Origin of the sequence: Pseudodesulfovibrio sp. zrk46 (assembly GCF_012516435.1) — a bacterium.
GTDB lineage: Bacteria > Desulfobacterota > Desulfovibrionia > Desulfovibrionales > Desulfovibrionaceae > Pseudodesulfovibrio.
Genome location: NZ_CP051216.1, coordinates 787364 through 902706, shown reverse-complemented (window position 1 = coordinate 902706; position 115343 = coordinate 787364). Strand labels below are relative to the sequence as shown.

At 57.0% G+C, this 115343-nt stretch carries 106 protein-coding genes (2 of these 106 running past the window's edge); 59 read left to right on the top strand and 47 right to left on the bottom strand.

Features of this window, described 5'->3' with window-relative positions; translation table 11 throughout:
* Positions 1–353 carry the 5' portion of a zf-HC2 domain-containing protein gene (locus HFN16_RS04190; protein WP_168889508.1) on the bottom strand. It extends 193 nt beyond the left edge of the window, so 353 of the gene's 546 nt are visible here — the first part of the coding sequence; its start codon is at positions 351–353; its stop codon lies beyond the left edge, outside the window.
* Between the two features lies 1 nt (position 354).
* Complete coding sequence (locus HFN16_RS04185) at positions 355–900, bottom strand: sigma-70 family RNA polymerase sigma factor (RefSeq protein WP_168889507.1); 546 nt, start codon at positions 898–900, stop codon at positions 355–357.
* Positions 901–1103: 203 nt separating this feature from the next.
* On the opposite strand from HFN16_RS04185, the gene HFN16_RS04180 reads away from it, so the two are divergent.
* The 6 genes from HFN16_RS04180 (at position 1104) to HFN16_RS04155 (ending at position 9571) form a co-directional block, all read left to right on the top strand.
* Positions 1104–1571, top strand: coding sequence for a hypothetical protein (locus HFN16_RS04180; protein ID WP_168889506.1), 468 nt, complete (start codon positions 1104–1106; stop codon positions 1569–1571).
* A gap of 18 nt (positions 1572–1589) precedes the next feature.
* Positions 1590–2897, top strand: coding sequence for a MerR family transcriptional regulator (locus HFN16_RS04175; RefSeq protein ID WP_168889505.1), 1308 nt, complete (start codon positions 1590–1592; stop codon positions 2895–2897).
* 195 nt (positions 2898–3092) lie between these two features.
* Entirely contained in the window at positions 3093–5465 is a 2373-nt protein-coding gene (locus HFN16_RS04170; RefSeq protein ID WP_168889504.1) for a transporter substrate-binding domain-containing protein, read from the top strand.
* Between the two features lie 198 nt (positions 5466–5663).
* Entirely contained in the window at positions 5664–7913 is a 2250-nt protein-coding gene (locus tag HFN16_RS04165) for a vitamin B12-dependent ribonucleotide reductase (RefSeq protein ID WP_168889503.1), read from the top strand.
* A gap of 257 nt (positions 7914–8170) precedes the next feature.
* Positions 8171–8896 (top strand): 6-phosphogluconolactonase, encoded by a 726-nt coding sequence (gene pgl / locus HFN16_RS04160; RefSeq protein ID WP_168889502.1) that lies wholly within the window; start codon positions 8171–8173, stop codon positions 8894–8896.
* 96 nt (positions 8897–8992) lie between these two features.
* Positions 8993–9571: a Spy/CpxP family protein refolding chaperone gene (locus HFN16_RS04155; protein ID WP_168889501.1), complete on the top strand. Its 579-nt coding sequence runs from the start codon at positions 8993–8995 to the stop codon at positions 9569–9571.
* 59 nt (positions 9572–9630) lie between these two features.
* Here HFN16_RS04155 and HFN16_RS04150 read toward each other — a convergent pair whose 3' ends face one another.
* From HFN16_RS04150 to HFN16_RS04095, 12 genes are all read right to left on the bottom strand, one after another.
* Entirely contained in the window at positions 9631–10242 is a 612-nt protein-coding gene (locus HFN16_RS04150; protein WP_168889500.1) for a class I SAM-dependent methyltransferase, read from the bottom strand.
* Between the two features lie 6 nt (positions 10243–10248).
* Positions 10249–11028, bottom strand: a complete 780-nt coding sequence (locus tag HFN16_RS04145; protein ID WP_168889499.1) for a hypothetical protein — start codon at positions 11026–11028, stop codon at positions 10249–10251.
* 60 nt (positions 11029–11088) lie between these two features.
* Positions 11089–11412, bottom strand: a complete 324-nt coding sequence (locus tag HFN16_RS04140) for a hypothetical protein (RefSeq protein ID WP_168889498.1) — start codon at positions 11410–11412, stop codon at positions 11089–11091.
* Between the two features lie 183 nt (positions 11413–11595).
* Positions 11596–12360: a transporter substrate-binding domain-containing protein gene (locus tag HFN16_RS04135; protein WP_168889497.1), complete on the bottom strand. Its 765-nt coding sequence runs from the start codon at positions 12358–12360 to the stop codon at positions 11596–11598.
* A gap of 49 nt (positions 12361–12409) precedes the next feature.
* A complete protein-coding gene (locus HFN16_RS04130) occupies positions 12410–13855 on the bottom strand; it encodes an adenylate/guanylate cyclase domain-containing protein (protein WP_168889496.1) in 1446 nt (481 codons plus the stop codon).
* 60 nt (positions 13856–13915) lie between these two features.
* The gene (locus HFN16_RS04125) at positions 13916–14128 is read right to left on the bottom strand and encodes a hypothetical protein (RefSeq protein WP_168889495.1); all 213 of its coding nucleotides are present in this window, start codon (positions 14126–14128) and stop codon (positions 13916–13918) included.
* Positions 14125–15060 (bottom strand): hypothetical protein, encoded by a 936-nt coding sequence (locus HFN16_RS04120; RefSeq protein WP_168889494.1) that lies wholly within the window; start codon positions 15058–15060, stop codon positions 14125–14127. Before HFN16_RS04120 ends, HFN16_RS04125 begins: the two co-directional genes overlap by 4 nt.
* A gap of 3 nt (positions 15061–15063) precedes the next feature.
* Positions 15064–16494: a hypothetical protein gene (locus tag HFN16_RS04115; protein WP_168889493.1), complete on the bottom strand. Its 1431-nt coding sequence runs from the start codon at positions 16492–16494 to the stop codon at positions 15064–15066.
* 2 nt (positions 16495–16496) lie between these two features.
* On the bottom strand, positions 16497–17303 hold the full coding sequence (locus tag HFN16_RS04110) for a hypothetical protein (RefSeq protein WP_168889492.1): 807 nt from the start codon (positions 17301–17303) through the stop codon (positions 16497–16499).
* Positions 17293–18681, bottom strand: a complete 1389-nt coding sequence (locus HFN16_RS04105) for a hypothetical protein (RefSeq protein WP_168889491.1) — start codon at positions 18679–18681, stop codon at positions 17293–17295. Before HFN16_RS04105 ends, HFN16_RS04110 begins: the two co-directional genes overlap by 11 nt.
* Positions 18682–18859: 178 nt before the next feature.
* Positions 18860–20338 carry a HAMP domain-containing sensor histidine kinase gene (locus tag HFN16_RS04100; RefSeq protein WP_168889490.1) on the bottom strand — a complete coding sequence of 493 codons (1479 nt, stop codon included), beginning with the start codon at positions 20336–20338 and terminating at the stop codon, positions 18860–18862.
* Positions 20335–21039, bottom strand: coding sequence for a response regulator transcription factor (locus HFN16_RS04095; RefSeq protein WP_168889489.1), 705 nt, complete (start codon positions 21037–21039; stop codon positions 20335–20337). Before HFN16_RS04095 ends, HFN16_RS04100 begins: the two co-directional genes overlap by 4 nt.
* A gap of 147 nt (positions 21040–21186) precedes the next feature.
* Here HFN16_RS04095 and HFN16_RS04090 point away from each other — a divergent pair, with 147 nt between their 5' ends.
* From HFN16_RS04090 to HFN16_RS04080, 3 genes are read left to right on the top strand one after another with little or no spacing between them, the layout of a single operon-like run.
* A complete protein-coding gene (locus tag HFN16_RS04090; RefSeq protein ID WP_247648436.1) occupies positions 21187–22653 on the top strand; it encodes an efflux transporter outer membrane subunit in 1467 nt (488 codons plus the stop codon).
* A 3-nt stretch (positions 22654–22656) separates the two neighbouring features.
* Positions 22657–23913, top strand: a complete 1257-nt coding sequence (locus HFN16_RS04085; RefSeq protein WP_168889488.1) for an efflux RND transporter periplasmic adaptor subunit — start codon at positions 22657–22659, stop codon at positions 23911–23913.
* Positions 23910–27074, top strand: a complete 3165-nt coding sequence (locus HFN16_RS04080; protein WP_168889487.1) for an efflux RND transporter permease subunit — start codon at positions 23910–23912, stop codon at positions 27072–27074. The genes HFN16_RS04085 and HFN16_RS04080 overlap by 4 nt, the downstream gene beginning before the upstream one ends.
* 72 nt (positions 27075–27146) lie before the next feature.
* Here the strand turns inward: HFN16_RS04080 and HFN16_RS04075 are convergent, their stop codons facing one another.
* The gene (locus tag HFN16_RS04075) at positions 27147–28403 is read right to left on the bottom strand and encodes a caspase family protein (protein WP_168889486.1); all 1257 of its coding nucleotides are present in this window, start codon (positions 28401–28403) and stop codon (positions 27147–27149) included.
* A 208-nt stretch (positions 28404–28611) separates the two neighbouring features.
* On the opposite strand from HFN16_RS04075, the gene HFN16_RS04070 reads away from it, so the two are divergent.
* Positions 28612–29028 carry a secondary thiamine-phosphate synthase enzyme YjbQ gene (locus HFN16_RS04070; RefSeq protein ID WP_168889485.1) on the top strand — a complete coding sequence of 139 codons (417 nt, stop codon included), beginning with the start codon at positions 28612–28614 and terminating at the stop codon, positions 29026–29028.
* A 10-nt stretch (positions 29029–29038) separates the two neighbouring features.
* Here the strand turns inward: HFN16_RS04070 and HFN16_RS04065 are convergent, their stop codons facing one another.
* Positions 29039–29587, bottom strand: coding sequence for a hypothetical protein (locus HFN16_RS04065; RefSeq protein WP_168889484.1), 549 nt, complete (start codon positions 29585–29587; stop codon positions 29039–29041).
* 115 nt (positions 29588–29702) lie between these two features.
* Here HFN16_RS04065 and HFN16_RS04060 point away from each other — a divergent pair, with 115 nt between their 5' ends.
* Complete coding sequence (locus HFN16_RS04060; protein WP_168889483.1) at positions 29703–30353, top strand: WbuC family cupin fold metalloprotein; 651 nt, start codon at positions 29703–29705, stop codon at positions 30351–30353.
* Between the two features lie 88 nt (positions 30354–30441).
* Entirely contained in the window at positions 30442–31353 is a 912-nt protein-coding gene (locus HFN16_RS04055; RefSeq protein ID WP_168889482.1) for a DMT family transporter, read from the top strand.
* A 597-nt stretch (positions 31354–31950) separates the two neighbouring features.
* On the opposite strand, the gene HFN16_RS04050 is transcribed toward HFN16_RS04055, so the two are convergent.
* A complete protein-coding gene (locus HFN16_RS04050; protein WP_168889481.1) occupies positions 31951–32712 on the bottom strand; it encodes an RNA methyltransferase in 762 nt (253 codons plus the stop codon).
* Between the two features lie 208 nt (positions 32713–32920).
* Between HFN16_RS04050 and HFN16_RS04045 the strand changes: the two genes are divergently transcribed.
* Complete coding sequence (locus HFN16_RS04045; RefSeq protein WP_168889480.1) at positions 32921–34525, top strand: lytic transglycosylase domain-containing protein; 1605 nt, start codon at positions 32921–32923, stop codon at positions 34523–34525.
* Positions 34526–34961: 436 nt separating this feature from the next.
* On the opposite strand, the gene sppA is transcribed toward HFN16_RS04045, so the two are convergent.
* Positions 34962–35861, bottom strand: coding sequence for a signal peptide peptidase SppA (gene sppA / locus HFN16_RS04040; protein ID WP_168889479.1), 900 nt, complete (start codon positions 35859–35861; stop codon positions 34962–34964).
* Between the two features lie 14 nt (positions 35862–35875).
* The gene (locus tag HFN16_RS04035; protein WP_168889478.1) at positions 35876–37621 is read right to left on the bottom strand and encodes a 30S ribosomal protein S1; all 1746 of its coding nucleotides are present in this window, start codon (positions 37619–37621) and stop codon (positions 35876–35878) included.
* A 526-nt stretch (positions 37622–38147) separates the two neighbouring features.
* Here HFN16_RS04035 and HFN16_RS04030 point away from each other — a divergent pair.
* Positions 38148–40079 carry an ATP-binding protein gene (locus HFN16_RS04030; protein WP_168889477.1) on the top strand — a complete coding sequence of 644 codons (1932 nt, stop codon included), beginning with the start codon at positions 38148–38150 and terminating at the stop codon, positions 40077–40079.
* 81 nt (positions 40080–40160) lie between these two features.
* On the opposite strand, the gene phoU is transcribed toward HFN16_RS04030, so the two are convergent.
* From phoU to HFN16_RS04010, 4 genes are all read right to left on the bottom strand, one after another.
* The gene (gene phoU / locus HFN16_RS04025; protein WP_168889476.1) at positions 40161–40826 is read right to left on the bottom strand and encodes a phosphate signaling complex protein PhoU; all 666 of its coding nucleotides are present in this window, start codon (positions 40824–40826) and stop codon (positions 40161–40163) included.
* Between the two features lie 89 nt (positions 40827–40915).
* Complete coding sequence (gene pstB, locus HFN16_RS04020; RefSeq protein WP_168889475.1) at positions 40916–41677, bottom strand: phosphate ABC transporter ATP-binding protein PstB; 762 nt, start codon at positions 41675–41677, stop codon at positions 40916–40918.
* Between the two features lie 267 nt (positions 41678–41944).
* On the bottom strand, positions 41945–44242 hold the full coding sequence (locus HFN16_RS04015; protein WP_168889474.1) for a PAS domain S-box protein: 2298 nt from the start codon (positions 44240–44242) through the stop codon (positions 41945–41947).
* A gap of 97 nt (positions 44243–44339) precedes the next feature.
* A complete protein-coding gene (locus tag HFN16_RS04010; protein ID WP_168889473.1) occupies positions 44340–45233 on the bottom strand; it encodes a zinc dependent phospholipase C family protein in 894 nt (297 codons plus the stop codon).
* Between the two features lie 240 nt (positions 45234–45473).
* Between HFN16_RS04010 and HFN16_RS04005 the strand changes: the two genes are divergently transcribed.
* Positions 45474–45800: a hypothetical protein gene (locus tag HFN16_RS04005; protein ID WP_168889472.1), complete on the top strand. Its 327-nt coding sequence runs from the start codon at positions 45474–45476 to the stop codon at positions 45798–45800.
* A gap of 68 nt (positions 45801–45868) precedes the next feature.
* Here HFN16_RS04005 and HFN16_RS04000 read toward each other — a convergent pair whose 3' ends face one another.
* Together HFN16_RS04000 and HFN16_RS03995 are read right to left on the bottom strand one after the other, a co-directional pair.
* On the bottom strand, positions 45869–46642 hold the full coding sequence (locus tag HFN16_RS04000) for an HD-GYP domain-containing protein (RefSeq protein ID WP_168889471.1): 774 nt from the start codon (positions 46640–46642) through the stop codon (positions 45869–45871).
* Between the two features lie 7 nt (positions 46643–46649).
* A complete protein-coding gene (locus HFN16_RS03995; protein WP_168889470.1) occupies positions 46650–47513 on the bottom strand; it encodes an NmrA family NAD(P)-binding protein in 864 nt (287 codons plus the stop codon).
* Positions 47514–47753: 240 nt separating this feature from the next.
* Between HFN16_RS03995 and dinB the strand changes: the two genes are divergently transcribed.
* From dinB to HFN16_RS03970, 5 genes are all read left to right on the top strand, one after another.
* Positions 47754–48926, top strand: coding sequence for a DNA polymerase IV (gene dinB, locus HFN16_RS03990; RefSeq protein WP_168889469.1), 1173 nt, complete (start codon positions 47754–47756; stop codon positions 48924–48926).
* 137 nt (positions 48927–49063) lie between these two features.
* Complete coding sequence (locus tag HFN16_RS03985) at positions 49064–50326, top strand: hypothetical protein (protein ID WP_247648435.1); 1263 nt, start codon at positions 49064–49066, stop codon at positions 50324–50326.
* A gap of 80 nt (positions 50327–50406) precedes the next feature.
* Positions 50407–50574, top strand: a complete 168-nt coding sequence (locus HFN16_RS03980) for a hypothetical protein (RefSeq protein ID WP_168889468.1) — start codon at positions 50407–50409, stop codon at positions 50572–50574.
* A 37-nt stretch (positions 50575–50611) separates the two neighbouring features.
* Positions 50612–51052 carry a flagellar export protein FliJ gene (gene fliJ / locus HFN16_RS03975; RefSeq protein ID WP_168889467.1) on the top strand — a complete coding sequence of 147 codons (441 nt, stop codon included), beginning with the start codon at positions 50612–50614 and terminating at the stop codon, positions 51050–51052.
* Positions 51012–51686 (top strand): magnesium transporter MgtE, encoded by a 675-nt coding sequence (locus HFN16_RS03970; protein WP_247648434.1) that lies wholly within the window; start codon positions 51012–51014, stop codon positions 51684–51686. Before fliJ ends, HFN16_RS03970 begins: the two co-directional genes overlap by 41 nt.
* Before the next feature lie 91 nt (positions 51687–51777).
* On the opposite strand, the gene HFN16_RS03965 is transcribed toward HFN16_RS03970, so the two are convergent.
* The 5 genes from HFN16_RS03965 to HFN16_RS03945 form a co-directional block, all read right to left on the bottom strand.
* On the bottom strand, positions 51778–52032 hold the full coding sequence (locus HFN16_RS03965; RefSeq protein ID WP_168889465.1) for a hypothetical protein: 255 nt from the start codon (positions 52030–52032) through the stop codon (positions 51778–51780).
* A gap of 266 nt (positions 52033–52298) precedes the next feature.
* On the bottom strand, positions 52299–53579 hold the full coding sequence (serS, locus tag HFN16_RS03960; protein WP_168889464.1) for a serine--tRNA ligase: 1281 nt from the start codon (positions 53577–53579) through the stop codon (positions 52299–52301).
* 157 nt (positions 53580–53736) lie between these two features.
* Complete coding sequence (gene nhaA, locus HFN16_RS03955) at positions 53737–55080, bottom strand: Na+/H+ antiporter NhaA (protein WP_168889463.1); 1344 nt, start codon at positions 55078–55080, stop codon at positions 53737–53739.
* A gap of 45 nt (positions 55081–55125) precedes the next feature.
* Entirely contained in the window at positions 55126–57696 is a 2571-nt protein-coding gene (locus HFN16_RS03950; protein ID WP_168889462.1) for an EAL domain-containing protein, read from the bottom strand.
* The gene (locus tag HFN16_RS03945; protein WP_168889461.1) at positions 57693–58829 is read right to left on the bottom strand and encodes an ABC transporter substrate-binding protein; all 1137 of its coding nucleotides are present in this window, start codon (positions 58827–58829) and stop codon (positions 57693–57695) included. Before HFN16_RS03945 ends, HFN16_RS03950 begins: the two co-directional genes overlap by 4 nt.
* A gap of 406 nt (positions 58830–59235) precedes the next feature.
* Between HFN16_RS03945 and HFN16_RS03940 the strand changes: the two genes are divergently transcribed.
* From HFN16_RS03940 to HFN16_RS03910, 7 genes are all read left to right on the top strand, one after another.
* Positions 59236–59976 (top strand): hypothetical protein, encoded by a 741-nt coding sequence (locus HFN16_RS03940; RefSeq protein ID WP_168889460.1) that lies wholly within the window; start codon positions 59236–59238, stop codon positions 59974–59976.
* A 14-nt stretch (positions 59977–59990) separates the two neighbouring features.
* The gene (locus tag HFN16_RS03935; protein WP_168889459.1) at positions 59991–61385 is read left to right on the top strand and encodes a cobyrinate a,c-diamide synthase; all 1395 of its coding nucleotides are present in this window, start codon (positions 59991–59993) and stop codon (positions 61383–61385) included.
* A 9-nt stretch (positions 61386–61394) separates the two neighbouring features.
* Positions 61395–62672, top strand: coding sequence for an MFS transporter (locus HFN16_RS03930; protein WP_168889458.1), 1278 nt, complete (start codon positions 61395–61397; stop codon positions 62670–62672).
* 2 nt (positions 62673–62674) lie between these two features.
* The gene (amrA, locus tag HFN16_RS03925) at positions 62675–63232 is read left to right on the top strand and encodes an AmmeMemoRadiSam system protein A (protein WP_168889457.1); all 558 of its coding nucleotides are present in this window, start codon (positions 62675–62677) and stop codon (positions 63230–63232) included.
* Positions 63233–63449: 217 nt separating this feature from the next.
* Positions 63450–64148, top strand: a complete 699-nt coding sequence (locus tag HFN16_RS03920; protein WP_168889456.1) for a flagellar brake protein — start codon at positions 63450–63452, stop codon at positions 64146–64148.
* An 18-nt stretch (positions 64149–64166) separates the two neighbouring features.
* Positions 64167–65372, top strand: coding sequence for an HD-GYP domain-containing protein (locus HFN16_RS03915; protein WP_168889455.1), 1206 nt, complete (start codon positions 64167–64169; stop codon positions 65370–65372).
* 4 nt (positions 65373–65376) lie between these two features.
* The gene (locus tag HFN16_RS03910) at positions 65377–65853 is read left to right on the top strand and encodes a hypothetical protein (RefSeq protein ID WP_247648433.1); all 477 of its coding nucleotides are present in this window, start codon (positions 65377–65379) and stop codon (positions 65851–65853) included.
* Between the two features lie 93 nt (positions 65854–65946).
* On the opposite strand, the gene HFN16_RS03905 is transcribed toward HFN16_RS03910, so the two are convergent.
* The 3 genes from HFN16_RS03905 to HFN16_RS03895 form a co-directional block, all read right to left on the bottom strand.
* Entirely contained in the window at positions 65947–66222 is a 276-nt protein-coding gene (locus tag HFN16_RS03905; protein WP_168889454.1) for a cysteine-rich small domain-containing protein, read from the bottom strand.
* Positions 66223–66466: 244 nt separating this feature from the next.
* On the bottom strand, positions 66467–68377 hold the full coding sequence (locus tag HFN16_RS03900) for a FapA family protein (RefSeq protein WP_247648432.1): 1911 nt from the start codon (positions 68375–68377) through the stop codon (positions 66467–66469).
* Between the two features lie 138 nt (positions 68378–68515).
* Complete coding sequence (locus HFN16_RS03895; protein ID WP_168889453.1) at positions 68516–69790, bottom strand: BPL-N domain-containing protein; 1275 nt, start codon at positions 69788–69790, stop codon at positions 68516–68518.
* A 131-nt stretch (positions 69791–69921) separates the two neighbouring features.
* Here HFN16_RS03895 and HFN16_RS03890 point away from each other — a divergent pair, with 131 nt between their 5' ends.
* From HFN16_RS03890 to purN, 4 genes are all read left to right on the top strand, one after another.
* Positions 69922–72588, top strand: a complete 2667-nt coding sequence (locus HFN16_RS03890; RefSeq protein WP_168889452.1) for a valine--tRNA ligase — start codon at positions 69922–69924, stop codon at positions 72586–72588.
* Positions 72589–72612: 24 nt separating this feature from the next.
* Positions 72613–74121 (top strand): uroporphyrinogen-III C-methyltransferase, encoded by a 1509-nt coding sequence (gene cobA, locus HFN16_RS03885; protein ID WP_168889451.1) that lies wholly within the window; start codon positions 72613–72615, stop codon positions 74119–74121.
* A gap of 180 nt (positions 74122–74301) precedes the next feature.
* Positions 74302–74739 (top strand): hypothetical protein, encoded by a 438-nt coding sequence (locus tag HFN16_RS03880; protein WP_168889450.1) that lies wholly within the window; start codon positions 74302–74304, stop codon positions 74737–74739.
* A 60-nt stretch (positions 74740–74799) separates the two neighbouring features.
* Positions 74800–75504 carry a phosphoribosylglycinamide formyltransferase gene (gene purN / locus HFN16_RS03875; protein ID WP_168889449.1) on the top strand — a complete coding sequence of 235 codons (705 nt, stop codon included), beginning with the start codon at positions 74800–74802 and terminating at the stop codon, positions 75502–75504.
* 53 nt (positions 75505–75557) lie between these two features.
* Here purN and HFN16_RS03870 read toward each other — a convergent pair whose 3' ends face one another.
* Positions 75558–76283 (bottom strand): glutamine amidotransferase, encoded by a 726-nt coding sequence (locus tag HFN16_RS03870; protein WP_168889448.1) that lies wholly within the window; start codon positions 76281–76283, stop codon positions 75558–75560.
* A 140-nt stretch (positions 76284–76423) separates the two neighbouring features.
* Between HFN16_RS03870 and HFN16_RS03865 the strand changes: the two genes are divergently transcribed.
* A complete protein-coding gene (locus tag HFN16_RS03865) occupies positions 76424–77797 on the top strand; it encodes a M48 family metalloprotease (protein ID WP_168889447.1) in 1374 nt (457 codons plus the stop codon).
* Positions 77798–78185: 388 nt separating this feature from the next.
* Here the strand turns inward: HFN16_RS03865 and HFN16_RS03860 are convergent, their stop codons facing one another.
* Entirely contained in the window at positions 78186–78878 is a 693-nt protein-coding gene (locus HFN16_RS03860) for a queuosine precursor transporter (protein WP_168889446.1), read from the bottom strand.
* A gap of 233 nt (positions 78879–79111) precedes the next feature.
* Between HFN16_RS03860 and truA the strand changes: the two genes are divergently transcribed.
* Complete coding sequence (truA, locus tag HFN16_RS03855) at positions 79112–79864, top strand: tRNA pseudouridine(38-40) synthase TruA (RefSeq protein WP_168889445.1); 753 nt, start codon at positions 79112–79114, stop codon at positions 79862–79864.
* 88 nt (positions 79865–79952) lie between these two features.
* Positions 79953–80135, top strand: coding sequence for a hypothetical protein (locus tag HFN16_RS03850; protein ID WP_168889444.1), 183 nt, complete (start codon positions 79953–79955; stop codon positions 80133–80135).
* A gap of 17 nt (positions 80136–80152) precedes the next feature.
* Here HFN16_RS03850 and HFN16_RS03845 read toward each other — a convergent pair whose 3' ends face one another.
* Positions 80153–81118: a GlxA family transcriptional regulator gene (locus HFN16_RS03845; protein ID WP_168889443.1), complete on the bottom strand. Its 966-nt coding sequence runs from the start codon at positions 81116–81118 to the stop codon at positions 80153–80155.
* Between the two features lie 109 nt (positions 81119–81227).
* On the opposite strand from HFN16_RS03845, the gene HFN16_RS03840 reads away from it, so the two are divergent.
* The 4 genes from HFN16_RS03840 (at position 81228) to HFN16_RS03825 (ending at position 84942) form a co-directional block, all read left to right on the top strand.
* Entirely contained in the window at positions 81228–81998 is a 771-nt protein-coding gene (locus HFN16_RS03840; RefSeq protein ID WP_168889442.1) for an MBL fold metallo-hydrolase, read from the top strand.
* A gap of 197 nt (positions 81999–82195) precedes the next feature.
* Complete coding sequence (locus HFN16_RS03835) at positions 82196–83485, top strand: multiheme c-type cytochrome (RefSeq protein WP_247648431.1); 1290 nt, start codon at positions 82196–82198, stop codon at positions 83483–83485.
* 9 nt (positions 83486–83494) lie between these two features.
* Complete coding sequence (locus HFN16_RS03830) at positions 83495–84145, top strand: cytochrome c3 family protein (protein WP_168889440.1); 651 nt, start codon at positions 83495–83497, stop codon at positions 84143–84145.
* Positions 84142–84942: a cytochrome b/b6 domain-containing protein gene (locus HFN16_RS03825; RefSeq protein WP_168889439.1), complete on the top strand. Its 801-nt coding sequence runs from the start codon at positions 84142–84144 to the stop codon at positions 84940–84942. Before HFN16_RS03830 ends, HFN16_RS03825 begins: the two co-directional genes overlap by 4 nt.
* 48 nt (positions 84943–84990) lie before the next feature.
* Here the strand turns inward: HFN16_RS03825 and HFN16_RS03820 are convergent, their stop codons facing one another.
* The 3 genes from HFN16_RS03820 to cobM form a co-directional block, all read right to left on the bottom strand.
* Positions 84991–85386 carry a secondary thiamine-phosphate synthase enzyme YjbQ gene (locus HFN16_RS03820; protein ID WP_168889438.1) on the bottom strand — a complete coding sequence of 132 codons (396 nt, stop codon included), beginning with the start codon at positions 85384–85386 and terminating at the stop codon, positions 84991–84993.
* A gap of 102 nt (positions 85387–85488) precedes the next feature.
* Positions 85489–86355, bottom strand: a complete 867-nt coding sequence (locus HFN16_RS03815) for a transporter substrate-binding domain-containing protein (RefSeq protein ID WP_168889437.1) — start codon at positions 86353–86355, stop codon at positions 85489–85491.
* Positions 86356–86451: 96 nt separating this feature from the next.
* Positions 86452–87219, bottom strand: coding sequence for a precorrin-4 C(11)-methyltransferase (cobM, locus tag HFN16_RS03810; protein ID WP_168889436.1), 768 nt, complete (start codon positions 87217–87219; stop codon positions 86452–86454).
* Positions 87220–87364: 145 nt separating this feature from the next.
* On the opposite strand from cobM, the gene HFN16_RS03805 reads away from it, so the two are divergent.
* From HFN16_RS03805 to HFN16_RS03795, 3 genes are all read left to right on the top strand, one after another.
* On the top strand, positions 87365–90187 hold the full coding sequence (locus HFN16_RS03805; protein WP_168889435.1) for an FAD-binding and (Fe-S)-binding domain-containing protein: 2823 nt from the start codon (positions 87365–87367) through the stop codon (positions 90185–90187).
* Positions 90188–90435: 248 nt separating this feature from the next.
* The gene (locus HFN16_RS03800; protein ID WP_168889434.1) at positions 90436–90957 is read left to right on the top strand and encodes a DUF2087 domain-containing protein; all 522 of its coding nucleotides are present in this window, start codon (positions 90436–90438) and stop codon (positions 90955–90957) included.
* Between the two features lie 261 nt (positions 90958–91218).
* Positions 91219–92823 carry a methyl-accepting chemotaxis protein gene (locus HFN16_RS03795; protein WP_168889433.1) on the top strand — a complete coding sequence of 535 codons (1605 nt, stop codon included), beginning with the start codon at positions 91219–91221 and terminating at the stop codon, positions 92821–92823.
* Between the two features lie 105 nt (positions 92824–92928).
* Here the strand turns inward: HFN16_RS03795 and HFN16_RS03790 are convergent, their stop codons facing one another.
* From HFN16_RS03790 to HFN16_RS03770, 5 genes are all read right to left on the bottom strand, one after another.
* On the bottom strand, positions 92929–93468 hold the full coding sequence (locus tag HFN16_RS03790) for a 3'-5' exonuclease (RefSeq protein ID WP_168889432.1): 540 nt from the start codon (positions 93466–93468) through the stop codon (positions 92929–92931).
* A gap of 411 nt (positions 93469–93879) precedes the next feature.
* Entirely contained in the window at positions 93880–94632 is a 753-nt protein-coding gene (locus HFN16_RS03785; RefSeq protein WP_168889431.1) for an RNA methyltransferase, read from the bottom strand.
* An 88-nt stretch (positions 94633–94720) separates the two neighbouring features.
* A complete protein-coding gene (locus HFN16_RS03780; RefSeq protein ID WP_168889430.1) occupies positions 94721–95494 on the bottom strand; it encodes an ABC transporter substrate-binding protein in 774 nt (257 codons plus the stop codon).
* Positions 95495–95585: 91 nt separating this feature from the next.
* Complete coding sequence (locus tag HFN16_RS03775) at positions 95586–96356, bottom strand: transporter substrate-binding domain-containing protein (RefSeq protein ID WP_168889429.1); 771 nt, start codon at positions 96354–96356, stop codon at positions 95586–95588.
* Positions 96357–96433: 77 nt separating this feature from the next.
* On the bottom strand, positions 96434–97243 hold the full coding sequence (locus HFN16_RS03770) for a transporter substrate-binding domain-containing protein (RefSeq protein ID WP_168889428.1): 810 nt from the start codon (positions 97241–97243) through the stop codon (positions 96434–96436).
* A 453-nt stretch (positions 97244–97696) separates the two neighbouring features.
* On the opposite strand from HFN16_RS03770, the gene HFN16_RS03765 reads away from it, so the two are divergent.
* The 6 genes from HFN16_RS03765 (at position 97697) to HFN16_RS03740 (ending at position 105217) form a co-directional block, all read left to right on the top strand.
* On the top strand, positions 97697–98665 hold the full coding sequence (locus tag HFN16_RS03765) for a TAXI family TRAP transporter solute-binding subunit (protein ID WP_168889427.1): 969 nt from the start codon (positions 97697–97699) through the stop codon (positions 98663–98665).
* A 234-nt stretch (positions 98666–98899) separates the two neighbouring features.
* Positions 98900–101188, top strand: coding sequence for a TRAP transporter fused permease subunit (locus HFN16_RS03760; RefSeq protein WP_247648430.1), 2289 nt, complete (start codon positions 98900–98902; stop codon positions 101186–101188).
* Positions 101189–101500: 312 nt separating this feature from the next.
* Positions 101501–102520, top strand: a complete 1020-nt coding sequence (locus HFN16_RS03755) for a TAXI family TRAP transporter solute-binding subunit (protein WP_247648429.1) — start codon at positions 101501–101503, stop codon at positions 102518–102520.
* Between the two features lie 391 nt (positions 102521–102911).
* On the top strand, positions 102912–104231 hold the full coding sequence (locus tag HFN16_RS03750) for a malic enzyme-like NAD(P)-binding protein (RefSeq protein WP_168889426.1): 1320 nt from the start codon (positions 102912–102914) through the stop codon (positions 104229–104231).
* 327 nt (positions 104232–104558) lie between these two features.
* The gene (locus HFN16_RS03745) at positions 104559–105041 is read left to right on the top strand and encodes a hypothetical protein (protein WP_168889425.1); all 483 of its coding nucleotides are present in this window, start codon (positions 104559–104561) and stop codon (positions 105039–105041) included.
* Positions 105042–105043: 2 nt separating this feature from the next.
* Positions 105044–105217 carry a hypothetical protein gene (locus tag HFN16_RS03740; RefSeq protein ID WP_168889424.1) on the top strand — a complete coding sequence of 58 codons (174 nt, stop codon included), beginning with the start codon at positions 105044–105046 and terminating at the stop codon, positions 105215–105217.
* 70 nt (positions 105218–105287) lie between these two features.
* Here the strand turns inward: HFN16_RS03740 and HFN16_RS03735 are convergent, their stop codons facing one another.
* Positions 105288–105773, bottom strand: a complete 486-nt coding sequence (locus tag HFN16_RS03735) for a CinA family protein (RefSeq protein ID WP_168889423.1) — start codon at positions 105771–105773, stop codon at positions 105288–105290.
* 78 nt (positions 105774–105851) lie between these two features.
* On the opposite strand from HFN16_RS03735, the gene HFN16_RS03730 reads away from it, so the two are divergent.
* Both HFN16_RS03730 and HFN16_RS03725 read left to right on the top strand, forming a co-directional pair.
* Positions 105852–106274: a hypothetical protein gene (locus tag HFN16_RS03730; RefSeq protein WP_247648428.1), complete on the top strand. Its 423-nt coding sequence runs from the start codon at positions 105852–105854 to the stop codon at positions 106272–106274.
* Between the two features lie 73 nt (positions 106275–106347).
* Positions 106348–106698, top strand: a complete 351-nt coding sequence (locus tag HFN16_RS03725) for a DVU0772 family protein (protein WP_168889422.1) — start codon at positions 106348–106350, stop codon at positions 106696–106698.
* A 637-nt stretch (positions 106699–107335) separates the two neighbouring features.
* Here HFN16_RS03725 and HFN16_RS03720 read toward each other — a convergent pair.
* Complete coding sequence (locus tag HFN16_RS03720; protein ID WP_168889421.1) at positions 107336–107812, bottom strand: DUF3124 domain-containing protein; 477 nt, start codon at positions 107810–107812, stop codon at positions 107336–107338.
* Positions 107813–107888: 76 nt separating this feature from the next.
* Positions 107889–108626, bottom strand: coding sequence for a sulfite exporter TauE/SafE family protein (locus HFN16_RS03715; protein ID WP_168889420.1), 738 nt, complete (start codon positions 108624–108626; stop codon positions 107889–107891).
* A 116-nt stretch (positions 108627–108742) separates the two neighbouring features.
* Here HFN16_RS03715 and argJ point away from each other — a divergent pair, with 116 nt between their 5' ends.
* The 10 genes from argJ to HFN16_RS03665 all read left to right on the top strand — a co-directional run.
* Positions 108743–109924, top strand: coding sequence for a bifunctional glutamate N-acetyltransferase/amino-acid acetyltransferase ArgJ (gene argJ, locus HFN16_RS03710; protein ID WP_168889419.1), 1182 nt, complete (start codon positions 108743–108745; stop codon positions 109922–109924).
* Positions 109905–110420 carry a hypothetical protein gene (locus tag HFN16_RS03705; RefSeq protein ID WP_168889418.1) on the top strand — a complete coding sequence of 172 codons (516 nt, stop codon included), beginning with the start codon at positions 109905–109907 and terminating at the stop codon, positions 110418–110420. Before argJ ends, HFN16_RS03705 begins: the two co-directional genes overlap by 20 nt.
* A gap of 17 nt (positions 110421–110437) precedes the next feature.
* The gene (locus HFN16_RS03700; RefSeq protein ID WP_168889417.1) at positions 110438–110635 is read left to right on the top strand and encodes a 2-hydroxymuconate tautomerase family protein; all 198 of its coding nucleotides are present in this window, start codon (positions 110438–110440) and stop codon (positions 110633–110635) included.
* A gap of 143 nt (positions 110636–110778) precedes the next feature.
* Complete coding sequence (locus HFN16_RS03695; protein WP_168889416.1) at positions 110779–111393, top strand: HD domain-containing protein; 615 nt, start codon at positions 110779–110781, stop codon at positions 111391–111393.
* Positions 111394–111607: 214 nt separating this feature from the next.
* Positions 111608–112411 (top strand): ABC transporter permease, encoded by an 804-nt coding sequence (locus HFN16_RS03690; protein WP_168892248.1) that lies wholly within the window; start codon positions 111608–111610, stop codon positions 112409–112411.
* A gap of 8 nt (positions 112412–112419) precedes the next feature.
* Entirely contained in the window at positions 112420–113265 is an 846-nt protein-coding gene (locus HFN16_RS03685) for an ATP-binding cassette domain-containing protein (RefSeq protein ID WP_168889415.1), read from the top strand.
* A 9-nt stretch (positions 113266–113274) separates the two neighbouring features.
* Entirely contained in the window at positions 113275–113727 is a 453-nt protein-coding gene (mlaD, locus tag HFN16_RS03680; RefSeq protein WP_168889414.1) for an outer membrane lipid asymmetry maintenance protein MlaD, read from the top strand.
* A 27-nt stretch (positions 113728–113754) separates the two neighbouring features.
* Positions 113755–114390, top strand: a complete 636-nt coding sequence (locus tag HFN16_RS03675) for an ABC transporter substrate-binding protein (protein WP_168889413.1) — start codon at positions 113755–113757, stop codon at positions 114388–114390.
* A gap of 8 nt (positions 114391–114398) precedes the next feature.
* Positions 114399–115235, top strand: coding sequence for a VacJ family lipoprotein (locus HFN16_RS03670; RefSeq protein ID WP_168889412.1), 837 nt, complete (start codon positions 114399–114401; stop codon positions 115233–115235).
* A 27-nt stretch (positions 115236–115262) separates the two neighbouring features.
* Positions 115263–115343: the beginning of a metallophosphoesterase family protein gene (locus HFN16_RS03665; RefSeq protein ID WP_168889411.1), read on the top strand. 396 nt of this gene lie beyond the right edge of the window; the window shows 81 of its 477 coding nt (coding positions 1–81); its start codon is at positions 115263–115265; the stop codon falls past the right edge of the window.

Here is a 115343-nt window from a genome sequence, read left to right as displayed (position 1 = left end):
GAGATCTCGGTGACCTTGGAGGAATCGAACCATGGTCCCATGACCACCAGCATGATTGCGGCTGCCATGGCGATGGCCCCGTATGCGGGGTAGGACACGGCTGGTCGGCGGAGGAACTCAAGGAGTCGAGCGGAGTAACTGGCGGGAGCAGCCTTGTGTATGGCGGCGGCCACGAAATCCTTCGGCGCCTGGGCAGGCTCGTCGTGAACCAGGAGGTCGTCCATGGCCTTCAGTTCGGCCAGTTCCAGTCGGCAGGCTTTGCACTCTTTGAGGTGGGCTTCCACCTGTCGGGTTTCGTCTGCGGAAAGCTCGTTGCTCCAGTAGAGCGTCAGTAGAGTCAGATCACAGTTCATTTTAGTCCTCCCTGACCATCAGCCGGGTGAGCTTCTTCTTGGCCGAATGCATTCTGCCTACGGCGGTGTTGATGGAGCAGTCCATGATGGCGGCAATCTCCTTGAACGGTGTATCCTCTTTCAAGCGAAGATGAACCACCTGCCGTTCCTCTTCGGTCAATCCCGACAAAGCCCGATCCAGCGCAGCGCTGACCTGTTGCCGCTCGTAGATCTCTCCCGGGCCCGGGCGGCTGTCTACCATCATGTCTTCCAGAGCCTCACCCCCGCCGGACATGTCCATGCGGGACCGCTTGTGCAGGCAGCGGAGTCCTTCGTTCCGGGCGATGCGGAAGAGCCAGCTCTTGAACATGTCCTGTTCCTTGTAGCGGTCCAGCGCACGGTAGCTTCGAACGAACGTCTCCTGTGTCGCATCAGCGGCAACATCCCTGTCGCCGGTCATGCGGAGAAGAAAACCGTATATGTTGTCCTGATACCGCCTGAACAGCGTCTCGGCTGCGCGGTTGTCGCCTTGCTGGGCGTTGCGGATCAGGTGTTTGTCTGCCTGCATGCTTGGTAAAACCCCGGTGTACGATCTTTATTGTTCGTTTTGGCAGAAAAAGTACGTCCCAGCCAGATAAACTCAATGGCTGTCTATGAATAGTGCGGTATTCCTTGCCGGAAAAAAGTGGTACACCCTTGTTGACCTGTCTACAGGTTCATAGTTCAGAAGAGAGGCCGACAAGAACGAGTTACACTACAAGGAGAGCTTTTATGAACACTGCCAGAGAGGCACTTGTGACCGTGTCGGCCGACATGCAGATTCAGGGAACCTCCAGCGAGATCTGGCCGTTGCTCTGCCCCGTTGCAGAGTATGATTGGATTGATGGATGGAAATGCGAACTGGTTCATTCCGAGTCCGGAGTGAATGAGTTGGGATGCGTGTTTCGCACCGATCCTCCGGGCGGAGGTGGTACTGACACATGGGTGACGAGCCGGTTCGAGCCCAATGAGCGGCTTGAGTTCGTGCGTGTGAATCCCATCCGCGCCATTCGCTATGAAATCCTGCTGTTCCCTGAGGGTGACACCACCCGGATGGAATGGATTCAGCACCTTGCTCCCCTCAATGAAGAGGGCAGGACTTTGGCCGAAGGTTGGTCGACAGAATTCAAACAGCAGATGAGCACGTTGGAAAAGATGCTCAATCACTATCTTTCCAGCGGCGAAATGCTGCGACTGTAAGCAGACAAGGAAACAACAATGTATACTGTGGGACGACTGGCAAAGCGGCACGGGCTGTCGCGCTCCACTCTCCTCTACTATGACCGGATCGGGCTGCTGTGTCCGTCCGGTCACCTTAAAGGGGAGTACCGCCAATACTCCGAGGCGGATGACGCTCGTCTGGCGAAGATATGCGAATATCGCCGGGCCGGGATCGCCCTCAAGGAGATCGGGCGCATGCTCGACGGGCAGGCCGAAACCTCGGTTGCCGAGGCGCTGGAAGGGCGATTGGTCCAGCTCAATGAGGAGATGGCCGCTCTGCGCGATCAGCAGGCGCTGGTGGCCGGGCTTCTGGGACGTACCGACCTGCTGGCAGAGTACGCGGCCATGGACAAGGCGACCTGGGTGTCGCTGCTCTCCGCCGCCGGATTCAGCGAGGCCGACATGCGCCGCTGGCACGTTCAGTTCGAGCGCAGTGCGCCGGACAAGCACGAGGAGTTCCTCAAGCGACTGAACATCCCGGACAGCGAAATCTCTGCCATCCGGGGCATGGCCGCCGCACCCCACGAGATACTCAACATCAATAAGGCATCAGGTAAATTCATGGAAATGTTCTTTAAGATATATGAAGGATTGGACCGGGAAGGTCCCGGCAGTTTTGCAATGACCAAGCGTGCGTTCGACATGTGCGAGGGCTTGCCGGAGAAGGCTTCCATACTGGAACTGGGCTGTGGCACGGGCGGGGCCACCATCTCGTTGGCAAAACTGACCAGCGGCACTGTCATCGCAACAGATGTGTACCAGCCATTTCTGGATCGCCTAACCGAACGGGCCGAGGAGGCTGGAGTTGCCGACCGCGTCACTGCCAGAAAGCAGGACATGGGCGAGCTCGATTACGAGCCCGAGTCTTTTGATTTGATCTGGTGTGAGGGTGCGGCCTACATCATGGGCGTGGACAAGGCGCTGGCCTACTGGAAGCAGTTCCTCAAGCCCGGCGGCTGCATCGCCCTGTCCGACGCGGTCTGGCTGTCTGCCGACATCCGTGACAATGCTTCGGACGAGATGAAAGCGTTTTGGGCCGAGGGCTACCCAGCCATGCGGCTCGCTGAAGACAATAAGGCTGCGGCTGAGGCGCTGGGCTATACCCAGCTTGGTCGCTTCACCATCGATACCGTCTGCTGGGACGAGTTTTACGACGACGTCGCCAGACGATTAGACGAGGTGGAACCTTTGTACGGTGACGACCCGGATGGTCGCGCCATCATCGACATCTCGCGCAAGGAGTACGATCTGTACCACGGCAATCCCGGCGTCTACGGGTACGAGTTTCACGTATTCAAGAAGTAACGAAATCGCGCCATGCGTTTGCGCCCCCTGCCCGCTCGGGCAGGGGGCTTTTTGTTGGGATACACCATGGATCATTATTATTCTTCATTGGTATTTGTTACGATCACAAAGATAAGGTATAGATAAAGTCCGTGTCAGCGTTGACCGGGGGTGCCATTCGTTTTCGCAGAGGTAGATTTCTTCGGGGCGGACTCTATGAATGTGGTATTTCGACGAGTTGCAGTTGCAGCGATCCTGTTTGTGCTATGTCTTGTCCCGTTTGGGGTGCATGGCCAGGAACTCGCTAATGGCACCATCATTATGAATGAAGAGGAGAAAGCGTGGCTGGCCGCCCATCCTGATATCAGGCTGGGCATGTGGCTTGCTTCTCCGCCCACCATGTTCCGCGGCAAGAAAGGGGAGATGGAAGGCTTCATCCCCGCTTATCTCAAATTGATTTCCCAACGGCTCAATATCAAACCGCGCAGGGTCCGGGCGTCGAGTTTTGCGGCTGCCTGGGAGCTGGCCAAGGCTCTTGAGGTGGACATGCTGCCAGCGGTCACGGCCGAGAAAGAGCGCGGCAATGACATGCTCTTCTCCAAGCCGTATCTCGTCCTGCCCATCGTGGTGGTGACCCGTTCCGATTTTCCTTTTATCTCCGGCCTTGAAGATCTGAATGGCCAAGTGGTTGCCATGGCTGCAGAGCACGTGCCGCATCTGCGCATCCCGGAGGATTATCCTGAGATCGTGCCCATGCCGGTGCAGAATCCCGAACAGGGCTTGCTGGCCGTGTCTCGCGGGCTGGCCGATGCGTTTGTGGCCTCGCAGTTCACGGCATCCTATCTGGCGAGGGAGCGAAATCTGACCAATGTACGCATCGCCGCCGTCACCGAATACTCCTACAGACTGTCCGTTGCCGTGCGCAAGGACTGGCCCGAACTGCTTGTGCTGGTGAACCGTGCGCTGGACTCCATTACCGAAGAGGAACGGCAGGAGATTCACGACTACTGGACCGTACTCCAGCACGGCAACTGGATGGAGAAGCTCCATGTGTGGCAGTTGCTGGGCGGTGTTGGCACTGTGGCGGTGGCCCTGCTCGGAGCGTTCTTCTTCTGGAATCGCCGTCTCGCCAATGAGGTGATGCGTCGTAAGAAAGCCGAGAGGGTAACTCGCAAAGCCAATGAGGCCACTCAACTCATCATCGAGTCCGCCAGCGTGGTCGTGGTGGGCCTGGATTTCGTCGGGCGTGTCCTGTTGTTCAATCAGGCCGGCGAACAGGTGACGGAATATGACCGCACCGAGGTAATGGATACGAACTGGTTCGATGTGGTGGTCCCGCGGGAGCGCTATCCCTTTGCGTGGGAGAAGTTTAACCGGATCATACAAGGTGGGGAGGCGGAGGACTCCATTGAGCATCCCCTTGTCACCAAATCCGGCGAGGAGCGGCGCATTCTCTGGCGTTATTCTGTCACCGAGGATGACCCAAGCGGGCTGGCCGTGATCGCCTTTGGTACGGATATCACCAGTAGGCTGGAGGCCGAAGAGGAACTGCGGCTTACCCAGTTCGCCATGGACAACGCCGCCGTCGGCGTGTTCCGTATTCTGCCTTCCGGGGCCATTGTGTACGCCAACCGGGCCGCGGCTGAAATGGTGGGGTACTCACGCTCTCGGCTGCTGACCATGAGCATCCCCGAGGTCGCCCCGTCCTACACCCGTGAAAATTGGCCCGAGTTTTGGGACAGACTCAAGGAAAGCAAGATGCTGACCTTTGAGCGCGATATAGAGCACCGGGACGGCAGCGTCTTGCCGGTGGAGGTTACCACCTACTATCTGCAGTTCAAGGGAGCGGAATTATCCGTGGGCTTCCTTGCCGATATCTCCGAGCGCAGACGGGTGGAGCGGCTCCGGGAAGACGTGGAACGCATGGTGCGCCACGATTTGCGTTCGCCCACGCTGGCCGTGCAGACCCTCTTCAAGCTGTTTGGCAGGGCAGACAACCTTACCGAGGATCAAAAGGAGCTTCTTGCATCGGTGCGCGATTCCAGTCAGCGCATGATTCACATCATCGACATGTCCCGGGCCATTTTCCGCATGGAGTCCGGCAAATACGAACTGCATCCACAGCCCGTTGATCTGGTGAAACTGGTTCTCTCCATTCTGGATGAGTTGCGTCCGCTGCTGCGTGCCCAAGACGTTGAAGTGGGGGTGAATGTGGACGGCACACCAGCCTCGGACGAGATGGCCTTCATGATCTCATCCGAAGAGATTCTCTGCTACACCCTGCTGGTGAACCTCATCAAGAACGCAGTGGAGGCGTGTCCATTAAATGGAGTGGTGACCGTCAATTTCATGAGCGCAAAAGAGACCACCATCACCGTTCACAATCCCGGCGTTATTCCTGAAGACATCAGGGATAATTTCTTTGAAAAGTATGTCACCGCAGGCAAGGTGCACGGTACCGGTCTCGGTACCTATACCGCCCGTCTTGTCACCCTCACGCTCGGTGGCAGAATCGACTTCATTTCCTCTCAAAAGGGAGGCACCGTTCTCACGGTTTCACTTCCTGTGGAAAGTAAGACCAATTCCTAGCTGGAAATAAGACTGGTTCCTACCTAGAAAATTCAAGTATCCCAAAGACCTCTCGCACTTCCCACTGAAAAATAAATTTAGGCTGGCATTTTTCGTACGGTTTCTGTAGTCTAGACAATCTCTAAGGCTGTCTTCCCGTGCTGGGGAATAATACTCATATATAAATATATTTCAAAATGTTAGAAGAGGTCTGCCCGAATGCCTAAACTCAAGATGCCTGCCAGTTTGCCTGATCCGATCATTAACGAAAACGCGAAGATAGTTTTGCAACGGCGGTATCAGAGAAAGGACACCGAAGGGAACGTCTACGAGACGACCAAGGAACTCTTCTGGCGCGTGGCCGCAGCCATTGCCGAGGAGGAAGGCAAGTACAAGGAGTCCACGTACAAGCCCGCCAAACTGGCTCGTGAATTCTACGACCTCATGACCTCCTATTCCTTCCTGCCCAACTCCCCGACCCTCATGAACGCAGGTACCAATCTCGGCCAGCTCGCCGCCTGTTTCGTGCTCCCGGTGGAAGACACCATTGAAGGCATTTTTGACGCAGTAAAGCATGCCGCCATGATCCACAAATCCGGCGGCGGCACCGGCTTCTCTTTCTCCCGCCTGCGTCCCAAGGATTCCGTTGTCGGTTCCACTGGCGGCGTGGCCTCCGGTCCTCTCTCCTTCCTCAAGATTTTCAACTGCGCCACCGAGCAGATCAAACAGGGCGGTACCCGTCGCGGCGCCAACATGGGCATCCTGCGTGTCGACCATCCGGACATCATGGAGTTCATCAAGGCCAAGGAGCGCGACGGCGAGCTCAACAACTTCAACCTCTCCATCGGTCTGACCGAGCGATTCATGCAGGCCGTGGAAAAGAAGGAAGACTACGACCTCATCGCCCCCCACAACAATGAGGTGGTCGGTCAGCTCAACGCCCGCGAGGTCTTCAACATCCTCGTGAACAAGGCATGGGAGTCCGGCGATCCCGGCATCGTCTTCCTCGATCGCATCAACCGTGACAACCCCACCCCCAAGATGGGTGAGATGGAGTCCACCAATCCCTGTGGCGAGCAGCCCCTGCTGCCTTATGAAGCCTGCAACCTCGGCTCCATCAACCTCGGCAAATGCTACCTCAAGGGCAAGAACGGTCACGACTCCGAGATCGACTGGGAAGAGCTGAAGCGCATCGTGCATCTTGCCGTCCGCTTCCTGGACAATGTCATCGACGCTTCCATCTATCCGCTGCCCCAGATCACCGAGACTGTCGAAAAGAACCGCAAGATCGGTCTCGGCGTCATGGGTTGGGCAGACCTGCTTTACCAGCTCAAGGTCCCCTACAACTCCCAGACCGCCGTGGACATGGGCGAGCGCGTCATGAAGTTCGTGCGCGACGAAGCCCGCTCCGCCTCCAAGCAGTTGGCTGGCGAACGCGGCGCCTTCCCCACCTACGTGGATTCCATTTTCGGTGAGGCAAACCTCGGTCCCTACCGCAATGCCACCACCACGACCATTGCGCCCACCGGAACCCTGTCCATCATCGCAGGCTGCTCCTCCGGTGTTGAGCCCCTGTTCGCGCTGAGCTTCGTCCGTAACGTCATGGACAACGACAAGCTCATCGAGACCAACCCGTTCTTCGAGGCCGCTCTCAAGGAAGCCGACGCCCACTCCGCCAAGCTCATGGAGGAGATCGCCAAGGTTGGCACCATCCGCAAGATGGATCACCTGCCCGCCGAACTGCGTCATGTCTTTGTCACGGCCATGGATATCGAGCCCATCTGGCATCTCAAGATGCAGGCCGCTTTCCAGAAATTTACCGACAACGCTGTCTCCAAGACCGTGAATCTGCCCAACGAGGCCACCAAGGAAGAGATCTGGGATATCTACTGGAAGGCCTACGAATACGGCTGCAAGGGTGTCACGGTCTACCGCGACGGTTCCAAGATTTCCCAGGTCCTGTGCACTGGTGACGACGAGAAGAAAAAGAAGGAAAAGGAAGACGATACCGGCTGCGTTGTGCAGGATCGTCCCGATGTCATTTACGGCTTCACCCAGAAAATCGGCACCGGTCTTGGCGAATTGTTCCTCACTGTGAATGAGATGGACGGCAAGCCCTTCGAAGTCTTTGCCACCATCGGCAAGTCCGGCGGTTCCATCACTGCCAAGGCTGAAGCCATCGGCCGCCTTGTCTCTCTGGCCCTGCGCTCCGGCGTCGAGGTCCGCGAGATCGTTAAGCAGCTGAAGGGAATCGGTGGCGAGAATCCCAAGTTCATGAAGAAGAAGCTGGTCAAGTCCATCCCGGATGCCATCGCCTACGTGTTCGAGTCCCGTTACCTGCAGGGCGAGCATGTAGACTCCGAGGGAGCTTCTCTGAACAAGGAGATGTGTCCGGATTGCGGCGATGTGCTGGTCTTCGAAGAAGGCTGCCACATCTGCAAGTCCTGCGGACACACCAAGTGCGGCTAGCGAAGAGCGGCGATTTTACCGCATCTGCTGCGTTATGTGGCATTTGCGGTGGAAAGCCTCCGCTGCACGCTACACGCCTTGCAGCTACGGCAAACTGGCCACTTTTCGCTGCATTAATGTCGACTCAAAGACGACCGGAACTAACGTTCCGGTCGTCTTTTTCATTGGCTTGTGGTGGGTTGGCGGATATTCATTAGTCGTTGTTTTTGAAGAGGGTTGGACACGCTTTGTGATGTGAAGTGTATGGAGTATGATTTATGGTTGATTTTTACGTATTTCAAGATGCTGCTGGGGTGAGCATGGCTGCGGCCGAGCTCATGTTGGAGAGAGCGCAACAGGCAGTTGAGGAGCATGGTCGCTTTGTGCTGGCCTTGTCCGGTGGCTCCACTCCGGGATTACTGTTTGAGCTGTTGGCCGAAGAGCCTTTTCGGGATGTCTTTCCTTGGGAAAAGACATTTGTCTTCTGGGGAGATGATCGAGCCGTCGGTCCTGAACATGAGTGGAGCAATTACCTCATGGCTCATAAGAAGCTCCTGAGTGTTGTGCCTGTCCCTGAGTCTCAAGTATTTCGGATACAGGGCGAGCTTGGTGCAGTCAGAGCCACTGAGGTAATGAGCGCAGACCTGGAATCGGTCTTTGGCACAGATGGAATTCCAAGATTTGATTTTCTCCTGCAGGGAATTGGTGGAGACGGTCATACTGCATCGCTTTTTCCCGGGACCGATGCGCTGGATGCACAGGGATGGGTCGCTCCAGTCATTGCTCCCCCGGCGAATCCTGCTGTCGATCGCGTGACCTTAACATTTCCGGTGTTGAATGCTGCCCGTCTGGCACTCTTTCTTGTTGTGGGGCAGGGGAAAAAGGATGTTTTCAATGAGATATTGAGCGATCCTGAAGCAGGCAGTCGCTATCCCGCAGCCCGGGTTGAATCTGAAGAAACGCTTTGGTTTGTAGACGAGGCTGCGTTGGGTGTTCTTTCTTAACATGGTTTTACATCCTTTAACCCCTGTAAAATGAGGGTTTAACGGTTGCTCCGTAGATTGCGACTCATCGAATGAACACCAACTACGGAGGAAAATATGAAGAAGATGCAAAACAAGCGGTGGATCGTATTGGGATCCTTGGTTCTGGTCATGGTTCTGGCCACCAGTGGAATGGCTGTCTCCGGTTTCAAGGGCGGGTTCGGGCCCAAGGGGAAGGACAACATGAAAGAGCGTGTCCTTTCCAAGCTCGATTACGCCATGCAGGAGCTTGAGCTGACCTCGGCCCAGCAGACCAAGTATTCCGCCATTCGCAAGCAGATGGCTGCCAAGATGGAAGAGGCCAAGGCTCGCCGTGACACCCTGCATGAAGCTGTCCGTATTGAAATGGAAAAGGAACAGCCTGATGTACGCATGCTGGCCAAGACCATGAAGCAGGAAGTGCGCGTCATGCCGGATGACTTCTCCTACCAGATCGACGCCATGCTCAAGATTTATGACATGCTGAACAAGGAACAGAAGACCGAGTTCGTCAAGATGATCAAGGATCGCATGGAGCGTATGGAACGCATGCACTCCAAGCGTGGCCCCGGTGGCCCGGAAGGCCCTGGCGGTCCTGAAGGTCGTGGCCCCGGCGGTCCTGACGGTCCCAAGAATTTGGAAGAGACCCGTTCATAGACGGAACATCTCCTCTCGCGCGTAGGCATCTCCCATTGTGGGAGATGCCTTTCTTTTTTTTAGATTACATGCACGAACAGTCCGACCCAGCCGTTGAGATGGGTTGCGGTGGGATTGCCCGGCAATCCGCTGCGAGCGAGGAACGATTGAGTGCCCCCATTGTCCATGTACGTGCGGAAATGAGTGAAGTGATCGCGGCCCGCCATGCGCTCGATGATGCGGATGCCAAGACCGGTAAAGAATGATCGTCGTGACTGAGGGAAACGGTAGTCGGCTACCACAAGCAGTCCCCCGGGCCGGATCAGGCGGCGCGTCTCGGCGAGTATGGCTTCGGCCACCGGGAGCGGCTTTTCATGCAGAGCGAAGCTGATGGTGCAGGCATCGAAGCTGGCGTCCTCAAGGGGCACGGCGGTGGCATCGGAATGAATGAATGTGACGTCGGGAGATTTTCCTCGAGCTACGTCCAGCATGGGAGCAGACAGGTCTACCCCGGTTGCCGTGATTCCTGCCTCGGCAGCCATGGCCGCGAGGGTGCCAGTGCCGCAGCACAGGTCAATGAGGGTGCTGCTTTTTCGGGAATGAAGCGGTGTGAGCATGGCCCTGTGGATGGGGCGAAGAAACGGGCCCACCAGTGGATCGTAGAAACGAGCGACGTGGCGGTATTCGTCCATGGTGAGCTACTTTGTCGAAGGGGCGTTGAGTTCGTGGATGGCGCGGATGCGCTCTTCTTCGATGCCCGCCTTGCGCAGATAGAAATCGAGGTCGCCGTTCTTGATGATCTTGGCCATTCGGCGATCGTAGATTTCGCGGTATCTTTTCCCTTCGTCGGTGTTGGCAAAGATGGGGCAGACTGGCAGCGCCTTGATGGTGGTGAACTCGAATTCAACGGAAGGTAGTTTGGAATCTTCCAGCGCTTCGTGGAGCAGGCGATAGTCGCCGATGAAGTACCCCACAGTATTGCGGTCCAGCATGTGGAAACCGGAGCTCAGGTCGAAAATCTGTTGGGGAGTGAAGTCGAGCTTAAGCATCTCCTTGATGCCGAAGCCGTGCAGGTAGGCCACGCGTTGGCCATTGAGTGAGGCGAGCCCCTTGAAGCCTGTCTTGCGAAGATAGGCGACGGTCATTTTGTAGGTGCCCAGAATATATTTGCCCTGCGCAAAACCGCGATTTCGCGCTTTCACATCCAGGGAACAATGGATGTCGCCGAGCTTGAGCTCTTCAATGGCCCGGACATACGGGAGTTCTCTGTGCCGGAACTCAATGCCTATCGGCTCGTATACCGCCTTCAGGACTTCCGGGATCAGCCCCTTGTTCCGCTCCGATACGGAGGAACCGAGATACGGCATGCCGAAAAGGAAGATCTCCTTGGGAGCCCAAGGGTCGTATTCTTCTGCCTGCGCCGGAATGGTCAGGCACAGCAAAAGGAGCAGTATGCAGATGACGGCTGAAGGTTTCACTCGCCAACTATCGGATAAAAAGCCAATAGTGGCAATGATAAATGGAAGTTGCCCGTCAAGCTACTGTGTCGCGTTCTGCTCTTCCCTGAATCCCCAGTGGGACTCGGGGATTTCGATGTAGATGGAATCCACATCGGAATCGCGAACCTCGATGCTCAGCCCGAGCCTGCCGGACTCTTCGTGCCAGAAGAGTTCCTGCACCAGCATTTCGCGGAGCATGGAGTAGGGCAGATCATAGCTGATGCACAGGGCGTTGAGCTGACGCCCTATGGATACCTGCACGTCGCGGCTGATCCAGACATCGGTGATGTTCACCGAAAAGGTCTTCTCAGGACTCCAGCCAAGTGCATTGGCGTGTCGGGATTGCGCACTGTTCAAAAACATGACGACCTCCTGTCGGCCTGCGCCGAACCATTCGGAGGTCGGAAAAGAAGCGGTATGCAGCTTGAATAAGAAGTCTTTTTAACACCAACGAGGAGACGAGTTCAGGAGACGGTGACCGTCCGGGCTCGGCAGTTGTTCCCGTTACTGCGAATGTTGCTTAAAGCGTGCCAACTCTAGGAATGGTTATTGATATGTGTCGAGAATCTTCTGATAGGTGCCGTCTTCGTGCATGGATTCAAGGGCCTTGGTGAAGAGGGCGACATCAGTTTTCGAGGTCGTTTGGCGAGAGAAAACCATATATCCCTTGAGGCTGTCGATTATGTAGATTTCACCCTGCTCGTCCCGCACGTAGTCGGCTTTGTGGCCGTCCTTGGGATCGGCAAGGAAGTGGTGCGCAAGGGCCTTGTCCATGATGTGCAGGTCAATGCGGTTCCCCAGAAGTTTCCGGAATCCCAACTCATTGTTGTTGGTGGTTTCTATCCTGTTGAAGGCCGCACCATCAATGAATCGCTGTGCTTTGGGACCGTATGTGAATCCACGTCCCACACCGAGCACCCATTGTTGCAGTCCTCTGAAGTTGGGCTTTATGACTATGGCTGACTTGGCGCGCTTGAGTGCCACGAGGTCGATGGTGAACAGGGGGATCGAAGGGTAGCGCAGTACCTTGGCCCGCTCTTCTGTGTAGATGGCATAAAAGAGAGCATCGGCCTGGCCATTTGTCACCATGTAAAGGGCACGTTTCCACGGCACCAGCTGGAGTTGAGGGGAATACCCTGCTCGATGAAATGCTTCCTTTGCCAAGTCTGCGGCAAGCCCTGTGATCTTGTCGTTTTTGACCATGATCATGGGCGGAGCGTTCAGGCTGACGACTCTGATTGAGTTGTCGGCCATTCCTGGTCCGGGAATGAGGAGCAATACGGCAAGGATAAAGGGTAGTACTTTGATCATGGTCCAACCATAGCGCAACCAGTAGTTCAAGTCTCTATTTTTACGTTCATTATTCCATGGGAAGGCCGAACAGGTGAATGGGCTCTGCCTTGCCCTTGAGTGTCTGAGCACCGTAATCGCGCCAGTCGGACAGGTCCATATTGGTCTTGAGGTCGGTGTATACGGCCTTGGAAATGAGCACCGATGCCTTGAGGTCCCGGGTCATGCCTTCGATGCGTGAGGCGGTATTGACCACGTCGCCCACTACTGTGAATTCGAGGCGTTCGGGTGAGCCCACGATGCCTGCCAGCACTTCGCCCTTGTGGATGCCGATGCCCACGGACATGGGTTCGCACAGGTTGGGCGCGAGCCCTTGCAGGCGGGCCTGCATATCCATGGCGCAGCGGGCCGCGTTTTCACAGGCAGCCACGTCGCCGTCCAACCCGAAGACCGCGAGGATGCCGTCGCCGATGAACTTGTCCACGATGCCGCCGTGGTCCTGTATCGAAGCCACGGCCTCGGTGAACCATGCGTTGACGTCCTTGATGACCATTTCCGGCGGGTTGGATTCCGTGTAGGAGGTGAAGTTGCGGATGTCGGAAAAGAGGATGACCAGCATCTGGCGGGAACCGCCCAGTGAGACGCCCTTTTCCTCCTGCTCCATGAGGCGGCGGGCAATGGTGGGGCTGACGGCCTTGCCGAACACGGACTTGATGCGGTCGCGCTCGCGCAGTCCGTCGATCATGGTGTTGGTGTGGGCCGCGATTTCGCCGAACTCGTCGCGGGTCAGTGCAGGAACACGGCCGGACAGGTCGCCGGAGTGAACCTGACGCAGCACGCTGGTTTCATTGCCGAAGAAGAGCCTGATGTTGCGTGTGTACGAGATGATGATGGTCAGAATGTAGGTACAGAGAATGGCGAGGATGAAGCTGATCTCCGCCATGATCAGAAGCTGCGCCATCATGCCGTCTTTTGCCATGTCCACTTCGGAGAGCCAGTAGACGTCCTTGGCCACGGCCAGAATGACGATGGTGCCGGTGAGGGCCACCGTGGCAAGGGCAAAGGTGGAAAACTTGCGGGTCAGGGTGGTGTAGCTGGATGCTTCGGGCGGGGTGATGCCGTCACGAATAATGGCCTCGCCGTTCTTGTGCTCTCGCGCCAGAGCCAAATCCAGTCCGATGAAGAAGCCGAAGGAAATGAATCCGAGTATGACCTTGGCCCCGCTCTCCATGGGCGGGAAGTGAAGGACAACCGTATCGTAGATGGACAGGAACAGTCCGAAGATGGCGAACAGGCTGAACTCCAACAGGAACTGACGGCCCGGCTGATCATAGACGGGCGCGGATTGCACTACCCGCGGCTCCAGCAAAAAGCGAAGCACCACCATGGGCGTAAAGGTGACGAGCAGCAGCGAACCCCAATGAAAAATGGTCAGGGTGTCGATGAGCGGACACACCTGCCCGCCATATATGGTCAGGAGCGCCAGTGCGGCGACGTAGTGAATGAAAATACGCATGAATTCCCCCTGTGGACAGTCTGGCAACTGTACATGAACCAGGGAGCAGATGCCAATATTTCAGCGCGGGCTTCGTCTGAAAAAACTCTTCGGAAGAATCCGCCGGAACAGGGAGAGCAGCCCTCCACGGCAGCGGGCGCGATAATGCTCGCAGCTTTCGCCGGGACGGATGGGGGGCAGGGTGGCAGTAGGCGGCACTTCTCCCTTCTTTTTCATGACAGCGGTCACCACGCACTGGCGGGCTTCATCCGAGCTTTCATATGGACAACTCATGGCACCTCCAGTTTGTAGAAATAGTTCTCCACCAGCCCCAGCCCCTGCTTCCATCGCTCCTTGGTGGTGGTCAGGTCACGCACCTTGACCATGAAGCGGCAGTTGTTGTCACGCATGCCGTAGTCCCAGAACCGTTGCATCTGCTCTTTGAATCCCTGCATGGTGAGGTAGACGGTCTTGTTCGCAAAGGGATAGCCCAGTTCGCGCAGGGCTTCGTTCCGGTGCTCAGGCTGAATGGGCGTCACACGAAACATGCCGTTCTCCATGATGTCGATGGAGAAGAGATACTCCTTGGGCATGTCCTTGGTGGACCAGCAGAGCGGGCTGCCGATGCCCTGTTTTCTGGCTCGTTCGGCCAGGTCGGCCATCTGGCCTTCGCGGTCCCGCACTTTGCGCAGGGCGGCCGCCGGTGTCTTGGTGCCCAGTTCGGCGTGAAGCGGTTCGTATTTTTTCAGCTCCTTTGTGACCGTGCCGAGCTTTTTGGTCAGCCTTGTCTTTTCCCGGACCAACTGCTCGAGCGTCTCGCCTTTGGCGTCCTTGATGGCCTGCTTGAGTGTGTCGATGGTTTTTCGGAGGTACGCTTCTTCCTCTTCCATGGCTTCCAGTGTGTCCCAAATCTCGGGCAGCGGTGTCGTCTCGAATCCCTGACGAACATCGGGATCGGCCAGCAGCTTTTCCATCTCGTCGATGAACTGAAAGATCGGTTTCTCCGTGGCGTTATCTGCCGTGTCTACGTGGAAGAGGGTCTCGGCAAACAATGTGGCGTTGCCCTCCACCAGTTCGGATTCCTTTGGGGTGAGAGTCGAGTCGTGATTCTCGGGCAGGTATTTCTGGAAGGTGTAGAAAAGCAGGGTGATCAGGATGAAGATGATCACCATGAGGAATTCGGTCAGGGTGAGGTTGATAAACTCGCTGCTGCCGCGCCGGGCCATGGATTATGCCTCTTCTTTGAGAGTTTGGGGCACGAACCGGGCGATATCCACAAAGGCGGCCACCAGCGTATCGAGGGCGCCCTTGGCCTCCTTGTACTGTGTCTCCAAATCGTGACGGAGTTGCTGCACGGACTGATGCTCGCTTTCCAGGTCACGGCTCTTGGCCTGATGCAGGGAGACAGAGCCTTCCACGGCCTTCACGTATTGGCGGGTGGAGTCGGACAGGGTTTGCAGTCCTGCCGATACGGCGGAGAAACGGTCTGCCACTTCGGCCAGACGAATCATGGCGTTGGTCAATTCCTTGTTCATCTCCACCATGGACTCCATGTTGGAGGCTACCTTGTCGAAGACGGGCATGGTGGTGCGGGCCGCTTCGGCGTTCTGCTCCAGTATCTGGCCATGGCGGTCGGTCTGCTCGGCCACCCGGGTGACGGCCTCGCGGAATGTCGTAAAGCTCTCCTCCAACATGCGACTGAACATGGCCGGGTCCAGTTCCACGCCTTCGACTTTGTCCACCAGTCGGTTGAGGCCACTGGTCAGGCCATTGTTCACGGCTCCCACAGAAGAGGAAAATTCGTTCATGGAGCCGTCCAGCTCGGTGGAACTTTTTTCAAGGGATGAGGAAATGGTGCGCACGCTGGCGTCGATTTCACCGGCCATCTGCTCCAGACTGTCCAGCGCAGGACGAATCGCGCGGCCCAACAGGTCATGCTCCAGCCGGATACTGTCCACACTGGCCACGCACTGCTTGAAGGAGTCGTCCAGATTGGAGCCGAAGTTGCCGGTAGCATCCTTTACGTCATTGGCAAGGTCGGCAAAGTTCTTGGCAAGGGGCTCAAAGGCGGTGCGCATGGTGCCCTGCACAAGGTCAGTGATTTCATTTCCCGCGCCCTCCAGCGACTTGCTGAAGTCCTCTACCGTTTTGCGTGTGGTCTCTTCCAGTTCCTTGTTGAATTCCTTCATGACCCCGATGGAGGCGCCCATCTCCTGCTTGAAGAGGCGAACGTCTGTTTCCAGTTCCATGACGGTCTGCTTCTGGAGTTGCTCCAGATCCATGGAAAAGCTGGTCAGGTAGATACGGACCGTGAGGCCGAGCAGGGTGGTGAGCAGGGCCACGCCGAAGTTGCCGAGGGTCTCCTCCATGGTGATGGTGTGGTTGCCGTAGAAGAGCGGGAAAAAGGTGAAGACCAGGGCCGTGAGGGTGAGCAGGAATCCCAGCGAGTAAAAGCTGTCTGCGAACTGGTCCTGAAACAGGTCCCGGTCGGTACAGGACTGAAAGTAGTGAAGGTACTTTGCCATGACACCCACCGGGGCCAGTACCAGCAGGAAAACCGGCAGCCCGAGAAAGGTGATGACGGTCATCAACCCCCACGAGAGGAGGAGGGACGCAAGAAAGGCTTTGCGCAACTTGTCGCTGGTAAGGGAGTCTGCCATGGCTACCTGATCTTCTTGATGGTCTTGAATTCGGCGTTGGCTGCCCGGAGATAATCGAGCCAGAACCGGACATGCCCGTTGGTTTGCATCTTGAGCTCCTTGCCGGTGCGCAGCAGGTAGTAGAGACGTACTTCCGCTCCGTACAGGGAGGGGATGAGGCGGTTGACCCCGGCCCGTCTTACCGCCTCCTCGAAGCTCTCGTGATGCTTGTAGTGACTGTACTCCTCGGAGTTCTGGAGCAGGTCCGAGAAGAGGTAAATGGTGGTGGGTGCCGCTGTCTGGAATGCGGGAACACTGGTTACGTCCACCAACGCTTCAAGCACCGGGGAACGCTCCTGTCCCGATCCCATGAGCGTGGCATTGAGGATGCCCATGAAGGGGTTGAGGAAGTTTTCCTCGTACTTGCGGCGGAGCATCCTGGCGTTCTCGGTCAGATCATCGGCATGACTGCCGTCCCGCGTCTTGCAACGACTGAACAGCGCCTTGGACAGCCCGCGCATGTAGTGGGAGTCGATCTCGAACAGGGAGAATCGCGTTCCGGCCGGGGCCTCGCTGACGATGGCCTCGATATTGGTGGTGATGGCGCGGCGAGCGCTCTGAGGAATTTTGCCGGTGCGGTCGACGATGATAATGGCGTTGGCCACCGGGCCCGATTCCGGGCAGCCAAGCTCGTCCAGAGGGATGGGAGGGTTCATCGTGTAGAACAGCAGGATGGAGACGACCACACCGGCCAGAGTCAGCAGCCCGGCAAGGGCAAACCGCTCTTTGGGAGGCTGTTTTGAGAGTCGGGAAAGCTGTTTAGGAAACATTGCCGAAGTACTCGTCGAGGTTGTCGATTTCCTGCTTGTGGATGCCGTCCAGTTCGCTCTTCATGCGTGCGGAGTCATTGGTGCGGTAGTCATGGAACTTCTGCGCGATTTCCTGCTGATGCATCTTCTCGTCCTCCATTTCCGGGTCGAGACTGAAGTCGCTCAGGCCGAGGCTCACCGGCTTGGAGAAGTACGGGGGCAGGACATCGTTCTGGTTGGAGCGGAAGTCCTTGTTTTCCTTTCGGTAGTAGTTGACCACCTGATTGCAGAGGGCCTCTTCCTGTTTGAGGGAGGAGTCGTAGAGCTCCACCAGTCGGACCACCTTGTCGAGCAGGACGCCGTAGCGCACTTCAAGCTTGCCCAGCGTGTCCGTATCGGTGGCGCGTTTGCTCTCGATGCGGTTGAAGTTGTCGATGATGGTGTCAGTGAACTCCCGCTGCCGTTCCATCCATGTGTCGCGTGCGTTGAGGTATTCCCGGTTGACCTTGCCGTACCCGAGGTAAGGGTCGTCGCTCTGGAATATCTTGATGGTCAGACAGGTGAAGGCCGTGCCGCCCACCGCGGTCAGAAGCCAGCCCTGCGCCGACTTGATGGACATGAAGTTGGACTTGAAGGATTCCACGGCCAGAAGTACGGCCTTGAATGCGTCGCCCTCCAGGGCTGCGCGGTAATGCCCGGCAAACATGTTGAGAGTGAAGGCCGCCGTGACCAAGGTGAGCACGATGGCGTATCCCAGATATTTCTGATCCGGTTGGCAGTGGCCGAGGCGGGTGAGGCCGAAGCGGCCCAGCAGCCATGCCAGCATGACGTTGATGAACGAGATGACAAAGGCCTGAATGGCGCCGCCCAGCAGGCCGCGGTCACTGCCGTGGGCAAAGAAGGTGGCGTTGAGCAGGGTCTCCATGAGCACGATAGCAGCGATCCAGAAGGTGATCTGCATGGGGCTGCCCGGCGGTTGGGGCTCCCGTTTGAGGCCGTTGTCCTTGGCGAATTTCTTGACGTCGGCTTCACGCTTCAGGGCGTCCTTGCGCAGGTCGAGGAGTTCCTGATTCTCTCTGCGCCGCGAGTCGTTGTTCAATTGCAGCAGCGCATTGGGGCAACCTTTCAATTCCTCGATGATGCGGGAGTGGTAGATCTCGGACATCTGCTCCTTGAGCTTGTCCAGATCGTCCTTGGCAAAGTTGCGTGCTTTTCGTGCGCTGTCGCGGAAATAATCAATAATGGTGCGTTCGTTCAGCGTGGGCTCGGTGTCATTGGGACCGGGGATGCAACTCTCGGCATCGCCTCTGGCCATGTCGTCCACGTTGAGTGTCGACACGACCTCTTCAAATGTCTTTCTGCGCCTTAGTTCCTGTGCGGTTTCCTTTTTGCCCATCATCCACCCTCGTATTGATCGTCAGTCCTGTAAGAAATCGAATGCACGTATTATGTGCTGAATCGATACAATAATAACGTATTCAATACAAGTAGTGAATATAGACGAATAGAACTATGTGCACAAAAAAGGATCGCCATGACCATGCGGCCGTGGCGATCCGGTAGGTGATACTTGTCGATTACACCAGCGGCAGACGCACAATCATGCGGAACATTCCGTCACCGCTTTGGGCTTCCATGGTGCCGCCATGTTCTTCAACGATCTTGCGGGCAAAGGCGAGGCCGAGGCCGTTGCCTTCCACGGATTCGTAGCCGAGCCGCTTGAAGGGGATGAAAATGGTCTCCAATTCGGATTCGCACAGATCGCGATAGGGGTTGGCCACTTCAATGACCGCTTCGTTCTCTTCCCGACGGGATGAAACGGTGATGGTGGAGCCCTCTTCCGTGTATTTGACGGCGTTGGTCGTCACGTTGTCCAGCACCATGCGCAGGGTGTCGCGATGACAGCGCAGAGTGGGCAAATCCTCGGTGTTCAGGGTCAAGGTTACCGAGCGTTTGGAGGCCATGGCATACAGCCGTTCTGCCGCCTCTTCCAACATGGCGTTCAGGTTGACCTTGTCGTCTTGAGCCGGGGCTTCCTGAAGGTCCATCTTGGACAGCTTGAGGATCTGGTCGATGAGGCCGTCCATGTGTTCGATTTCGGCTTCCATCTTGGACAGGTGCTTCTCCATGCCGTCAGTGCGGCCGTCTTCCAGCCGCTCCATGAGAATCTGCTGAGAGATACGGATACGGGCAAGTGGGCTGCGCAGTTCGTGGGATACGTTGGCGGTCAGCTCCTTGCTGCCACGGATCATTTTCTCCAGGCTCTCTGCCATGCGGTTAAAGGCGCGGGCCAGCACTGAAATTTCGCCTTTCCAGCGGGCCTGTACGCGGGGGGAGAAGTCGCCGCGGGCCAGCAACTCGGCCGAATCGGTTAGCTGGCGCAGGGGGCGGGTGAGCATGCGGTAGGCCGGGATGAGCAGCAGGGCAGAGATGGTGGACATGAGGATAAGCCCCTTCATGAACCACTCTTCCTCACGCCGTTTCTTCCACTTGTGCAACAGATGCAGGGTCAGGGTTTCGCCATCGTTCTGGAAAACGTCAGACATGTAAATGTTGGTCTCGTCGCCGTCCCGTTTCATGAGGCGCAGGGTGTATCCCTCGGGAGTACGATGTTCGAGCTCCACCTCGTCCGGGCTGATGGTGGGCGGAGGGCCGCCAAAGGAGCTGGCCACGACTCGACCGCTGTCGTTGGTGAGCCATACCTGCCCTTCAAAGGCGCTGGCAAAGGTGGAAAGCGTGTGGGCCAACCGTCCTTTGAGATCGAAATTCGGGGGAGGCATTTGCCTGTGCACAGGAGCGCGGTCCGGCCTTGGTCTTTCTTTTGGAGGGCGGGCGGCCCTTGATTCATGGGCTGAGAACTCAGAGGGGAAGTCCTTCTCCATTTCAAGCTCGTGGATAAGGAGTCTCTTGATGGCGCGCGTTCGTTCTTCGGCATGCCGCGTGAAGGGAGGGCGTATTTTCCCGCTGTGGACGAGAAAGCCCATGATCAGCGTGGCTGCGATCTGCACCACCACGAAGATGGCCAGCATGCGGAAATAGAGGCTGCTTACTTTCATGCGTCACCTATGAACATGTAGCCCGTGCCCCACACGGTCTTGATGCGTTTGGCGTGCTTTTCGTACTTCTTGAGCATGGAGCGCAGCTTGGAGATATGGACGTCGATGCTGCGGTCGTAAGCGGAAAAGTCCTTGTCCCAGACCATATCCATGAGCTCGTCGCGGGTCATGGCCGTGTCCACATGGCTCATGAGGACCTTGAGCAGGCGGAATTCGGTGGGGGCTATTTCCATCTCGTCGCCGTCGATGATCAGGGTCTGCTTGGCCACGTTGAGGATCATGCCGCCGGCTTCAATGGTGCGGGCGCCCTGTTGCCTGACCGGGGAGACCGCCTCAGAGCGGCGCAGGACAGCCTTGATGCGGGCCAGCAGTTCGCGGGGATTGAACGGCTTGGCTATATAGTCGTCAGCGCCCAGCTCCAGACCGATGATGCGGTCCATGTCTTCGCCTTTGGCCGTGAGCATGATCACTGGGACAGAGCTGGTGGCGCGGATGTCGCGCAGAACTTCCAGCCCGTCCTTGCCGGGCATCATTACATCAAGGATGACCACACAGGGCGAGATGTCGCTGATGGTTTCCACAGCCTTCATGCCGGAGGGCAGGGTGTGTACCTTGTAATCGTACTCCACGAGGTACTCTTCCACGAGCTCCCGCAGCTTTTCATCGTCGTCGATAATAAGGACTGGTCCGTTGTTCGTCATGAAGCCCCCGTACTCCGTAAGTGGACGCAAAGGAAAGCTGCGCCAAAGACTTTTTACATACTTTTACAAAATTTAGCATCCCACAAATACTCTGACACATTGTCTCCTATATATCTGGTCCCAACGGAAACCATTGTGGAGAGAATCGTGAAAGACAAACATATTCCATTACAAATAGGGTTGGTTGCGATGCTGGTGCTGGCCATGTCCATAGCTGCATGCACGCCGTTTCGGCCCGATGTGCGGACCGAGCCTGTGGCGCCGCTTCCAGTAGAGTATACCATGTACTCGGAAGCAACGCCCGAACCCGGCAAATGGTGGGAGGCCTTCGGCAACGAAGAGCTGAACACCATGGTCGAGGAAGCGCTGGCCGCCAACTTCGACATCGTCAAAGCATGGGCCACTCTGCGTCAGGCAGGAGCCTCGGCCACCCAGTCCAGCGCGGATAAATATCCCACCTTGGATGTGACCGGAGGCTACAGCCACACCAGCTCCTATGACGGGGACAAGAAAACCGACACTCAGTCCGAGAGCCACTCTGTGGGCCTCTCTGCCGGATACGAGGTGGATCTGTGGGGCCGCATTCAGGCCAGCGCCGCCTCGGGTGATCTGGATTTTCAGGCTTCCCGCGAGGACCTGAACACCACGGCCATGACCGTGGCCAGCGAGGTGGTCACCCGCTGGGTCAAGATTCAGAGCCTGCGCGCCAAGAAGCGTATTCTGGACGGACAGATCAAGTCCAACGCCACCTATCTCGAGCTGATTGAGCTTCGCTACCGCAACTCCATTTCCACGGCGCTGGACGTCTACCAGCAGCGTGAGACCCTTGCCAGCGTCAAGGCGCAGGTGCCGCCGGTCGAGTCCGAAGAACAGATTCTGCTGCACGAACTGGCCCTGCTCATGGGCAAGCCTGCCGGAACCATCACCGTTGCCGACGCCGACCTGCCCGGTCTGACCGATCTCCCAGGTCTGGGGCTGCCCGCCGATCTGCTGGCCAGCCGCCCCGACGTCCGGTCTGCGGGACTGAAGCTGTCCTCGGCTGACTGGGCTGTGTCCGCAGCCCGTGCCAACCGTCTGCCCTCCCTGAGCCTGACCGGGACCGGCGAGTTCACCGGTACGCAGTTGGCGACCCTCTTCAATAACTGGGCGCTTGGTCTGGCCGCTTCTGTGGTCGGCCCCATCTTTGATGGCGGCTACCGCAAGGCCGAGGTCGAGAAGCAGCTCGGTCTGGTGGATCAGCGCATCGCTGAGTACCGCGAGACCGTCTACACCGCCTTCAAGGAAGTGGAAGACGCGTTGGTGCAGGAGAAGTGGCAGAAGAAGTATCTCGAAGCTCTCTCCATTCAGGAAGAGGCCTCCCGCACCAGCCTGAGCGAGGCCATCACCCGATACACGCAGGGACTGGACGACTACCTGCCTGTCCTGACCGCACTGCTCAGCGTGCAGAGTCTGGAACTGACCCTGTCGGATGAACGCAAGGACCTGCTCCTCTACCGTGTGGACCTGCACCGCGCTCTGGGCGGTACATGGACCGACGATATCAAGCCTGCCACCGTCGAAGACGCCAATGCTTCGGCCAATGTTGAAACCGAACAGATCAAGAACGAGGGATAAGCCATGACCATATTTACCCGAGCCAAGGCCGCATTCAGTCTCAAGGTGATGATCCCGGCCGTCATCATTGTTCTCGCCGCCGTGGGCGCCTATGCCATGGTTGCCACCGCGCCCAAAGCCAAGAAGCGCGCGCCGGTTGCCTCCCAGCCCACCGTGGAGACCGCCACCGTGACCAAGGAAAATCACCGCGTGTGGGTCCCGGTCATGGGAACCGTCACGGCCGCCCGTGAAATCACCCTGAAGTCCCGCGTCTCCGGCGACGTGGCCAGCGTCAGCAACTCCTTTGTCCCCGGCGGCTATTTTGCCGAAGGCGAGGAAATCCTCACCCTGAGCCCGGAAGATTATGAGCTCGCCCTGAGCGAGGTGCAGGCCGACGTGACCAACGCTGAATATGCGCTCAAGGTGGAGCAGGGCTATCAGAACGTGTCCGCCCGCGAGTGGAAACTGTTGCAGGGCTCGACCAAGGCCTCGACCTCCGAGTCCGAACTGGCCCTGCGCAAGCCGCATCTGGAAAAGGCCAAGGCTGACGTTCGTGCTGCCAAGGCCCAGCTCAAGCAGGCCCAGCTCAATCTGGACCGTACCCACATCAGGGCGCCGTTTGCTGCCATGGTCCAGACCAAGGACACCGATATTGGCGACAACATCGCCAGTCAGGAAGCACTGGCCACGCTGGTCGGCACCGACGAATTCTGGATCGAAGCCTCTGTGCCCGTGGATCGCCTCGACTGGATCGAGCTGCCGGTGAACGGTCATCTGGGTGCCGAGGTCCGCATCACCAGCGGTTCCGGTGGCAGCAATTCCGTGCGCGAAGGGCGCGTGGTGCGACTGCTGCCCTCCCTTGAGGACGAAGGCCGCATGGCTCGTCTGCTGATTTCGGTGAACGATCCCCTTAATCTTGAAGGCAAGCCCGGCATCAAGCCGCTTCTGCTCGGCAGCTACGTGTCCGTACAGATCGACGGCGGCGTGCTGGCCGATGTCTACGCCATCCCCCGCAGCTCTTTCCGTGAGAATAACAAAGTATGGGTGCTGACCGATAAGGGCACGCTTGATATCCGCTCGGTGAATCCGGTGTGGCGTGATGGCGATACCCTTGTCCTCGACGAGGGACTGGCTGACGGCGAGTCGCTGGTTGTTTCGAATTTGTCCGCTGCCGTGCAGGGCATGAAAGTTCGCTCCGCCACTGCTGCTCCCACCGATAGTGGTGAGCCGGCAATGCGAGCCGAGAAGGGTGATGAGGCCCGTGATGGAGAAGGATCATGAGTCGTGTGTCTGATGCCAAAATAAAAGGCCCTATTGCTTGGATGGCTGGCAACTCGGTTGCCGCCAATCTCCTGATGGTCGTGCTGCTGGTGGGCGGTCTACTCTTCACCATGCAGATCAAGAAGGAGGTCTTCCCCGAGTTCTCCGAAGATACCGTTACCATCGCCGTGTCCTACCCGGGCGCCAGCCCGGAGGAAGTGGAGCAGGGTGTCGTCCTTGCCGTGGAAGAAGCGGTACAGGGGCTGGACGGTGTGAAGGAGGTGACCTCCTCTGCCTCCGAAGGCTCCGGTTCCGTGGTCGTCGAAGCGCTGGAAGGCTATGACCTCCAGAAGCTGGCGCAGGATATTAACACCGAGGTGGATCGTATCTCCTCCTTCCCGGATGAGGCCGAAGACCCGGTCGTTTCCGAGGTGTCGCACAAGCGGCAGGTGCTGTCAGTGGTGCTGTATGGCAACCAGCCTGACACGACCCTGCGCGAGCTTGCCGAACAGTTGCGCAGCCTCTTCATTACGGATCCCGGCATCACGCAGGTGGAGTTGAACGAGGTCAGTGATCTCCAGATCTCCATCGAGGTGCCGCAGGCCAAGCTGCGCGCCCATGGGCTCACCCTGCAGGATGTGGCGGACACCCTCAGCGAGGCTTCCGTGGACCTGCCCGGCGGCGGCATCAAGGCTGCCAATGGCGAGATCCTGGTGCGCATGAAGGAACGTCGTGACTACGGTCTGGAGTTTGCCCGCACCCCCGTTGTTACGGGCAGTGACGGCACGCAAGTGCTGCTGGAAGATATCGCCACGGTCATCGACGGGTTTGAGGACGAGGACATCGTAACCACCTACAACGGTCAGCCGTCCATCCGTCTGGATATATATCGCGTGGGCGACCAGACCCCGATCTCCGTGTCCGAAGCAGTCCACAAGGTGTTGGCCTCCTATCAGGAACAGCTGCCTGAAGGCGTGAACACCACCGTTGTCCACGACATGTCCGAGGTCTATTCCCAGCGTATGGATCTGCTGCTGAACAACGCCTACATGGGCCTTGGGCTGGTGTTTGTTTTCCTCGCCCTGTTTCTGGAACCGCGGCTCGCCTTCTGGGTGGCCATGGGTATTCCCATCTCCTTCATGGGCAGCTTTGTGGTCCTCCCTTTGCTGGGCGTGTCCATCAACATGATCTCCATGTTCGCCTTCCTCATCTCCCTCGGCATCGTTGTTGATGACGCCATCGTGGTAGGTGAGAACGTGTTCTCCATGCGAGAGCAGGGGATGCCGCCGCTCGAGGCCGCCATCGAAGGGGCCAGGCAGATCGCCATGCCCGTCACTTTTAGCGTGTTGACCAATGTCGTGGCCTTCATGCCGCTGCTGTTCATCCCGGGCACCATGGGCAAGATCTTCTGGTCCATCCCGGTGGTGGTCATCTCGGTCTTTGCCATTTCTTTGATCGAGAGTCTGTTCGTGCTGCCCGCTCACCTGGCACACTTGTCACAGGGTGGACCGAAGAGCCGCATCATGATCTGGATCACCAAGCATCAGCAGCGTGTGGCAACCGGCCTGCTTCACTTCATTCGCAACGGCTACCGCCCCTTCCTTGATCGCTGTATCCAGTGGCGATACGCCTCCGTTGCCGTGGGCGTGGCCCTGCTGTTGCTGGCCGGAGCCTATTCCATGTCCGGCCGTCTGGGCTTCACCCTCATGGCCAAGGTGGAATCAGACTACGCGTACGTTCAGGCGGAGCTGCCCTATGGCTCCAGCGTTGACAAATCCAAGGTCGTTCAAGACAGGCTTCTCGCCGCGGCCACCCGTGTGATGGAAGCCAATGGCGGCGACGCATTGGTGGAAGGCATGGACACCAAGATCGGCGGCGCTGGGCGAGATATCTCCGGTAGCCACGTCATCAAGATCAAGGTCTACCTGACCGGCCCGGATGAGCGCCCCATCTCTACGGAGCAGTTCGTCAAGGAGTGGAGAAACGAAGTGGGGATTATCCCCGGTCTCGAAGCCCTCTCCTTTGCCGCAGACATGGGTGGGCCCGGTGCGGGTGAGGCGCTCGAGTTTGAGCTCTCCCACAGCGATGTCGCCACTCTGGAGGCAGCTGCCACGGATCTGGCCGAAGCTCTGTCCTACTACCCTCGTGTCTCTGATGTGGATGACGGGTTCTCTGCGGGCAAGCGTCAGCTCGATTTCAAGATCACTCCTGCCGGTACCAGCCTTGGCCTCACGGCTCAGAGTGTCGCCAGTCAGGTGCGCGCCGCCTATTACGGTACTGAAGTTCTCCGCCAGCAACGCGGCCGCAACGAGGTCAAAGTGGTGGTGCGCCGCCCCGAGAGTGAGCGCGTTTCCGAATATGATCTGGAAGAGTTGACCATTCGCACCCCAGACGACAAGGATGTCCTGCTGCGCGAAGTGGTGGAGATCAAGCAGGGGCGCGCCTACACGGTCATCAAGCGCCGTGATGGTCGACGCGTGCTGTCCGTCACCGCCGACGTGACGCCGCGCGATCAGGCTTCGCAGGTGCAGAACGCGGTCATGGCTGAGGTCCTTCCCGATCTCAAGGCCAAGTACCCCGGCCTGTCCTGCGGTATGCAGGGCAAGCAGGCAGACATGTCCGAATCCGTGGGCAGCCTCATGATAGGCTTGTTCATGGCCATGCTCGGCATCTACGCGCTCCTCGCCATCCCGTTCAAAAGCTACGTGCAGCCACTTATCATCATGGCCTGCATCCCGTTCGGTGCGGTGGGCGCCATCTTCGGGCATATCCTCATGGGCTACTCCATCAGCCTCATGAGCCTGCTCGGCATCGTGGCCTTGTCCGGCGTGGTGGTGAACGACTCCCTCGTCTTCATCGATTACGCCAACGGCCAGCGCAAAAAGGGTGCGTGCGCCCACGATGCGGTGCTGGCAGCGGGGGCGGCCCGTTTCCGTCCCATCCTGCTCACCACGCTGACCACCTTCATGGGCCTGGCTCCCATGATCCTCGAAACGTCAAGGCAGGCCCGCTTCCTCATTCCCATGGCCCTGTCTCTCGGTTTCGGCATCTTGTTCGCCACGGTCATCACCCTGATCTTCGTGCCGTCCATGTACATGATTCTGGAGGACGTGAAGGGCTGGTTTGCCCAGCGGTTTTCGCAGCAGACTACGGCCCTTGAGCAGCCTGTGGAAGAGCGATAGCCATCCGCCAATCTGAAAATAAGGCCCGCTCCCTTTTGGGGAGCGGGCCTTATTGCTGTCGTTTGCTGCCGCCTACTTGTCCAAGAAGTAGAAACGCTGCACCAGTGAGGAAGATTCCCACGGAACCTGTCTGCCCTGTGTTTCCTGCACCACGCCGCGCCGGGTATAGAAGAAGATATCGCTGATATCGAGGCCGGGGGTCATGAGGTTTTGCAGGAGATGCTTGGTGTAGACGCCATTACGCCCTGAACCGTCTTCGGCAACGGAGCCGGGAGCCGTGGAGAATGCCAGAATGGAGCCGGTAGGTGCGTCCATGCGTGCCAGCCCTCGGGATGCGGAGCGGAAACTGCGGGCGAACGGATTGTTGCGGCAGGCATCAAGAATGATGATGTTCATGCTGTTGCCGGCGTCTTCCATCTTACCCAGAATGCGGCCTGCATCCAGACATTCATATTTTACATCGGACTCGGAGTTGATGCGCGCGTCAACTGGGACAAGGTAGTTACTCCCTCCAACCTGGACACCGTGACCGGCGTAGTAGAAGAGACCAACCCCACCACGTTGCAGGCTGGAGTAAAAGGTGTTCATGGCCATTTCCATTTCGCGCAGCCCGGCGTTATTCTTCTGAATGACGGTGAAACCCATCTGGCGCAGGGAACGAACAACATCACGGGCATCGTTCACCGGGTTCTTCAGCGGTGCGTTCGGGTAGGCGCTGTTGCCGATGACCAGAGCGTACCGAGCGCCCGTCGCCATGGAGGTGTTGCTCGTCACCATATCTGATCTAGGGGCGAACGCAGTGGTGGGAGCCGCTGGCGGCAGGGCCGCCATCTTGCCGCCGCTTTCTTCGAAGTGCTTGTTGACCGAGCCGAATATTTCCTGCTGTGATTCGTATACGCCCTTGGTAATCTGGGTCATGGAGTCGACCTGGGTGAGGGACCAGCCCGTGAATTTGCTGATGTATACGACCTTGTCGTCCGAGGTTGATTTTACCTCCACGTTGACGTCGATCACATTGTCGAACAAATCACTCAGTTTGACGACTTTGGTGGCGACCACGAAATCCGCCTCGTCCTTATCATCTACGATGCGGGCGCTCATTTGCTGAAAACCCTGTGCCACGGTGGATGTGATTTCCGACAGACTGACCCGGTTCTTGTACATGGGCTCCGCAGTTGCCTGCTCAATATAGAGACTGGCTTCCCCCGGAGAGGTGTCGCTGAATGAGGAGGAGACAAACGTCTCCTTCATGTACTTGGGCGTTACACAGCCGCTCAGCAAGAGCAGCGCTGTCAAACTGAGCACTGTCCAGAAACGTGATACTTTCATGGCCATCACCTCGCCTTGGAGACTGTTGATGGAACCCAGTCCACCCCCAAACGGACCGGTAGCTATTTATTATAGTCATACTTGTGTCTGAGAAAGGCAACAGCAGACCAATATTTATAATTAACCGCCGAAGAAGGGGGGAAATCTGGCGTTCCCGGGCACTATCTGCTTAAATGCCGCGAAACAGCTCAAAACAATGGAGGACTCCATGAATTCATACAGGAAACAACTGCGCTTTCAGGTGCCGTCCCGCCGCGGCTTTATCAATATCACCCCGGACTGCGAGGAAGCACTGCGCGAATCCGGCATCAAGGAAGGTCTGATGCTGGTCAACGCCATGCACATCACGGCCTCGGTTTTCATCAATGATGATGAATCCGGCCTGCATCACGATTACGAAGTATGGCTGGAAAAGCTCGCGCCGCATGAGCCCGTGTCCCAGTATCGGCATAACGGCTACGAAGACAACGCCGACGCCCATATGAAGCGGCAGATCATGGGCCGCGAGGTCGTGGTGGCCATCACGGATGGCCAGCTCGACTTCGGCACATGGGAGCAGATTTTCTACGGAGAATTTGACGGCCGACGGGAAAAGTCCGTGCTCATCAAGATAATCGGGGAATAGCTTGGGATGATCAGCGGGTCTCGGCGAGGTAGCCCAGTTCGCGGGCGAAGTCGTCGAGGTCCATGGGCTGGTCGTGCAGCAAATGCCCGAGGCGCATCATGTGGCCGGCGGGGAAGTCCTTGCCCCAGCGGTCGTAGTAGCCGGAGAAGCCATACATCCAGAGGAGCTCGGCAGCCTGGTTGAAGATCTGGCTCGCCAGCGGCCGCCAGTGGGTGACGGCTTCGATGTCCCATACCTGATGTTCAGGGCCGCCCACTTCTCGCTTGCCCTTGAAGGCGACCTTGACCGCGATCTTGTTGTCCGGGGTGGGTTCCATCAGCCAGGAGTAGAGCCAGCCTTCGCCGCCCCATTCGAATTCCGTGTGGCGGTAACGGTTGCCCGGCCAGGAGGCTGCATCGGCTCCATAGAGATCGCACATGCAACAGAACAGATCCTTGATGGGATCGGAAAAGTTGCGGTTGACGCTCAGGTCGTAGTGGGAACTGTTATGGACGATGCGGGATTCCAACCATCCCGCTCTGGCTTCCGTCAGGAAGAACTCGAACTGATCTGCGGACATTGATACCTCTAAGCTATGGTTCTTTCGGTGGACTGTACACGAACAGTGCGCAATGCAAAAGCTTTTCCGGTGTCTTCGTCTTGCCGAAAAGCCACAGGGCATGTAGGTAGGGCGTATGACCGAAGAGAACACCGAATTCCCCATGGCCGTGGATGCACCCGCTGAGGACGTCAGCCCGTTGACTTTGACAATGGTGAGCGAACTGCTTGCTTTGTCGCGTCAGAGCCCGCGCAAGCGCATGATTCAGCGCCTGCACAAAAACGACGACGATGGCGTTCACCGCATGTTCAATGCGCTCCAGCCCGGTACCTACATCACGCCGCATCGGCACATGGACCCGCCCAAGAGTGAGACCATCGTAGTGATTTCCGGATCGTTGCTCTTTGTGGAGTTCGATGACGAGGGCGTCTATCGCACGCACACGCTCCTCCAGCCCGGCACCGAAAACTTCGGCGTCGATGTGGCCCCGCATGTCTTTCACACCTTTATCGTGCTTAAGCCCGATACCCTGATCTTCGAGATCAAGGACGGCCCGTACGCTCAGGCCACGGATAAGGATATCCCTGCATGGGCGCCCAAGGAAGGCTCCCCCGAGGCCGAGCCCTATCTGCTGGACCTGATCAAGCATCTGGCCGAATTGGCCAACGCCGCCGCTGAAAAAGCCAAGGCTGAAGAGGCGGAGGCCGCCGCAGCCAACGCCGAAGAGACTGCTCAGGAAGAGGGCGACGAAGGGGCGTCCGGTTCCGGATCTCCGTCTGTAAACTAGCCGAATTGGGGACATTCACACCTGCTGCTTGCCGCCGCACGGTGAATACAGTAAACGTGTTGATCTTTCACTAAAAGGAGACCGACACGTGAACAGCCGCGCCTTTCGAGCCGATATCCTTCTATTCATCACCGCCGCCATCTGGGGTTTTGCCTTTGTGGCCCAGCGCGTGGGTATGGACCATGTGGGTCCGCTCACTTTCAACGGCGTCCGCTTCGCCCTCGGTGCGCTTGCCTTGGTACCGCTCGTCGTGCGCATGGAAAAGGGCCGCGACAAGTCCAAACCCGGTGTTGATAAGGACCGCCTGATGAAAGGCGGCGTATTGCTTGGTCTCGCACTCTTTGCTGGTGCCACGCTTCAGCAGATGGGCCTTGCCGGGCCGCAACTCGCCGAGTTTGGCCTTGAAGCCTCCACCGCCGGTAAAGCGGGCTTTATCACCGGCCTCTACGTGGTGTTTGTCCCGATCTTTGGTCTGTTCCTTGCGCAAAAGACCGGCTGGGCCACCTGGCTCGGCTGCGCCTTGGCCGTCATCGGCATGTATCTCCTTTCCTTTACCGCCGAACTTTCCATTGCTTTTGGTGATCTGTTGGTGCTTGTCAGCGCGCTCTTTTGGGCTGGACATGTGTTACTTATCGGTAAGCTGTCCCCTGGCATGGACGCTGTGGATGCTATCAAGCTTTCCACTGTGCAGTTCGCTGCCTGCGCCGTGCTGAGCCTGATCGGCGCGGTCATGACCGAAGAGATTACCCTCGTCGGGCTCATTGGCGGCGCGCCCGCTATTGCCTATGGCGGACTGATGTCTGTCGGTGTCGCTTATACCTTGCAGGTGATCGCTCAGCGAGATTCACAGCCTGCGCATGCTGCCATTATCCTGAGTCTCGAAGCTGTGTTCGGGGCCATTGGTGGATGCGTTATATTGGGTGAGGTGCTGACTGTTAAGGCGATGATAGGCTGTGGGTTGATGCTGGCGGGGATGGTTTTGAGTCAGTTGGAGCCATAAGTTTTTTGTGGAAGAGAAGATTAATAGATAAGGAAGGCCGTCCTTTTGGGGCGGCTTTTTATTTAAGAGCGCGTCTTTGACGCTTGAGAGCCGTCGCTTTCGCTCCTCCATGCCCTCCCGGCGGGGTTCTTTCTATCTCTGCTGTCCTCATCCGTAAGTCTCGAAGACTCGACAACGGCTGAAGGCTGGCTGAGCCGCCCCAAGAAAGAACCAAAGAAACTCGGATTTGTGTGATCGGCCGCCTCGTGATCACTTGCCAAGAATCTGATCCAAATAGAATGCCTTGAGGTGCACTACGCGACTATAGTCGCTGCCGATCTATTTGCTGTGCTTGGCGGCATTCGATTTGGTCAGCTTCTATGCTTCGTGTTCAAGGGCTGTGCGGTTCTTCGTTTGTAGGACTTGAGATCAAGCTGGCGCGTACAAAATTCTTATCCATCAACCCGCGCTAAAAGCCGAAAGCCGATCTGAAGAGAACCTAGCGAAGCGTTGGTTCGTTCAGATCGGCTTTCGGCTTTTAGCGCCCATGGGATTCCAAAGGCCCTCGGCCTTTGGGCCCCGCTGGCAGGCGTCCCCGAAGGGCCGCCGGAGGCATTCTTATCTCATACGTTTGGCGAACTCGGATACGATGATGGCACCGGCCTGTGCGACGTTGAGGGAGTCGAACTCGCGCAGGAAGGGGATGTGCAGGGAATCGTGGGAGTACTTGGCTACGCCGGGGCGAATGCCTTTTTCTTCGTTGCCGAGAATGAGCACAGCCGGAGTATCGAGGGTGGCCTCGTAGATGTCCTTGGAGTCGTTGGTCATGCGGGCGCAGTAGACGGTGTAGTCGTAGTTCACGCAGTCCTTGATGGCGTTGGCGATGTTACCGACTTTGGCAACCGGGAGCTTGTTGAGGGCTCCGGCGCTGGAACGGACGGCTCCTGCTCCGAGGTAGGCGCCGTGGTGCTGGCCGACCACCAGACCTGCGCCGCCGAGGGCGTAGAGGGTGCGGGCGAGTACGCCGACGTTGCCGGTATCCTGCACCTGATCGAGGACCACGATGAGGGGAAGCGGGGCTTCGGTGGCATTTTCGAGCAGTTCGGTGAAGGGCGTGTAGGAGAGGGCTGCACATCGGGCAGCGATTCCCTGATGGTTACCCCGGTACATGAAGTCGAGATCTTTGGCGCTTACCGACTTGAAGGGAACCTTGGCGGTACGACAAAGATCGAAGATTTCATCGAGCTGTTTGTCGTGACGCCCCTTGCGAAAGGCCACAAAATCCACTTTGGACGGGTCGTCCTGAAGCAATTCTTTTACGGGCTTGTTGCCCACAACGTAGATTTTGCCGTCTTTCTTCTCTTTGCCGTTTTTCTGCATGTGTCTATCCTTATTGTGAAATATGCGGCACCAGGTTGCACAAACTTGCGTTCCGCACGGCGACTATGTAGGGGGTTTAGCGTGGTATTGCAATCCTCGGCAAGGTGGGATAGCTGTTAGGCTCGTATTTCATAGACATTAAGACTTTTTCTAGACTTCCCAAATTCGCCTGATTTTGATAATGAGGTGCGGGAAGCCGGAGGAAAATTTGGAAGTATTTAAATCAATGCGTCTGCTTTTGGCCGCCTTCATTATAATGGGGCTGGCTTTTGGCTGTACACCGAAAAATTCGGGGGACGCAACTCTCAACGACCCCGCTTTGAGCGAAGTTCCCGTGGACGCAGAGCCGCTGGAGCCTGAAGTTGATGCCGCTCCTGAGGTCGATGAAGACCTGACCCAAACTGAGCAGGCAGTCCTCAATGCCCGCTTCGGCCTGCTGTTCGATCTTGAGCCTCACGAGACCAAGGAAGTCGAGCAGTACTTCAATTATTTCACGCATAAGGCACGTAAGACCATGGTGCGCTGGCTGGAACGTTCCCAGCCGTATCTGCCCCACGTCCGTCGTGTGTTTACCAAGTACGGCCTGCCCCAGGATCTGGTGCTGCTGCCGTTCGTGGAATCCGGTTACAACGTCCGCGCCTACTCCTGGGCCGGTGCTGGCGGTATGTGGCAGTTCATGAAAGGAACTGGTCGTCTCTACGGCCTCAAGTCCGACTGGTGGATCGATGAGCGTCGCGATCCCTACAAGGCCACCGACGCTGCCGCTCGTCATCTGCGCGATCTTTACGATCGTTTTGGTGACTGGTATCTCGCCCTCGCTGCGTACAACGCGGGTGAAGGAAAAATCTCCCGCGCTCTCAAGAAAGCCGGTTGTAACGACTTCTTCGAACTGACCAAGCGTAACCGTAAGCTTTCCCGCCGCGTCCGTCTCAAGACCGAGACCCGCCACTACGTTCCGAAATTCATTGCTATCTCCAAGATTTTCCAGAACCTCGACACACTCGGTTTCGCGCCGGTGTCCTGGGACATGGAAATGGAAGTGGCTCCCGTCAAGATTCCTGGCGGCACCGATCTGCTGGCTCTGGCCCGCGCAGGCGGCATGACTTGGAAAGATTTCCATAGTTACAACCCTGCCTTCCGTCGTCAGGTCAGCCCGCCGCACATGGAAGCTACCGCCTACCTGCCTGTTGGCAAGGCGGACAAGATGATGGCCTATCTGGCCGACCCCGGCTCCCGTCCGTACGCTGGCTATACACGCCATCGCGTTCGTTCCGGCGACTCCTGGTGGCGCATTTCCCGTCGCTACAAGGTGCCTGTTTCGGTCCTTAAAAAGGTTAACAACACCCGCTCCAACAATTTGCGCCCCGGCCAGTACGTGATGGTGCCCGGCAACGGTTCCAGCCGCACCGTGGCTGCGTCCCGTCCGGCTAGCTCTTCCAGCAGCACCCGCGCCATTGCCGCCAAACGTGGTAACTATGTGGTCCGTAACGGCGATACTCTCTGGTCCATCTCGCAGAAGTTCGGCACCACGGTGAACACCATCAAGCGTTCCAATGGGCTGCGTTCCAGCCGTCTCAAGGTCGGTCAGAAGCTCTACATCCCGAACAACTCCGGTGCTGCCACCAAGCAGGCCGTGAAGGACGCTGGCAAGGTCAAGACGCAGCTCGTCCGCTATAAGGTGCGTCGCGGTGACAACCTCACCTCCATCGCCCGCAAGTTCGGCGTGACTGTCAGTGAGCTCAAGAAGTGGAATTCCCTGAATCGCAAGGGAACCATTTATGCAGGCCAGCGATTGAAGGTGTACGTTCAGTAAGCGTTCGGTAAATCAACGATAGTAAAGCCCCGGTAGCACAAGCTGCCGGGGCTTTTTTATTGCGCCTGCGTGGCTCCTGCCGGAGAGGTCGTCTTCGACGGGCCCTCGCCGGGCAGGCGTCTCCGACGGCTTAAGAACCCTTTGGAAAAAGGGTTCTTAAGAATCTCCTAAATCTTTTGTTGCTCGCTTCGCTCGAGATATTCCGAGCACGTGAGCGAACATGCTTATCTTCCATTATCTGGGTTTAATGACGTTATGAATAAGAGGAAAGTCTTACTAAATCATCAAATCCGAGCGGATACGCAGACAAAATGGTTAGAATGGGATGGGGTCTGAGGGAAGGGGAAATGCAGCGCAGCACAAAGTGCTCCTGCTCGCTAGAGCAGGAAAGCGTGAAACGCTTAAAGCGGCACGGAGGCGACCGCGAAGCGGGTTCTTAGAAAGAAAATTTGAGACCGGGAGTCGTGCTGGCGTCGAATTCGATTTTGACGGTGCCGAGAACTTCCTGCAGCAACGTCTTCTCTTCGACTGGGCCATCTTTAAGGACAGCCTTGCCTTCGATCTGACAAAGCTCCTTGAGCTTGTCGAAGGCCTGCTGCTCGGAACCGAGCATGTCCACGAGGCCGAGAGCGAGAGCCTGACGGCCGGTGACGGCTCGTCCATCAGCAATGGCAGCCACGCGGTCGCGGTCCATGCCGCGCGCCTTGGCGACGTCATCCACGAACTGGTCGTGCATGTCGAGCATCATGCCGAGAATCTGTTCACGCTGGGCAGGAGACAACTCGCGCATGGGCGTGCCGGCTGCCTTGTACTTGCCAGTGGTGAGCACTTCGGGCTTGATGCCGAGCTTCTCGAGCGCCTCGGTGAGGGTGACGAATTCGGCCATGACGCCGATGGAGGCCGTGATAGAGCCGGGGTTGGCCACAATGATCTGGGCCGGGGCAGAGGCGTAATAGCCTCCAGAGGCCGCTACAGTGGCGTAGGAGGCCACAACAGGCTTCTGGGCAGCCAAGGCTGTCACGGCCTGATAAATTTCCTGTGAGGGGGCGATGGCGCCACCAGGAGAGTTGACGCGCAGAAGGACGCCTTTGACGTCTTCGTCGTCACGGAGCGTGCGGATCCAGGAGACGACGTCGGAAGAATCGAGGATGGTGCCTTCGATGCGTACGACGCCGATGGTGTCCTTGCCGATGGAGAAAGACCCGGTGGTCCAGCCCATGGCGCGAACAAAGGCCGTGGCCCCTATAAAAAGGGCCACGGCCAGTATTATCATGAGCACCCCAAAAATAAAGGGGTGGCGCTGGGAGAACCGAGTATGGGTTTCAGCCATGCGCATGATGTTGCTCGTTACTACTCAGCGTCGTCCGTGGGGATGTCGCCAGCAGCTTCTTCGAGCTTTTCGCGGAGCAGGTCACCCAGGGTGGAACCGGCGATATCGCCACCGGAAGTGCCACCGCCGAAGGACTTGGACTTGCGAGCAGGAGCTGCGTCTTCCTTGGTCTGCTTGATGGAGAGGCCGAGGCGGCGCTCGTCAGCGGACACGTGGATGACCTTAGCTTCGATGGAGTCGCTTTCCTTGTAGATCTCGGAGGGAGACTTGACCTTCTTGCGGGAGATCTCGGAAACGTGCACCAGACCTTCAATGCCTTCTTCAACCTCAACGAAGAGACCGAAGTCGGTGATGTTGGTGACGGTACCGGTGATCATCTGACCCACGGGGTACTTGGCAGGAACCTGAGTCCACGGATCTTCGGTGAGCTGCTTCACACCGAGAGTGAACTTCTCGTTTTCCTTGTCCACGGTGAGGACCTTGGCCTGAACGGAATCGCCGACCTTGTAAACCTCGGAAGGGTGGCGAATCTTCTTGGTCCAGGAGATGTCGGACACGTGGATGAGACCGTCGATGCCTTCTTCGATACCGATGAAGACGCCGAATTCGGTGATGTTCTTGATGGCGCCCTCGAGGACGGTGCCCTCGGGGTACTTCTCGGCCACGACATCCCACGGGTTCGGGGAGATCTGCTTCATGCCGAGAGAGATGCGCTTCTTGTCCTGATCGACGCCCAGAACGATGACTTCAACTTCGTCACCGACCTTGACCATCTGAGAGGGGTGGCGCAGCTTGCGGGTCCAGGACATCTCGGAGATGTGAACCAGGCCTTCGACACCGTTCTCGAGCTCTACGAATGCACCGTAGTCAGCGAGGTTGGTGATGGTACCGTTGAAACGGGAATCGGCGGGGTACTTCTCTGCGATGTTTTCCCACGGATCCGGAACGAGCTGCTTCAGGCCCAGGGAGACCTTCTGAGCTTCACGGTCGAAGGAGAGGATCTTCAGTTCGAGATCGTCGCCCAGCTGGACCATTTCCTTGGGATGCTTGATGCGCTTCCAGGACATGTCGGTGATGTGGAGGAGACCGTCGAGACCGCCGAGGTCGATGAATACACCGTATTCGGTGATGTTCTTGACCTTACCGGTGACGACCTGGCCGTCTTCCAGAGTGGCGAGCAGCTTGTCGCGCTGTTCGCTGCGCATTTCTTCGAGAAGAACGCGACGAGAAACGATGACGTTGGAACGACGGCGGTTGATCTTGAGGATCTTGAAGTCGAATTCCTGGTTGACCAGAGCGTCCATGTCGGGGACAGGGCGAAGATCAACGTGGGAGCCGGGCAGGAAGGCTTCGACGCCGCTGAGATCGACGGTGTAACCACCCTTGATGCGGCGGACGATGCGGCCGATGACCTCGCCGTCCTTTTCCTGGAGCTCTTCCAGCTTGTCGAAAACCTGCATGCGGACAGCCTTGTCGCGGGACAGGTAGATGGTGCCTTCGGCTTCGTTCTTACGAGCGACGTAGACATCAACCTTCTCACCGACCTTAACGGTCATTTCACCGTCAGCTGCGGTGAATTCTGCGACAGGGATCTGGCCTTCGGACTTGAAATTCACATCGACGAGGACATAGTCCTTGTCAACTTTGACGACTTCACCAGCAACGATGGTGCCTTCATCAAGATCGCCGAAATCGGAATTCAGATACTCATCGAGAGCATCAGCAAAGTTCATTTCCATTTCGGGTGCTTCAACATTGTTTTCCATGGGTTACCTCCACAACGGAACCTCGGACAAAGATTTATTGCGTATATATTGTAAGACGCTGGTACCAGCACATCCAGAGGTGGATCGTTCCGAGGCAGTCGAGCCTCTGGGGTGCGGTTGGCTTTCGCCGCTTCCGGCGTCTTGACGCCATGTTGAGGATGTTCTGCCATTTTGACAGGTTACACCACTTCGGTGCCATCCTATAAATATAGAGTTGTGTTCGTAGCTGAAATCGAGGTGGCTGTAAACCTTTTTTCGGTGGAAAAATGCAGGCTGTGCCTCGCTATCGCTGGGTTGAGGATGCCATCTGGTTTCATCGTTGGCTGTGTCTCTGTTCCAATAGCCTATATTTCTCTTGTGTTGCGCAAATGACTACTGTTCCACTCTGGATTTCACTTTTGCATGACGTGTCTTCAATATTATATTATGGATAATATTGGCGAGGATTCTCAGGTGTCCTATCGAATGGCGCCTGCGAGTTGGGTTCAGAGTTTCTTATCTTCTGCGATGCCTATGGGGTAACATCATGACAGAGCAGGAAAAACATAGATTTTCATTGCGACGGTGGATCGTAATAATTCTGGTGTCATGGACGGCTGTCAGTGTCTTTTTCCTGATGTACGCTTCCAGTTTGATAGATCAGTCTGTTCTCGCGCAGGTGCACACCAAGGCGCTTGAAGCCTTCAACAAAGATCAGGCGTTTCGTTTGTGGGCTACGATGCACGGCGGTGTGTATGTTCCGGTAACGGATGATACACCGTCCAATCCGTATCTCGCAGCTTCTGAAAAGGATATTTCCACGCCTGCCGGTATCCATCTCACACTAATGAATCCCGCCTATATGGTGCGTCAACTCAACGAGTCCTTCGGTTCCTTGTATGGAATGCAGGGGCATATCACGAGTCTGGAGCCTCTTCGCCCGGAAAACAAAGCCGATGAGTGGGAGACAGGTGCGCTCAGGCAATTCGAAGAAGGCACCGCCGAAGTCTATGAAATTGTGCAGGAAGGCGGCGAGAAGTATGTCCGGTTCATGCGCCCGATGATCACATCAGAAGGGTGTCTGAAATGCCACGAACATCAGGGGTATGTCGTTGGTGATGTGCGAGGCGGAGTGAGCGTCAAGGTTGCGATGGCTCCATTTCTGCCTGCCGGAGAGTCTCTCAAGGAGCGAACCGGGCTGCTCCTTTCACTCTTATGGTTGGCAGGCGTGGGTATGATCCTGTTTGGCGCCGATCTTCTTCATCGTAATCTCCGTGAGCGTGAAGAGATGGCAGACAGTCTGCGGCGGGCCAAAGGGGCGGCTGAGAGTGCCAATGTCTCCAAGTCCATGTTCCTTGCCAACATGAGTCACGAGATACGGACTCCACTCAATGGTATTGCCGGTGTGCTGGAACTCTTCAGGCGAACGCCTTTGAGCAGGGAACAGTCTGAATATGTGGATGCAGCCATGGAGTCGGGTAAGCGTCTGAACCACCTTTTGTCCGATATCCTTGATCTTTCCATGGTCGAAGCCGATGTGATGAAACTTCGTCACGAGCCAGTGGATTTGAAAACGCTGCTGACGGAAACCGAGATGCTCTTCTGGCCGAGTGCTCGGCAGGCCGGGCTGACGCTCGAATGCTGTCTGGCGTCTGGAACACCGCAAATGATTCAGAGTGATGGAGTTCGTCTGCAACAACTCTTTTCCAATCTGGTGGGCAACGCCATCAAGTTCAGTTCCAATGGCAACATAGTGCTGACAACAACGCCTCTGCCGGTTGATGAGGAAGGTAAGTGTCGGATCCTCTTCACGGTCTCGGACAACGGGCGTGGAATTCCTGAAAAGGGGTTGGCGAAAATGTTCGAGCCGTTCGCGCAAATGGAAGAGTCCTATACCAAGAGTTATCAGGGCGCCGGGTTGGGGTTGGCCATCTGTAAGCGTATTATTGATCTGATGGGCGGGGCCATGGCTGTCAGCAGTCTTGAGGATGAAGGGACCACTGTGTATTTGAGCATCCCCTTCGAGCTTGCCGTGGTCGAGGAGAAGGCCGTCAAACCACGGGATATGGGAGACGGGCTGCCCGATCTGGGGCTTGATGTGCTGTTAGTGGAGGATGACCGAGTCAGCCGAATGGTGGCGGAACGGTTGCTGGTAAAAATGGGGTGTCGCGTCGCCACTGCTGAAAATGGCCAGGAGGCATTGGATGTACTGCGGGACGACCTCTACGACGTCGTGCTGATGGATATTCAGATGCCGGTGCTTAACGGTATCGAGGCTACACAGGCCATCCGCAATGGCGAGGCTGGCGAAGTCAATGCCACTATCCCCATCGTGGCCATGACAGCATACGCAACGGCGTCCGACGGCGAAAAGTTCATCGCTGCAGGGATGGACAGGCATGTGACCAAGCCGGTGGACATTCAGCGACTGCTTGATGTGATGAATTCCTATGACGGCAGGGCGCACGATACTCAGTAGTGACCCTCAGTTCCTTGTAACTGAAAATGAAAAGGGGCGCCTGATTTCAGGCGCCCCTTGATAATTCGTGTGCTGTGAAACTTAGCCCTTGCAGGAGTGTTTCATGCTGGTGCCTTCCACGATGAAGACCACGGACTCGGCCACGTTGGTGGCGAGGTCTGCGACGCGCTCCAGGTGGCGGGCGCCGATAATGGCGTGAACGCCGCGTTCAACGATGCGGGATTCGGAGACCATCTCGGTCATGAACTGGCGCAGGATAGCGATGTTCAGGTCATCGGCCTTGTCATCCATGCGACAGACGGCGCCGGCCTGATTGACATCATCGTCCACGTACGCCTTGAGGGCGTCGGAGAGCATGGTCTTGGCCACGCCTGCGAGAGCTTCCATCTTGGGATTGTGCGGCAGGGGCGGACGGGTGGACAGGAAGATGGCTCGGTGGGCCAGGTTGACGGCTTCGTCGCCGAGGCGCTCAAGGTTAACGGTGATGCGCTGTGCTCCGATGATGGTCCTCAAATCCACGGCCATGGGCTGATCAAGGGCGAGGAGTTCAAGACTGAAGTTGTCGATGGCGTCTTCCATATCATTGATGACGTCGTCGCCATTCACGACCTCTTCGGCCAGATCCGCGTCGTTCTCAAGGTACGCTTTAACGGCCTTGTGCACTGCGGACTCGGAAAGAGCCGCCATGCGAAGGACTTTGACTTTCAGGTCCTCAAGTTTCTTGGAAAAGTGTGCGCGTTGTTCCATGTATTCCTCCAGGCGCTCAGGAGCCTGCTACTTGCTATTGATAATTCATCTTAAAAACTATTCCACAATGCCGAGTGCTTATCAAGTGGCTAGCCGAAACGACCGGTGATGTAATCCTCGGTCTGCTTGTTGGCCGGATTGGTGAACATGGTCTTGGTGTCGCCGACTTCGATGAGCTTGCCCATGTAGAAGAACGCGGTGCGGTCAGACACGCGTGCGGCCTGCTGCATGGAGTGGGTAACGATGATGATGGTGAAGTCCTTCTTGAGTTCGTGGATGAGGTCTTCGATCTTCTGGGTCGCGATGGGGTCCAGGGCGGAGGCGGGTTCGTCCATGAGCAGAACTTCGGGCTCGATGGCGAGTGCGCGGGCAATGCACAGGCGCTGCTGCTGGCCGCCGGAGAGGCCGAGCGCAGAAGTGTGCATGCGATCTTTGACTTCGTCCCACAGGGCAGCGCCCTTGAGAGATTCTTCCACACGTTGCTCGATGAATTGCTTGTCTTTGATGCCGTTGACCTTGAGGCCGTAAGCCACGTTCTCGAAGATGGTCTTGGGGAAGGGGTTCGGCTTCTGGAACACCATGCCGATGCGGCGGCGCAAGGAAACCACGTCGATGCCCGGGGCGTAAATGTCTTCGCCATCGAGGGTCATCTGGCCAACCACGCGAGTCCCGGTGATCAGATCGTTCATGCGATTGATGCACCGGAGGTAGGTCGATTTACCGCAGCCGGAGGGACCAATTAGGGCCGTAACGCGGTTTTGTTCGAATTCTATGCTTATGTCTTCCAGTGCCTTGAAGTCTCCATAATAGAAATCAAGGTTCGTGGATGCTGCTTTAATGACATTGCTCATGCGGTTGTGTCTCCCGATTGGAAATAGTGAAGCGACCGCAGTTTTCATGCGGCGCCTCAGAGGGTCTACCCTCGGACGGTTACGGCCAAATGACTTGAATGTTACAATTCAGTGACAGAATCCGCCGTTATCCCTTTGTTGTCGGAGACAAATCTGGCGCTCGGAAAAGGGGGCAGGGGACAGAAACGCTTGTATGCGAGGCTGTTGATTCGGGAGAGGGTGTTTTTCAACAGGTGTTGAAAAAACGAGTTTTTGTCACAAATGAAGTTACACAGGCAGTGTGACAGTGACTGATGTCTCGTCCGGAACCGAGGTGTCGACAGTGATGTCGCCGCCGTGAGTACGGGCAATGAGACGGGCGGAGTACGTGCCGAGCCCTGTGCCGCCGCCGTTGCGGGAGCTGGTGTACTTCTCGAAGAAAATTTCGCGCATGTCCATGGGGACTTCGCCCTGATTGCGGATGGTGATGGTCGTCATCGGGTCGCTGGACAGGGAGATGGTGACAGCGCCGCCATCGGGCGAGGCCTGAAGTGCGTTCAGGACAAGGTTGGCGATCATTGAGCGGAACAGCGGTTCCTCGACGTTGATGGTGAACGGTTTGTCTTCCGTGCCTTCGGGAATCTCGATGCCGACACTGATGCCCTTTTCCCTGATGATGGCGCGGGTCTCATTCTTGATGGCTTCCACCGTGGCGAGGACATTCACCGGGGTGCGGTACAGGTGATAGGAGCCCGACTCCATCTTGAACAGGTCGAGGGAGCGGTTGATGAGGCTGAGCATGTTTTCGCCCGCGTCTTCGATGGTGGCGAGCATGTCGGTTTGCACTGAAGAAAGGGGCCCCATGCGGCGGATCTCCCCGGGCAGGCCGACCACAGCGCCGAGCGGCGTCTTGAGGTCGTGCTTGACGATGCGCTCCATGTCGTCGCGGAGCATCTCGGCGCGCTTTCGGTCGGAGATGTCGCGGGCAACGCCCTGCATGCCGATGAGTTCGGCGTCATCGTTGAGCAGCAGGCCGAACTGGGTCTCCAGCCAGACGGTGGTGTCGTCACTGCACAGGAACTCCAGATCCAGCGTTGCGGTGGGTGGCAGCTCTCCTATGGTGATGCGACTGATCAGGTCGTCCGTGGCATCGTCGAAGATCCGTGTGGACTGCGGGGTGAGAAAGTCACTGATGTGGCGGCCAAGGGTCTCGTAACGGGGGAAGCCACGTAATGCTTCATCGGACGGACTGACAAAGGTGTAGCGCCGGTCTGCATCCAGACCAAGGATGATATCCGTGACGTTTTCTGCCAGCAGTCTGTATTGGCGCTCGCTCTGCTTGCGGGCGTCTTCCATGATCTTGCGGTCCGTGATGTCGGTGCCCACGCTGAGCATCTCCACGGTGTTGCCGTCACGGTCCCTGACGGCGCGGTTGGCCCAGGATACCCAGACAAGCTCGCCGTTTTTGCGGGTGCAGATGTTCTCGTGGAAGATGTGCATGTCGGGGTTGTCGAGCATGCGGTTGATGAGCCGCTTGGAGGGCTCTCCTTCCAGACTCTTTTCCGGCAGGATGGTGCCGACGAGGGGCCTTCCCACGAGTTCGCCGGGTTCAAAGCCGAAGAAGCGGTCCGCATATTCATTACTGAATGTGATGTGCGCGGAGAGGTCGAACCGGATGATGATGCTCTTGGCGTTCTGGATGAGGTAGCGGTACTTCTCGCGCTCGCGGATGCCCTTGAGCAGCAGGAAGACGAGCGTGAACAACAGAAATGTCGCTGTTGCCGCTGCTGCGCCGCCGCCGTACATGATCATGTTTCGATTCGGAGAATCTGGCCAGCCGCCTGCCGGGACAGCGCCGACCTGCCAGTAGTTGCCGGGGATGGGGATGTTCATGATGACCGGAGCCATGGTGAACACGCGCCCCTTGCCATGGAGCATGATGGAGCTGCCGGGACGTTCACCCGGTTCGCGCAGGGCGACGTCCAACGAGGCCGCACCCTGTCCGTCCTTGATGTCGCGCATCAGGCTGTCGGCGTCCATGAACACCAGTACAACGCCCCATTGTTGACCCGAGTTGTTTTCAGCGGGCAGGGGGACCGGTGTGGCAGAGACGATCAGACGGCTGAATTCCGAGGTCTTCACGGGTTGGGAAAGCTGAGGCTTGCGTGTCTTTTCCACGCGTACCGCCAGATCGCGAATGGTGCGCATGAAGTCCCGCTTCAGGTTCAGCCCGATGGTTTTGCTGGCTTCGCGTGCCGGATAGACAAGGGTGATCTCGTTGTTCACCGCATAAAGCACTCGCCGGACACCGCTCACATCGGAGAGTAGTCTGTCCGTGAAGCCGCTGAACGTCGTTTCGTCCACAGTCGGGGTGTGCATGATGAACGACTTGATTGCCTTGGCCAGTTGGAGTCGGGCATTGAGGCTGTTTTCGAGGGAGCTGCGAACCGTGGACAGCTTGTAGAAGACCTCAAGCCGAGCCTTCTGGGAATAGTGCTCTCCATCGGAATAAACCGCGGCCGCGATGGTGATGATCAGGCCCAGGCCTATGAGGAGAGGGATGAAATAAGCTATTCGTCTCGGCATGCGTAATATTTCCAGCTGTTCGCAAAAAGTAGCGCAGCCGTATGCATACCAAAAGAGGGGGAGAATTTAAACCGAAAAGGAGAAAAAGGGGTGTCGGCTAGCCAGTGGTGCCGGAAGCGGCCTGAACGTTGGGCTCGTGGTGAACGTCCTTCAGCTCGGTCAGGCTGTGGTGGGGGGCGAAGAGGATATTGTTCCTGCCTTGCCCCGCATTTTTGTTGCGCATGTCGCGCACTGTGTGAAGGTTTTTGCTACCGATGGGGTCAAAGGCAACGGCCGTGGATTGGCGCGGGTTGCACAGGAAGTTGAAGACCAGTCGTTCGGACAGTTTGACCATGTCGTCCAGTTGCCTGTTGGGCGTGGACCACGGCAGCAGGCGATCGACCAGTCGCAGGGAGTGGCCCCATTCCTTGGAACCCGTGACTTTGAGGCTGCCTTTCAGGATCTGTTTCTTGACCAGGAACGGCCACCGTTTTTTCTCCATGGCAGAGAGCAGGGTGCTGTCGTTGTCCTTGTTCGGACGGCGGAACAGTGCCAGCGCGGATTCTCTCTCGCGCTCAAAGCGGCGATCCGCCTGCGCTTCTACATAGACGTGGGAAATCTTGCCGCCGGATGGCATGTTCCACAGGCTGTTGGGCACGTAGTAGTTGTGCGCCACCACATCTGCGGCGAGATGGGTAAGGTATCCGTAAGCGTAGGAACTGACGCGGGGGTCTTTGGCAGATTGGAGCAGCTTGAAGCCGGTCACCCAGTTGTGGCTGTGGCCCGGTTTGAAGCTTGATCCTTTGCCAATGAATATGTCGGCAGACAGGCAGCCGTACAGGAACGCGCTCTGATGGCGCGCAATCAACCCGGCCACCAGCGGAGGGAGGCAGCCAAGGTTGCCCAGCACGGAGTTGCCCAGTGCGAGGTGGACTCCCGGCCCCCAGGCCAGGGCGTCCTCAGGTATGAAGGCGGCGATTGCCGCCACGAAAATCATTAAAAGTATTTTCATAAAAAAAGGTCCCGAGGGACGGCCTGAAAGTAAGGCTCTGACGGCAAAAGTCAACGGTAAACTGATGTTTGAACGCCGATTATAACGTAATGTACGTATTAAGTGTCTGGAGCCTTTGAAGAACTTGTTTAGGAACCGTTCTTGATTGAGAAAAACCCTTCGCCGTGAATCGGTATTATGCATATTGAGCTGTTTAGTGTATGTGTATCATCTTGAAATTATGAGAAAAGGAAACACAGCATGTTTAAGAAGGAAAAGTGGACTTTCACCGGGGCGACTGGAAAGGAGTATGTTTTTACTATTTCATCCAAGAGTGAGGGGCTGCTTTCAACCCCGGGCGTCTTCATTCAGGCGTACACCCATCTGCGCGGCCACATGGCCGGGTGGCAGGTCAACCCTCTCCATCTAGCTCATTCAGAAAATATGGGGGCAGCATTGGATGCGAGTGAGCTTTCTGATGACGATGTCGCCTTGTGGAACTGCAACTATGTGTTGATGAATGGTGATGAAGCTGCGCGGGAAGAAGTCGTTCGCGATTTGCGTGGCGTCGATCACTTTATTTGTTGATCGGTCGAATGTGCCCGTCACAAAAAAAACCGCCCCAGGGCGGCTTTTTTGATGCGTCAGAATAAATTTTACTCTTCCATCCCACCGGAATCGATCTCTTCGATGAATGCATCTACAAGGTCAGCATCAAGCGCTGTCCCGGCGAGGGTGCCGAGGATGGCGAGGGCCTCCTGCGGAGTCTTGCCTTGCTGGTAGGGGCGGTTGGTGGTCATGGCGTCAAAGCAGTCCACCACGGCGAGGATGCGGGCTCCCGTAGGAATTTCATCCTCGGTCAGGCCGCGTGGATAGCCTTTGCCGTCCAGTCGCTCATGGTGACAGTACATGTACTCCACGGCCGGGCCGAGGAATTCGAGATTCTTGAGGATGTCGTAGCCCCACTGCGGGTGACTGCGAATCTCGAGGAGCATATCCTCGTTAATGCGCGTGTCTTCATTGGAGAAAATGCGGTCGCTGAAGCCTATCTTGCCGATGTCGTGCAGCACGCCCGCCACGCGAATGCGTTCCACTTCGTCGTCCGGCAGGTTGATGCGGCGGGCAAGGCGTTCAGCGTAGGCGCCAACGCGTTCGCCGTGACCTTCGGTGTAGTCGTCACGCGCGCCGAGGGCATCGGCAATGGCGGTGACCGTATTCAGGGAGTTGGCCTTGATGGCCTCGTTGAGCTGTTCGAGGTGGTATTCCCTCGCCTCGATCTTGACCATCATCAGCCCCACCGCCTCGGCCAGTTCGCGGACCTCGTCCGGATATTCCGGGCCGGTCATGTCGAAGATGTCTTCCGAATAATTGCCTGCAGCCACTTCCTTGATGGCGCGGAGCAGGCGTTCCTGCCCTTTGAGCGGAGTCATGGGCCGCCTACCTCCAGATCGCCGCGTTTTCCTCGGCAAATGCGTCAAAGGTGCGGGCTGGGGTGTCAGTCAGATACTCAACGGCCTTGGTGACGTTGCCGATCATGCCGAGTTTGACTATTCGAGCCAGGCTGATCAGCATGTTGACGTTCCATTCAGGTATGCCGTTCTCCTTCAAGGTGGCGGCGAAAACTTCTTCTTCCATGGGGCGGTAGACGATTTCCTTGCCTGCGGCGGCAGAGAGTTTGGTGGCCACATCGGCGCCGGACAGCCCTTCCGGGCCGGTCAAGGCGTAGAACTTATTGGCGTGTTCGCCCACGTCATTGAGCAGGGTGGCGGCGCAGGCTGCGATATCGCGCACGTCGATGTAGCTGACCTTGGCCTCTTCTTCGGCCAGTCCCACAAAGCCTGCCTTGACCATGTCGGCCATGGGGCCGGAAAAATTCTGCATGAAGCTATTGGGGCGCAGGATGGTGAAGGGGATGCCGGAGTCTTCCACGAACTGGTCAACCATGCCCTGCTCGCGGCCCAGACGCCAGTGGGCATCAGAGGAAGAGGCGTACCCGCTGGAGCGGACAATGTATTCGATGCCTGCGGCCTTGGCGGCTTCCACGGCGAGGTGACCGAAGCGGCTCATGGTCTCGGTCAGGGGAAGCACCAAAAACATCTTGTCGCAACCTGCCATGGCTTTTTCCATGGATGCCTGATCGCTGAATTCCATGATGCGGGCTTCAACGCCCTCACCACTGATGGCGGCGGCCTTGTCTTCACTGTGGACACCGGCCACGGCTTCGAGGTTCTTTTCCTTGAGTTCCGCCAACAGTGCCCTGCCGATGTTTCCGGCAGCGCCGGCCACGAATACCTTGCTCATATCGAGTTCTCCATTCCCCACCAAATCCACCGGGGATGATTCAGTTTTTTCAGGTCCGGCACACGCTACACGATTCCGACCGCTTATGGCAAATGAAGATACGCTTGAACTGGCGGAAAATTACGGTCCGACTTTAACGTAAGCAGCCCGGTGAGTTACGATTTTCCACCTCTGCATCTGGAGATTATTCTGTTTAATTTTGCTTAACAAAATTATCGGATGAGACTATGGTCGGACGCGATGCAGACTTGGATTCTCCATATCGACATGGACGCTTTTTTCGCGTCGGTTGAGCAGCTCGACAACCCGGAACTCAGGGGCAAGCCTGTAGCCGTGGGCGGCTCGTCGGATCGCGGCGTGGTGTCGGCAGCCAGCTATGAAGTGCGCAAGTACGGCGTGCGCTCTGCCATGTCTGTGGTCAAGGCGCGACAGCTTTGCCCGGATATCATTCTCGTACCCGGTCGCATGAAGCGGTATCAGGATATTTCACGCCTCGCCATGGGCGTGCTGCAGGAATTCTCCCCCACCGTGGAGAAGGCCAGTGTGGACGAGGCCTACATTGACGGCACCGGCCTTGAGCGGCTGTTCGGTCCCATCGAGGAGGTGGGGCGGCAGATCAAGGAGCGCATGCAGGAGGTCACCGGTCTGACCTGCTCCGTGGGCGCGGCGCCCGTCCGGTTCCTCGCCAAAATCGCGTCTGACATGGACAAGCCGGACGGCATGTTCATCATCCGCCACCATGAAGTGCAGGATTTTCTGCAAACCCTGCCCGTGAAGAAAATCCCGGGCGTGGGCAAGAAGTTGTTGGAGACCCTGCAGCGGTTCGGCGTGGATACCTGCGGCGATATCCTCAAGCGGGATCGCGAGTTCTGGCAGGAACGGCTGGGCAAATACGGCGGCGCACTGCATGACCGGGCCCGCGGTATTGATCCCAACGGTGTGGTGGTGTCGTCCGGCGCCAAGAGCTGCAGCGCAGAAAACACATTTCACGAAGACACCAATGACCGCGCTATCCTCACCAAGTGGCTCCTGCGTCAGTCCGAGCGGGTGGGGAGCGACCTGCGGCGACATGACTACAGGGGGCGCACCGTGACTCTCAAGGTCAAATTCGCCGATTTCAAGCAGATCACCCGGTCCGTATCGCTGGATGCAAGAACTGACAACACCGATGTCATCTTTGAGACGGCTTGCGCGTTATTGGATAATGTGGAGCTGAGACGGGCCGTTCGCCTAATCGGCGTGGGCGTGTCCAATTTCGACGCCCGATCCAGGCAGGTGGGATTGTTCGAGGAAGCCCCTCGGGCACTGGAAGAAACCAGCGGTTTGGACAAGGCTGTGGACGCGGTTCGTGAGAGATTCGGCTCTCAGGCGGTCACCAGGGCGGGACTTCTTGGGTTTAAGAAAAAGGAATAGTTTTCAGTGTGTTGCTGGCCTATATTATAAATAGTCATAGGCCTTGCCAAAACTGAGTAACGTTACTACATAGGTTATATACACACGACGCAAACTGTTTCCGCCCGCCGCGGAAGCACGCAAAAAAGAATATGAATATGAAACACCATATATTTGGCGCTCATCGCGCCTGTGCAGTGTTGGCCGCCTCTTTTGTCGGCCTTTTCTTCATCATGAGCCTTGTTCTCGTTGCCCCGGCCATGGCCGAAGACGAGAAGGGTCTGATGGACGTCAAACTGGCAAAGGACCCCGAGCCCCTTGCCAAAAACGTGGAAGCTGGCATTGATCACCTCTTTGACGTGATGAAAGACTCTTCCGCCAAAATCGATCCGGCTGCCATTCAGGACATGCTGAATTTCGTTGCCAACGAAACCGCTGACCCCAAAGACATCAGTCCCGCCAGACGTTTCAACGGCAACGGCATCTGCCTGCGCCAGAACGTGAAAGCGGATCTGGATACCATCCTGCGCTACTTCTACAATCCCGATATCCCGAACTACCTTCTCTGCCCCGCAGTGCTGCGACTCTCCGGCTGGTACAAGGACAGCGAGTTCCTCAAGCAGGAACGGCCCCTGTGGGAACAGCTCAAAACCCTCGACGCTCCTGTTCAGGTGCGCGGTAAGGAATTTGAGTCCTGCACCCCGGATTCTTTCGGTGAAGCATACTTCCGTTATGACCTGAACCGCCTCATCTCTATGATGAAGTATCAGGGCAAGAATGTGCTCGTGTCTGTTTCCCTGCAGGACGAGAAGTCTGACGTGGGCCGCAAGGGCGCTATCCTCAACGACAAGGAGTGGGAATACTTCTACTCCGGTATCGAGGGTATCAACCGCAGCATGATCGGCTGGGCCGACAGCTTCATGTACGAGTCCGCTTCCGTGATGGTTCTCGTTGAACAGGACGGTGGGACTACCCTGTTCCTGTTCAAGTGGCTGAAGGCTGGTTGGGCAGGCATGAACCTGGTCAAGCGCAAGCACATCTACGACGGCACCCTGCGTTATGTCCGCAGCCTCAAGGCGATTTTGGACAATCCTGATCTGACTCCGGAAGATCTGATGGCAGGCATGAAGACCGTGGCCGCCATCACTCCTGCCGAGGAAGACGCTCTGATTGAGGAGTACGCCAAGAACTTCGAGATCCGCTTCAAGGATGATCCGAAGCTCAAGAAGAGGGAATACGCCAAGGTCATCGCCGACGGCGGTTACGCCAAGGTGCTTGATGCCGATGCCCGCAAATCCATCCTCTCCTTGCAGAAGCTCAAGGCTATGATGGGTATGGATACGCTGATCAATCTGTCCGGTTCTCCAGTGGCTCAGGTGCCTGAAGAGCAGGTCACTCCTGAGGTCGAGCCCGAGAGCTAGCCAAACTCTTCGATGCACGATACATTGACGGCGCGTTGCACTGAGCAACGCGCCGTTTTTCATTCATAAGGAGATACGCCGTGAAAATCGAAGAATCCGAAGCCAAATTCAAGTTCTGTCCCTTGCTCAAGACCAGTGATGACAAGATGAAGATGTGTCAGGGCACTATGTGCATGATGTGGCGCTGGGCCGATGAGTCCAAGGAAAAGGGCTACTGTGGCATGGCCGGAACTCCGGTGGCCGGTTAATATCGCGTCGCATTCACGGGAGTATTGTAGGTAATTCATGTCCAAGCCGTTTCATTTCAAGCTCGAAAAGGTGCTCGACTACCGAGGTCAGCTGGAGGAGCAGGCCAAGTCCGCGCTGGCAGCAGCGCAGGCCGCCTATAATACCCAGCTTGAACAGGTGCGCACCATTGAGGCCAACATGGCCGCTCACATGGCCAAGCAGGAGGAGTCGCAGAAGTCTCCCAACGACATGTGGCTGTGGCGACAGTACAAGGAAGCTCTGGAGATCGATCTTTCCAAAGCGCAGATGGAATTGAACAAGTTGGAACTCAATTTGCAACAAAAGCGGAACGAAGCGGTGGAACGCTCCAAGGATCGCAAGCTCCTGGAGAAGCTCAAGGAAACTCAAGCCAAGAAGCACCATGAAGAAGAAAGCGCCCGAGAAGAGAAGGAAAACGATGAAATGGCAACGATTCGGTACGAATCTCAAGATCTCTAGAGTTCTGATCAGCCTCGTTTTTCTGGCCCTGATGAAGATCGCGGTCTTTGGACTGTTGAGCGTCGATTCCGTGACGCTCAAGGTTGTCGAGGCTGTCATGCCCGAAGCAGCACTCCCCGCCCTGGCCGTTGCGCAGGACGAAGCGCCCACTCCCATCGCCGACAAGGCGGATTCCGAGGCCAACCGCGCCAAGGAGGCAGAAGCAGCCGCTGACGTCGAAGCCGAGAAGGTCCGTACCGAAGCTGATCTCCCCGAGGAATGGAAGGCTCTCAAGCGCAAGGAAGAAGAGCTCGCCATCAAGGAGCGCACGCTTCAGGAGATGGAAGCAACCATCCGCGCCGAGGCAAAGAAGGTAGAAAAGCTCCACACCGAAATGCGCCAGATGCTTGACGAAGCCAAGAACGTCAAAGACAAGCGCGTCAAGCAGCTCATCGGTATGATCTCCAACACCAAGGCCAAGAAGGCTGCCGAAATTCTCCAGACCATGGACACCGATCTGGCCGTCAAGGTTTTGTCAGGCATGCAGGGCCGCAAGTCGGGTGAGATTCTGTCTTACGTCGAGGCCAAGAAGGCTGCCGAGTTGTCGGAGAAGATGACTGCGCTCCAGATTCCGTTCATGGAGCAGGGACAGTAGAGTTTAATAGATAGTTGATAAGGAAGGCCGCCCCGGTGGGGCGGCCTTTTTTTGTGGAGACAGGTGAAAGAAAACGGGACTCTCAGATTGCTTAGCCTCGGCGCGATTGTATCTTTGCTACCCATTTGTTGAGCTCATTGGCGAGAGCTATCAGATCGTCTTCGGACATATGCATTGTGGGGTGGTATTGAGCGTTAGTCCATTGGGCATTAATTCTGTACTCGAAATCGCCAGTCACGGACTCCCATTCAATGAAATTCAAGACGCGGTTTCTGTGACGAGAATCTGCAAGGTCGATCTGGATCACGTCGTGGTCGAAATGTTCAGTTTTACCTGTACGAATCATAATTCCTCCTAATTCATACGAATGCGAATGTAATCTGTTCTCTGTCTTTCAGAGATGAAATCGTTTGTGATTGTATTAAAATCATCGCCTCTAGTTGTAGTGATTGTCTGATATAGTCTTGCTGATATCAGATCGTGCGTTGTTTGAAAATGCCTATTCTGATGCGCTATTATGAAAGGTGGGATGCTCTAAGTTTGCGAGGGAATAGCCAGAAAAAAGGCCGCCCCTATCGGGACGGCCTTGAGTGTGACTTGGTGTTGTGCAGGCTACTCGGGGGCGATGACCTCGAGGCCGCCCATGTAGGGCTTGAGGGCTTCGGGGATCACGATGGAACCGTCGGCCTGCTGGTAGTTTTCCATCACGGCCACGAGGCAGCGGCCTACGGCGAGGCCGGAACCGTTGAGGGTGTGGAGGAACTGCTTCTTCTTGGAGTCGGTGGGCTTGAACTTGATGTTGGCGCGGCGTGCCTGGAAGTCCTCGCAGTTGGAGCAGGAGGAAATCTCGCGGTACTGGTCCTGACCGGGCAGCCAGACTTCGATGTCGTAGGTCTTGGCGGCGCCGAAGCCCATGTCGCCGGTGCAGAGCACGATGGTGCGGTAGGCGATGCCCAGCTTCTCAAGAATCAGCTCTGCGGAGCGGGTCATGTCTTCCAGCGCGTCATAGGATTTCTCCGGGTGCGCGAAGTTGACCATTTCCACCTTGTAGAACTGGTGCTGGCGGATCAGGCCCTTGGTGTCCTTGCCGTAGGAGCCGGCTTCGGAGCGGTAGCACAGGGTGTGTGCGCAGAACTTGATGGGCAACTGAGCTTCATCGACCACTTCGCCGGCGTACACGTTGGTCAGCGGCACTTCGGCGGTGGGGATGAGGTAAAATTCACGGTCGTCGGTCAGCTTGAACAGGTCTTCCTCGAACTTGGGCAGCTGGCCGGTGCCGGTCATGGTGGCGCGGTTGACGATGGTCGGCGGGTTCACCTCGGTGTAGCCGCGTTCGCCGGTCTGCTGGTCGAGCATGAACTGGGCCAGAGCGCGCTCGAGGCGGGCGATGGCGCCGAAGCTGATGGAGAAGCGGGAACCGGCCAGTTTGGCGGCGCATTCGAAGTCCAGACCGCCGAGAGCCGCACCCAGCTCCCAGTGTTCCTTGGGCTCGAAATCGAACTCGGGCTTTTCGCCCCAGTAGCGCAGGACCGGGTTGTCGTCTTCGGATGCGCCCAGCGGTACGGAGTCGTGCGGGATGTTGGGCACAGCCATCATCCATTCCTTCTCCGCGGCCTCGACCTCAGACAGTTCCTTGTCGAGTTCCTTGGTGCGTGCGGAAACCTCGCCCATTTTCTTGAGCAGGTCGGATGCGTCCTCGCCAGCCTTCTTGCGTTTGGCGATCTCAGGGCCAACGCTGTTCTTCTCGGCCTTGAGGGCTTCCACCTCGGCGATCAGCGCCTTGCGCCTGGTGTCGAGGTCGGTGAATTCCTGAACGTCTATTTTTGAGCCGCGTTTTTCCAGGCTCTCCCGGACAACTTCCGGGTTCTTCTGCATCAACTTGAGATCAAGCATCGAATAACTCCTGATTGGATTTGGTCATCATGTAATGCAAAACCGCCCGGATGAAAAGGGTTGGCTTCCAGGCACTCTTTGCAGGACGTTCCTGACGTGGAGAGTAAAAATGAAGACCGCCTCAAAGGGCGGCCCTTCATCCTTCATTGTCCTAACTTCACGAATCTTCCGGCAACGGCAGTGACTTCAGCACCAGATAGCCTGCCACACCGGCAAGGGTCGATGCCGCCAGAATCGAGGCCTTCGCCGCATTGAGCATGGCCTGATCTTCAAAGGCCAGCGCCGCAATGAACAGGGACATGGTGAAGCCGATGCCGCCGAGCAGACCCGCGCCAATGAAGTGGCGAAGGGTCATGCCGCCGGGCCAGCCTCCGGAGATGCGGACTAGTAAAATCACTGCCAGCACGATGCCGATGGGCTTTCCGAGGAACAGTCCGAGTGCGACACCAACAGAAATCATGCTGGTGTCGACCGCGCCTGCCATAGAACCACCCAATGCTACGCCTGCATTTGCCAGGGCAAATATGGGCATGATGAGATAGTCTACCAGTGGGGCCATGCCATGCTCCAACCGCTGGAGCGGCGTCTGTGCCCGGGTGGCAATGCGCTGCATGGAAAGCAGGGCCGAGTGCATGGTGGAATTGGTGAGGACAGATGATCCGGGGGTAATGGCGCTTTCATACTCCTTCAGGAGATTGCTGGCGTTGGTTGTGAAGGCCTCGGCGTCGCAGGTGGTGCGTGCCGGTATGGTGAAGGCCATGAGAACGCCTGCCACGGTGGAGTGGACGCCTGACTTGAGCACGGCCACCCAGACAATGAGTCCGATGATCGCATAGAATACCGGGGTGCGGATGCCTGCCTTGTTGCCGATGTAGGCCACCACGAGCAGGGCCGCGGCGAGGAGAAGCATCATGCCCGCGATCTCCGAGGTGTAGAACAGGGCAATGACCAGCACCGCGCCGATATCGTCCACGATGGCGACGGCGGTCAGGAATATCTTGAGCTGGTAAGGAACGCGGTCGCCGAGCAGGGCGAGAATGCCGAGGGCAAACGCGATATCCGTAGCCATGGGAATACCCCAGCCATGGGCGCCAACGCCATTGATATTGAAAATGGCGTAGATGCCAGCCGGGACCACCATGCCGCCGATGGCCGCAAAGATGGGCAGTACGGCCTGTCTGCGGGTGGACAGCTCTCCCACCATGAATTCCCGTTTGATCTCCAGCCCGACCACGAAGAAGAACATGGCCATCAGGCCATCATTCACCCAGAGGAGCAGCGGTTTGGACAGGGCCAGTTCGCCGTATCCCACGGTGAACTTGGTTTCCCAGAGGGAAAAATAGGATGCGGCCCACGTAGAGTTGGCCCAGATGAGCGCCACCACGGCACTGATGATGAGAATGATGCCGCCGGTGGATTTGGACTTGAAGAAATGCTGGAACGGCATGAGCACCTGATCGATGGGCTCAAGGCCGCATGTAATGACATTGCGTATGGCCATATGTCGGGCTCCCAGTTGTGTTTTTCAGTAGCCCTCGCTGTCGGATCAGGTGATTTCCCTGGAGAGTATATCGTCCACCTCTTCCGCAGAGAGAGGCTTATAGAATAGGAAACCTTGGACATATCGGCAACCCTCACTTTCAAGAAAAGCGAGTTGTTCAGGTGTTTCCACCCCTTCTGCCACGATTTTCAGGCCCAAAGACTCGCCCAGAGAGAAGACCGTGCGCACAATGGCCTGACTGTCCAGATCGCCATCCACGTCGTTGATGAACGAGCGATCGACCTTGACCACGTCGATGGGGAACCGCTGCAAATAGGACAGGGAAGAATAGCCGGTGCCGAAGTCGTCGATGCAGACGTTGGTGCCGAGCGCCTTGAGCTGATGCAGGATATCCTCGGCAAATGCCGGGTTGTCCATGAGCGCACTCTCGGTGATTTCCACGTTGAGAGTTTCTGGCGGGATGCCGGAGTCGTCAATGGCGCGGGAGATCTGGCCGGGCAGCATGGCCTTGCCAAAGTGCTTGCCGGAAATATTGATGTTCAGGGTCAGGCCGTTCTTGAGGCGGGAGCCGTACACGGTCTGCCAATGGCGGACCTGCGCACAGGCCTCGTTGAGTACGAGGTTGTCGATGGCGTAAATGAGTCCGGTGTCTTCGGCCAGCCCGATGAAGCGGCCCGGATGGATGATGCCGTGTTGCGGGTGCCGCCAGCGAACAAGCGCCTCGAAGCCGCTGATGGCGCGGTTCTCCAGATTCATGATGGGCTGGTAAGCCACCTCGAATTCGTGCAGGTCAACGGCGCGGCGGAGGTCGGTCTCCAGTGCCATGAGCTTGAGGGCCTGATCGTGCATCTTTTGGTTGAAGACCTTGAAGCGGGACTTGCCCAGTTCCTTGGCGCGATACATGGCGGTGTCCGCGTCGCGCAGGAGGGCCTCGGGCCTGTCGTAGCCGTCGGTCTTGAGCACGATGCCCATGGAGGCGGAGGTGAAGACCTCATGGCCGCCGATGTTCATGGGCTCGCGCACGCCGTCCAGAATGCGGCGGGCAATGGTGATGGCGTCGCGGGGAGCCGTGATCTCTTCGAGGAGAATGGCGAATTCATCACCGCCGAAGCGGGCCACGGTATCCACGGAGCGGGCACAGTTCTCCAGCACGCGGGCCACGGCGCGCAGCAGTTCATCGCCCGTCTCATGGCCCAGGGAGTCGTTGATGACCTTGAAGCGATCCAGATCCATATAGATCACCGCGTAGATGTGCTTGCGGCGCAGGCTGCGCTGCATGGCCATGCGCAGGTGGTCCAGGAACAGGGCGCGGTTGGGCAGGCCGGTCAGGGAATCATGGAAGGCCTGACGCTTGAGCTGGTCTTCGGCCTTCTTGCGGAGGGTGAAATCTTCCACCGAGCCTTCGTAGCAGATGACGCTGCCGTCCGAGTCACGAATGACGCGGGCGTTTTCGGTAATCCAGATGATCCGGCCGTCACGGCGGCGAATCTTGGAGTTGAAATTCTTGACCTGTCCCTGCTCCTCGATGCGGTGGAGGAATTCCTTGCGGCGGGCGGGCTCCATATACATCTGAGTACCGATATCATAGATGGAGCTCATGAGGTCGTCCGGGCTGTCAAAGCCGAGGATACGGGCCAGTGACGGGTTGGCCGACAGGAAACGGCCGCTGGGCGAGCTCTGGTAAATGCCTTCCACCGCGTTTTCGAAAATGGCGCGGTATTTTTTCTCGGTCTTGCGCAGGGCCTCACCGATGACCTTTCTCTCGGCGATCTCGATCTTGAGCTGGGTGTTGGCTCGTATCAGCTCGCTGGTTCGCTCCTCCACCTTGTCCTTGAGGGCGTCGCGGGCCTCTTCCAGCTCCTTGGTCTTCTGGTGAACGCGTTCTTCCAGATTGGCCACCAGCTCGGAGATGTGCCACGCCATGGAGCGCATGGCCCGGGCCAGTTTTCCCACCTCGTCGTTGGAGTCTATCTCCGGTACGCTGGCAAAATCTTTGACCGCCACACGCCCGGCGTATTCGGCCAGCAGGGTGAGAGGCTTGGAGATGTTCATGATGAAGATGAACACGAAAAGTACGCTGAAACCGAACAGGATGAGCATGACGATCTGCTGCTCAACCATGGCTTCGCGGATGTTCTTGGCAATCACCGAGGAGTCCATGCCGATATGCACGAACCCGGCAAGGCCGGAGAGAATCGGGCGGGCCACGTGCAGATAATTGTCGCCCTCGATCTTGATGTCACGGAGCATGTGGTCGTCGCCGGGCAGGTGCTCCGCGGTTTCCACGGCCAGCCCTCTGATGACGGTGGGCACGACCGGGATGAAGGTGTGGGCCACGATTCCCCCGTTCTCATCCGTTACCAGAACATAGGAAACACCCGTGATGTGCTGGTACTGGGCGATGCGCGCCTGCAAACTGCCCGCATCCTGTTCGAGGATGGTGAAGATGTCGGACTCGGCCACGCTTCGGGCCAGGGCCAGCGCCTTGGATTCATACTCCTTGGTCATCTCCCGCTTGAGGCGGTTGCCAAAGGTGTAGGACGTGACCACGGCGATGACGCCGAAGATGACGACCATCAACAGCAGCGGCTTGAGAAATAGCTTTGGAGCCTTCATTTGCTCCACCTCTCCCAGTCGATGATGGGCAGGAACGCTCCATCACGAACCGTGGTGAAATACACCTCGTGGAGTCCCTGGTGCCGTCCTTCGCTGAAATTGGCGTTGACGCCGATGCCCAGGTCGAAGTTGTCGATGGAATTGAAAATTTCGGGGAGGCGTTCGGGACGCGGATCGTCGGCCATGCGACGGACAACCTCGCCCAGCATCATGCCGTTGAGGAACCCTTCAAAGCTGACGTAGCTGAATCTGCGGGGGCGATACGGCTGGCTGGTGATCATGGGCATGCCCTTGTAGTTGTCCATCAGCGCACGATAAAGGCGTACCCCTTTAAGTGAAATGTCCTCGTAGCTGGGCACTACCTGCGAGTTGATCAGTTTTGCGGTGTAGTCGCGGCCGTCCTTTGCCCCCTGCTTCTGAAGCAGTTCCAGCATTTTGTCACTGTCGGCGAAAGACACTCCGGCCACGGGCAGGTTGTATCCTGCATTTCGCAGGTCCCTGATGAGTGCGCCCTGAGATGCGTAGGTGCCGATACAGATGATGACGTCGGGTTTGGACGTCATGAGGATATCTACTTCTTGATTGAAGCTTTGGTCGTAGCTTGCTCCACGCTTGTAGGCTGCTTGGCCCACGATGTTGAGGTCATGCTTTTTGAGGGCTCGCCTTACGCCGTCCCAGCCGGTACGGCCGTATGCGTCGTTCTGGTAGAACACGGCGATGCGGTTGAGGCCGATGTCGGTCAGGTGGTCCACCAGTCCGGCGGTCTCCTCGAAATAGGAGGCGCGGAGATTGTAAACATGATCGCCGAAGGGCGGCGTTCTGAGAGGCTGTGCGCCGGTCAGCGGAAAAAGCAGGTAGGCGTGGTCGGCATGAAATTTCTGGAGCAGGGGCAGGATGTGCGTGGTCGTCGGGGTGCCCACATAGGAAAAGAGGGCGAACACATTGTCGTCCTTGACGAAGCGGACGGTGTTTCTGAAACAGGGGGCAGGGTTGTACCCGTCGTTGGCGGGCTGGATGCGGATTTTCCACCCTCCGGCGCCACCGTTGTCGTTGAGGTGGTCAATATAGGCCATGAGACCGCGGTAGAATTCGATGCCCATTTCGCCGTTGGCACCGGTGAAAGCCGCGGACATGCCAAAGATCAGCTCCTTTGGTTCCCGTGCATGGGCAGGGCGTGCCGGCAGGAACAACAACGTGATCAGCAGGATCGTCCAGAGGAATATGTGATCTTTACTCGGTTTTGGCACATGAAAGACATGCCATTAGAGTACCAAAAATGCAATACCGTCTGTGCTTTTTTGTGGGTTTAGTTGCAGTGGAACTGATTGTAAATTAATAAGAAATGTTATTGATTCAAGCGAGTATGTTGCCCGATGCCGGGCATTATCGGATAGCTGAAGCCATTGGGAGCCGGGCATTATACGGTTTTAAAAAAAAGCGGGCTTGTGCGACGGCTGCACTTCTCAATTGGCCCAATACCGTGTATCGTACGCGAACGGCTTGTGAAAGTTTCAAAAACCATTCACCAACGAACGCTACATGAACAAGATCACTACTGACGGCCTCATTGAAGGCGTCTTCTCCATAGAGCGCATGGCCAAGATCGGCACCGGCACCACGGCCAGACGCGTCAAGCAGACCGCTACCTACTATGCCAGGCAGGTGGACGAGGATATCGTTCAGTTGCAGGGGTTGAACAACAAGAATGTTCCCTTTGGCGAGGTCGTTGATATTACCAAGGAAGAGCTGCTCTCGGACTACCTTCCCATGCCGCAGCTCTATAATGAAGTTATCGGCAACCTGCGCAAGGTGCAAAAGTCTGTTGCCCGTGGCGATAAGTTCCGCAAGCGCGGCGAGAATTTTACCGCCGAGTACGAGTACGCCAACGCCCTGAATCTGGACGAGCAGAACGTGCGCGCCAACTTCGGTATCGGCCTGTGTCTGCTGGCCCGGGATGAGAAGGAAAAGGCGCAGAAGGTCTTTGACCGCATCATCAAAATTGAATCCGCCTTTGAGGATGAGCACAAGCATCTCTTCAACGAGTACGGCATTGCCCTGCGCAAGAAGAAGCTCCTCGGTCAGGCCGTGGACTATTACAAGCGTGCGCTGGAGCTGACTCAGGAAGACGAGAACCTCTGGTACAATCTGGCTCGTGCCCAGTTCGAGCGAGAAGAGTGGGCCAAGTGCAGCGAAGCCTTGAACAAGTGTCTGGCGTTGAAGTCGGATCATGTGGAAGGCAAAAAGATGCTGGTCTATCTGGCCAAGAAGGGACTGGTCTAGCACCAGGGGAACGCATGAGCACCATCAAGGCTTTTGTCATAGCAGGTACGCAAAGTGGATGCGGCAAGACCTCGGTCTCTCTGGGGCTGATGTCTTCCCTTGCCCGGCGTGGCCTGGCGGTGCAGCCTTTCAAGTGCGGCCCGGACTTTATCGACCCCGGCCATCACGGTCAGGCGTGCGCCCGCGACGGCAAACCTGTTCCCAGTCATAACCTCGACGGCTGGATGCTCGACGAGACCATTAATGCGGACATCTTCAACCGCTACGGCACCGGATGTGACGTGGCCGTGGTGGAGGGTGTCATGGGGTTGTTCGACGGCATCTCCGGCACCCGCGATGAAGGCTCCACCGCTCAGATCGCCAAGATCCTTGGCCTGCCCGTCATTCTGGTCGTGGACGCCCGCTCCATGGCCCGCTCCGCGGCTGCGCTGGTGTCCGGGTATGCGAATTTCGATTCAGACGTGAACATCGCAGGCGTGATCTTCAATCGGGTGGGGAGTGAGAACCACGCTGACCTTTTGAAAGAGGCCATGTCTCTGCTGCCGGATGTTCCGGTGCTGGGTTGCCTCGGACGTGATGAGGAAATCGCCACGCCGTCCCGCCATCTGGGGCTGGTGACAGCCGAAGAGGAAGAGCCCGACTCCGACCGTTATCAGCGGCTGGCTGATTGGGTGGAATCCGGGTTGGATATCGACGCGTTGCTGGAGGCTCTGCCTGACACGGATATTCTGCCGCCCTTCGAGCCTGTGCCCGGTATCGGTTCGGTCACCATCGGTGTGGCCCGGGATGCGGCCTTCTGCTTCTATTATGAAGAGAACCTCCGGCTCCTGCGCGAGGCTGGGGCCCGACTGGTGGAATTTTCTCCCATTGATGACCCGCGTCTGCCTGACAATCTGGACGGGCTGTATATCGGCGGGGGCTATCCTGAGCTATACGCCTTCGAGCTGGGCCAGAACAACAAGCTGCGGCGCGAGATCAAGGACTTCTGCGATTCGGGCAAGCCCGTCTATGCCGAATGCGGCGGGTTCATGTATCTGATGAGCGACATCATCACCCAGCGCGGCCGGTATGCCATGGCCGGAGTCTTTCCGTTCCGTGCCGAGATGGGCCAGCGGTTTCGAGCTCTGGGCTACCGTGAGGTGGTCACCCTCGGTCCCGGTCCCGTCGGAGACACTGGCACCACGGCTCGCGGACACGAATTTCACTACTCCGCCATCCAGACGGATGCGGATTTGACCACCACCACGACCATCTATTCCATGAGCGGCCGTAAAGGGCCCATTCATCACCCCGAAGGATTCCTGCAGGGCAATACGCTTGGGTCATACGTCCATCTGCACTTCGGCAGCTGTCCCGGTGTGGCCGAGGCCTTTGTGCAGGCGTGCCGCGATAGCGTGGAATCCGAATAGGCGAACAGCGTGACTTCCGATATCTCTTCCTCTTCCCGGCGCGGCCTCGCGGCCTGGGCTCTCTACGACTGGGCTAATTCCGGCTTTGCCGCCTTGGTACAGACCTTTGTCTTTGCCGCATTCTTTGCCCGGGCAGTGGCGGAGAACGAGACCCTTGGCACTGCCATGTGGGGCAACATGATGGGCGCGGCAGGGCTCCTCATCGGCTTGGGCGGGCCGCTGCTCGGCGCGGTTGCCGACCACACCGGCAGGCGCAAACCGTGGCTGGCCGTGTTTACCGCGCTGTGCATCCTCTGCACCGGATTGCTCTGGTTCGTGCAGCCAGATCCTTCCTTTGTCTGGCTCGCTCTGCTGCTGGCCGGGCTGGGCACTATCGGCTCTGAATATGCCATGATTTTTTACAACGCCATGCTGCCCGATCTGGCCGACGATAAGAGCATAGGCCGCTGGTCCGGTTGGGGCTGGGGGCTGGGCTATGCCGGAGGTCTGGTCCTGCTCATCATTGCCCTGTACGGCTTTGTGGAGCAGGGGGCGTGGTTCGGTGTGCCGCGAGAGCAGGCCATGCACGTACGGGCGGTCATGCCCCTGACGGCGTGCTGGTATCTGGTCTTTTGTCTGCCGCTTTTTTTTCTCTCCTGTGATCGACAGTCCACAGGCGTTCCTCTCGGCACCGCCATGGGGCTGGGCGTGTCGCAGGTCAGGAACTCCCTGCGCCATGTGCGTGACTACAAGGATATCGCCATCTTTTTGCTGGCCCGCATGCTCTATAATGACGGCCTGACCACCATGTTCGCCTTTGGCGGCATCTATGCGGCGGGCACCTTTGGCATGTCGCCCAGCGAGGTCATCATCTTCGGCATCGGGCTCAACGTCACTGCCGGGCTCGGCGCAGCCGGATTCGCGTGGATGGACGACAAGGTGGGGCCGCGCAAGACTATTCTCGTCTCCCTCGCGGGGCTGACCTTGTGTTGCGGGCTCATCCTTACTGTAGAGAGCCTGACCCTGTTCTGGATTTTCGGGCTGGCCGTGGGTATATTCGTAGGGCCGGTTCAGGCTTCGAGCCGTTCCTATCTGGCGCGGGTGGCCCCGCCGGAGTTGCGCGGTGAGATGTTCGGCCTGTTCGCCCTGTCCGGCAAACTGACCTCATTCATGGGTCCGCTTCTGGTAGGGTGGCTGACCCTGGCATCGGGCAGCCAGCGCGTGGGCATGTCGTCCGTGATCGTGCTGTTCGTCCTCGGGCTGGCGGGCATGATGTTCGTGCCGCCCGCCGTCAAACACAAGGAGTAGCCGTGTCCGATTTCCGCTTTGAAATAACCGATGAAGAAAAGGCGTACCTCAAGGAGCTGGTGGTCCAGTCCGTCTCCTTTGGCCTCAATCCTTCGGACGGTCCCTTTGGCCCGCCGGAACCGCCCACGGAGAAACTGCGCGAACAGTTGGGCGCGTTCGTCACCCTCAAGATCGGCGGTCACCTGCGCGGCTGCATCGGTAATGTGCAGGGCTCAGGCGAACTCTTCCGCACTGTCTGGGACATGGCGCAGAACGCGGCCTTTCGCGATCCCCGTTTCCCGCCCGTGACCGAGCACGACTTCGATGCGCTCGACTATGAAATTTCCATCCTTTCGCCCATTGATGTCTGTCCCGACCCGGAACTGGTGGAGATCGGTCGCCACGGTCTGATCATGTCCCGTGACGGCCGCTCCGGTCTGCTCCTGCCGCAGGTGCCTGTGGAGTGGAAGTGGGATCGCGAGACATTTCTGGCCCAGACCTGCGTCAAGGCCGGGTTGGATCGCGACGCGTGGAAGGACCCGGCAACCACCATCCTCTGGTTCGAGGCCGTGGTCTTTTAATGCTGACAAAAAAGATCGGAAAAGATTCCGGGCGGGTGTAAACGCAATGTGAGGATTCAGGAAAACCTCCTATCGACAGGAGACGGCGATTTCGGGTATTCTTCTTTATATTTTTAATAAACGTGTTATTGGATTCGTTATGAAGTTATTTGACGCAGCAAAGGGTAATGCCTGTGCTGCGTCCATTGCCTGAACCGGAACCGGACTAGAAGGAAATATGCCGTCTGAAGCCGCACCTGCCAAGCCGAACTCTTCTGCTCCCGAGGAGTCCAAGATTACCCGTATTCCGGGCGTGCAGCTCGATGTGACACCGGGTAAGGAGGTTATTCTCCGTCTTCCCGGCGTGTCTCAGAGCTACCGGGGCAAGATCGTCGGTTTTGATCCCTACGACTACATCATCGCCAAGGTGCGTCTGCCTTCGGCTGTGCGGCGCGACCTCTCATACGGCGGGCAGGTCATCCTCAAGTATGTGCACAAGGGAACGGTCTACGGCTTCAAGGCCAATGTGCAGAGTGCAATCACTTCGCCTGCATCACTGATCTTTTTTGAATATCCCGACGTCATCGAACGGCTTGCCCTCAGGCGTACGTCGCGTATGAACTGCAACATCGACAGCGAACTGCACGCTACGGATGACCATGTGGAGTGCATGGTGGTCAACGTGTCAGAGACCGGCTGTAAGATCGCGGCCCGTGCCGACAAGCGGAATCTGATTCAGCGTCTCAAGGTGGATGACGCCCTGATTGTGTCTATGAATCTGGGTAATTTCGGTGAGATGAAAGTGGCCATAGCGATCAAGAATATATCCCATGAAAAGGGGATTGTCTCACTGGGTTGCATGTTCCTCGACATAACCAAAGACGAAATGGCGACCATTCAGGGTTATCTGGAAAAGATAGCACGCCTTACTTCCTAGCACTGACGGATTTGTTTGATGATTAAGAAGCTCGCCATAGATGATCTCCGTCCGGGTATGGAAGTTGTGCAGATGTCGAGCTCCTTGTGGGAGCACCTTCCGAATCTCTATACCCAGCCGGGACCGATCAAATCCGAAGCACACCTGAAGCTGATGCGCGAGCAGGGGTATCAGCACGCCTTTGTGGAAGTGGAAGTCCCGGGCGAGCCGCTGGAGAAGCGGCTGGATGCCATCCTTGCGGACCGCATGAAGGATGCGCCCATCAAGGAGCGGGTGCCCTTCGACAAGGAAATCGAAGTGGCGGACCGCGCTTACAAGAGCGCCATGAACCACGCCCACCGTCTCATCAACGACGCCAAGATGGGGCGTAAGGTGGACTTCGAAGGCACGGTGGAAACCGTGGACGGGATTGTGAATTCCGCAGTCCGCAACCCTGACACACTACTCTGTCTTTCCAAGCTCGCGCAGTATGACGACTATACCTACGGGCACTGCATCAATGTGTCGGCCATTGCCGTGGTCTTTGGCGAATTTCTAGGTTTGAGCCGCGACGAGCTGACCCGCCTCGGCGTGGCAGGCATGATGCATGATCTGGGAAAAACCGCCGTGCCCGAACGCATCATCAACAAACGCGCCCGACTTTCCTCTGCCGAATTTGAAGAGATCAAAAGGCATCCGCAGTATGGCTACGATATCCTCAAGAGGCAGGGCGATGTGCCCGAGGATGTGCTCGAGGCCGTGCGCGATCACCACGAGAAATTCAACGGCAAGGGCTACCCGGCCAACCGGCACCGCTCCGACACTTCGGCCCTGGCACGCATCATCAGTCTGGCAGATGTCTATGACGCTTTGACCAGCGATCGTTCGTACAAGGATGCCATCCTGCCCAACAAGGCGCTGGCCATCATGTACGGCATGCGCGATCAGGCCTTTGACCCGTTGGAGGTCCAGCTCTTCATCAAGTGTCTGGGCATCTTCCCGTCCGGCTCACTGGTCAAACTCAGCACCGGCTTCTATGGGGTGGTCTACGAGTCCAATCCCAATCTGCCGCTTATGCCCAAAATCAAAATTATTCTGGACCAGGATCTGCGCCCCATCCCCTCGGAGCTGGTGGATCTCGCCGCTCGTCAGGCTGTCGGAGATGAGAATCTCGAAATACTTGAATGTGCGGACCCGACCGATTATCGTATCAACCTTAAACCGTATTTGACCCGCACGAGATAGTCTTATGTTTGATATTCTGGATATGGAAATATGGATTGGGCTGATCGCCCTGACTGCCCTGCTTTACTTGATCAAATTTATACAAGGTCGCTCCAAGCGGACCGTGTACCGCATCAGCTCTGAATCTCTTCAGCGTTCCAAGCAGGTCATGCTTAAAGTGCTCCCGCTGGTGGAAAATGTGGAGACCGACTCTGAACTGCTTGATGACCGCCGCCTGCCGTTCCCCAAGGACAACATCAAAAGCGCGGCCAAGATTCTCGCCTACTACTACTGGAAGCAGGATCAGCAGACCGAGCTGGCCCGGGTCAAAAACGTGTTCATTTCCCTGTCCCGTTTTCAGGACGTGGACCTCGGGCTTGAAGATCAGGCCCGCCGTTTGTCCAGCGAGAAAAAACGTCTCACTCGGGAGTTCGAATATTACATCACCCACTCCCCGTTCTCCACGGGCCGTGGCTTCAAATGCACCCAGCCTCGCACCTAAGGTCTGGCCCAAATACGACAGATACAACAAACGCCCGTTCCGCATAATGCAGAACGGGCGTTTTTCATTTTGAAAAAGATACGGGCGAATCCGCTATTCAGACTCTTTGGCGTGCGCTTCTCGCACCTCCTCAAAACGCTCCTTGAGCTTGGCCAAAATATGGTCATACCCTTTGGGAACGTGGGGGATCATGCAGTTCGTACAATCCTTGACCCCGGAGTCCAACATCTTGAAATTGCCCCCACAGTCCTCGAAGAAATAGAGCGGGCAAAAACAGAACAGACAGTTGAATTCCTCCGGCCGCTTGGTCTCATGGCACGGAAAGTACTTACAGTCCGTATTGCAAAAAAATCGATAGCTGTTTTCCATACCCCTCTTCTACCCCCTCACCCCCAAAAAATAAACACCCTAAGCACCTTGGTGGGCAAAGCCCACCAACAGCGGGTTCCCGCCTGACGCTCCGAACAACAACGCCATCCCCACGCCGTAAGGCTTGCGAGAGTGGTGCAGCCGCTAGGCGACGGGCGAGAGACAACCGGAGGCGTAGCAACGCTACGGTGAGGATTGGCTCGCGCTCGGCAACGACGCGGATGCGCCGCTCTCGCAAGCCGCACTAGTCGAGAACGATTTGGCGGAGCGAATCACTCCACGAGATCGTACAGGCCTCGGCGCGTTTTTTGGTGGTGACAGACTTGTTGCCGAAATAAATGGTCACGCCGGGGTGGACCTGGCGCAACACCTTGATCTTGAGTCCGCGGAGCTCTTCCTGTCGTTTGAGCATGAGCTGGTTGATCTGCTCACTGAGGGCCTTGCGCCGCTTGACCAGTGTGATGCGGTGCTTGAGCACTTCGGCCACGGCAGGGCGTTTCTCGGGCGGCGTGCGCATGAGAATAGATTCGGCCGGATCCGTACCCAGCGTGTCATCGATACGCTGAATCGCTTCCTTGATCTTGGCGCGTTCCAGACGGAGCTCATCGTCACTCTCGTATTCGATGGCCAGACCGACCTTGGTTTTGACGCCGAGGTCCGAACCGATCTCGTTGACCACCATGCCCTTGGCCGTCTGAATGTCACCACCCTGAATGTGTCCCTTACCCTCATAGGCAATGAGTTTGCCTTCGGCGCGGATGTAGGAGTTGGTGATGTCGTTGGAAATTTTGACATTGCCACCGGCATAGATGTTGGCGTTGGTGGTGTAGCTGGCAGCCACATCCCCCTCGGCCTCGATCTTGCCGCCGTCCGGCATGAGGATGCCGCCGCCCACGTCGATGTTGCCACCGGCATAGACATGCGCACTCTCAACAGAGCCTTGGACAATGACGTGTTTGGGGGCGGAGACCTCGAATCCGGCCTGTACTGAGCCGAGAATCTTGACCGAACCATGCTCCAGCTTCACGTTACCCGAGTTGAGGTCCACGTTGCCGGGGATGAGCAGGCAGTCGGTGACGGAGATTACGTTGCGTTCCATGACCAGGATGCCCTGCGCCTTGGACTCGTAGGTGATCTTGTCCTCATGGACCAGAACGTTCTCACCAAGATGGATGCGAAGCTCCTGACCGCCGTGGGCCGGGATGGTCTTGCCGTAAATATCGATACCACCCTCGCCGGGAGTGGGCGGGTGCAGTCGGCCAACGATCTGACCCGGTTCCACGAGGGGGTAGGTGCCGCGGTTCTTGAAGTCGAGACGGCCGGAGTCGTCTTCCACACCGGAAAGTTCGCGTGAGGAGACCAGAAATTCAAACCAGCCATCACGGCCCGGTACGGGGTGCTTGCCTGCAACAATGACCTGATCGAACAGGGGAACGCCGTTGGCGCGGGCCTGTCGCAGCTTGGCGTCGAGGCGGTCCGAGTCGATGTCGATGACCACGCCGAGGTCGCGCATCTCTTTTTCGAGACGGGCGGGGGTGATGTCCTGCCCGCGAAAATCTTTGCCGTGGATGTTGCCGCGAACCTGAATGGCGTCTTCGTCAATCGTGGGGATGGGGTCGACGGATATGACACCATCTTTGTAGCGGACCATGCCCCAGACCTGAGAGACGTAAGCTTCGGTCAGGGGGTCGAGCTCCACGTTTTCGCCCATGGTGACTTCAATGTCTTCGGGCTCGAAATCCTGTGTGGGCTTGAGCACGCGGCCATCGATGGTCTGGCCGTCGGCAGCATGCTTTGGTTCGTGCTTGCGGGCGAAACGGTCGCCGGGAAATACGGGGTATTCAAAGTCGCCCAGAGCAACGAGCGATGCGTTTTTTGGCTCCTGAGCGGGGATGCCGTGGACGAGGACCATGCGGCGGATTTCTCCGTCCCGCTGAATGGCTTCCACGACCTGTTTGGCGGCGATTTCATCGATGGGCAGCTGGACGCCAGCTGAGGCGACCTGACGGCGCAACAGCTCAACAGACGGACCTTCGCCCCCATTGGGAGGGAAGTACCGACTAACGCCGAGTTTCATGCCATCTTCAGACATGGCAAACCGAAAAAGTGCATCGGTGTTTTGCTGTGCCATAATGCTTAAATGCTGTTTGCTCATGGTCGGAAACTACGGCCAGAGCATGTTTTTTGTATAAAAAATAGACACCTGTGGCTCATTTTTTACACACCGCCAATTGAAATGCTAACATGGGGTCTCTTCCAACGCAATTGCATTAGAATACCGTAGTTTTAGTAATTATTGCCGGCTTGTTGCGGAGACCCGCCAGTAGAGTTCTTCCAGCAGGGAGAGCAGGTCGGCGTGGATGCCGCCGGGTTCAGGAGGTCGGCCGAACAGGGCACGGCGTTGTTCCATGAGACCGGCCTTGGAAACGGCGTCCGGGTCGGAGTGAAATACTGTCATGGAGAGGCGTTCGGCCAGTAGATACCCGGTCAGGCCGTTGCTGAGCAGCTTCATGAGCACCGAGAATTGGTCGCGGCGTTTGGCCCAGAAAGCCAGGGTGTCGTTGTCCGGCTCACAGGCCATGGCCTCGCAGATGAGCGAGTAGAGCGAGTTGATGCCTGCACCGGGGATGCCGCGTCGCCAGCCGAGGAGCCACGGATTGCGCCAGAACAGCAGGAAGTGATTAGTGCCAGTGTTGATGATTTCTTCCATGGACTTGCGCGCTGAGGTCAGTGCGGGGTCGTCCCAACGAACGGGGCGGGAGCTGACATCCCATGCGGGAACAGGTTCGCCGCCAACGGGTTCGCCCAGCGCTTCTGAGAGCATGTGGGCCAGAAAGCGGTTGGCCGGAGGCGAGGCCGGGGTCTCAAGGTGAGCGTAGCTCAGGATGACGCGACCCTTGCCGAAGTCATTGGTGGTGACGCAGGGCAGGCCGTCGAGAAAATCAGGGCGCAGATGCACGCCGTACAGGTTCTCCCAGTCGGTCATGGTGCCTTTGGGGAGCGTGGCCAGATGCAGGTCTGCTACCCAGAAGTCCGGGCCGGGAGTCTTGTAGCGGGCCAGCACGGTCACGCTGTCGTCCTTGGGGTCGAAGCGGCCGGGCCACCAGACAGGAAGCATGGCCGAGGCGTCGAGGGAGCCCGGCACCAACGGATGTCCGGAAGAAAGTTCGCAGTCGATGTGGCCGGAAAGAAAGTGGTGGAGCCGGTTTTTGTACCCCTTGCGGGACCATGGAGACAGGCCGAGGGAGTAGGGGCCGGTCAGGGCCAGACCGGTGCCGCCGCAGAAGCCGACATAGGTGCCGCCGTTGTGGACGTATTCGCAGATGGCGTCCATTCCCGCGATGCCGAGGCGGTCGGTTTTGCCTTTGGCGCGGCCGCCCGGGACAATGAGGACCTTGGGGACTTCTCCAGAACCGTCCGATCCGCCGGAAAGCTTGCCAGCAAGCACGCCATCAGCTATTTCCTTACCGCGCACGAGACGATGCGGAATACCCCACGCCCGAAGGGCGCGGGTGACCAACAGTCCCCAGAAATGTGACTCGTCCCAATATATATGTATGCTTGACATATGCGGCTCTCTCGACAAGGGTAGCCCGACGCTATCAAAGGGGCGCGCACTTGCGCAAGCGTAACTATACGATATTTCAAGCCGTCGGCCAAAAGGCCGGCGTTTTGTCGTGATAAAGGAAGGAAAACAATATGGCTCGCAAAGAACTCGCCAAGGCCTACGAACCGTGGGATGTTGAGGAAAAGTGGGAAAACCACTGGGAAGAAAACAAGACTTTTACGCCCGATCCAGAGGATGAGGGCGATGCCTACTCCATCGTCATCCCTCCGCCGAACGTCACCGGCGTACTGCATATGGGCCACGCCCTGAACCTGACTCTGCAGGATATCCTCTGCCGCTTCAACCGCCAGCAGGGCAAGAACGTCCTGTGGGTGCCCGGCACCGACCACGCGGGTATCGCCACCCAGAACGTGGTGGAACGCCAGCTCAAGGAAGAGGGCCTGACCCGTCACGACCTCGGTCGCGAGAAATTCATCGAGCGTGTCTGGGACTGGAAGAAGGAGAAGGGCGACCACATCCTCAGCCAGATCCGCCGCATGGGCGCCTCTGTTGACTGGACCCGCGAATGTTTCACTTTTGACGAAGACCGCGCCAAAGCTGTGCGCAAGGTTTTCGTTGAGCTGTACGAGCAGGGCCTGATCTACAAGGGCGACTACCTGATCAACTGGTGTAACCGCTGTCACACCGCGCTGGCCGATGACGAGGTCGAGCACGAGGATAAGCCGGGTGCGCTCCACCACATCAAGTACCCTCTGGCCGACGGTTCCGGCCACCTTGTGGTTGCCACCACCCGTCCCGAGACCATGCTGGCCGATAGCGCCATCTGCGTGAACCCCGAGGACGACCGCTTCAACCATCTCATCGGCAAGTTCGCCATCCTGCCGCTGGTCGGCAAGGAGCTGCCCATCATCGGCGATACCTACGTCGACATGGAGTTCGGTACCGGTTGCCTGAAGGTTACCCCGGGTCACGACTTCAATGACTGGGAGCTGGGCCGCAAGCATGACCTCGAAGTTATTTCCGTACTCACCGAGGACGGCAAGGTCAGCGAGAACGCCCCGGAAAAATATCAGGGCATGACCGTCAAGGAAGCCCGCAAGGCCGTCATGGCCGACCTCGAAGCCGAAGGCCTCGTTGTCGAAGTGGCCGATCACGACCACAGCGTCGGCGTCTGCTACCGCTGCAAGTCCACCATCGAACCCCACGTTTCCACCCAGTGGTTCGTGTCCATGAAGCCGCTGGCCGAGAAAGCCCGCGCTGCCGTGCCTTCCGAGACCCAGATTTACCCGGAACACTGGACCAAGACGTACTACCAGTGGCTGGACGAGATCCGCGACTGGTGTATCTCCCGCCAGATCTGGTGGGGCCACCGTATCCCGGCATGGACCTGTGAGGACTGCGGCGAGCTGATCGTGTCCATGGATGACCCGACTGCCTGCACCAAGTGCGGTTCCGCCAAGATCGAGCGCGACGAAGACGTGCTGGACACCTGGTTCTCCTCCGCCCTGTGGCCGTTCTCCACGCTGGGCTGGCCCGAAGACACCAAGGAGCTGGAGAAATATTATCCCACCGCCTGTCTGGTCACCGGCTTCGACATCCTCTTCTTCTGGGTTGCCCGCATGATGATGATGGGCCTCCAGTTCAAGGATCAGGTGCCGTTCAACCACGTCTACATCCACGCGCTGGTTCGCGACGAGCACGGCAAGAAGATGTCCAAGTCCACCGGCAACGTCATCGACCCGCTGGATATGATTTCCAAATACGGCGCTGATGCCCTGCGCTTCACCCTCACCAGCTTCGCCGCCATGGGCCGCGACATCAAGCTGAGCGAGCAGCGCATCGAAGGCTACAAGCACTTCATGAACAAGATCTGGAACGCCTCCCGCTTCGCCATGATGAACCTGCCGGACGAGATCCCGGCCGTGGACGTCACCGAAGCCGAAGGTCTGGCCAACAAGTGGATTCTGCACCGCCTCGAAGAGGTCAAGGAGTCCATTGCCAAGGCCACCGAAGAATATCGCTTCAACGAGATCGCCCAGACCCTGTACAAGTTCATCTGGTCCGAGTTCTGCGATTGGTACCTCGAAATGGTCAAGCCCGCCCTCTACGGCGAGGACGAGACCCAGAAGGCCGCCACCCAGAAAGTGCTCTGGACCGTGCTGTCCGAGATCATGGTCATGCTGCACCCGGTGACTCCGTTCATCACCCAGGAGATCTGGAACTCCCTGCCGCGTCCGGCTGGCGACGATCGCTCCGAGGATATCGCAACCCTGCCGTTCCCGGAAAAGCGCGAAGCCTGCCTGAACGCCGACGCTGTCAAGGAGATGGAGCTCTTCATGGGCGTGGTGTCCGGTACCCGCAACATCCGTACCGAGCTGCTCATTGAGCCCGCCAAGAAGCTGGACTTGCTGATCAAGACCGTGAGCGACGAAGACAAGGCTGTCCTCGAAGCCAACATGCACCTGATTCAGTCTCTGGCCCGCATCGACAACGTGACCATCGGCGCTGATGTAGAGGCTCCCAAGGCCTCCGGCGCAGCCGTGGTGCAGGGCAATGAGCTGTCCGTGCCGCTGGAAGGCGTCGTGGACTTCGAGTCCGAGCTTGCCCGTCTGGACAAGAACCTCGCGAAGCTCGAGAAGACCATGAAGGGTGTCTCCGGCAAGCTGTCCAACCCCGGCTTCGTCAACAACGCCCCCGAGGCCGTTGTCGAGAAGGAAAAGGCCAAGCTCGCCGAGATGGAAGAAGAGAAGAACAAATTGTCCGAACTCAAAGCACGCCTTGAGAGCGTGATGGGCTAAGCCCGCACAGTAGGAGATAATATTATGGCTAACGTGTTCCTCGTGGGTGCAGGTCCGGGCGATCCGGGCATGCTGACCCTTCGCGCCAAGGAGATCATCGAGACGTGCGACATCATGATCTACGACTATCTGGCCAACGCCGACTTCCTGAAGTGGTGCAAGCCGGATTGTGAAATCCTCTACGTCGGCAAGAAGGGTGGCGATCACACCCTGCCGCAGGACAAGATCAACGACCTGATCGTGGAGAAATCCCGCTCCGGCAAGATCGTCTGCCGCCTCAAGGGCGGTGACCCGTACGTGTTCGGTCGCGGCGGTGAAGAGGGCGAGGAACTGGTGGAAGCCGGTATCGACTTTGAGGTTGTGCCCGGTATCACCGCAGGCGTGGCCGCTCCGGCCTACGCAGGCATCCCGGTGACGCACCGCGATCACACCACCTCCGTCTGCTTCATCACCGGCCACGAAGATCCCACCAAGGGTGAATCCGGTCACAACTGGGAAGTATACGGCAAGTCCACCTCCACGCTGGTCTTCTACATGGGTGTGGGCAACCTCCCCATGATCTCCGAAAATCTCATGAAAAACGGTCGTGCCGCCGACACCCCGGTGGCGCTGGTCCGTTGGGGTACCCGCTGCAACCAGACCTCCTTTGTCTCCACTCTGGAGAACGTGGCCGAAGAGGCCAAGGAGCGTAACTGGAAGGCTCCGTCCATCATCATCGTGGGCGGCGTCTGCTCCCTGCACGACAAGCTGGCATGGTTCGAGAAGAAGCCCATGCTCGGCAAGGGCGTGGTTGTGACCCGTGCCCGCGAACAGGCTTCCGGTCTGGTGAACATCATGAAGGGCCACGGTGCCTGCGTGCATGAGTTCCCCACCATCTCCGTGGAGCATCTGGACGACTACAACGAGGTCGAGACCGCCATCATGCAGCTCGCCCGTTACCAGTGGGTCGTGTTCACTTCCGTCAACGGCGTGAAGTTCTTCTGGGAGCAGCTGGCCGAGATCGGCCTCGATTCCCGCATCTTCGCCGGCATGCAGGTGGCCGCCATCGGCCCCGCAACCGCTGACGAGCTGCGCGCCCGTGGCATCAACCCTGATTTCATCCCCGAGAAGTATGTGGCCGAACACGTTGTGGAAGGCTTGCTCAAGCTCGGCATTCAGGGTCAGGATGTGCTCATCCCCCGTGCCAAGGTTGCTCGCGAAGTGCTGCCCGAGGAGCTCAAGAAAGCCGGCTGCAACGTTACTGTTCTGCCGGTTTACGAGACCAAGCTGGTGCAGGCTTCCGGTGACGAGATCGTCGCCAGCCTCGACAACGGCGATATCCAGTACGTCACCTTCACTTCTTCCTCCACCGTCGAGAACTTCTTCGAGCTGGTGGACCCGGAAGTGTTCAAAAAATACACGGATGTGAAGATCGCTTCCATCGGTCCTGTCACCACCAAGACCGTGGAGCGTTTCGGCTTCAAGCCCGCCATCGAGCCCGAGGATTACACCATCACCGGACTGGTGGATGCGCTCTTGGCCGACGCCGAGTAATTCAGACTAAAATACGATAGAAAGAAGGCTCCGACCATTGGTCGGAGCCTTTTTCTTTGTATGGCGATTGGTTGGAACCAAGTTTGCTTTTTGATGAAAATATCGGAGCATTATAATCTCTGAAAAATGATTGCTACGCGTGTTGGGCCTGCTAATTTCATGGACAATAGGAGCTGTGCCATGACCGTAGCATATGATCTTATCAACAATGGTGATCACACCCTCGTCAAGACGAGCGGAGAGCTGAATTCATTGGTTAACATTCTTAAATTCATAGAAGAATTGATGAAGGACATTGTCCCATGTCATCAGCGGAATGTGCTGATCGATAATCGTGATTTGAGCGGTGATGCATTGAACTCATTTGATAATTATGACATCGCCGCATTCCTTGACGGCAAGGCCGAGTTGCGGCGTCTGAAGATGGCCGTGGTGGTGCCGCCTTCCCGTTTCAAGGCCCTCAAGGCGCTGGAGACATTCATACGTAACCGTGGCTTCTGCTTCCTGGGCTTTTGCGACATTGAAGACGCAGAGGAATGGCTGGTCGGCAAGAAGACTTCTGGTCCTCGTAAAAATCAATCCTTGAAAAAAAAGCAGGATTGCGCCAACTACTCCTGAGCGACGTTACTGACGTCGAGAAAATCGTCGCGCCCTGACCGGGCTGCTTAAGGAGTATCCATGTCTCTGCCCATTGCTGTTCTCGTTTCCGGAAGCGGGTCCAACCTGCAATCCATCATTGACCGTATTGAACAAGGCGTACTCGACGCCGAGATCAAGCTCGTCATATCCAACAAGGCACGCGCGTTCGGCATAGAGCGGGCCAAGAAACACAACATTCCTTACAAGGTGCTCCTGCACACGGAGTTTCGCTCCCGCGAGGACTTCGATCAGGCCATGGTGGACGCCATCACCGAGGCGGGCGTTGGTGAGGACGGTCTGGTTGTCATGGCCGGTTTCATGCGCATCGTCACTCCGGTTTTTCTCAGCGCATTCGCTAATCGCGTCATCAACATCCACCCCGCGCTGCTGCCCAGTTTTCCCGGTGTAGACGGACAGGGCGATGCTGCCGACTACGGCGTTAAGATTGCCGGCTGCACCGTGCATTTTGTGGAAGAAAAGATGGACCACGGCCCGGTCATCATTCAGGCCGCCGTTCCCTGTCAGGCAGGCGAAGACGGCAACGAGCTCAGCCCCCGTATTCTCAAGATGGAGCATCGCATCTTTCCGCAGGCCATCCAGTGGTATGCCGAAGGTCGTCTGAAAGTTAACGACCGCCATGTCGACCTCCGCGTTTCCGGCAAGCGGTGTGCGGGGCAGCCCAAAGCGGATCTCGAACCCTCGACGTACGCGCTGGTCTGGCCGCCGCTGGAAGAAGGCTTCTAGGCGAACGCAGATAAAAATAGTAAGGCCCGAAGCTCAGTGCTTCGGGCCTTTTCTTATTGTGTGTTTTCTTTGCGGCAGTATTGCACAAACAGCCGCATCAGACTGGTGGATTCCGGCGTGTCCTTCACGCCTTCCAGCGCGGCGTCGACATCGCCTCCGTGTTCGCGGATGGCATCGGCTTGTTGCGCAACATAGTTCCGTTCGGCAGCGGCATCGAACTCCGGGTGGAACTGTACGCCCCATATGTGGCTGCCGATGCGGAAGGCCTGATGCGGTTCATGGACGCTGGCAGCCAGCAGCGTTGCGCCTTGCGGCAACTCCAGCGCGCATTGGTAATGGGTGGTGTGGCCGGGAAATGTGTCGGGCAGCTTGGAGAAGAGCGGGTCTTCCTGGGCGGCATCGGTCATGCTGATGGTCATGGTGCCGATCTCCGGACCGTTGGGATGAAACCCGGCCTTGCCCCCGAACGCCTGGGCGAGCATCTGGTGGCCGAAGCAGATGCCGAAGATGGGCAGGTCCGTATCCGCAGCCTCGCGGAGCCATGCTTCAGTGGTGCGAATCCAGTCGTGATCTTCGGTGACCATGTCGTGCGAACCGGTTATGGCACAGCCGAGATACTCGCCCGGATCGGGCAGGGAGTCGCCCTCTTGAACGTTGACGCAGTCCCATTCGTTGGTAGACAGGCCCATGACCTTGGCGGTCCAGTCCTCAAAGTCTTTATGCTCGGCGGCGTAATTTTCAAAAGTGCCGCCGGTTTTGATAATCAGAAATTTGTTCATTGGAACCTACAAAAATGTATGTAATTCAGAATGGTTCACGATGCAGAGGAACATGCGCCCAAATGTGATGGCTGTCAATGGAGCCTACTTGAACAGGACATGCCATTTGCGGTAACAAGGTATAAAAATACGGAGTGGAGATGCACAAAATAAATATAGTTCGTCAGTGGACTCGTCGAGAGTTCATGAAAGCGGGTGGTATGACCGCACTGGGCGTTGCCCTCGGCGGTTGCGCCAAGAACCCGGTGACTGGCCGCAGCCAGTTTATGCTCGTTTCCGAGGAGCAGGAAATCGCCATGGACAAGCAGGCCTCGCCGCATCAGCTTTCCAATGACTATGGCGCAGTGCAGGAGGAGGCCCTCAACGAGTACGTGACCAGCGTGGGTGCGCGGCTCGCCAAGACGAGCCATCGTCCCGACATGCCGTACTCCTTCCGCGTGGTGAACGCCAACTACGTCAACGCATACGCTTTTCCCGGTGGCACTATCGCGGCCACTCGCGGCATCATGCTGGAACTCGACAACGAGGCCGAGCTGGCCGGATTGATTGGCCATGAGGTCGGGCACGTCAACGCCCGCCACACCGCCTCGCGCATGTCCAACCAGCAGGCTGTCACCATTCTCGCCGGTGTGGGCGGTGCCGCAGTCGGTGCCATCTACGGCAACGAATGGGGCGCATTGGCCGGTGGTCTGGCCGGTATCGGCACCGGATTGCTGCTCGCCTCCTACAGTCGTGACGACGAGCGTCAGGCCGATGCCCTTGGCATGGAGTACATGACCAAGGCGGAGTATAATCCCGACGGTATGGTCGGTCTCATGGACATGCTCAACGATCAGCATGACCGCGAGCCGAGCACCATGGAAGTGATGTTCTCCACCCATCCCATGTCCAGCGAGCGTCTCGCCACGGCCAAGAAGGCTGCCTACACCCAGTACGCCAGCGCCAGCGAGTACAGGGTGTACCGCGAGCGGTACATGGACAACACCGCCTCCCTGCGCAAGATCGCTCCGGCCATTGAGGATTTGCAGGATGCGGAAAAGCTTATGGCCCAGAAAAAGTACGACGAGGCCGAGGGCAAATGTCAGTCCGCGCTCAAGGTCGCGCCCAACGATTATGCCGCGCTCATGATCATGTCCAAGTGTCAGGTGGCCAAGGCCAACTACGCAGGGGCGGTGCCCTATGCGACCAAGGCGCGTGAGGTCTACCCCTCCGAGGGACAGGCCATGCAGTTCAACGGTCTGCTCATGGTGCGCAACAAGAATTACGCCGCGGCCTTCGACAATTTCAACGCCTATGATCAGCAGTTGCCCGGTAATCCGTACACCGCGTTCTACAAGGGCTACTCCGCCGAAAACATGGGTGATCGCCGCACTGCCGCAGAGAACTACATCCGTTTTCTCAAGCAGGTGAATCAGGGCGATCAGGCCAAGTATGCCTATTATCGTCTGGTCGAGTGGGGGTACATCAAGGGCGAAGCTATCCCTATTGCCGATCCCCTCAAAGGTATCGTTTAGGGGAAGCCTCCGGCGGCGCTATCTCTGCTGTCCTCATCCGTAAGACTCGAGGACTCGTTAACGGCTTAGTCTGCCAGCGGGGCCACCTCGCCGGTGGGGCGTCTCCGACGGCTTAAGAACCCTTTGGGAAAAGGGTTCTTAAGAATCTCCTAAACCTTTTGTCGCTCGCTTCGCTCGGGGGTGTTGGAGTATTAGGGCTCTTTCTATTTTAATAACCTTGCGGCGATAGCCGCAGATGGGATTCCAAAGGCCCTCGGCCTTTGGCGGGTGCAGGGCAGCGCCCTGCTAGTTTACTCTTAATCTCGCCGCAGGCGACCTCATATTCTGATTTCAATAAAAAAGGCCGCCCCTTTTCAGGAGCGGCCTTTTCGTTGTGTTGGCATTAGCTCTACGCGTGCTCGGCGACGGCGTCTTCCTTTCGGAAGAAGCGCTTGGCCAGATAGATGAAGGGCGTATCGAGGACGGCCACTGCCACCTTGATGATGTAGGTGGAGAGCAGGATTTCCATGAAGATCTCCATGGGGAAAACGCCCCAGAAGGCGATGACGCAGAAGATAGAGGAATCCAGCAACTGGCTGACCATGGTGGACGCGTTGTTACGCAGCCAGAGCATGCGACCGCCGGTGCGCTCCTTGAGGGCATGGAAGGCCCAAACGTCGTGGAGCTGGGAAATCAGATAGGCAGCCATGGAAGCGAGGGCGATGCGCGGCATGAAGCCGAACAGGGCGGACAGATGCGGCTGTGCGAAATCATCGGCAGCGGGCTGGAAATAGAGGGCGATCTGCATATAGGCGACCATCATGACCAGGGTCATGAAGCCGAGCAGCACGCCTTTGCGGGCCTCTTTCTTGCCGTAAAATTCACTGAGCAGGTCGGTGGCCAGAAAGACGCTGGCATACAGGACATTACCGAGGGTGGTGGTCAGGCCGAAGAGTTCCACGGTTTTGAGCACCTGAATGTTGCACAGGAGCAGGTTGAAAACCATGAGACCGAACAGGCCGACACGACCGAAGAACCGGTACACGGCGAGAACCATGCACAGGTCGACAAGGGCGAAAATGATCCATAACGTTTCGTTCATGGGGGTTGGCATTGCCCGAGATGCGGTGGCAGGTCAAGGGAATTGAGGTATATTTATGAAATATATAAAACGGGAGCGAATGGCCCGCAGCCGTTGATGGACATGAAGATTGCGCTTTTTCAGCTGGTTGCGGGCGGACGAAGTTCCTGTTTTTCTCCTCTTTAAAAAAACGGCGGTCTCAAGTACAAACTCCCCAACACACATTTGAAATTGCTCAAGCAAAAGGACGCTCCTTGCCTCGCATCAAACTGACCCTTGCCTATGACGGCACCGACTATTCCGGCTTTCAATTGCAGCCGCGCGATCGCACCGTGCAGGGCGAATTGGAGAGGGCGCTGGGCAGAATATTTGACCAGCCGCCGAGAGTGCATGGCTCGGGGCGGACGGACTCCGGCGTACATGCCATGGGGCAGGTGGCACATTTCGATTGCCCGGATGACAAGGCGCATGTGCCGTGGCAACGGTCGCTCAATTCCCTGCTTCCTGATGACGTGTGCGTGCTGAAGGCTGAGGTTGTGGATGATGATTTCCACTCCCGTTTTTCGGCGCGGGGCAAGGTGTATGAATACGTGCTGTGGACGAAGTACGAGTTCTGTCTGCCGCATCGTCGTCGATTCGTGTGGGACTGTGGCCCTGTGGACTTCGATGCCATGGAAGAAGCCGCGCAGGTCCTTTTGGGCGAGCATGATTTCTCGGCTTTCCAGAACGTAGGCACAGTGGTGAATTCAACCGTGCGCACTATTACGGAAATTTCCCGGCACCCCGGTGTTAATGAGCATGAGGTCGTGTGGCGGTTCAAGGCTAACAGCTTTCTGAAGCAGATGGTTCGCAACCTCATGGGCTGCCTTGTGGCCTGTGGGCGAGGCCGTCTGGGGCCTGATGATGTGCGCAGGATTCTCGCCTCGAAAGACCGGAGCGAAGCCCCGCCAACCGCGCCGCCGCAGGGGTTGACCCTTATCTCTGTTTTCTATCCTGACTATTTGTAATTCTTAACCAATTTGTCACGTTTCTTTGCTTCCCAAAAACGATGGGAGGGGTACGGTGCGTCCAATTCACCTTACCGAGACAACGACAATGAGTATTCTCCAATTCAAATACTGTCCCCACTGCGGCGAGAAGACTTACCACCGGTATAAGAATATCCTCCGTTGCCGCTTTACTCCCGAGACCTGTTGGGAGTGCGTGAACTGTCAGAACCGTAAGCGCAACAAGCGCTGGAATGACGATTATTCTGCTCCCATGCCCATGGGCGACTAGCTTGAATCTCTTCTGAATTACGTCAGCCGATGGAATCGGCTCCGGTACTCCTTGGGTGTGAGGCCCGTCTTCTCCTTGAACAATCGGCGGAAGGATGATGAGTCCGCATATCCAGTGAGGCCGGTGATCTCTTCGATGTTCTTGGTGGAGACTTCCAAAAGATGCCTGGCGGATTCGATCCGAAGTTGCTGTAGATAGCTGAGCGGTGTCTGACCCGTTGCCCGCTTGAAGCGGCGCAGAAAGGTGCGCGTGCCGAGTTCTGCGATCTCGGCCATCTCGTCGATGGTGAGCGGTTCGTGGTAGTGCGCCTGCAACCATTTCTGAACGGCGTGTACCGAGGCGTCGGAGTGATCCTGCTCCTGTTGTTCAAACATGAAGTAGGGCGTCTGTACGTGTCGTGTGCCGTCCATGACCAGCAGCTTGGCCGTGGTGGAGGCGACTTCCGGCGATATGAACCGGGCCACCAGATGCAGGGCGAGGTCCTGCCATGCCATGGCGCCGCCTGCGCAGACGTAGCTGCCGCCGTCGATGAGCATCATCCGGGGCTGGAGGTCCACCTCTGGATATCGCTCGCGGAACAGGGGCACCAGCTTCCAGTGGGTGGTGGCGGTCCGGTTGTCCAGTAGTCCTGTTTCGGCCAGCAGAAACGATCCCGCACAACTGGTGGCGATGATAGCCCCGGCTTCGTGGCGCGCCTTGAGCCAGTCGATGAGGCGGCGGTTGTCGAGGGCCTTATCCAGCTCTGCGAAGATGGGCGGAAGGATAACGATATCCGGGATAGCGTCTTCCAGCGTGGACTGTACGGGGATGGGGATACCCGAGAAGTTGATGGTGTCGCCCTTCTTAAGTCCTATTATGTCCATGGGGTCGAACACAGGAGTACCGTCCGTTGCCATGGAGTTGGCAATGGCGAAGATTTCCAGTGGACCGATAACACCGGTCAGCAGGCAGTTGGGCAGGGCGAGTACTCCGACGGATTGCATAGGATTAATGTCGTTATTCGCACGTCTTTTGTCAATAGCGACACTGTTGCCATGTGAGGTGTGGGGCTAGGGTGAAGCCAAGACAACGAGAAAATCCTTGGAGGACACCATGACCAATTCCCATATCGAGATTCAGGCCATTCGCCATGCCACCATGCTTGTGACCATCGGCGGCAGGCGTTTGCTTGTGGACCCCGTCTTTTCAGACAAGGGGGCCAACAAGCCCCACCCTCTGACCAGAAACAATACGACGTACTGGCCTTTGACGGAACTGCCTGTTCCTGTGGATGCCTTGCTCAACGTGGACGCCGTTTTGTTGACCCACACCCACTCCGATCATTTTGATGGCAAGGCGCAGGAATTGTTGCCCCGGCACCTCCCGGTGCTCTGTCAGCCAACAGATGCGGAGATGCTGCACGAACTGGGCTTTGACACGGTCCTTCCGGTAGAAGAGGCGACTGAGTGGGGCGGCCTCACCCTGCATCGCTTTGAAGGCAGCCATGGCAAGGGCGAGGGCAAGGCGGCCATGGGGCACAGCTCCGGCTATGTCATCACTGACGAAGCTGGCGAATCCCTGCTCATTAGCGGCGACGTTATTTATGATGAACTGCTGCAGGCTGCTCTGGATCGTCACCGTCCCCAATATGGGGTGCTCTACGGCGGTGAAGCCCGGCTCGTCATCAGCGATCCCATCACGATGGGAGTAGACGACATTGTGACCACCGCCGGTCGCCTTCCGGACTCCCGGTTCGCGGTCGTCCACATGGAGGCCCTCAATCACTGCGCACTGACGCGAGCCGAACTCCGCAGTGAGTTGGAGGCGCAAGGACTGGCCGACCGGGTGGTGGTCCCGGATGATGGTGAAAGTATTACGCTGTAAACACTGAAAGGGCCGCTCAAATGAGCGGCCCTTTTTCGTTGAGTGCTCATTCTTGGTTTAGGAAATGGTGATGGTAGCATTCTAAGGCTTTGGAGAGGTGTCCGCGCGAGAACAAAAATAATACCATAGAATGTTCCTATGGCCTAAGAGGGTATACAGGTAGGAATAGTCTGTTCTGGAATCCAATGGAGGTGCAGATGAAAAAAGTGATAGGCCTGTGTGCTGCATTCGTTCTGGCGCTATTGTTCGTAGGGGGCTGTACGTCGAGCGAACCTGTTGTGGATGTGGCAAAAATTACGTCGCAACCTAAGGAATTTGTCGGATCAGAAACGTGTAAAACCTGTCATCTTGAACACTACGACTCTTGGAAAGTTACCAACCACAGTCGCATGGCTCAGAATGTGACTAAAAATCGTGACGCATTTATCGTCTCCATCAATCAAGAGACCATTCTGGCCGATTTCAAGAAACTGGAAGAGAAGGGCAAGCTCAAGGTTCCCCTGGATCAGGTCTACATCCCCAAGAAGGATGATATCCTGTACACGCTGGGTAACGAGTGGAAGCAGCGCTACATCGTCGAAAAGGGCGGAGTGCTCTATATTTCACCCATCCAGTTCAATACGGAGTCTGGCCGTTGGGTAAACTACCACGAGCACGATTGGAACAAGCGGCCCTGGCTGCTCAAGTGCGGTGGCTGTCACACCACTGGCGTCAAGCTGAACAAGGATGATCCGAGTAAGGGAACGTTCTCCGAGCCGGGCGTAGGATGTGAAGCATGTCACGGTGCGGGGTCATGGCATGTTGCCCTGCCCAAGACCGCGTTGTTTGAAAAGCGTGAAACCATCATCAATCCGGCCAAGCTGCCCCGTGGTACTTCTGTCCAGATTTGTGGCTCCTGTCACAACCGCGGCAAGTCCACCATGCAGAAGGGCGCAGGCTGGCCCGTGGGTTGGACCCCCGGTAAGGCGCTTGAGCCATACTACGTGTCCACTTCTTATGCGGCGGGTGACAAGAACCATGTCTACCCCAATGAGTTCGCCAAGAAGCACCATCAGCAGTATATCGATTGGGTCAAGTCCGAGCATAGACGTGAAGGCGTGACCTGTACGTCGTGTCACTCCGTGCATCAGCTTGGAATGCCGGCATCGAGATTCATGACCAAGGAAACCGGCTCCAAGTCTTGTCTGACTTGTCACGAGCAGGTGAATACGAACATGGCTCACTCCATTCACTCGTTTGCCAACTGTGTGGGTTGTCATATGCCTCGTATCGCCCAGTCTGCCGAATCCGCGGATATTCACAGCCACGTCTTCAAGACGCTGCTGCCGTCCGAAACCATCAAGAATCCGAAGGTCCCCAACTCCTGTCAGACCTGTCATAAGCACAAGGATGCAGACCTGGTCGAGTTGCAGAAGCAGTTTGAGGTATTGGCATCCATGCCCGCACCCAAGGGGAAGGTGGTGGAGCCTGTGAACGCCTACAAGTAGGAGGCGGTCATGCAACGTACAATCATAACCATGGCTCTGCTCATCGCGGGGGCCTTCCTTGCGCTGCCCTGTGCGGCTCAGGAGGAGCTTGCCGGGGCCGACCGCTATCGCATGCGAGAGGCGAGCACGGGCTACTATCAGGAATATGAGGTCATGCCCAGCAGGGGCAGTCCCTTTGTGCAGTGGAGCGGAGCCAAGCAACCGGCGATAACCGGGGGGCGAGGTTCTGTCGCCACCTTTGCGGTGGATGCGCATGCAATGGTGCCCAACTATAAGCATCAGCGATGCGTCAGTTGCCATAAGGAGACTGCGCGTAACAATCGGCATACCACGCGAATGAACATCGCATGTCGTCAGTGTCACGGCCAGGATCCCATCGCGGGTATCAACCATTACTTCTCGCCGTTGAATCCCATTCGAAGGCACGCCATGGTTTGCGCCAAGTGTCATCAGGGAGCCAGCGGGTCGTTCGCCATGTATGTGGTGCATGAGCCGCCACCGTTGATGGCGGGAACGGCAAAGAGCTTCCCGGTTCTCTACTGGGCAGTCTGGATAATGGTGGTCATCGCCGTGGGTACGTTTGCGCTCTTCCTGCCCCATACCGGGCTCTGGATGCTGCGTGAGCTGTTCTCGAGCAAAGAGAAGGGAGGTGACGCATGAGACTGAAACGATTCACACCGGTTCAGAAGGCGTTCCACATACTGTTGATGCTTTCCTTCCTTGTGCAGGCTGTCACTGGCACAGCGAGGATGTACATTGAAACCTCCTGGGGCCGAGCTCTGGCTTCGCCCTTTGGCGGCTATGAAGGAAGCTTGACGGTGCACAAATATGTGGGGCTGTTCATGCTCCTGCTCTTCCTCTGTCACATGGTTTACGCGTTGTTCATCGTGTTTGCCGAGAAAGTCGGCGGCGAGGATGCGCTGTGGTTCCGGTTCAATGATCTGAAGCAGTTCTTCGCTCACCTCGGCTGGATGTTCGGGGGCAAGGCTCCTCGATTCGAGCGCTGGGGATATTGGGAGAAGTTCGACTATTGGGCCGTGTTCTGGGGCATGATCGTACTGGGTGTCACAGGTTTGATGCTCTACGATCCCCTTTCCACCACTGCGTACTTCAAGGGATGGTCGCTGAACGTGGCCCTTTGGGTGCATCGCATCGAGGCCTGTCTGGCCATGCTCCATGTGTTTGTCATCCACTTCGCCATAGCCCACTTGCGGCGACACAACTTCCCCATGGACCGGGCGATGTTTGCGGGCGACACCGACCTTGAAGCTGCTTCGGAAGAACGGCCGGCATGGATGGCACGCCTCCGCTCCGAAGGAGGTTTGGAGGAAAGGACCGTGTCAGACGTTCCAGTCATAGGACTGCTGATATCCTATGTCATCGGTCTGAGCGTGGTCGTCTTCGGCATCTATCTGGTAGTGGGAGGGTTGATGAACGCCAACCTTGTCAGCTGGTAACCTGAAACGAATAAGGCCCCGGACGAACATCCGGGGCCTTTTTTGCGTCTATGCTCCGAGCCACTTTATCCACAGCTTGCGGCTGCGCGGCCCGTCGAACTCACAGAAATAGATTTTTTGCCAGGTGCCGAGCTGGAGGGTGCCGTCTTCCACTATGACCAGTTGTTCGCACCCGAACATGGATGACTTGATGTGGGCGTCCGAGTTGCCCTCGGCGTGGTGATAGTCGCCGTTGCGGGGGACCAGCTTGTTCAGATTGACCGTGATGTCACGGACCACGTCGGGGTCGGCCCCTTCATTGATGGTCACTGCTCCGGTGGTGTGCGGGCAGTAGAGCAGGAGTGCGCCGTCGGTCCAGCCGTTGGCGTGGATCATGCTGTTGAGCATGCGGGTGATGTCCATCATCTCTTCGCGGGCATGGGTGCGGATGCTCAGGGTTTCCATAAACTCTCCCTCGTCTGTGGCTTGAAGTGTTTGGGGCGGTATAATTCCGGTGCCGAAAACTGTTGTCGTCGGCAGATAGCAGGTGCTGCAGTCAGCGAATGGCTATGCACTCGGCGTCTTGATCATGCGATGGACGAGGACGCCAAGGGCGAGGATCAAAATGGCCCCGACTACGTAGATGGTATAGTCGGAGTTGTTCGTCTTGTCTTTCATGACGAACCAGCGTTCCTGAATGGTCTTTCGCTCTTGTGTGCTGATTTTGGAGAAGCCTTCATCCACGATGGCCAGGAGTTCGGTGTCGGCCTTGCGGACGCCTGCGTGAATCTCTTCCACGGCAATGGTGGAGAGGACTTCGTAGTCCACCGGGAATTCGCGCTGGATGTTATTGAAGTGGAAGGTGGGTACGTCCATGACCACGCCCTCTACCTGTCTGTCGGCAAGAGCGTTCACCACCTGTTGCGGCGTGTCGTATTCCTGAATCTTCACATAGGGGTGCTCGGCCATCAGAATCTTGCCGGGATAGCCGCCAGCCACCAGCCCGATGATGCCGTTGTCCAGCAGGGAGTCGGTGTCGTAGTCTTCGCCCGCGCGAGCCATGATGGCCGTGGAGATGGTGAACAGGGGCTGGGAAAAGCCGAACTGCTCCTTGCGCTTTTCGGTGATCATCAGGCCGCCGTGAACATCGCAGCGCCCATCCAGCACAATGGATATGGTCTGTCGCCACGCTGCAATGTCGAAATGGATCGGGATGCCGGTGACTTCGGACCACTTGTTCCACAGGTCCACGACCATGCCTTCGGGTTTGCCGTCCCTGCCCATGAAGTAGAACGGGTGGGCCTGGCTGACATGCACTACCGTGATGCCGTTGCGCTGGTATTTGCGCATTGCTTCAGACGTGGCAAAGCCCTCTGTTGCAAAGGCGAACAGAAGAAAGAAAAGAATGATATGTAGAGCTGTAAATCGACGCATACGTTTCTCCACGAAGGCAATTGACCAATACCGTAGTATTACCTGCGTGGCAATGCAGGTATAAGGTGGGTCAATTGCTCCCGGTCAGGAGTATTTCTATTTTCGATATCCGTGCGCAAATCCCTTGTCATAAAGAAGGGATTTGGCTTCTCCTGCGTCTTCGAGCCCCTGTCCGGGCAGGACAAGGAATACGGTCTGGCGGGTGAATCCGTTCTCGCGGGCGGTGCGTGCGAGGTTCTCCAGTGTGGTCTCCACCACTTTTTCTTCGGGCCAGCCTACGCGGTAGGCCATGACGATGAGGGTGGACGGGATCAGGCCGCCCGCTTCCAGCTCCCGCTGAATGCCTTCAGGATCGCCTGCCGAGAGATAGATGCACATGGCCGAGCCGTGGGCCGCCAGTTTGCGCAGGTCTTCGTTCTCGGGCACGGGAGTGCGTCCGGCCAGCCGGGTGAAAATCAAAGTCTGGGTGACTTCAGGAACGGTGTAGGAGCGACATGCCGAAGCCGCTGCCGCAAACGCGGCCGTAACGCCAGGCACAACCGAATACTCCACGCCGTCACGGTCCAGCAGTTCGATCTGCTCGCGGATGGCGCCGTACAGGGAAGAGTCGCCGGTATGAACGCGAGCGACCATGCCGCCGTCGCGGATGGTCTCCATCATGAGCGCGTGGGTTTCTTCAAGGTTGAGCGGCGCGGAGTCCGCGACCTTGGCCCCTTCCTTGGCACATTCCACGATAGCTTTGGGTACGAGTGACCCGGCGTAGAGGACGAGGTCTGCCTCGCTGATGAGGCGTTGCCCCTTGACGGTCACCAGTTCGGGATCACCCGGGCCGGCTCCGATGAAATAAACTTTGTTCTCGGTCATGCGGCGGTCAGGATACACAGGGCTTCCCTCAAAGCCAAGTTGTGTGATGATTATAACGCTACCAGTATTGTTTACTATTTGTAGGCTGTGTTACTGTCGAAACAGTCAGGTTTACTCAGAGCAACGTCGAAACCAAGGAGCACCTATGCTGCCCGCGCCATATGATAAAATTTACGAGGACTTGCTGGAATTCATCCCCAAGGAGAGGGTGTATACCGATTCGCTGCGTACCATGGCGTATGGCACGGATGCCAGCTTCTATCGACTGATCCCCAAAATCGTCATCGACTCGCAGGAAGAGTCCGAGGTGGTCAACATCCTCAAGCTGGTGAACCTGTATCAGGTGCCGGTGACCTTCCGCGCGGCAGGCACCTCTCTTTCCGGGCAGGCCATCAGCGACTCCATTCTGGTCCGCCTTGGTGAAGGGTGGCGTAATTACGAGATCCTCGACAAGGCCAAGAAGATTGCGCTGGAGCCGGGCATCATCGGCAGTCACGCCAACCGTATCCTCGCGCCCCACGGGAAGAAGATCGGGCCTGACCCGGCCAGTATCGACACCTGTAAGATCGGCGGTATCGTGGCCAACAACGCCTCCGGCATGTGCTGCGGCGTGGCCGAGAACTCCTACAAGACGCTGGACTCCATGCGTATGGTCATGGCTGATGGAACCGTGCTCGACACTTCGGATGCGGAGAGCCGCAAGTCCTTTGAGAAGACCCACGGTCATGTGCTCAAGGGGCTGACCAAGCTGCGCAAGCGGATCATGGACGACAAGGATCTGTCCGCTCTGATCAAGCGCAAGTTCAAGATCAAGAACACCACCGGCTACAGCCTCAACGCGCTGGTGGACTTTGAAGATCCTTTCGAAATACTCCAGCACCTGCTGGTTGGTTCCGAAGGCACCTTGGCCTTTATCTCCAACGTCATTTACCGGACGGTTGTCGAACATCCGCACAAGGCGTCCGCCCTGATGCTGTTCCCGGATATCAAGTCCGGTTGCGAGGCGGCCATCATCTGCCGTGCCCAGCGGGTTTCAGCGGCAGAGATCATGGACCGCGCAGCTCTGGCCGCCGTGCAGGACAAGCCAGGCGTGCCCGATGGACTGGCCGATCTCGGACCGGATGCCTGTGCGCTGCTGGTCGAGGTCCGTGGCCGCACTTCCAAGATTCTGGACGAGAAGATCGCCAAGGTGCTCGACGCGGTGAAGGACATTCCGTACGCCAAGCCGCACGAGTTCACGGCGGTTCCCGCTGAATTCAACTCCCTCTGGAACGTCCGTCGTGGTCTGTTCCCGGCAGTCGGTGCTGTGCGTGATTCCGGTACCACCGTCATCATCGAGGACGTGGCCTTCCCCATCAAGCAACTGGCCAAGGCGACTCTTGAATTGCAGGAGCTGTTCAAGAAGCACGGCTATGATCAAGCCATCATTTTCGGCCATGCGCTGGAAGGCAATCTGCACTTCGTCTTTGCGCAGGACTTCAACACGCAGGAAGAGATCGACCGCTACGCTGCCTTCATGGATGACGTCACCGAGATGGTGGCCGTCACCTACAAGGGTTCCCTCAAGGCCGAGCACGGCACGGGGCGCAACATGGCCCACTTCGTGGAACTCGAGTGGGGTAAGGAAGCGTACAAGCTCATGGAAGACATCAAGGCGCTCCTCGATCCCGACGGACTGCTCAATCCCGGTGTCATCCTCAACGAAGACCCGCAGGCGCACCTCAAGGATCTCAAGCCGCTGCCCGTGGCCCACGAGCTCATCGACAAGTGTATCGAATGTGGATTCTGTGAGCCGACCTGCCCGTCACGCGAACTGACCCTGACGCCGCGTCAACGTATCGTGGCCTACCGTGAAATATCCCGCGTGGAAGCCGAGGGTACCGACTTCCCGGCCGCGCTCGAGTTCTTCAAGAAGACCTACGACTATGCTGGCGAGGCCACCTGTGCCGCAGACGGTCTGTGTGCCCTTCGTTGTCCGGTGGGCATCAACACCGGCAAGTTCATCAAGGTCTACCGCACCTGGGCGCGCGGCACCTGGGAGAAGATGATGGCTTCGGTCGTCGCCAACAACTTCCAGAAGACTGTGGCGGTCATCGAAACCGATCTCAAGCTCGCCGGGGCCGCCCATGACTTCCTTGGCGACAAGAAGATGACCTCCATGACCAAGGCCATGCACAAGTATTCAGGCAAGCGTATCCCGCAGTGGAACACCTCCATGCCGCGCAAGCCCTCTGAACCCAAGATTCACTCCACGCCGACCAGCATCAACAAGGTCGTCTACTTCCCCAGTTGCGTCTCGCGCCACATGGGGCCGGAGAAGCAGGACCCGGACACCACGGCCCTGCGGGATCGGACTCTCAGCCTGCTCATCAAGGCGGGCTATCAGGCGATCTTCCCGGACAACATGAACGAGCTGTGCTGCGGTCAGCCCTTTGAGAGCAAGGGGTTCGTGGCGCAGGCGGACAAGAAGCTCGCCGAGCTGGAAGCCGCCCTGCGCGATGCCAGCGAGAACGGAGCATACCCCATCCTGTGCGACACCAGCCCGTGTCTGTACCGGATGCAGGAACACATCAAGGGCCTCACCCTCATGGAGCCCGTCCAGTTCGTGCTCGAACATCTCGAACATCGTCTCGACTTCGAGCCCGTGGACCGCAAGGTGGCCCTGCATGTCACCTGCTCTTCCCGCAAGATGGGACTGGCTGATTCCATGACCGCCCTCGCACGCCGCTGCGCCCGCGAAGTGGTGGTCCCCGAGGATGTCTTCTGCTGCGGCTTTGCCGGAGATCGCGGGTTCAATTACCCCGAACTCAATGAGGTGTCCCTCAAGGAACTGCCCGCACAGGTCGCCGACTGTGAGTCCGGCTACTCCACCTCCCGTACCTGTGAGATCGGGCTCTCGCTACACGGCAAGATTCCGTACAAGAACATCCTCTTCCTCATTGATGAGGCCGCCAAGTCCAAGGCATAGTCCTTGGTAAACAGAAACCACAGGGGAGTCCGCTTTCTTCGGCGGGCTCCCCTTTCTGCGTGGTTGCGGGTTTCCGGTTTCTCCTATATCTGATGTGCACGGTCGGCAGTTCACCGAGGCGTCGCCACCCCGTTTGGGGAGCTAAACCTGTCACAACCATCTCCGTTCGACACTTATCCTCGTGCCGAGTCGGAAGGGCGACCACCGGCACCTCTCTTTTGCGGTAGGCATGATAGAAAGGATAAGCCATGTCACGTACACCACTCTCTCTTCACGTTGACGACGTATCGGCACTGGCCCGCAGTTTGCGGCGTCAGATGGACGACCTTGACCGTACGCCCAGTCACGTGGAGATGCTTAATCTGCTGGCCAAGGCCGGTGGGTTCAAGAACTTCCAGCACCTCAAGGCCCAGCAGGAACCCGTTGCGGCCCCGGCAGTCGACGCCGTGCCCGAGATCGACCTCAAGCGGATCAAGAAGGCCGCCGGGTACTTCGATGTGCAGGGACGCCTGATCACCTGGCCCAAGAAGCGCAGCCTGCGTGTGTTGTGCCTCTGGGTGCTCTGGTCCAGAATCCCTGCCCGGACCACGTTGTCCGAGTTGGAACTGGACGAGCAGTTGTCTCTCGACCATCTGTTCTGCGATCATCCCTTGCTGCGCCGCTGGCTCGTTGATCTGGGGCTGGTCTCCAGAACGCCTGACGGTCGTGAGTACAAGCGCATCGAAGCCCAGCCTCCGGCTGAGGCGTTGGAGGTTTTCAAGCGTCTGTAGCGTTTGAATGGTAGGTAACGACACAAAGGCCGCACCGGACATCACCTCAGATGTCCGGTGCGGCCTTCCTTGGTTGTGGGGTGCAAACTCGTCTTAGCGTCACTGCATAGTCAGGTTGTCTGTATCTTCAGCGTTAGCCGTTGTTCGATATGTAATTTGAGTGTGTTACGGTCCGTACACTTTGGTATGGTTCTTGATATTTCGACAAGCCTATTTTTTATGAGCCGATACGAAATTTTAAGCCAATAACCAAAGATTATAATGAAAAACAAACGTAGTATTTTTGATAGTGCCAACTCATTTCGACTAAAAATCATCTCCACAATTCTATTGGGTGTCCTCGCCACCGTCGGCTGCATCACTGCCGGTTACTGGTCCATAACCAGTCTGGATGCGTCGTTCTCCAGCGCATGGAATCAGCAGATGGCGGCCAAGGTCGCCACCTTGGAGATCAACAGGGACCTGAACTATATCAGCCGATTAACCAGAAACATCATGCTCGGCAGCAACATCGACAAGGACCTCAAAAAGCTGCACGCACGGATCGCATCCATTACAACGGCATTTGAAGAGCTCGAAGTCGCGCTGAAAGATCTGCCTCAATATGATGTGTACAAGGCGCGAACAGCAGCCCTTGCATTTGCCAACGACGGGCTTGCCTTTGCCGAGAAGATGCAGTCCATGCCCAAGGAGGAGCGGTACACGCTCTACGGTGCCTACGGGAAAAGTGCGACGCCGTTGGCGAACCAGTCGCGCAAGTATTTCGGCGGCCTCGTCAAGATGCTCGATGAGGATTTTGACAAGGCGACTGAGCAGATAAAGACCAGCTCCACCACCAGCAAGCAGACGATCCTCGTGGGCGGTGCCCTTGGCCTCCTGTTCGTCCTTGTCGTGGGCTACCTGCTGACCCGAAAGGAGTTTGCCGCCCTTGATGCATGTACTGGCGGTGCTCACGCATTAGGGCAGGGAGATACGACGCAGCGTATTGAGCGAAAGGACGCTGGTTCTTTCCAGATATTGGCTACGGCGCTCAACACCACGGCAGGCAACATCGCCTCGGTAGTCTCCGAGACCAATGATGCGGTGGCGCACATGTCACAGATGAGCGCCGAGGTGGCGAGTTCTTCCGAGACCCTGGCCAACGGCGCCACCGAGCAGTCCGCCACCATCGGCGGGATCGTTTCCAATATCGAGCACGTTGATCAGAGTGTCGCCGACAACGCAGAGAAGGTGAAGGTCACCGAGAAGAATGCCTTTGAAGCCACCGAAGACGCCAAGCGTACCGGGGAAGCCGTTGAGCAGACCGTTGAGGCGATGAAGAGCATTGCCGAGCGCATTCTCATCATTGAAGACATCGCCCGCCAGACCAATCTGCTGGCTCTCAACGCCGCCATCGAGGCCGCCCGGGCAGGCGATCACGGCAAGGGGTTTGCCGTCGTTGCTGCCGAGGTCCGCAAGCTGGCGGAACGCAGCGGCGAAGCTGCCGGAGAGATCAGTGAGCTTTCCTCTACCACCATGCACATGGCCGAAAACGCCGGAAGTCTTATTCAGGAACTGCTGCCACGCATCAGCACTACCTCCGAGTTGATGCAGGAGGTTTCCTCCGTGGCAAACGAACAGGCAGGTTGGTTGGAGGATGTATTGGCGAGCATTCGCGAGATGGAGACCGTTATCCAGACCAATGCATCGGCATCGGAAGAGCTTGCCGCCACAGCGAGCGGGCTTTCTTCTCAATCCGCCAAGATGAAACAGACCATGGCGTTTTTCCGGACTGCGCCGAGCAACGAGAAGCTGGTGAGAGTCGTCCGCAATGATTCTCAACAGGCCCTCGATGCGGGAATGGCAGACGGTTACTGCCGATATTAGCAGGGCCGTCAGCATCGAGGGCTGCCAGCGCTCCGGCGTTTGGTGAGCACAAAAAAGGCCGGACTTTCATCGAAAGTCCGGCCTGATTGTTTTGAAATGGTTCGGCTACAGCACTTTGCCCAGATATGCCGGGTTCTCTCGCAGGCCATTCACCGCAATAAGGGCGCAGGCTTCGGCGTCCGAGGCGGCGTTATGGTGATTCAGCGAGATACCGAGGTGGTCGCAGACCGAAGGCAGCTTGTTGGACGCGAGGGACCATGTATTGCGGGAGAGCTGGACCGTGCACAGGAATGGCTGGGCCGGGGCGTCATATCCGCAATCGCGGCAGCAGGTCTGGAGTACGGACCGATCAAAGGCAGAGTTGTGGGCCACGAGGAAATCGGCACCCTCAAAGAGGTGTTCGATATCGGGCCAGATCTCGCCAAAGCAGGGTTCGTCGCAGACGTCTTCCCAGTGGATGCCGTGGACGCGAACACAGAACGGATTGAATTTCTTGCGGGGCGGACGAATGAGGCGGTAATCGCGCTCGACGATCTCGCCTTTGTCCACCACGACAATGCCGATGGCGCAGGCAGAATCCCGTTTGGAGTCAGCGGTTTCGAAATCAATGGCAACGAAGCGGGTGTTTTCGATGGAGTGTGACATGTCTTTCCTTATGATTCTTGGTGCCTGTCGGATATACATCATTCACTATCGCGAAGCAAACTGTCTGCTTGATGAACGATAGGGTGCCTCCGGCGGCGCTGCCGCGGGCCTCCTCGCCGGAGGGGCGTCTATCTCTGCTGTCTTTATCCGTAACCCTCGAAGACTCGGGAACGGCTAAAGCAAGAATCTCCTAAACCTTTTATCGTTCGCTTCGCTCGAGGGCGGGCGAACTTGAATAAGAACACCTTTGCGCCAATAGGCGCAGATGGGATTCTTAAGGCCCTCGGCCTTAAGCCGGGTGCGCTGTCAGCTCTTAGCGAGTCTTCGAGCTTTAGAGATGACGATAGCAGAGATAGGGCAGGCAGCCCTGCTAGTCCATTCTTCATCCGCCGAAGGCGGCTTTACCCTGATTTATTTCTTCCCTTTGTCTGGCCCATACGTCCGTACAAACCACTGGACCTGTCGGCAAACGCCCATGAGCAGATTGAACTCGTTGCGTTTGAGATTGATCTTGGAGAAGAAACGGCGCACTGGAAGCATCCAGTAATCCGGGTTGTCGTCCTTGAGAAAATCGATGGCCAGCAGCGACTCCTGCAGATTGGAGAAGAGCGCTTCCTGCTCCTGAATGGTGGTGCTGCGCTCCTGCGGCGGACCGTCAGGGGTGAAGGGCGCGTCGAGGGACTTCTTGAAGATCTCGTAGAGCACGACGACCACGGCTTGGGCGAGGTTGAGGGAGGTGCCCTCTCGGCTGGTGGGGATGGTCATGAGACCGGAACAGAGAGAGGTTTCCTCGTTGGTAAGCCCCTTGTCCTCGGGACCGAAGACAATGGCGATCTTGCCGCCGTCGCGCAGACGTTCGTCCACGACTCCGGCGAGGGTGGAGGGCGACATGATGCCTTTGCGCCAACCGCCGGTGCGGGCGGTGGTGCCGTAGACTGAGGTGAACCCTTCGAGGGCTTCGGGCAGGGTCTCGACGATGCGGGCGCCTTCGAGAATGTGCTTGGCGTGGGCCGTTGCCAGTGGGCGGGCCTTATCGAGATCGAGATTATACGGGTCCACGAGAATCAGGTTGTTGACTCCCATGTTCAGGCAGGCGCGGGCGGCACTGCCCACGTTTTCAGGGAATTTGGGCCGGAACAGGACCACGGCGAGATCGTCGAGCATTGTTTTTCCTCCAGATGAAAAAAGGGCGTCCGATTTGATGCGGACGCCCGGCATTTATCCATATGGCGCGCGGATGTCAAAAGTTGTGTCACGGGGCACGGGGAGAGTCTTTCCGGGGGGGCTCGGCGAGGTACTGGTCATAACGACCACTTTCCTTGAGTTTTTTGAGCCCTTTGTTGAACCGGGCGACGATCTCTTTACCATTGGGAGTTTTTTTGGAGATGAGGAGATACAATTCGCCCTCCAGAAAAATTTTGGGGTGAAAGGTCAGGATGGCACCAACCTCGGGCGGAAGTTTGTTCTTGAGAAGATATTGGGCGGCCTTGTAGTCGCAGGGAAACACATCGATACGTTTTTCAGCCAGCTTTTGCAGATTGAGTTCGTCGGTGGGAGCTGCCTCGTAGGAGCCGCCGTTGCGAAGAGCCGCTTCCTGAAGGTAGGGCTCATGGCTGTAGCCCAAGGTGCCGCCCAGACGCAGGTGTCCCAGATCATCAAGTGTCTCCCAATCGATATGGACATCCTTGCGATGGAAAAAGACCGAATTGATCCACAGGATGGGGTCGCTGTACAGGAAATCCTTTGCCCATTCCTCGGACCACCGCCAGGCGACCGCGCCGTCATAGTCGCCAGCTCTGGCCGCGTGCAGGGAGCGTTTCCACGGCATGAACGCATATTCGACGTCAATGCCGACATCGGCGAAGGCTTCCGTGACGATGCGGGAGCCTGGGCCGTCGTGTTCAAAATTGGGTGAGAAGTAGGGCGGCCATTCTCCGTTGGTCAGCACCAATTGTTCCGCCTGAGCGGTGAAGGTGGGGAGAGTCAGAGCGCACAGCAGTGCGAGCATGGCAAAGCGTATCAGCATGGTTGTGAAATCCTGTCATTTCCATACCACACTGGTGGCGACAATGGAATCGCCATTGATACTTGTCAGAGAGATAATAACGCCGCTTGGCTTATTGCGGCATGTACTCACCACGGAGGGATTCAAAGTGGTATTCGTCGTATTTGCCGCTGTCCCGTAAGATCTGCAGCCCTTCGTTGAATCGCTTGATGATGTCCGGACCGTTGTGAATCCGCTTGGAGATGAGAAGATAGGCAGTGGCCTCAAGTAGCAGTCTGGGGTGGTAGTTGATGGTGTCGGCTGAACCGGGGGGGAGCTTGTGACGCATGAGGTAGAGGCCCACTTCCTTGGCGCAGGGAAAGACGTCGATGCGACCCGCAGCGAGCTTTTGGAAATTGATCTCGTCGGTGGGGGCTATTTCCAGCTTGCCGCCATGCCTGTTAACGGCTTTCCTCAATTCATCCTCATAAAGGTAGCCGAGGGTGGCCCCTACGCGCAGGTGACCGAAGTCATCCGGTGTCCACCAGTCAAAGGAGCTGCCGCGTGTGTGAAATATGACCGTTTGTGGCGCAAAGACCGGGTCACTGTAGTAGAAGTGCTTTTCCCCTTCACGCGTCTTGTTCCAGGTGAAGGTTCCCATGGCGGGGCCGGAACGGGCGGATTCATATCCTCGTTTCCAGGGCATCCACATGTACCGAACATCCATGCCGCCGATGGCAAAGGCCTGCGTACAGATACGTGTTGCATAGCCGCCATGCTTGAACTCCTTGGAGGTGTATGGAGGCCACTCCCCATTGGTCACGACAATCTCTTCCGCTTGCGCAGAGGGGCACAGCAGAAAGACTGCAAAGAGGAGGGTGTATATAGTGTATCTTGTTAGCATAGCTGGTATCATTACGGAAAATCCTATCACGCTAATGAGGATTTTGGGAAGTCATTCACTATGCCGAAGAAAGATATCTAAGGCTGCTTGTCCCAGTCGGGCAGGTAGTCTCCGCGTAGCGATTCCGTCTCAAAGGTGTCGTAGCGTCCGCTCTCTCTGAGTTTGCGAAGGCCCTTGTTGAATCGCTCCATCATTTCGTGTGCTCCCTTGTTCTTCTTGGAGAAGAGCAGGTAGAGCGGGCTGTCGAGGAGCGGCTTGGGGTGGTGCTGCACCAGATCGGCCGTGCCGGGGGTGAACTTGGTTCGGAGCAGGTAATATCCTACGGCCTTGCCGCAGGGGAAAATATCGATCCGGCCTGCTGCCAGTTTTTGCAGGTTCATTTCATCGGTGGGGGCCAACTCCAGCTTGCCGCCGCCACGTTCCACCGCCTTGCGGAGATCATCCACATAGGCGTAGCCGAGGGTGCCGCCTATGGTCATCCCGCCGATGTCGTCCAGCGTCTTCCAATCGAATCGGCTGCCTTCCTTATGAAAGAAGACCACCTGTGCCGTGAAGAGGGGATCGCTGTACAGAAAGTACTTCTCTCGCTCCGGCGATTTCCGCCACCCTGTTGCGCCGGTGTACTGACCGATGCGTGCTGATTCCAGACCTCGCTTCCATGGCAGAAAATCGTATCGGACGGTGACGCCTTCCAGCGTAAAGGCTTCGGTAACGATGCGTGAGCCGAAGCCGCCGTGCTTGAAATCCGCAGAGAAGTATGGCGGCCATTCGCCATTGGACAGCACTACCGTCTCCTGTGCCGCAGCATGCGGAGCGAGAAGCAGTGATATCAGTATGGCCATGAGCCAGAGAGGGGTGTTGAGTATGGCCGCAATTGTTCTATTCATAGATTGAAGCATATCAGAAAGGTGACATCTGAGAAATGGTAAATGAAATCTGAGGAAGTTATTTTTCAATTACTGCTGATTCATGAACCGGACGTTAATTGCAGTTATTCCGAATAATAGTCTTGATAATCAAACTTTCCTTAGCATTTCGACGATGAAACTGGCCGATTCATTGCTTCTATTCCATTTGGTAAGTGAAATTACGTTGATGTCATGTTTCATTGATTCACTGACCAGTCAGTCAAAAAACGCAATGATATTAAAATTCTAATAAAATCAGTGGTGGAGAACCGTTATTTTGGAGAAATGGATTGAAAAAATTGTCTAGCTATGCCACAACGAGCTACCATTCGGAAAATTTCGATTGGGTGGGTTTTTGCCTCGCGTCAACGGGGTAGAAAAAGTTTGCGGTCCATATCAACCTTTTTATCCAGAGGTCCCTTAGGAGGAAACATGAAACGGATTTTCATCCTGGTCTTGGCCCTTGCCGTGGTATTCGGCATGTCTTTCAGCGCGCACGCCAAGAAACGCTACGTCTTCGGCGGTGGCCCCGCCGGTGGCACCTTCCAGACCGTTGCTAACGGCATTCAGGTCTTCCCCCCTGTCAAAAACAATCCCGACTTCTCCGTCAAGGCCCAGTCCTCCGGCGGTTCCGTTGAAAATCTTCGTACCACCAACTCCGGCAAAGTGGCTTTCTCCACTGTCTACGCCGGTGAAGTTTTCCTCGGCCGTAACGGCAAGATGAAGAACGACACCAACAAATACACCAACGTTCTCGTAGTCGGCTACCTCTACGGCGCACCTGCTCAGCTGGTCGTCCGTCAGGGCTCCGGCATCACATCCGCCAAGGATCTGGCCGGCAAGAAAGTCGGCGTTGGTAACGCCGGTTCCGGCGCATTCGCCAACTGCGAACGTTTCTTCACCCACCTGGGTATCTGGGACAAGATCGAACGTAACGCCATGGGTTACAACGACGCTGCCCAGGCTTTCGGTAACGAGCAGCTCGACGCTTTCTGGCTGCTGACCGCTTTCCCGTCCGGCGCCGTCATCATGGCCGCCCAGACCAACGACATCGCTCTTATCGACCTCGGTAAGGACGCTGCCGATACCGGCTACTTTGAAGCCTACCCCTACTTCGGCAAGCTGACCATTCCTGCAGGCACCTACCGTGGCGTCGACGTGGACACCCCGTCCTTCTTCGATTCCGCCCTGCTGGTGGCCAACGCCAAAGTCAATCCCAAGCACGTTTACGAACTCATGTCCGCAGTATGGTCCGACGAAGGCCTGGCCCACATGGTCCAGCAGAAGAAGACCTTCAAGGCCATGTCTGTTGCTGACGGTCTCAAGGGTGTGAACCCCAAGGCCACTCCGCTGCATCCCGGCGCCATCAAGTTCTGGAAGGATAAGGGCGTTCTCAAGTAGGGCGAACTTTCCATACAGCAAAACAAATCGGGCGGACCGTCTGGTCCGCCCGTTTATACCGGTCCGGTGGATTCTGGAATTTGCTTGACCGGTCAGTCAAATGTGCATCCCAGACTCGCTTCGCGTGAGAGGTTGTCCTGTTTCAGATTCGGGTCACCTACCGGCGGCGGTGCCGGTCACAGCGAAGGGGCGGTTTTTTAGCACTGCCTGATCAAGGGCAGACATGAGTTCGCAATGTACGACAAATTAAACAGATTTGAGCAATTTCTCTTCGATTTTCTGTCGGTGGGCATGGTCCTGTTTTATTCCTGGTCCGCCATTTTCGAACCGGCAGCTACTCAGTATCACCGTGGTATATACGTCATCATCACGTATATCCTGGTCTTCCTGATCTACAAGGCAAAAGAGCGTTCCATGAACGCCCTTGATCCCCTCTTTCTTTTTATCATGCTCATCCCTGCTGCGGTCATCATCAGCAGCGTGGAGAGCGTGCAGGCGATGGTCCCCTCGCTTGCAGAGCCCATCCAGATCGCCTGCGGCGGCTGGTTCGCCAAGATTCTCTATTTCTTCCGTCTGGGCGAGGGCGTGTATGAACTGACTCCCGACATGACCAACCTGACCTTCCCGGCATATGACGCCGCAACGGTCAAGAACATGGCCGAGAATTGGGTCGTGGGTTGGTTCGTGTTGAGAATCTCCCCCCTGTCTCTCTACATTCTGGCTGCGATGACCGCTGCCGGATGCTGCGCTCAGTACTTCATGCGTAATTGGGCAGGTCGTATCTACGATATGATCTTCATGGTCTACTCCCTCGTCACCGTGGGATACTGGATCAGCAACTTCGAGGCCATCAACTACCGTACCGGTATCGAGACCGAGCTGGACAAATGGATGGCCATGGCCGGTGTGCTTATCGGTATCGAGCTGGCCCGACGCGTTGTCGGTAACGTCTTCGTCATCATCGGCTGCGGCATGCTCCTCTTTGGTCTGCATGGCGAGCACATGCCGGAGCTCGTGGCCCACGCAGGCGCCAGCTTCCCTGATCTGTGTACGTCCATCTTCTATCGTTCTGACGGCGTGTTCGGCATCATGGCAAACGTCCTCGCCACCTACATCATCCTGTTCGTGCTCTTTGGCGCGTTTCTGGAACGGTGCGGTGCGCAGAAGTTCTTCATTGACTTCCCGCTGGCAGCAGTGGGGCACAAGGTCGGTGGCCCTGCCAAGGTGTCGGTCATCGCGTCCGGTCTGTTCGGATCCATCTCCGGTTCCGCCATCGCCAATACGGTGTCTACCGGCGCCTTCACCATTCCCATGATGAAGAAAGCGGGCTTCAAGCCCCACGTGGCTGGCGGCATCGAGCCCGCTGCATCCATCGGCGGCATGTTCATGCCTCCGATCATGGGCGCGGGTGGCTTCATCATGGCTGAGATGACCGGTCTGCCGTATTCCCACATCATGCTCGTGGCCATTTTTCCGGCCCTCATGTACTTCTTCTCCGTCTTCGTCATGGTTCATTACGAAGCCAAGAAGAACAACGTCGTGGGTGAGCGATACAAGTATTCAGCCAAGGAAATCTTCCGCAAGGAGTGGCTCTACACGCTGCCCCTCGTCGGTATCACCATCTTCATGCTGGCCGGTTACTCCCCGGGTTATTCCGCCATCGTGGGGCTGGCCATCTGCATCGGCCTCTCCTTCAAGGATGAGGGCAACTACATTGATCCGACCCTGCTCTGCGTCATGACCTTCATGGTGCTCTGTCCCTGGATCATCAAGGTCATCGGGCTCGTGGGAGGCAAGGAAGCTGTCGATGCGGTCAAGCCGTTCATGTCCGGACGCATTCTGCTGCTCTACGGTCTCATCGCCGCCGCAGCCCTGTTCGCTTACCGTCGTCAGACAGTGACGGGCATGAAGTCCGAGCTCGGTCAGTTCGTTCAGGCCGCTCGTGAGGGCACCATCAACTCCCTCAAGATCGGCGCCACCGTGGGTGTCATCGGTATCATTATCGGTGTTTTGACCTACTCCGGTCTGGTCCTGACCTTTGCCGACATCGTCATCGAGCTGGCTGGCGGTTCCCTCGTGGCCACCATCCTGCTCATCGCGTTGGCATCGCTGGTGCTCGGCATGGGCGTACCGGTCACCGCCGCTTACCTTATCACCGCGGTTGTGGCCGTTCCGGCTCTGACCCACTTGGGTGTAAACGAGGTCGCCGCGCACATGATCGTCTACTGGCTGTCGCAGGATTCCAACATCACGCCGCCGGTCTGCATCGCCGCCTTCGCAGGGGCGACCATTGCCAAGGCAAACATGTGGAAGACCGCGTTCACGTCGTTCAAGTTCGCCAAGTTCCTGTATCTTGCGCCGTTCATGTTCGCGTACATCCCGGCCTTCTCGCTGGATGCGGCCCCCATGCAGATCGCCATGTGGTTCGGTATCATTGTCGTCTGCGTCTACTCCTACTCCTGGTTCCTCAGCGGGATATGGATTTCGCCTATCAGGAAGATGTTTGGTAGTGCCATGGCGTAGAGTATTAACAATAAGAATAGATAAGCCCCCGGATGCTGATGCTTCCGGGGGCTTTTTTTTGAGATGCAGGAGAGGATGCCGCTGCGCGGCGATTGTTAGGTGACTTGATTCGCCCCGTCCTGGGGCTCACCCCGCCGGAGGCGAAATCACCAGACAATATGGAGGCCGAAGGCCGACCTCATATCCCTCTTCCCCAACACTGCAAGGCCGTTATAAACCCGTCTCGTCTCGTTGCCATAAGGGGCCTGCTATGCAATTATTGGAATGCTGAAACGTGCCGAACTTGAATTGAATCTGATTGAGGAGTGAAGGATGCGAGTCATGCGATTCATCATGGCGTGCCTGACTGTACTTGTGCTGCTGCTCTCCCTTGGTTGTTCTTCGGAACCCGAACAGGCTCCCCCGAGCGTGGAGCAGGCGGAACAGAAAAGGGTGCTTGCCTTTGGTGGCGGCCCCACTGGTGGCACCTTCAACTTCTTCGCCAATAAAATGGCGAGTATCATCTCTAAACAATACGAATGGCTGGATGTTTCACCCAGAGGTTCGGGCGGATCGGCAGAGAATCTGCGTACCCTGAACAAAAACGGGCTGGATCTGGCCATCGTCTATTCCGGCGATGCGTATCTCGGACGTAATGGCAAGCTGCCGGGCGATAAGGCCCGGTATGAAGACGTGCGCGCATTGTCGTTCCTGTACGGCGCCCCTGCGCAACTGGTCGTTCGCAAGGATTCTGATATCCAGTCCCCCATGGATCTGGTCGATCGGGTGGTTGCCGTGGGTAATCCCGGCTCGGGCGCGGCTCTGTCTGCGGAGCGTTTCTTCCGTCATATCGGCATGTGGGACAAGATCAAGACACGCAATCTCGGTTACTCACGCGCTGCTTCCGAGCTTGTCAGCCGAAAGATCGACGCCTTCTGGGTGCTGGTAGGATACCCGAACTCTTCGATTATCGAGGCGGCGTCGCACCTCCCCATCAGATTGATCGGACTGCATCAGGTATCCCTGAAGACGGGCTTCTATGACGTCTACCCGTTCTACTCCATGGTAGAGATTCCGGCCAATACATATGATGGCCAGGAAAGGAAGGTAATGACTTTCCAGGATTCGAGCCTGTGGTGTGCCAGCGTAAAGATGCCTGAAGAGGTGGTGTATGATTGCTTGCGGGCGATCTACTCCGAGCACGGACTCGAGGATATGGTCATGGCCCACAAGGCGGCCAAGGGCATGTCCAAGGCCAGCGGGATTCTGGGGGTCTCCATCCCGCTGCATCCGGGCGCACTGCGCTTCTGGCAGGGGCAGGGACTGGATATCCCCGCCCATCTCATGCCTTGATTCGTTCCATTCATCATTGACGCGACTGCCATCCAGCTGGATGCCAGTCGCGTTCGTTATTCTTGCTCAAGAATCTCTGCTGATCTGCGCAGTCGAGGACGAATTCAACCTGGTCGCCCGGGGTTTAAGAGGACTGTTTCCTTGGAATCTCTCGCTGTGGCCAACATTCTTGCGATATTTTTATTCACAAGGGTATTCGCACAAGTCTATGCCAACCTGTTGATTTGATTGACCGCTCGGTCAATGTGCGTTGAATGCAGAGTTGAAAGGGTCGGAAAGCGTTGGGCTTAAAGGGAAAATGTGCTTGACGGAAAGTGAAAATCATCAGTACCAAAAGGTTCCGACTATCGCGGTCCATATACGAACAGATATTTTTAAGGGAGGCCTGATCATGGCGCTGTTCACAAAAGAAGAAGCACTGAAGTACCACGCTGACAAGCGTAAGGGTAAGCTGGAAGTCATTTCCATCAAGCCCTGTGACAACCAGAAACACCTGTCCATGGCATACAGCCCGGGCGTTGCCGAAGCTTGCCGCGAGATCCACGCGGACACGGAAAAGGTGTACGAGTACACCAACAAGGGTAACCTCGTTGCCGTTGTTTCCAACGGTACCGCCGTCCTCGGTCTGGGTAATATCGGCCCCGAAGCCGGTAAGCCGGTCATGGAAGGCAAGGGCGTGCTTTTCAAAATTTTCTCCGACATTGATGTGTACGATATCAACATCGACGCCAAGACCCCGGACGAGGTCGTGAGCTTCTGCAAGATGCTCGGCCCCACCTTCGGCGGCATCAATTTGGAAGATATCAAGGCTCCCGAGTGCTTCGAAATCGAACGTCGCCTCAAAAAGGAAATGGACATTCCGGTCTTCCACGACGATCAGCACGGCACCGCCATTATTTCCGCTGCTGGCATCATCAATGCCCTCGAAATCTCCGGCAAGAAGATTGAGGACATCAAGATCGTTGTCTCCGGCGCTGGCGCTGCTGCCATTGCTTGCTCCGATCTGTACGTAGGGATGGGTGTCAAGAAAGAGAACATCTTCATGTTCGACTCTCGTGGCCTCATTCACGCCGGTCGCGACAATCTGAACGAGTTCAAGCAGCATTACGCACAGGACAAGGACTACGGCTCTCTCGCTGACGTCATGGTCGGCGCCGACATGTTCCTCGGCCTGTCCGTCAAGGACGCCATCAATCAGGACATGGTCAAGACCATGGCTGAAAACGCCATCATCTTTGCCTGCGCCAACCCCGATCCGGAAATCCCTTACCCGGACGTCAAGGAAGTTCGCCCCGATATCCTCATGGGTACCGGTCGTTCCGACTTCCCCAACCAGGTGAACAACGTTCTCGGCTTCCCCTTCATCTTCCGTGGCGCGCTCGACTGCCGCGCTTCTTCCATCAATGAAGAGATGAAGCTCGCCTGCGCTCAGGCTCTGGCCGATCTGGCCAAGGAACCGGTCCCGCAGGACATCTGCGACGCCTACGGTGTGGACAAGCTGGAATACGGCATTGACTACATCATTCCCAAGCCGCTCGATCCGCGCGTGTTGACCTGGCTGGCTCCCGCCGTTGCCAAGGCCGCCATGGATACCGGCGTTGCCAAGATCCAGCTCGATCTCGACGAGTACCGCAAAGAACTCGAAGCCCGTATGGTCGCCTCCAAGGCCCGCACCAAGAGTGTGGTCGATTCCTTCGGTTTCGATTTCTAAGTCTGGGTTAGACGACATTCAAAGAGCCCCGTTCCTTTGGAGCGGGGCTCTTTTTTTGAAAGGCAGGAGAGGATGCCGCTGCGCGGCGATTGTCGGGTGACTTCGCCTCCGGCGGCCAAAGGGCTATACCCTTTGGAAACCCACCCTGCGCCTTTGGCGCAAATATATTTCGCGCCGAAGGCGCACATGGGATTCTTAAGGCCCTCGGCCTTAAGCCCGCCGGGAGGCGAAATCACCCGACAAATGGAGGCCGCAGGCCGACCTTCCATTTTTCTCCCCCCCAACGCCAACGTTGCGTCACAATCAATACTCTTCTATGGTCCCCCCATGAAACAGCTCATCGTAACCATGGCCGTGGCACTCCTTCTGTTGCTGCCCGGCTGTAAAAAGAACCCCAGAGCCATCATCGACCTGCCCACCGGGCCGGAGTATGTTGGCGAATATCTTCAGACTTCCGACGTGCTTCGCATTGGACACGCCTTGGACACCATCCCCACACGCGCCACGGTCCAGTGGGAGAACATGGATACCGGCTACCAGTATTCCATGATGATTTTTTCCTCGGATTCCGCAATGGGAACCACCACCCGCCAATTCTCCGTGCTGTCCATCAATAGCGAGCGGGACGGCGAAGTGCTCAATCTTATCGGTACGTCAACCAAGAAAAATATTTGGAATATCGTGGCCGAATCTTCTGCCTCTCCTGTTGGCAAGGCCGCCCGCATGCAGCTTGAGGCGACCCCGGTGCCACATGCCTCCCTGTCTTCGGGCAAGGATTTCCATGGTTTCATGGTGGAAGAGTTGGAGTAAGCGTGGACAATGAGCTGAAGGAACGCATTCAGGCGCTGGCCGAGGCCCAAGGGATGGACTCCACTGAGCTGGAGCAGCTGTTCAATGCCGGAGGGCTTCCTGATGAGCTGATGGAAGCCATGACTTTGGTGCTGGGAAGCATCGGGGATTTTGGGAAAGAACAGGGCCCTGAATAGAAATTTCGCGAGAGAAAAAGAAAGGCCGCCTCAGTTGAGGCGGCCTTTCTGCGTTTTGTGAGTGTGGAAATTACTTGGCGACGCCGAGCAATCCGTTGATGGCAGCCATGACGGATTGTTCCTTGATGGCGGTGCGGTCTCCGGTGAAGTTGTAGAGCTTGGCGCGGGTGCCACCGGGCCAGGCCCAGGCCATCCAGACGGTGCCCACGGGTTTTTCCGGAGTGCCGCCGCCGGGACCTGCGATGCCGGAGATGGCCACCGAGATATCAGCGCCGATGGTCTTGAGGACGTTTTCGGCCATGGCGAGGACCACTGGTTCGGAGACGGCGCCGTGCTGCTCGAGGATGTCCTCAGACACGCCGAGGAGTTTGGATTTAACATCGTTGGAATAGGCCACGACAGATCCGGCGAACCATTCGGAGCTCCCGGCTACATCGGTAAGCGTGCTGCCGAGAAGGCCGCCGGTGCAGGATTCAGCGGTGGCAAGAAAGTTGTTGTGTACGCGCAGGTTTTCACCCAGTTCGGATATGGCGCGGGAAATGAGATACGTGTCCATGTTTGTTCCTCCGAGGCCTCTAGTACAAAATAGATTGCACAGTTGCAATGTGGCAGGGGGGAGAGGTACAATATAACCATGACAGTAACGCCTTCGGAATTATTTCAACTGGCATTGAAGAGGCATCAGGAACCATGGAACTGGACCCTGCACTTCATCGGCGTGGTAGGCTTTGCCATCACCCTGTTCGCGCACAGCTACCTGATGTTTGCGGCAAGTCTCATCATCTTTGGCGCGGGCTTTTTTGACCTGAAGATGCCGAAGCCCGTGAAGAACAGCTGGTTCGCGCTGGTTGCCGGAGCGGTGGAGTGGGAGAAGGATTGGCTGTCTACGCCGTGGAATTGGTACAAGATTTGGCGGTTCGGTTTTGTCATGACCGTGCTTGCTATCACTATCTGGGCATTGGTTACACGAGATGGAGCGGTACTCTGTGCGATAGTTGGGTTTGCGTATCTTATCAAAATCATGAGAGAAAACATTGATGCTGGTATAGAGCCCTAAAAGGGATGGACAAGACGGGATTTAGTGGTTATGGTAACTATTATCACTTAGGAAAAATCTCGGAGGAAATCCTATGACTGATGTTTCTAACTGCAAGCAGTGGCGCAACGAAGTGAATTGGGACATGATTCACGAGGATGCCATTACCCTGTACTTGGAGTGGGGCAACAACAACTACCGTCACGCAACACGGTCCCCTGTGACCAAGTCTGGCGAGTACTCCATATATTTCGCCATTGACACATGGGAAGAGCCTAAGATGGTCCTGATGCGCATGGACAACTTCGGTTCTCAGATTCTCTGCTCCACCAAGCTGCCCGATCATCTACGTGAGGGCCTGTTGGCTGAGTACAAGGACATCAAGGGTATTTTGGAACTCACTCCGCCCATCAAGAAGTGGGCTCAGGAGTTGATGGACGCTTAGGTAACTTGTTGAGTTGTGATTGAAAATGTGGGCCGCCCTTTTGGGGCGGCCTTTTTTTTATGAGAAATGCAGAAATGCAGGAGGGGAGGCGGCTTATCAGCCGCGATTGATTGAAGGATGTGCGCTTTTCAAGCGCGGGAGCCGTCGCTTTCGCTCCTCCATGCCCTCCCGGCGGGGTTCTTTCTTGGCTGAGCCGCCCCAAGAAAGAACCAAAGAAACTCGGCTTTGTGTGCTCGGCCGCCTCGTGCTCACTTGCTGAGAATCTGATCCAAATAGAATGCCTTGAGGCTTGCTACGCGACTATAGTCGCTGCCGGTGGACGTGCTGTATCTGCGGCATTCGATTTGGTCAGTTTCTATGCTTCGTGTTCAAGGGCTGGTGCAGGTCTTTGTTTGGTAGAGTTGAGATCGGGCTGGCACGTAGAGACTTCCTGTTCATCAACCCGCGATAAAAGCCGAACGGCGACTCTGAAAAGAACAAGCGAAGCGCAAGTTCGTTCAGAGTCGCCGTTCGGCTTTTATCGCCAATGGGATTCCAAAGGCCCTCGGCCTTTGGGCTCCGCTGGCAAGCGTCCCCGAAGGGCCGCCGGAGGCGAAGTCTTCTGACATTCGCCGCGTAGCGGCATCCTTATCTGTGTTTAATCTTCCTCAATAGCCACGCCGTCGCAGACGAAGGAGATGCCTTGTGTGGAGGCGGTGCCGATCATGACGGCCTGAATGATGGGGACGGATACCTGGGTGCCGCCTTCCCACTTGAGGGTGAAGTTCGCGCCGGAGCCGCCGGAGGTGTCGCGTTCGGGGATGAATACTTCGTGGGTGGCGAGAGGCGGAATGACCACCGGCTCGTTGAAGAAGTTCTTCATCAGCTTGCCGTCATCGTTGTAGTAGCGGACGTAGTTGACGGTGATGGTGTTCTTGGCGTCCACATTGCGGATGGAGAGGAGCGCGGAGAGATTGTAGGGCCGGTTCTTGGGACCTTGGTAGACGTGGGAATAAACGGGGACGTATACCTTCTGGCCGCTGGAAACATGCAGCTTGCGTCCGGCCATGGCAGGCAGGGTGAAGATGGCGATGGCCAGTACGGCAAGAACAAGGCTGGTGATTCGTATGCGCATGGAGTTCTCCTTGGATTACTTTTCTCAGTGATATATGCCCGGTCAGTCTGTGAATGGCAAGATGAATGCACATCCATCAGGCGGCGAAGGCCTTGGCGATGAGCACGGCGCCGAGCAGGGTGATGAGGGCGAGCACGATACGGCGGAACGCTTCCTCGGGCAGCAGACGGCGCATCTTGCCGCCCAGCCAGATGCCTGCGGCCACCGGGAGAACGCCCACGGCAGAGACGAGCATGACTTCGGTGTTGAGCATACCCAGCTTGCCCAGCCCGAACAGCATGATGATGCTGGCGATGGTGAACGAGGTGTTGATGGCCTGTACCAATTCGTCTTTGGTGATATCGAGGGCCATGAGATAGGGCAGCACCGGCATGATCTGTGAGCCGGTGAGGCCATTGACAAACCCTGTGGTGATACCAACTATGCAGGCACTGTTTCGTGTGTGGTCGAGATGGAATCGACCTCCCCAAAGTCCGTACAGGCCATAGAGCACCATGGAGATGCCCAGCACGGCCCGGGGCAGGGTTGTGTCGCCGCCACCGAGGATGAACAGACCGAGGATCAGGCCGGGGATGGCCGCTGCATACATCAGCCAGAATTGCCTGAAGATGCGCAGGAAACCGCCCGCGTCGATCATGACCAGCGCATTGGACAACAGCGACGGGATGATCACCAGCGGAATGGCGAGGCGGATGTCCGCATAGGTCGCCATGATGCCCAGACAGGTGGTGGCAAAGCCGAGGCCTGCCGTGCCCTTGAGAAAAGCGGCAAAGAGAAAGGTGAGCATGACTGTGGCGATGATGAGCGGTTCCATGCATGTTTCCTAGCTTGTAAGCAATACTGTGGCAACCGGGTTATCCCTTTTCACTTGGTCCAGACTGAGGTAAAGCAGAGTTCCGATTACCAACAGATAGATTTCGGAGAGAGAATATGAATATACCCAATGGATTTCGCTTCGCCGCCACCCAGGCTGCCTTCAAGTATGAGGGCAAGCTGGATCTCGGCGCCATCGTCAGTGACAACCCGGCCGTGGCCGCAGGTGTGTTTACCACCAATAAATTCAAGGCCGCTCCTGTCCTGCAGTGTCAGGAAATGCTGGCCGACGGCCGCAAGATGTCCGGCTTTCTGGTCAACTCCGGTCAGGCCAACGCCTGCACTGGTGACGAGGGCCGTGCCAATTGCCGCGAGACCCTGAATCTGGCTGCCAAGGCGCTGGGCGTTCCTGCCGATGAATTGCTGCCCGCTTCCACCGGCGTCATCGGCGCTCAGTTGAAGATGGACAAGTGGGAGGCTGCCATGCCTTCGCTGGCCGAGTCTCTCGGCAATGTTGATCCGGTGGAGACCGCCAAGGCGATCATGACCACTGACACCGTCCACAAGATGGCTGCCGCCGAGTTCGCCCTCAAGGGTGGCACGGTCCGTCTGCTCGGCATGTGCAAGGGCGCGGGCATGATCTCGCCCAACATGGCGACCATGCTGTCTTTCATCTGCTGTGACGCTGATATTTCCACCGAGGCATGGCAGACCATGCTGTCTGATTGCGTCAATCTCTCCATCAATCGCGTCACTGTCGATGGCGATACGTCAACCAATGACTGTGTCATGGCGTTGGCCAATGGAGCGGGTGGCGTCGCCATTGAGACCGAGGAAGACTACATCCTGCTGCGCAAGCACCTGCTGAGCGTGCTGGAAGAGCTGGCCTACAAGATCGTCATGGACGCCGAAGGCGGCACCAAGGTGGCCTTCATTCAGGTGTCCGGCGCCAAGACCGACGCCGACGCCGAGCTGGTGGCCCGTGCCGTGGGCAACTCCCCGCTGGTCAAGACCGCGCTGTTCGGCTCCGACCCCAACTGGGGCCGTATCATCTGTGCCGCTGGTTACTCCGGTGCGGATTTCAATCCCGAGGAGTTGGTCCTCAAGATCGGCGGCATTCTGGTCTTCCGCAACGGCACTCCCGAGCCGGGTGACATGGACGACCTGCTCAACCCGATCATGCAGAAACGCGACATCGTCATCCATCTTGATGTCGGTGAAGGCCCGGGCAGCTCCATGCTGCTGGCCAGCGACCTGACCAAGGAGTATGTGAGCATTAATGCGGACTACCGGAGCTAGCGCCGCAGCCTGTCTGCTGGCTTTGGCTGCGGTCCTGCTGATGGCCTGTGGGTACCTCATCGGGTACTGGCAGGTCTTTGGCGAAGGGGTGTTTGCCTCGGTGACGATGGAGCGGTTGCTTTCGCTTCCCGTGAAGGTGATTGCCGGCTTCAGCATGATCGCCGCAGCGTTTGTGTTCATTGCCGGGCGTCTGAAAGGATATGCCTGCGGCCGGAAGCTCAATGTGCTCGCTCTGGTGCTGTTTGCACTGGGGCTGCTCGCCGCCATGTATGTGGCGACGTACGATCGGTTCTCGTTGATGGATCTTTATCCGTTTGCCGGGGTGCTCGTTGTTTCGCTCCTGTTGTTCCGGTTCGAAAGCCGGAGCGTGGCCGCCCTGTCCGTAGGAATTATCCTGTTCGGGTTTTATGTGATCGGCGCCAAGGAGCTTGGCGAACGGGATGCCGAGCGCATGCAGAATGAACGAAGTGAACTTGTCACGCGTATTGTGACATAAACATATCTGGAGGCTCCATGCCCATACTCAGACTCGAAACCTGGGCCGGTATCAGCAAGGAAGTGAAGCGCGATTTCGTGGAAACCATGACCCGCGAGACCGTGCGTATTCTGGATTGCCCGCCCGAGGCCGTGACCGTGATTATCGACGAAGTGCCCAAGGAGAACTGGGGCGCGGCAGGCGAGCTCTGCACTGAGCGGTTCCCGGATAAATAAACAACGACATTGATATGGCGTTATCTGCAGGTCGTTTGGCACGAACTGCGGGTGTGCCATTATGGAACTTTTTATACTGTTGTGGCGTGGTAATTCCTTGCTGCAACCCGTAGCCACGATTCGGCTGCCGGAGGCTTTGATTCATGGGTAATATGAAAGGTCGGGACAAGACGACCCGGATAGTTGATTTCCTCAACGAATGTGGAATGTTGCGTAAAACGCCAAGAACGGGTTATCAGTTCCTCGGCTCAGGCTGTGAGAACGTTGCCGAGCATTCGTTTCGTACAGCAGTCATTGGTCACGTACTGGCCCTGATGGCCGGGGCGGATGTGGCTCGCACCACATACATGTGCCTGTTTCACGACCTGCACGAGTCGCGTACCGGCGACTTCAACTACGTGAATCGCATCTACAACAACTCGGACCGAGTTCTGGCTCTGAAGCACGCCACTGGCGGCACCGGGCTGGAAGAAGAAATCATGGGGTACTGGGACGAGTTGGAAGAGACCGCCACCCTCGAGGCCAAACTGGCTCAGGATGCGGATCAGCTGGACTTCATCCTGATTCTCAAGGAAGAGTTCGACATGGGGAATAAGTACGCTGGACAGTGGCTGGAAATGGCTGTGCAGCGCGTTCGAACCGAATGGGGGCAGGAGCTGGCGGAGACCATCGCAAAGACGGACCACAAGGACTGGTGGTTCCTCGGTCCTGACCCGTCCTGGTGGTCCCGGAAGAACGGCAAGGATAAGAAAAAGTAAAACCTTGTGAAAATATATCGGGAAAAAGTCCTGATTATGTTACGGAATCCCCTAACCAACTTGCTCAATCTTTACATTTTGGTTAGAGAGTAAAGATTAATATAGGCTAATTGTCTATGGCGGGAAAATGTTACGTTTTTTTGACCCTGTATGAAGACGGGGTGCGTAGCATGATTATACTATGAGTTTTAGACTATTCCGGGGTGGAATTTTCATGGCCGAAAAGGCGCAAGAAACAAACTCTCTTTTCCTTCCAAGCCGACTTGTCCAGAAGATAGTGGATGAGATGGGTGGGATGTTCCTGTTCCTTTTGGAATCCATCGCATTGATTTTTGCGGGGTGGGGACAGTTCGCCAAGATCATTCGTCAGATCTATTTTATCGGCGTGCAGTCCGTGTCGGTCATCGCGCTGATTGGCCTGTTTACCGGCATGGTCATGGGTATGCAGCTGTACTACGCTCTGTCCGCATTCGGTGCTGACGGCTTTCTTGGTACGGGCGTGGCGCTGTCCATGGTGCGCGAACTGGCTCCGGTCATGACTGCCATCATGCTCACCGGCCGGGCCGGATCGGCCATGACTGCCGAGATCGGTGTCATGCGTATCTCCGAGCAGATTGATGCCCTGACCATCATGGACATCAATCCCATGCGCTATCTGGTGGCTCCGAAGATGGCCGCTAGCCTGCTCAGCTTCCCGATCCTGACCGCGTTCTTCAACCTCATCGCCCTGTGGGGCGGCTGGTTGACCGGCGTCAAGCTGCTGGGAGCCAACGAGGGAGTGTATTGGGCCAGCGTAGAGTCTTCCCTGCAGTGGGATGACATCTCCGGCGGTTTTACCAAGGCCATCGTATTCGGTCTTCTGGTCTGTACCATCTGTTGTTTTGAGGGATACTGGACTCACCTTCGCTCCGGTCATGCCGGACCTGAGGGCGTGAGCCAGTCCACCACCAACGCGGTGGTCAAGTCGTGTGTCGTTATCCTGGCGTCTGACTATGTCCTGACGTCACTGCTCTGGTAGGTGAAGTGATGAAGACGACCAAAGCACCAAGCATACGACTGGAGAACCTGACCATCGGTTATGGCGGTAATCCCGTGGTCAAGGACCTCAATATTGAATTTCCGGGGGGCAAGCTCTCCATGATCGTGGGCGGCTCGGGTTCGGGCAAGTCCACGCTGCTGCGCCACATCCTGCAGCTGAATCCGCCCATCGCGGGCAGTATTCACATCGGCGGCAAGGATATGGGCGCCCTCACCAAGAAAGAGCGCCACTGCATGCGTCAGAGCACCGGGGTGCTGTTTCAGGACGGCGCCATGCTCGGTTCTCTCCGGGTGGTGGACAATGTGGCCCTGCCACTGCGTGAGCACACACGGCTCAAGGAAGACCAGATTTTGCGCATTGTGGAGGATCGATTGAACCTCGTGGGCCTCGGGCATGCGGGGAATCTCTTCCCCAATGAGTTGTCCGGCGGCATGCGTAAACGCGCTGGCTTGGCCCGTGCGCTGGTCATGGACCCGCAGGTGCTCTATTGCGACGAGCCTACTTCTGGTCTTGATCCGGTCATGTCCGCAGAGCTGGACCAGCTCTTGCTTGAGATGATGAGACACTTTGACATGACCATGATCGTGGTAACCCATGATCTGGCGAGCATGCGCGGTCTTGCCGACCATGTTGTTCTGCTGGGCGAAGGGCGTTGCCTGTATCAGGGCAGCGTGGAAGAGCTGGAAGCCACCGAGGACCCGTACCTGCGCCGGTTCCTGGACCGCGCCGCCGAAGAGCGCGACGCACCCAGGTTGACCTTGCCGCCGCTTGACCGGTCCATGATGAAATTGAATTGTGATACGTTGATGAGCGATAACGACACTGGCCGATAAGGATTGACCATGGCGAAATTTAAAAAGGAAACCGCAGTTGGCCTCTTTGTCCTCGTAGGACTTCTGGCCGTGGTGTACATGAGCGTCAAGCTCGGCAACGTGAACATCTTCACTGATAAGTATTATACGGTGAAGGCCAACTTCACGGATATCTCGGGCCTGAAGCAGCATGCCCCGGTCCAGATGTTTGGTGTCAAGATCGGCTACGTGGAGAACATCGCCCTTGACCAGGAACACAGCGTGGCCAGCGTGACCATGCTCATCGAAAAACAGGTCAAGCTGACGGACGACGCAATTGTTTCCGTAAAGACAAATGGTCTTATCGGCGACAAATACTTGAAGATTGCTCCCGGCGGGCTCGGTGACCCCATCAAAACGGGCGATACCCTGTTTGACACCAACCCCGCTATTGACCTAGAGGACTTGATCAGCAAGTTCGCTTTCGGCGATGTCACCAAATAAGAGTATTGTAGTATTCAAGGTAAATATATGTTGAAGAAAATCTGTCTGACATTTGTTTTTGTGTGTCTTTTCGCTACGTTGTCCATGGCTGGCATGCAGTCTCCCATGGATCGCGTCAAAGAGGGGGCCGACAAACTCATAAAAATCTTGTCCGATCCTGATATGCAGGACCCGGCCAAGCATGATGCAGCCATCCATCGTCTTCGCGTAACCGCAGAAGAATACATCGACTTTCGTCTGACCACCATGTACGCGGTGGGCAAGCAGTGGCTCAAGATGAGCCCTCAGATGCAGAACGACCTGACAGAGGCGTTCATTCAGCTTCTTGAGCGTACCTACCTGAAGCGTATTCCGGCCTACGGCGGACAACAGGTGGACTATAAGCAAGAGTTGGTTTCGGGGAAAAAAGCAAAAGTTTTCACCGAAATCATTGACAAGGATAAAAAAATTAGTGTTGAATTCCGACTGAGAAACACTGGTAAACAGTGGATGATCTACGATGTGGTGGCCGAAGGCGTCAGCCTGGTATCCAATTACCGCACCCAGTTCGCTCAGATTCTGGGAGACGGCACCCCCGAAGATCTGCTCAAGTTGATCCAGGAGCGCGTGGAAAAACTCGACAAGGGTGAAGACACAACCCCTGATGACAACATAAAGGGATAGTTGACGAAATGAACTTTCGGACATTGATGACCATCATGCTGACCGCGTTCCTCTTGCTGGGAGCGGGGTCTGCTTTCGCGTCTGGTGACACTGCCCAAGAAGGTGCCACGCAGGTAGCCCAGTTCTCTGACATGAAGGGAGCCGGAGCTGCTGGTGATGCCGAAGGTTCTGCTAGCGACGAAGCCCTGTTTGATGACGACGAATACGCTGACACCGATAAACTCGTGGCTGATCCGCTCTACGGATTCAACCTCGTCATGTTTTCTTTCAACGACGCCATGTACCACGGCGTGTTCAAACCGCTGGCAAAAGGCTGGGCCTGGACTGTTCCGGCCAAACCTCGTCAGTGGGTGCGCAACTTCTTCGTCAACCTGATGTACCCGGTTCGCTTCGTCAACGACCTCCTCCAGGGTAAGTTCGACGCAGCCTACATGGAGACTTCCAAATTTCTCGCCAATACCAGCTTCGGTCTGCTCGGTCTTGCTGACGTGACTGCAGACAGGAAGCGCAACTGGATGCCCGAGCGTCCCACGGCCGACGGTTTCGGCCAGACCCTCGGCAAGGCCGGTTTCGGTCACGGCATGTACATTGTCTGGCCGGTCATCGGTCCCAGCTCCATCCGCGAATCCGTTGGTTGGGTTGGTGACTACTTCCTCGATCCCCTGACTTACACCGACTTCACCTTCATCGAGTTCGCAGCCATCCGTTCCTTCAAGAACGTGAACGAGCTCTCTCTGCAGCTTAAGGCCAACGAGTACGAAGCCCTCACCGAAGGTGCTATCGACAAGTATGCTGCGGTTCGTGATGCGTACATCCGCTTCCGCGCCAAGAAGGTTCAGGAATAGTCTACGCCCGTCAGGGCCACCTGCATCATGAAGATCGCCGTCATCTCAGACACCCACATGGGAACGCCTCCCTCGTGGCTTGAGCACGTCTACAATAAGTGGCTCGGC

Bases quoted from the DNA above. Each gene is read 5' to 3' on its own strand.
- HFN16_RS04185 (WP_168889507.1), bottom strand. From the start codon at position 900: ATGCAGGCAGACAAACACCTGATCCGCAACGCCCAGCAAGGCGACAAC.
- HFN16_RS04180 (WP_168889506.1), top strand. From the start codon at position 1,104: ATGAACACTGCCAGAGAGGCACTTGTGACCGTGTCGGCCGACATGCAG.
- HFN16_RS04175 (WP_168889505.1), top strand. From the start codon at position 1,590: ATGTATACTGTGGGACGACTGGCAAAGCGGCACGGGCTGTCGCGCTCC.
- HFN16_RS04170 (WP_168889504.1), top strand. From the start codon at position 3,093: ATGAATGTGGTATTTCGACGAGTTGCAGTTGCAGCGATCCTGTTTGTG.
- HFN16_RS04165 (WP_168889503.1), top strand. From the start codon at position 5,664: ATGCCTAAACTCAAGATGCCTGCCAGTTTGCCTGATCCGATCATTAAC.
- pgl (WP_168889502.1), top strand. From the start codon at position 8,171: ATGGTTGATTTTTACGTATTTCAAGATGCTGCTGGGGTGAGCATGGCT.
- HFN16_RS04155 (WP_168889501.1), top strand. From the start codon at position 8,993: ATGAAGAAGATGCAAAACAAGCGGTGGATCGTATTGGGATCCTTGGTT.
- HFN16_RS04150 (WP_168889500.1), bottom strand. From the start codon at position 10,242: ATGGACGAATACCGCCACGTCGCTCGTTTCTACGATCCACTGGTGGGC.
- HFN16_RS04140 (WP_168889498.1), bottom strand. From the start codon at position 11,412: ATGTTTTTGAACAGTGCGCAATCCCGACACGCCAATGCACTTGGCTGG.
- HFN16_RS04135 (WP_168889497.1), bottom strand. From the start codon at position 12,360: ATGATCAAAGTACTACCCTTTATCCTTGCCGTATTGCTCCTCATTCCC.
- HFN16_RS04130 (WP_168889496.1), bottom strand. From the start codon at position 13,855: ATGCGTATTTTCATTCACTACGTCGCCGCACTGGCGCTCCTGACCATA.
- HFN16_RS04125 (WP_168889495.1), bottom strand. From the start codon at position 14,128: ATGAGTTGTCCATATGAAAGCTCGGATGAAGCCCGCCAGTGCGTGGTG.
- HFN16_RS04120 (WP_168889494.1), bottom strand. From the start codon at position 15,060: ATGGCCCGGCGCGGCAGCAGCGAGTTTATCAACCTCACCCTGACCGAA.
- HFN16_RS04115 (WP_168889493.1), bottom strand. From the start codon at position 16,494: ATGGCAGACTCCCTTACCAGCGACAAGTTGCGCAAAGCCTTTCTTGCG.
- HFN16_RS04110 (WP_168889492.1), bottom strand. From the start codon at position 17,303: ATGTTTCCTAAACAGCTTTCCCGACTCTCAAAACAGCCTCCCAAAGAG.
- HFN16_RS04105 (WP_168889491.1), bottom strand. From the start codon at position 18,681: ATGATGGGCAAAAAGGAAACCGCACAGGAACTAAGGCGCAGAAAGACA.
- HFN16_RS04100 (WP_168889490.1), bottom strand. From the start codon at position 20,338: ATGAAAGTAAGCAGCCTCTATTTCCGCATGCTGGCCATCTTCGTGGTG.
- HFN16_RS04095 (WP_168889489.1), bottom strand. From the start codon at position 21,039: ATGACGAACAACGGACCAGTCCTTATTATCGACGACGATGAAAAGCTG.
- HFN16_RS04085 (WP_168889488.1), top strand. From the start codon at position 22,657: ATGACCATATTTACCCGAGCCAAGGCCGCATTCAGTCTCAAGGTGATG.
- HFN16_RS04080 (WP_168889487.1), top strand. From the start codon at position 23,910: ATGAGTCGTGTGTCTGATGCCAAAATAAAAGGCCCTATTGCTTGGATG.
- HFN16_RS04075 (WP_168889486.1), bottom strand. From the start codon at position 28,403: ATGAAAGTATCACGTTTCTGGACAGTGCTCAGTTTGACAGCGCTGCTC.
- HFN16_RS04070 (WP_168889485.1), top strand. From the start codon at position 28,612: ATGAATTCATACAGGAAACAACTGCGCTTTCAGGTGCCGTCCCGCCGC.
- HFN16_RS04065 (WP_168889484.1), bottom strand. From the start codon at position 29,587: ATGTCCGCAGATCAGTTCGAGTTCTTCCTGACGGAAGCCAGAGCGGGA.
- HFN16_RS04060 (WP_168889483.1), top strand. From the start codon at position 29,703: ATGACCGAAGAGAACACCGAATTCCCCATGGCCGTGGATGCACCCGCT.
- HFN16_RS04050 (WP_168889481.1), bottom strand. From the start codon at position 32,712: ATGCAGAAAAACGGCAAAGAGAAGAAAGACGGCAAAATCTACGTTGTG.
- sppA (WP_168889479.1), bottom strand. From the start codon at position 35,861: ATGCGCATGGCTGAAACCCATACTCGGTTCTCCCAGCGCCACCCCTTT.
- HFN16_RS04035 (WP_168889478.1), bottom strand. From the start codon at position 37,621: ATGGAAAACAATGTTGAAGCACCCGAAATGGAAATGAACTTTGCTGAT.
- HFN16_RS04030 (WP_168889477.1), top strand. From the start codon at position 38,148: ATGACAGAGCAGGAAAAACATAGATTTTCATTGCGACGGTGGATCGTA.
- phoU (WP_168889476.1), bottom strand. From the start codon at position 40,826: ATGGAACAACGCGCACACTTTTCCAAGAAACTTGAGGACCTGAAAGTC.
- pstB (WP_168889475.1), bottom strand. From the start codon at position 41,677: ATGAGCAATGTCATTAAAGCAGCATCCACGAACCTTGATTTCTATTAT.
- HFN16_RS04015 (WP_168889474.1), bottom strand. From the start codon at position 44,242: ATGCCGAGACGAATAGCTTATTTCATCCCTCTCCTCATAGGCCTGGGC.
- HFN16_RS04010 (WP_168889473.1), bottom strand. From the start codon at position 45,233: ATGAAAATACTTTTAATGATTTTCGTGGCGGCAATCGCCGCCTTCATA.
- HFN16_RS04005 (WP_168889472.1), top strand. From the start codon at position 45,474: ATGTTTAAGAAGGAAAAGTGGACTTTCACCGGGGCGACTGGAAAGGAG.
- HFN16_RS04000 (WP_168889471.1), bottom strand. From the start codon at position 46,642: ATGACTCCGCTCAAAGGGCAGGAACGCCTGCTCCGCGCCATCAAGGAA.
- HFN16_RS03995 (WP_168889470.1), bottom strand. From the start codon at position 47,513: ATGAGCAAGGTATTCGTGGCCGGCGCTGCCGGAAACATCGGCAGGGCA.
- dinB (WP_168889469.1), top strand. From the start codon at position 47,754: ATGCAGACTTGGATTCTCCATATCGACATGGACGCTTTTTTCGCGTCG.
- HFN16_RS03985 (WP_247648435.1), top strand. From the start codon at position 49,064: ATGAAACACCATATATTTGGCGCTCATCGCGCCTGTGCAGTGTTGGCC.
- fliJ (WP_168889467.1), top strand. From the start codon at position 50,612: ATGTCCAAGCCGTTTCATTTCAAGCTCGAAAAGGTGCTCGACTACCGA.
- HFN16_RS03970 (WP_247648434.1), top strand. From the start codon at position 51,012: ATGAAATGGCAACGATTCGGTACGAATCTCAAGATCTCTAGAGTTCTG.
- HFN16_RS03965 (WP_168889465.1), bottom strand. From the start codon at position 52,032: ATGATTCGTACAGGTAAAACTGAACATTTCGACCACGACGTGATCCAG.
- serS (WP_168889464.1), bottom strand. From the start codon at position 53,579: ATGCTTGATCTCAAGTTGATGCAGAAGAACCCGGAAGTTGTCCGGGAG.
- nhaA (WP_168889463.1), bottom strand. From the start codon at position 55,080: ATGGCCATACGCAATGTCATTACATGCGGCCTTGAGCCCATCGATCAG.
- HFN16_RS03950 (WP_168889462.1), bottom strand. From the start codon at position 57,696: ATGAAGGCTCCAAAGCTATTTCTCAAGCCGCTGCTGTTGATGGTCGTC.
- HFN16_RS03945 (WP_168889461.1), bottom strand. From the start codon at position 58,829: ATGTCCGCGGCTTTCACCGGTGCCAACGGCGAAATGGGCATCGAATTC.
- HFN16_RS03940 (WP_168889460.1), top strand. From the start codon at position 59,236: ATGAACAAGATCACTACTGACGGCCTCATTGAAGGCGTCTTCTCCATA.
- HFN16_RS03935 (WP_168889459.1), top strand. From the start codon at position 59,991: ATGAGCACCATCAAGGCTTTTGTCATAGCAGGTACGCAAAGTGGATGC.
- HFN16_RS03920 (WP_168889456.1), top strand. From the start codon at position 63,450: ATGCCGTCTGAAGCCGCACCTGCCAAGCCGAACTCTTCTGCTCCCGAG.
- HFN16_RS03915 (WP_168889455.1), top strand. From the start codon at position 64,167: ATGATTAAGAAGCTCGCCATAGATGATCTCCGTCCGGGTATGGAAGTT.
- HFN16_RS03910 (WP_247648433.1), top strand. From the start codon at position 65,377: ATGTTTGATATTCTGGATATGGAAATATGGATTGGGCTGATCGCCCTG.
- HFN16_RS03905 (WP_168889454.1), bottom strand. From the start codon at position 66,222: ATGGAAAACAGCTATCGATTTTTTTGCAATACGGACTGTAAGTACTTT.
- HFN16_RS03900 (WP_247648432.1), bottom strand. From the start codon at position 68,377: ATGAGCAAACAGCATTTAAGCATTATGGCACAGCAAAACACCGATGCA.
- HFN16_RS03895 (WP_168889453.1), bottom strand. From the start codon at position 69,790: ATGTCAAGCATACATATATATTGGGACGAGTCACATTTCTGGGGACTG.
- HFN16_RS03890 (WP_168889452.1), top strand. From the start codon at position 69,922: ATGGCTCGCAAAGAACTCGCCAAGGCCTACGAACCGTGGGATGTTGAG.
- cobA (WP_168889451.1), top strand. From the start codon at position 72,613: ATGGCTAACGTGTTCCTCGTGGGTGCAGGTCCGGGCGATCCGGGCATG.
- HFN16_RS03880 (WP_168889450.1), top strand. From the start codon at position 74,302: ATGACCGTAGCATATGATCTTATCAACAATGGTGATCACACCCTCGTC.
- purN (WP_168889449.1), top strand. From the start codon at position 74,800: ATGTCTCTGCCCATTGCTGTTCTCGTTTCCGGAAGCGGGTCCAACCTG.
- HFN16_RS03870 (WP_168889448.1), bottom strand. From the start codon at position 76,283: ATGAACAAATTTCTGATTATCAAAACCGGCGGCACTTTTGAAAATTAC.
- HFN16_RS03865 (WP_168889447.1), top strand. From the start codon at position 76,424: ATGCACAAAATAAATATAGTTCGTCAGTGGACTCGTCGAGAGTTCATG.
- HFN16_RS03860 (WP_168889446.1), bottom strand. From the start codon at position 78,878: ATGAACGAAACGTTATGGATCATTTTCGCCCTTGTCGACCTGTGCATG.
- HFN16_RS03850 (WP_168889444.1), top strand. From the start codon at position 79,953: ATGAGTATTCTCCAATTCAAATACTGTCCCCACTGCGGCGAGAAGACT.
- HFN16_RS03845 (WP_168889443.1), bottom strand. From the start codon at position 81,118: ATGCAATCCGTCGGAGTACTCGCCCTGCCCAACTGCCTGCTGACCGGT.
- HFN16_RS03840 (WP_168889442.1), top strand. From the start codon at position 81,228: ATGACCAATTCCCATATCGAGATTCAGGCCATTCGCCATGCCACCATG.
- HFN16_RS03835 (WP_247648431.1), top strand. From the start codon at position 82,196: ATGAAAAAAGTGATAGGCCTGTGTGCTGCATTCGTTCTGGCGCTATTG.
- HFN16_RS03830 (WP_168889440.1), top strand. From the start codon at position 83,495: ATGCAACGTACAATCATAACCATGGCTCTGCTCATCGCGGGGGCCTTC.
- HFN16_RS03825 (WP_168889439.1), top strand. From the start codon at position 84,142: ATGAGACTGAAACGATTCACACCGGTTCAGAAGGCGTTCCACATACTG.
- HFN16_RS03820 (WP_168889438.1), bottom strand. From the start codon at position 85,386: ATGGAAACCCTGAGCATCCGCACCCATGCCCGCGAAGAGATGATGGAC.
- HFN16_RS03815 (WP_168889437.1), bottom strand. From the start codon at position 86,355: ATGCGTCGATTTACAGCTCTACATATCATTCTTTTCTTTCTTCTGTTC.
- cobM (WP_168889436.1), bottom strand. From the start codon at position 87,219: ATGACCGAGAACAAAGTTTATTTCATCGGAGCCGGCCCGGGTGATCCC.
- HFN16_RS03805 (WP_168889435.1), top strand. From the start codon at position 87,365: ATGCTGCCCGCGCCATATGATAAAATTTACGAGGACTTGCTGGAATTC.
- HFN16_RS03800 (WP_168889434.1), top strand. From the start codon at position 90,436: ATGTCACGTACACCACTCTCTCTTCACGTTGACGACGTATCGGCACTG.
- HFN16_RS03795 (WP_168889433.1), top strand. From the start codon at position 91,219: ATGAAAAACAAACGTAGTATTTTTGATAGTGCCAACTCATTTCGACTA.
- HFN16_RS03790 (WP_168889432.1), bottom strand. From the start codon at position 93,468: ATGTCACACTCCATCGAAAACACCCGCTTCGTTGCCATTGATTTCGAA.
- HFN16_RS03785 (WP_168889431.1), bottom strand. From the start codon at position 94,632: ATGCTCGACGATCTCGCCGTGGTCCTGTTCCGGCCCAAATTCCCTGAA.
- HFN16_RS03780 (WP_168889430.1), bottom strand. From the start codon at position 95,494: ATGCTGATACGCTTTGCCATGCTCGCACTGCTGTGCGCTCTGACTCTC.
- HFN16_RS03775 (WP_168889429.1), bottom strand. From the start codon at position 96,356: ATGCTAACAAGATACACTATATACACCCTCCTCTTTGCAGTCTTTCTG.
- HFN16_RS03770 (WP_168889428.1), bottom strand. From the start codon at position 97,243: ATGAATAGAACAATTGCGGCCATACTCAACACCCCTCTCTGGCTCATG.
- HFN16_RS03765 (WP_168889427.1), top strand. From the start codon at position 97,697: ATGAAACGGATTTTCATCCTGGTCTTGGCCCTTGCCGTGGTATTCGGC.
- HFN16_RS03760 (WP_247648430.1), top strand. From the start codon at position 98,900: ATGTACGACAAATTAAACAGATTTGAGCAATTTCTCTTCGATTTTCTG.
- HFN16_RS03755 (WP_247648429.1), top strand. From the start codon at position 101,501: ATGCGAGTCATGCGATTCATCATGGCGTGCCTGACTGTACTTGTGCTG.
- HFN16_RS03750 (WP_168889426.1), top strand. From the start codon at position 102,912: ATGGCGCTGTTCACAAAAGAAGAAGCACTGAAGTACCACGCTGACAAG.
- HFN16_RS03745 (WP_168889425.1), top strand. From the start codon at position 104,559: ATGAAACAGCTCATCGTAACCATGGCCGTGGCACTCCTTCTGTTGCTG.
- HFN16_RS03735 (WP_168889423.1), bottom strand. From the start codon at position 105,773: ATGGACACGTATCTCATTTCCCGCGCCATATCCGAACTGGGTGAAAAC.
- HFN16_RS03730 (WP_247648428.1), top strand. From the start codon at position 105,852: ATGACAGTAACGCCTTCGGAATTATTTCAACTGGCATTGAAGAGGCAT.
- HFN16_RS03725 (WP_168889422.1), top strand. From the start codon at position 106,348: ATGACTGATGTTTCTAACTGCAAGCAGTGGCGCAACGAAGTGAATTGG.
- HFN16_RS03720 (WP_168889421.1), bottom strand. From the start codon at position 107,812: ATGCGCATACGAATCACCAGCCTTGTTCTTGCCGTACTGGCCATCGCC.
- HFN16_RS03715 (WP_168889420.1), bottom strand. From the start codon at position 108,626: ATGGAACCGCTCATCATCGCCACAGTCATGCTCACCTTTCTCTTTGCC.
- argJ (WP_168889419.1), top strand. From the start codon at position 108,743: ATGAATATACCCAATGGATTTCGCTTCGCCGCCACCCAGGCTGCCTTC.
- HFN16_RS03705 (WP_168889418.1), top strand. From the start codon at position 109,905: ATGCGGACTACCGGAGCTAGCGCCGCAGCCTGTCTGCTGGCTTTGGCT.
- HFN16_RS03700 (WP_168889417.1), top strand. From the start codon at position 110,438: ATGCCCATACTCAGACTCGAAACCTGGGCCGGTATCAGCAAGGAAGTG.
- HFN16_RS03695 (WP_168889416.1), top strand. From the start codon at position 110,779: ATGGGTAATATGAAAGGTCGGGACAAGACGACCCGGATAGTTGATTTC.
- HFN16_RS03690 (WP_168892248.1), top strand. From the start codon at position 111,608: ATGGCCGAAAAGGCGCAAGAAACAAACTCTCTTTTCCTTCCAAGCCGA.
- HFN16_RS03685 (WP_168889415.1), top strand. From the start codon at position 112,420: ATGAAGACGACCAAAGCACCAAGCATACGACTGGAGAACCTGACCATC.
- mlaD (WP_168889414.1), top strand. From the start codon at position 113,275: ATGGCGAAATTTAAAAAGGAAACCGCAGTTGGCCTCTTTGTCCTCGTA.
- HFN16_RS03675 (WP_168889413.1), top strand. From the start codon at position 113,755: ATGTTGAAGAAAATCTGTCTGACATTTGTTTTTGTGTGTCTTTTCGCT.
- HFN16_RS03670 (WP_168889412.1), top strand. From the start codon at position 114,399: ATGAACTTTCGGACATTGATGACCATCATGCTGACCGCGTTCCTCTTG.